This is a genomic window from Enterobacter wuhouensis (assembly GCF_004331265.1).
Taxonomy (GTDB): Bacteria; Pseudomonadota; Gammaproteobacteria; order Enterobacterales; family Enterobacteriaceae; genus Enterobacter; species Enterobacter wuhouensis.
The window spans coordinates 1-115,343 of record NZ_SJOO01000004.1 but is presented as its reverse complement, the minus strand read 5'-3'; the positions used below and the strand labels follow the sequence as shown (position 1 = coordinate 115,343).

At 55.1% G+C, this 115,343-nt stretch carries 100 protein-coding genes (1 of these 100 running past the window's edge); 55 read left to right on the top strand and 45 right to left on the bottom strand.

Annotated elements, in window-relative coordinates:
- From gspE to nadC, 3 genes are all read right to left on the bottom strand, one after another.
- Nucleotides 1–964: the 5' portion of a type II secretion system protein GspE gene (gene gspE, locus E0L20_RS10615; protein WP_131633938.1), read on the bottom strand. Its footprint begins 419 nt before the window's first position; only the first 964 of its 1,383 coding nucleotides appear in the window; the start codon lies at nt 962–964; its stop codon lies off the left edge, out of view.
- A gap of 11 nt (nt 965–975) precedes the next feature.
- On the bottom strand, nt 976–1,413 hold the full coding sequence (gene ppdD / locus E0L20_RS10610; protein ID WP_131633937.1) for a prepilin peptidase-dependent pilin: 438 nt from the start codon (nt 1,411–1,413) through the stop codon (nt 976–978).
- 174 nt (nt 1,414–1,587) lie between these two features.
- A complete protein-coding gene (gene nadC / locus E0L20_RS10605) occupies nt 1,588–2,481 on the bottom strand; it encodes a carboxylating nicotinate-nucleotide diphosphorylase (protein ID WP_131633936.1) in 894 nt (297 codons plus the stop codon).
- An 87-nt stretch (nt 2,482–2,568) separates the two neighbouring features.
- On the opposite strand from nadC, the gene ampD reads away from it, so the two are divergent.
- Together ampD and ampE are read left to right on the top strand one after the other, a co-directional pair.
- Complete coding sequence (gene ampD, locus E0L20_RS10600; RefSeq protein WP_131633935.1) at nt 2,569–3,120, top strand: 1,6-anhydro-N-acetylmuramyl-L-alanine amidase AmpD; 552 nt, start codon at nt 2,569–2,571, stop codon at nt 3,118–3,120.
- Nucleotides 3,121–3,129: 9 nt separating this feature from the next.
- Nucleotides 3,130–3,984, top strand: a complete 855-nt coding sequence (gene ampE, locus E0L20_RS10595; protein WP_131633934.1) for a beta-lactamase regulator AmpE — start codon at nt 3,130–3,132, stop codon at nt 3,982–3,984.
- An 18-nt stretch (nt 3,985–4,002) separates the two neighbouring features.
- Here the strand turns inward: ampE and E0L20_RS10590 are convergent, their stop codons facing one another.
- From E0L20_RS10590 to aroP, 3 genes are all read right to left on the bottom strand, one after another.
- Nucleotides 4,003–4,953: a glycoside hydrolase family 43 protein gene (locus tag E0L20_RS10590; RefSeq protein WP_131633933.1), complete on the bottom strand. Its 951-nt coding sequence runs from the start codon at nt 4,951–4,953 to the stop codon at nt 4,003–4,005.
- A gap of 10 nt (nt 4,954–4,963) precedes the next feature.
- Nucleotides 4,964–6,361, bottom strand: a complete 1,398-nt coding sequence (locus E0L20_RS10585) for a glycoside-pentoside-hexuronide (GPH):cation symporter (protein ID WP_131633932.1) — start codon at nt 6,359–6,361, stop codon at nt 4,964–4,966.
- 163 nt (nt 6,362–6,524) lie between these two features.
- Nucleotides 6,525–7,895, bottom strand: a complete 1,371-nt coding sequence (gene aroP / locus E0L20_RS10580; protein WP_131633931.1) for an aromatic amino acid transporter AroP — start codon at nt 7,893–7,895, stop codon at nt 6,525–6,527.
- Between the two features lie 537 nt (nt 7,896–8,432).
- Here aroP and pdhR point away from each other — a divergent pair.
- The 5 genes from pdhR to traT all read left to right on the top strand — a co-directional run bounded on the left by pdhR (nt 8,433) and on the right by traT (nt 16,423).
- Nucleotides 8,433–9,197 (top strand): pyruvate dehydrogenase complex transcriptional repressor PdhR, encoded by a 765-nt coding sequence (gene pdhR / locus E0L20_RS10575; RefSeq protein ID WP_131633930.1) that lies wholly within the window; start codon nt 8,433–8,435, stop codon nt 9,195–9,197.
- 122 nt (nt 9,198–9,319) lie between these two features.
- Complete coding sequence (gene aceE, locus E0L20_RS10570) at nt 9,320–11,983, top strand: pyruvate dehydrogenase (acetyl-transferring), homodimeric type (RefSeq protein ID WP_131633929.1); 2,664 nt, start codon at nt 9,320–9,322, stop codon at nt 11,981–11,983.
- 14 nt (nt 11,984–11,997) lie between these two features.
- Nucleotides 11,998–13,896, top strand: a complete 1,899-nt coding sequence (gene aceF / locus E0L20_RS10565; RefSeq protein ID WP_131633928.1) for a pyruvate dehydrogenase complex dihydrolipoyllysine-residue acetyltransferase — start codon at nt 11,998–12,000, stop codon at nt 13,894–13,896.
- A 175-nt stretch (nt 13,897–14,071) separates the two neighbouring features.
- Nucleotides 14,072–15,496, top strand: coding sequence for a dihydrolipoyl dehydrogenase (gene lpdA, locus E0L20_RS10560; RefSeq protein WP_131633927.1), 1,425 nt, complete (start codon nt 14,072–14,074; stop codon nt 15,494–15,496).
- Between the two features lie 195 nt (nt 15,497–15,691).
- On the top strand, nt 15,692–16,423 hold the full coding sequence (gene traT, locus E0L20_RS10555; RefSeq protein WP_131633926.1) for a complement resistance protein TraT: 732 nt from the start codon (nt 15,692–15,694) through the stop codon (nt 16,421–16,423).
- Between the two features lie 43 nt (nt 16,424–16,466).
- Here the strand turns inward: traT and E0L20_RS10550 are convergent, their stop codons facing one another.
- A complete protein-coding gene (locus tag E0L20_RS10550; RefSeq protein ID WP_131633925.1) occupies nt 16,467–17,258 on the bottom strand; it encodes a DUF2950 family protein in 792 nt (263 codons plus the stop codon).
- 10 nt (nt 17,259–17,268) lie between these two features.
- Nucleotides 17,269–18,789 (bottom strand): DUF3300 domain-containing protein, encoded by a 1,521-nt coding sequence (locus E0L20_RS10545; protein WP_131633924.1) that lies wholly within the window; start codon nt 18,787–18,789, stop codon nt 17,269–17,271.
- An 896-nt stretch (nt 18,790–19,685) separates the two neighbouring features.
- On the opposite strand from E0L20_RS10545, the gene acnB reads away from it, so the two are divergent.
- Together acnB and yacL are read left to right on the top strand one after the other, a co-directional pair.
- Nucleotides 19,686–22,283, top strand: coding sequence for a bifunctional aconitate hydratase 2/2-methylisocitrate dehydratase (acnB, locus tag E0L20_RS10540; protein ID WP_131633923.1), 2,598 nt, complete (start codon nt 19,686–19,688; stop codon nt 22,281–22,283).
- A gap of 190 nt (nt 22,284–22,473) precedes the next feature.
- Entirely contained in the window at nt 22,474–22,836 is a 363-nt protein-coding gene (gene yacL / locus E0L20_RS10535) for a protein YacL (RefSeq protein ID WP_126545086.1), read from the top strand.
- Between the two features lie 31 nt (nt 22,837–22,867).
- Here yacL and speD read toward each other — a convergent pair whose 3' ends face one another.
- The 3 genes from speD to E0L20_RS10520 form a co-directional block, all read right to left on the bottom strand.
- The gene (gene speD, locus E0L20_RS10530) at nt 22,868–23,662 is read right to left on the bottom strand and encodes an adenosylmethionine decarboxylase (RefSeq protein ID WP_131633922.1); all 795 of its coding nucleotides are present in this window, start codon (nt 23,660–23,662) and stop codon (nt 22,868–22,870) included.
- Entirely contained in the window at nt 23,663–24,532 is an 870-nt protein-coding gene (gene speE / locus E0L20_RS10525; protein ID WP_131633921.1) for a polyamine aminopropyltransferase, read from the bottom strand.
- Between the two features lie 100 nt (nt 24,533–24,632).
- Nucleotides 24,633–24,980, bottom strand: a complete 348-nt coding sequence (locus tag E0L20_RS10520; protein ID WP_014882582.1) for a YacC family pilotin-like protein — start codon at nt 24,978–24,980, stop codon at nt 24,633–24,635.
- Between the two features lie 145 nt (nt 24,981–25,125).
- Between E0L20_RS10520 and cueO the strand changes: the two genes are divergently transcribed.
- Nucleotides 25,126–26,685, top strand: coding sequence for a multicopper oxidase CueO (gene cueO / locus E0L20_RS10515; protein ID WP_131633920.1), 1,560 nt, complete (start codon nt 25,126–25,128; stop codon nt 26,683–26,685).
- Nucleotides 26,686–26,770: 85 nt separating this feature from the next.
- On the opposite strand, the gene E0L20_RS10510 is transcribed toward cueO, so the two are convergent.
- Complete coding sequence (locus E0L20_RS10510; RefSeq protein ID WP_131633919.1) at nt 26,771–29,161, bottom strand: glucose/quinate/shikimate family membrane-bound PQQ-dependent dehydrogenase; 2,391 nt, start codon at nt 29,159–29,161, stop codon at nt 26,771–26,773.
- A 207-nt stretch (nt 29,162–29,368) separates the two neighbouring features.
- On the opposite strand from E0L20_RS10510, the gene hpt reads away from it, so the two are divergent.
- Nucleotides 29,369–29,905 (top strand): hypoxanthine phosphoribosyltransferase, encoded by a 537-nt coding sequence (gene hpt, locus E0L20_RS10505; protein ID WP_165500707.1) that lies wholly within the window; start codon nt 29,369–29,371, stop codon nt 29,903–29,905.
- An 87-nt stretch (nt 29,906–29,992) separates the two neighbouring features.
- On the opposite strand, the gene can is transcribed toward hpt, so the two are convergent.
- On the bottom strand, nt 29,993–30,655 hold the full coding sequence (gene can / locus E0L20_RS10500) for a carbonate dehydratase (protein WP_131633917.1): 663 nt from the start codon (nt 30,653–30,655) through the stop codon (nt 29,993–29,995).
- 107 nt (nt 30,656–30,762) lie between these two features.
- On the opposite strand from can, the gene E0L20_RS10495 reads away from it, so the two are divergent.
- The 4 genes from E0L20_RS10495 to E0L20_RS10480 all read left to right on the top strand — a co-directional run bounded on the left by E0L20_RS10495 (nt 30,763) and on the right by E0L20_RS10480 (nt 34,312).
- Complete coding sequence (locus E0L20_RS10495) at nt 30,763–31,689, top strand: ABC transporter ATP-binding protein (RefSeq protein WP_131633916.1); 927 nt, start codon at nt 30,763–30,765, stop codon at nt 31,687–31,689.
- Complete coding sequence (locus tag E0L20_RS10490; RefSeq protein ID WP_131633915.1) at nt 31,686–32,456, top strand: ABC transporter permease; 771 nt, start codon at nt 31,686–31,688, stop codon at nt 32,454–32,456. The genes E0L20_RS10495 and E0L20_RS10490 overlap by 4 nt, the downstream gene beginning before the upstream one ends.
- 104 nt (nt 32,457–32,560) lie before the next feature.
- Entirely contained in the window at nt 32,561–33,001 is a 441-nt protein-coding gene (locus E0L20_RS10485) for a PTS sugar transporter subunit IIA (protein WP_131633914.1), read from the top strand.
- Between the two features lie 63 nt (nt 33,002–33,064).
- Complete coding sequence (locus tag E0L20_RS10480; RefSeq protein WP_131633913.1) at nt 33,065–34,312, top strand: polysaccharide deacetylase family protein; 1,248 nt, start codon at nt 33,065–33,067, stop codon at nt 34,310–34,312.
- A 1-nt stretch (nt 34,313) separates the two neighbouring features.
- Here the strand turns inward: E0L20_RS10480 and E0L20_RS10475 are convergent, their stop codons facing one another.
- The 16 genes from E0L20_RS10475 to thpR form a co-directional block, all read right to left on the bottom strand.
- Nucleotides 34,314–35,381, bottom strand: a complete 1,068-nt coding sequence (locus tag E0L20_RS10475; protein WP_131633912.1) for a fimbrial protein StkG — start codon at nt 35,379–35,381, stop codon at nt 34,314–34,316.
- 11 nt (nt 35,382–35,392) lie between these two features.
- Complete coding sequence (locus tag E0L20_RS10470; RefSeq protein WP_131633911.1) at nt 35,393–36,001, bottom strand: fimbrial-like protein; 609 nt, start codon at nt 35,999–36,001, stop codon at nt 35,393–35,395.
- 13 nt (nt 36,002–36,014) lie between these two features.
- Entirely contained in the window at nt 36,015–36,578 is a 564-nt protein-coding gene (locus tag E0L20_RS10465; RefSeq protein ID WP_131633910.1) for a fimbrial protein, read from the bottom strand.
- A 26-nt stretch (nt 36,579–36,604) separates the two neighbouring features.
- A complete protein-coding gene (locus tag E0L20_RS10460) occupies nt 36,605–37,180 on the bottom strand; it encodes a fimbrial protein (protein WP_131633909.1) in 576 nt (191 codons plus the stop codon).
- Nucleotides 37,181–37,208: 28 nt separating this feature from the next.
- Nucleotides 37,209–39,806, bottom strand: a complete 2,598-nt coding sequence (locus tag E0L20_RS10455; RefSeq protein ID WP_131633908.1) for an outer membrane usher protein — start codon at nt 39,804–39,806, stop codon at nt 37,209–37,211.
- 79 nt (nt 39,807–39,885) lie between these two features.
- Entirely contained in the window at nt 39,886–40,629 is a 744-nt protein-coding gene (locus E0L20_RS10450; protein WP_131633907.1) for a fimbrial chaperone, read from the bottom strand.
- Between the two features lie 73 nt (nt 40,630–40,702).
- Nucleotides 40,703–41,311: a fimbrial protein gene (locus E0L20_RS10445; protein ID WP_131633906.1), complete on the bottom strand. Its 609-nt coding sequence runs from the start codon at nt 41,309–41,311 to the stop codon at nt 40,703–40,705.
- 250 nt (nt 41,312–41,561) lie between these two features.
- Nucleotides 41,562–41,942, bottom strand: a complete 381-nt coding sequence (gene panD, locus E0L20_RS10440) for an aspartate 1-decarboxylase (protein WP_006817185.1) — start codon at nt 41,940–41,942, stop codon at nt 41,562–41,564.
- 32 nt (nt 41,943–41,974) lie between these two features.
- Nucleotides 41,975–42,826 (bottom strand): pantoate--beta-alanine ligase, encoded by an 852-nt coding sequence (gene panC / locus E0L20_RS10435; RefSeq protein WP_131633905.1) that lies wholly within the window; start codon nt 42,824–42,826, stop codon nt 41,975–41,977.
- 11 nt (nt 42,827–42,837) lie between these two features.
- Entirely contained in the window at nt 42,838–43,629 is a 792-nt protein-coding gene (panB, locus tag E0L20_RS10430; RefSeq protein ID WP_131633904.1) for a 3-methyl-2-oxobutanoate hydroxymethyltransferase, read from the bottom strand.
- Between the two features lie 121 nt (nt 43,630–43,750).
- On the bottom strand, nt 43,751–44,230 hold the full coding sequence (folK, locus tag E0L20_RS10425) for a 2-amino-4-hydroxy-6-hydroxymethyldihydropteridine diphosphokinase (protein WP_131633903.1): 480 nt from the start codon (nt 44,228–44,230) through the stop codon (nt 43,751–43,753).
- Nucleotides 44,227–45,624 carry a polynucleotide adenylyltransferase PcnB gene (pcnB, locus tag E0L20_RS10420; RefSeq protein ID WP_131633902.1) on the bottom strand — a complete coding sequence of 466 codons (1,398 nt, stop codon included), beginning with the start codon at nt 45,622–45,624 and terminating at the stop codon, nt 44,227–44,229. The genes folK and pcnB overlap by 4 nt, the downstream gene beginning before the upstream one ends.
- A 43-nt stretch (nt 45,625–45,667) precedes the next feature.
- The gene (gluQRS, locus tag E0L20_RS10415; protein ID WP_131633901.1) at nt 45,668–46,558 is read right to left on the bottom strand and encodes a tRNA glutamyl-Q(34) synthetase GluQRS; all 891 of its coding nucleotides are present in this window, start codon (nt 46,556–46,558) and stop codon (nt 45,668–45,670) included.
- A 59-nt stretch (nt 46,559–46,617) separates the two neighbouring features.
- Entirely contained in the window at nt 46,618–47,073 is a 456-nt protein-coding gene (dksA, locus tag E0L20_RS10410; RefSeq protein WP_001155232.1) for an RNA polymerase-binding protein DksA, read from the bottom strand.
- Nucleotides 47,074–47,249: 176 nt separating this feature from the next.
- Nucleotides 47,250–47,954: a DNA/RNA nuclease SfsA gene (gene sfsA / locus E0L20_RS10405; protein WP_131633900.1), complete on the bottom strand. Its 705-nt coding sequence runs from the start codon at nt 47,952–47,954 to the stop codon at nt 47,250–47,252.
- Entirely contained in the window at nt 47,944–48,498 is a 555-nt protein-coding gene (gene thpR, locus E0L20_RS10400; RefSeq protein WP_131633899.1) for an RNA 2',3'-cyclic phosphodiesterase, read from the bottom strand. The genes sfsA and thpR overlap by 11 nt, the downstream gene beginning before the upstream one ends.
- A 73-nt stretch (nt 48,499–48,571) precedes the next feature.
- On the opposite strand from thpR, the gene hrpB reads away from it, so the two are divergent.
- The 10 genes from hrpB to fhuB all read left to right on the top strand — a co-directional run bounded on the left by hrpB (nt 48,572) and on the right by fhuB (nt 65,015).
- A complete protein-coding gene (gene hrpB, locus E0L20_RS10395) occupies nt 48,572–51,001 on the top strand; it encodes an ATP-dependent helicase HrpB (RefSeq protein WP_131633898.1) in 2,430 nt (809 codons plus the stop codon).
- A gap of 154 nt (nt 51,002–51,155) precedes the next feature.
- The gene (mrcB, locus tag E0L20_RS10390; protein ID WP_131633897.1) at nt 51,156–53,681 is read left to right on the top strand and encodes a bifunctional glycosyl transferase/transpeptidase; all 2,526 of its coding nucleotides are present in this window, start codon (nt 51,156–51,158) and stop codon (nt 53,679–53,681) included.
- A 345-nt stretch (nt 53,682–54,026) separates the two neighbouring features.
- Nucleotides 54,027–54,599, top strand: coding sequence for a fimbrial protein (locus tag E0L20_RS10385; protein ID WP_131633896.1), 573 nt, complete (start codon nt 54,027–54,029; stop codon nt 54,597–54,599).
- 43 nt (nt 54,600–54,642) lie between these two features.
- On the top strand, nt 54,643–55,356 hold the full coding sequence (locus E0L20_RS10380) for a fimbrial biogenesis chaperone (RefSeq protein WP_131633895.1): 714 nt from the start codon (nt 54,643–54,645) through the stop codon (nt 55,354–55,356).
- A 20-nt stretch (nt 55,357–55,376) separates the two neighbouring features.
- Nucleotides 55,377–57,854 (top strand): fimbria/pilus outer membrane usher protein, encoded by a 2,478-nt coding sequence (locus tag E0L20_RS10375; RefSeq protein WP_131633894.1) that lies wholly within the window; start codon nt 55,377–55,379, stop codon nt 57,852–57,854.
- The gene (locus E0L20_RS10370) at nt 57,851–58,846 is read left to right on the top strand and encodes a fimbrial protein (protein WP_242673399.1); all 996 of its coding nucleotides are present in this window, start codon (nt 57,851–57,853) and stop codon (nt 58,844–58,846) included. The genes E0L20_RS10375 and E0L20_RS10370 overlap by 4 nt, the downstream gene beginning before the upstream one ends.
- A 205-nt stretch (nt 58,847–59,051) precedes the next feature.
- Nucleotides 59,052–61,301 carry a ferrichrome porin FhuA gene (fhuA, locus tag E0L20_RS10365; protein WP_131633893.1) on the top strand — a complete coding sequence of 750 codons (2,250 nt, stop codon included), beginning with the start codon at nt 59,052–59,054 and terminating at the stop codon, nt 61,299–61,301.
- Between the two features lie 50 nt (nt 61,302–61,351).
- Nucleotides 61,352–62,149 (top strand): Fe3+-hydroxamate ABC transporter ATP-binding protein FhuC, encoded by a 798-nt coding sequence (gene fhuC / locus E0L20_RS10360; RefSeq protein WP_131633892.1) that lies wholly within the window; start codon nt 61,352–61,354, stop codon nt 62,147–62,149.
- Nucleotides 62,149–63,036 carry a Fe(3+)-hydroxamate ABC transporter substrate-binding protein FhuD gene (gene fhuD / locus E0L20_RS10355; protein ID WP_131633891.1) on the top strand — a complete coding sequence of 296 codons (888 nt, stop codon included), beginning with the start codon at nt 62,149–62,151 and terminating at the stop codon, nt 63,034–63,036. Before fhuC ends, fhuD begins: the two co-directional genes overlap by 1 nt.
- Complete coding sequence (gene fhuB / locus E0L20_RS10350; protein WP_131633890.1) at nt 63,033–65,015, top strand: Fe(3+)-hydroxamate ABC transporter permease FhuB; 1,983 nt, start codon at nt 63,033–63,035, stop codon at nt 65,013–65,015. The genes fhuD and fhuB overlap by 4 nt, the downstream gene beginning before the upstream one ends.
- Nucleotides 65,016–65,108: 93 nt before the next feature.
- Here the strand turns inward: fhuB and hemL are convergent, their stop codons facing one another.
- Nucleotides 65,109–66,389 (bottom strand): glutamate-1-semialdehyde 2,1-aminomutase, encoded by a 1,281-nt coding sequence (hemL, locus tag E0L20_RS10345; protein ID WP_131633889.1) that lies wholly within the window; start codon nt 66,387–66,389, stop codon nt 65,109–65,111.
- Nucleotides 66,390–66,567: 178 nt separating this feature from the next.
- Between hemL and clcA the strand changes: the two genes are divergently transcribed.
- Together clcA and erpA are read left to right on the top strand one after the other, a co-directional pair.
- Entirely contained in the window at nt 66,568–67,968 is a 1,401-nt protein-coding gene (gene clcA / locus E0L20_RS10340; protein ID WP_131634226.1) for a H(+)/Cl(-) exchange transporter ClcA, read from the top strand.
- Nucleotides 67,969–68,054: 86 nt separating this feature from the next.
- Entirely contained in the window at nt 68,055–68,402 is a 348-nt protein-coding gene (gene erpA / locus E0L20_RS10335; RefSeq protein WP_119938428.1) for an iron-sulfur cluster insertion protein ErpA, read from the top strand.
- Between the two features lie 92 nt (nt 68,403–68,494).
- Here the strand turns inward: erpA and E0L20_RS10330 are convergent, their stop codons facing one another.
- From E0L20_RS10330 to mtnN, 3 genes are read right to left on the bottom strand one after another with little or no spacing between them, the layout of a single operon-like run.
- On the bottom strand, nt 68,495–69,112 hold the full coding sequence (locus tag E0L20_RS10330) for a TRIC cation channel family protein (protein ID WP_131633888.1): 618 nt from the start codon (nt 69,110–69,112) through the stop codon (nt 68,495–68,497).
- 30 nt (nt 69,113–69,142) lie between these two features.
- Nucleotides 69,143–69,943 carry a vitamin B12 ABC transporter substrate-binding protein BtuF gene (btuF, locus tag E0L20_RS10325; RefSeq protein ID WP_131633887.1) on the bottom strand — a complete coding sequence of 267 codons (801 nt, stop codon included), beginning with the start codon at nt 69,941–69,943 and terminating at the stop codon, nt 69,143–69,145.
- Nucleotides 69,936–70,634, bottom strand: a complete 699-nt coding sequence (gene mtnN, locus E0L20_RS10320; RefSeq protein WP_131633886.1) for a 5'-methylthioadenosine/S-adenosylhomocysteine nucleosidase — start codon at nt 70,632–70,634, stop codon at nt 69,936–69,938. Before mtnN ends, btuF begins: the two co-directional genes overlap by 8 nt.
- Nucleotides 70,635–70,716: 82 nt before the next feature.
- Between mtnN and dgt the strand changes: the two genes are divergently transcribed.
- The 3 genes from dgt to cdaR all read left to right on the top strand — a co-directional run bounded on the left by dgt (nt 70,717) and on the right by cdaR (nt 75,115).
- The gene (gene dgt / locus E0L20_RS10315; protein WP_131633885.1) at nt 70,717–72,231 is read left to right on the top strand and encodes a dGTPase; all 1,515 of its coding nucleotides are present in this window, start codon (nt 70,717–70,719) and stop codon (nt 72,229–72,231) included.
- A gap of 132 nt (nt 72,232–72,363) precedes the next feature.
- Nucleotides 72,364–73,803, top strand: coding sequence for a serine endoprotease DegP (gene degP, locus E0L20_RS10310; protein ID WP_131633884.1), 1,440 nt, complete (start codon nt 72,364–72,366; stop codon nt 73,801–73,803).
- A gap of 154 nt (nt 73,804–73,957) precedes the next feature.
- Nucleotides 73,958–75,115 (top strand): DNA-binding transcriptional regulator CdaR, encoded by a 1,158-nt coding sequence (cdaR, locus tag E0L20_RS10305; protein ID WP_131633883.1) that lies wholly within the window; start codon nt 73,958–73,960, stop codon nt 75,113–75,115.
- 63 nt (nt 75,116–75,178) lie between these two features.
- Here cdaR and E0L20_RS10300 read toward each other — a convergent pair whose 3' ends face one another.
- Nucleotides 75,179–75,568 carry a DUF3461 family protein gene (locus tag E0L20_RS10300; RefSeq protein WP_010426739.1) on the bottom strand — a complete coding sequence of 130 codons (390 nt, stop codon included), beginning with the start codon at nt 75,566–75,568 and terminating at the stop codon, nt 75,179–75,181.
- A 251-nt stretch (nt 75,569–75,819) separates the two neighbouring features.
- On the opposite strand from E0L20_RS10300, the gene E0L20_RS10295 reads away from it, so the two are divergent.
- A complete protein-coding gene (locus tag E0L20_RS10295; protein ID WP_131633882.1) occupies nt 75,820–78,108 on the top strand; it encodes an FdhF/YdeP family oxidoreductase in 2,289 nt (762 codons plus the stop codon).
- Between the two features lie 47 nt (nt 78,109–78,155).
- On the opposite strand, the gene dapD is transcribed toward E0L20_RS10295, so the two are convergent.
- From dapD to map, 3 genes are all read right to left on the bottom strand, one after another.
- Nucleotides 78,156–78,980, bottom strand: coding sequence for a 2,3,4,5-tetrahydropyridine-2,6-dicarboxylate N-succinyltransferase (gene dapD / locus E0L20_RS10290; RefSeq protein ID WP_008501915.1), 825 nt, complete (start codon nt 78,978–78,980; stop codon nt 78,156–78,158).
- A gap of 32 nt (nt 78,981–79,012) precedes the next feature.
- Nucleotides 79,013–81,688, bottom strand: coding sequence for a bifunctional uridylyltransferase/uridylyl-removing protein GlnD (gene glnD / locus E0L20_RS10285; protein WP_131633881.1), 2,676 nt, complete (start codon nt 81,686–81,688; stop codon nt 79,013–79,015).
- Nucleotides 81,689–81,751: 63 nt separating this feature from the next.
- Nucleotides 81,752–82,546, bottom strand: coding sequence for a type I methionyl aminopeptidase (gene map, locus E0L20_RS10280; protein WP_010426734.1), 795 nt, complete (start codon nt 82,544–82,546; stop codon nt 81,752–81,754).
- Nucleotides 82,547–82,865: 319 nt separating this feature from the next.
- On the opposite strand from map, the gene rpsB reads away from it, so the two are divergent.
- The 20 genes from rpsB to tilS all read left to right on the top strand — a co-directional run bounded on the left by rpsB (nt 82,866) and on the right by tilS (nt 106,362).
- The gene (gene rpsB / locus E0L20_RS10275; protein ID WP_003856207.1) at nt 82,866–83,591 is read left to right on the top strand and encodes a 30S ribosomal protein S2; all 726 of its coding nucleotides are present in this window, start codon (nt 82,866–82,868) and stop codon (nt 83,589–83,591) included.
- Nucleotides 83,592–83,708: 117 nt separating this feature from the next.
- A complete protein-coding gene (tsf, locus tag E0L20_RS10270; RefSeq protein WP_028015579.1) occupies nt 83,709–84,560 on the top strand; it encodes a translation elongation factor Ts in 852 nt (283 codons plus the stop codon).
- Nucleotides 84,561–84,710: 150 nt separating this feature from the next.
- A complete protein-coding gene (gene pyrH, locus E0L20_RS10265; protein ID WP_131633880.1) occupies nt 84,711–85,436 on the top strand; it encodes a UMP kinase in 726 nt (241 codons plus the stop codon).
- A gap of 167 nt (nt 85,437–85,603) precedes the next feature.
- Nucleotides 85,604–86,161: a ribosome recycling factor gene (gene frr, locus E0L20_RS10260; protein WP_131633879.1), complete on the top strand. Its 558-nt coding sequence runs from the start codon at nt 85,604–85,606 to the stop codon at nt 86,159–86,161.
- Nucleotides 86,162–86,254: 93 nt separating this feature from the next.
- A complete protein-coding gene (ispC, locus tag E0L20_RS10255) occupies nt 86,255–87,454 on the top strand; it encodes a 1-deoxy-D-xylulose-5-phosphate reductoisomerase (RefSeq protein WP_131633878.1) in 1,200 nt (399 codons plus the stop codon).
- 186 nt (nt 87,455–87,640) lie between these two features.
- The gene (gene ispU, locus E0L20_RS10250) at nt 87,641–88,399 is read left to right on the top strand and encodes a (2E,6E)-farnesyl-diphosphate-specific ditrans,polycis-undecaprenyl-diphosphate synthase (protein WP_131633877.1); all 759 of its coding nucleotides are present in this window, start codon (nt 87,641–87,643) and stop codon (nt 88,397–88,399) included.
- Between the two features lie 12 nt (nt 88,400–88,411).
- Complete coding sequence (gene cdsA, locus E0L20_RS10245; RefSeq protein WP_131633876.1) at nt 88,412–89,269, top strand: phosphatidate cytidylyltransferase; 858 nt, start codon at nt 88,412–88,414, stop codon at nt 89,267–89,269.
- Between the two features lie 11 nt (nt 89,270–89,280).
- Complete coding sequence (rseP, locus tag E0L20_RS10240) at nt 89,281–90,633, top strand: sigma E protease regulator RseP (protein WP_131633875.1); 1,353 nt, start codon at nt 89,281–89,283, stop codon at nt 90,631–90,633.
- A 31-nt stretch (nt 90,634–90,664) separates the two neighbouring features.
- Complete coding sequence (gene bamA / locus E0L20_RS10235) at nt 90,665–93,097, top strand: outer membrane protein assembly factor BamA (protein ID WP_131633874.1); 2,433 nt, start codon at nt 90,665–90,667, stop codon at nt 93,095–93,097.
- 122 nt (nt 93,098–93,219) lie between these two features.
- The gene (skp, locus tag E0L20_RS10230; protein WP_131633873.1) at nt 93,220–93,714 is read left to right on the top strand and encodes a molecular chaperone Skp; all 495 of its coding nucleotides are present in this window, start codon (nt 93,220–93,222) and stop codon (nt 93,712–93,714) included.
- Between the two features lie 3 nt (nt 93,715–93,717).
- Complete coding sequence (gene lpxD / locus E0L20_RS10225; protein ID WP_131633872.1) at nt 93,718–94,743, top strand: UDP-3-O-(3-hydroxymyristoyl)glucosamine N-acyltransferase; 1,026 nt, start codon at nt 93,718–93,720, stop codon at nt 94,741–94,743.
- 104 nt (nt 94,744–94,847) lie between these two features.
- Nucleotides 94,848–95,303 carry a 3-hydroxyacyl-ACP dehydratase FabZ gene (fabZ, locus tag E0L20_RS10220; protein ID WP_010426706.1) on the top strand — a complete coding sequence of 152 codons (456 nt, stop codon included), beginning with the start codon at nt 94,848–94,850 and terminating at the stop codon, nt 95,301–95,303.
- Nucleotides 95,304–95,306: 3 nt separating this feature from the next.
- Nucleotides 95,307–96,095 (top strand): acyl-ACP--UDP-N-acetylglucosamine O-acyltransferase, encoded by a 789-nt coding sequence (gene lpxA / locus E0L20_RS10215; protein WP_131633871.1) that lies wholly within the window; start codon nt 95,307–95,309, stop codon nt 96,093–96,095.
- Nucleotides 96,095–97,243: a lipid-A-disaccharide synthase gene (lpxB, locus tag E0L20_RS10210; protein WP_131633870.1), complete on the top strand. Its 1,149-nt coding sequence runs from the start codon at nt 96,095–96,097 to the stop codon at nt 97,241–97,243. Before lpxA ends, lpxB begins: the two co-directional genes overlap by 1 nt.
- Nucleotides 97,240–97,836 carry a ribonuclease HII gene (gene rnhB, locus E0L20_RS10205; protein ID WP_131633869.1) on the top strand — a complete coding sequence of 199 codons (597 nt, stop codon included), beginning with the start codon at nt 97,240–97,242 and terminating at the stop codon, nt 97,834–97,836. Before lpxB ends, rnhB begins: the two co-directional genes overlap by 4 nt.
- A gap of 38 nt (nt 97,837–97,874) precedes the next feature.
- On the top strand, nt 97,875–101,357 hold the full coding sequence (gene dnaE, locus E0L20_RS10200) for a DNA polymerase III subunit alpha (protein WP_131633868.1): 3,483 nt from the start codon (nt 97,875–97,877) through the stop codon (nt 101,355–101,357).
- Nucleotides 101,358–101,369: 12 nt separating this feature from the next.
- The gene (gene accA / locus E0L20_RS10195; RefSeq protein ID WP_131633867.1) at nt 101,370–102,329 is read left to right on the top strand and encodes an acetyl-CoA carboxylase carboxyl transferase subunit alpha; all 960 of its coding nucleotides are present in this window, start codon (nt 101,370–101,372) and stop codon (nt 102,327–102,329) included.
- A gap of 100 nt (nt 102,330–102,429) precedes the next feature.
- Nucleotides 102,430–104,562, top strand: coding sequence for a lysine decarboxylase LdcC (locus E0L20_RS10190; RefSeq protein WP_131633866.1), 2,133 nt, complete (start codon nt 102,430–102,432; stop codon nt 104,560–104,562).
- 65 nt (nt 104,563–104,627) lie between these two features.
- Nucleotides 104,628–105,017, top strand: a complete 390-nt coding sequence (locus E0L20_RS10185) for a VOC family protein (RefSeq protein WP_131633865.1) — start codon at nt 104,628–104,630, stop codon at nt 105,015–105,017.
- Between the two features lie 58 nt (nt 105,018–105,075).
- Nucleotides 105,076–106,362: a tRNA lysidine(34) synthetase TilS gene (gene tilS / locus E0L20_RS10180; protein WP_131633864.1), complete on the top strand. Its 1,287-nt coding sequence runs from the start codon at nt 105,076–105,078 to the stop codon at nt 106,360–106,362.
- Between the two features lie 28 nt (nt 106,363–106,390).
- On the opposite strand, the gene rof is transcribed toward tilS, so the two are convergent.
- The gene (gene rof / locus E0L20_RS10175; protein WP_006173581.1) at nt 106,391–106,651 is read right to left on the bottom strand and encodes a Rho-binding antiterminator; all 261 of its coding nucleotides are present in this window, start codon (nt 106,649–106,651) and stop codon (nt 106,391–106,393) included.
- Nucleotides 106,638–106,838, bottom strand: coding sequence for a YaeP family protein (locus E0L20_RS10170; RefSeq protein WP_008501889.1), 201 nt, complete (start codon nt 106,836–106,838; stop codon nt 106,638–106,640). Before E0L20_RS10170 ends, rof begins: the two co-directional genes overlap by 14 nt.
- Nucleotides 106,839–107,033: 195 nt before the next feature.
- Here E0L20_RS10170 and E0L20_RS10165 point away from each other — a divergent pair, with 195 nt between their 5' ends.
- Genes E0L20_RS10165 through nlpE form a run of 3 tightly spaced genes read left to right on the top strand, consistent with a single transcriptional unit; the run spans nt 107,034 to nt 108,731 of the window.
- Nucleotides 107,034–107,579, top strand: coding sequence for a YaeQ family protein (locus E0L20_RS10165; RefSeq protein ID WP_131633863.1), 546 nt, complete (start codon nt 107,034–107,036; stop codon nt 107,577–107,579).
- Nucleotides 107,576–107,998, top strand: a complete 423-nt coding sequence (arfB, locus tag E0L20_RS10160; RefSeq protein ID WP_131633862.1) for an alternative ribosome rescue aminoacyl-tRNA hydrolase ArfB — start codon at nt 107,576–107,578, stop codon at nt 107,996–107,998. The genes E0L20_RS10165 and arfB overlap by 4 nt, the downstream gene beginning before the upstream one ends.
- Nucleotides 107,999–108,032: 34 nt before the next feature.
- Nucleotides 108,033–108,731, top strand: coding sequence for an envelope stress response activation lipoprotein NlpE (nlpE, locus tag E0L20_RS10155; RefSeq protein ID WP_131633861.1), 699 nt, complete (start codon nt 108,033–108,035; stop codon nt 108,729–108,731).
- A gap of 50 nt (nt 108,732–108,781) precedes the next feature.
- Here nlpE and proS read toward each other — a convergent pair whose 3' ends face one another.
- The 6 genes from proS to metN form a co-directional block, all read right to left on the bottom strand.
- The gene (gene proS / locus E0L20_RS10150; RefSeq protein ID WP_131633860.1) at nt 108,782–110,500 is read right to left on the bottom strand and encodes a proline--tRNA ligase; all 1,719 of its coding nucleotides are present in this window, start codon (nt 110,498–110,500) and stop codon (nt 108,782–108,784) included.
- A gap of 112 nt (nt 110,501–110,612) precedes the next feature.
- A complete protein-coding gene (gene tsaA / locus E0L20_RS10145; protein ID WP_131633859.1) occupies nt 110,613–111,320 on the bottom strand; it encodes a tRNA (N6-threonylcarbamoyladenosine(37)-N6)-methyltransferase TrmO in 708 nt (235 codons plus the stop codon).
- On the bottom strand, nt 111,317–111,721 hold the full coding sequence (rcsF, locus tag E0L20_RS10140; protein WP_010426664.1) for an Rcs stress response system protein RcsF: 405 nt from the start codon (nt 111,719–111,721) through the stop codon (nt 111,317–111,319). The genes tsaA and rcsF overlap by 4 nt, the downstream gene beginning before the upstream one ends.
- A gap of 106 nt (nt 111,722–111,827) precedes the next feature.
- Entirely contained in the window at nt 111,828–112,643 is an 816-nt protein-coding gene (gene metQ / locus E0L20_RS10135) for a methionine ABC transporter substrate-binding lipoprotein MetQ (RefSeq protein ID WP_063145201.1), read from the bottom strand.
- A gap of 40 nt (nt 112,644–112,683) precedes the next feature.
- Nucleotides 112,684–113,337 (bottom strand): methionine ABC transporter permease MetI, encoded by a 654-nt coding sequence (locus E0L20_RS10130; RefSeq protein WP_008501881.1) that lies wholly within the window; start codon nt 113,335–113,337, stop codon nt 112,684–112,686.
- On the bottom strand, nt 113,330–114,361 hold the full coding sequence (metN, locus tag E0L20_RS10125; RefSeq protein ID WP_126545034.1) for a methionine ABC transporter ATP-binding protein MetN: 1,032 nt from the start codon (nt 114,359–114,361) through the stop codon (nt 113,330–113,332). The genes E0L20_RS10130 and metN overlap by 8 nt, the downstream gene beginning before the upstream one ends.
- Before the next feature lie 188 nt (nt 114,362–114,549).
- On the opposite strand from metN, the gene gmhB reads away from it, so the two are divergent.
- Entirely contained in the window at nt 114,550–115,116 is a 567-nt protein-coding gene (gmhB, locus tag E0L20_RS10120; RefSeq protein ID WP_131633858.1) for a D-glycero-beta-D-manno-heptose 1,7-bisphosphate 7-phosphatase, read from the top strand.
- The last annotated feature ends 227 nt before the right edge of the window (nt 115,117–115,343 follow it).

The following is a 115,343-nucleotide window of genomic DNA, read 5'->3' as shown; positions in this document are numbered from 1 at the left end:
CAGCCGTCGAATTGGTATGCAGGGTCGACAACACCAGATGCCCGGTCTGCGCAGCGTTAATAGCAATCTCTGCCGTTTCGCCGTCGCGGATTTCGCCCACCATAATGATATCGGGATCCTGACGAAGCAGCGCCCGCAGCACGCTCTGGAAGGTTAATCCCGATCGGGGATTGATCTGCGTCTGGTTCAGTCCGGCAAGCGGGATCTCAATCGGATCTTCCACGCTGCAGATATTAACGTCAGGCGTATTGCGGGCCTGCAGCGCGCTGTAGAGCGTGACGGTTTTACCGCTGCCCGTCGGCCCTGTTACCAGAATCAACCCCTGCGGCTGATGGAGTACCTCGGTAAAACGGCTCAGCTGCTCGGGGCTCATCCCCAGCTTTGCGGGTTCCAGCGCCTGTTGAACCTGATGGAGCAGGCGCAGAACAATCTTCTCCCCGCCGCTGCACGGGAGTGTCGCGATACGAAAGGAGACGGATTCGTTTGCCAGCTCCACCGTAAACTGTCCGTCCTGCGGTAGGCGGCGTTCGGCAATATCCAGATTCCCTAGTACTTTTAAGCGGGCGCTGAGCGTTGCTGCCAGCGCGGCGGTAAGCGGGGGCTGAGGGCAAAGCACGCCGTCAACACGCAAGCGGATATGACAGGCGTGTTCCATTGGTTCAATGTGGATGTCCGATGCGCGCTGGTTTATCGCCTGCTGCAGCGTGTGATTGAGGATATCCACCGCTGAATGTGCCGCCGTTACAACCGGCAAATGCGTTTGCATTGCCATCTGCCGATGTTTTTCCATGCGTTCGGCACTCCAGCACTCAATATCAATACGCTTTTGAGTGGCGAAGCGCAGGGCTTCCATCAGTTCCGATGAGGGCTTGCCCGCCACGGCGATGCTAATCATGTCGGTATCGCTGGTGAGCAGCAGGGAGTGATGGCGCTGGCACAGGGCGACAAGTTGTTCTGAATTCATCGTGCCTCCCGTCAGATATCGTTAAAGCGGAAGACGTCTTCGCAGGCCTGCTTGAGCGCGCTGTCGTTGCTGATATTGCAGCTGCGCGTCCAGCCCGTCATGCCGTTGCCGTCGTTCCACTGTGGCGTCATGACCACCTCAAGCCCGTTGAGGCTCTCCTGGCCGGTCAGGGTTACAACGCCTTGTGTCACGCTCATTCCTGAGACATATCGCGTGGTTGTTGGAGAAGGAATACCGTTACTGCCGCCGTCACAGCTCGCTACGCCGCCGTGATCCAGGGCGCAAAGTTCAATAGCCGTGCGATAGGGAATGAAGGTTTGCAGCATATCGGTCAATGCCGCTTTTCGCAGGTAGTTCTGGTAGGCGGGTACGCCAATGGCGCTCAGGATGGCAATAATGCCGATGACGACCATCAGCTCAATGAGTGTGAATCCTTGTTGTCTGTTCATAACTGCTCCTCGGTTTACGTGGCGCTACTCTGGCAGCGAGAGGCGGCAGGTACGAGGGGCAAAAATAGAATCGTGAAGCGGTTTTCAGGGATTTATTGCGGGGTTGCAGTGCAGGACATCAAATCTGCGAGCGGGGCTGAAATTCCCCTCTCCGGGCGGAGAGGGGAGATAGCGTTATTTGAAGCGCATCGAGAGGTCGAGGGCGCGCACGTGCTTGGTCAGGGCGCCGACGGAGATGTAATCAACGCCGGTTTGTGCAAATTCACGAATGGTTTCAAACGTCACATTGCCGGATACCTCCAGCTGAGCCTGCCCATTGGTCAGCCTTACCGCCTCGCGCATCTGCTCCGTTTCGAAGTTATCCAGCATGATGATGTCGGCACCGGCCTTGATGGCCTGCTCCAGCTCTTCCAGACTTTCGACTTCCACTTCAACCGGGACGTCAGGGTGCAGCCAGAAGGCTTTCTCCACCGCCTGGCGCACGGAGCCAGAAGCAATAATGTGGTTCTCTTTGATCAGGAAGGCGTCGGATAATCCCAGACGATGGTTTGCGCCGCCGCCGCACAGTACCGCGTATTTCAGGGCGGTACGCAGGCCCGGAAGCGTTTTACGGGTGTCCAGCAGCTGCGTGCGGGTGCCGGCCAGCAGGTCGACGTAGCGGCGCACTTCACTTGCCACGCCAGACAGCGTCTGCACGAAGTTCAGCGCGGTACGCTCGCCGGTGAGCAGCACGCGGGCGGGGCCGTCCAGCTCGAACAGCGGCTGATTTGCTGTGATAGCGTCGCCGTCGTCGACGCGCCAGGTTATCTGCACCTCGTCGCCCGCCAGCTGGGTGAAGACCTCTTCTACCCAACGTTTTCCGCAGAACACGCCGTCTTCACGCGTAATAATTACCGCATGCGAGCGCGTCTCTTTCGGCAACAATTGCGCGGTAATATCGTTGTCGGCATTAACGTCACCGCCCAGGTCTTCTTTCAAAGCATGGGCAACGCTTGCCGGGATATCCATGTTAATACGTTCCAGAAGCGCGTCACGTCGGTGGTCGGGGTTGTAGCGGCGAGGCGGCATGATAAAACTCCAAATTGGTAACGAATCATAATATTGAAACATGCTACTCTGAACCGAGTAATAGCACCATACAGAAGGAGTTCCAGCATGTTGTTAGAAAACGGATGGCTGGTGGATGCGCGGCGTGTGCCCTCGCCGCACCATGACTGCCGCCCGGAGGATGAAAAGCCCACACTGCTGGTTGTTCATAATATCAGTCTCCCGCCCGGGGAGTTTGGCGGTCCGTGGATCGATGCGTTATTCACGGGAACCATAGATCCCACTGCTCATCCTTTCTTTGCTGAAATCGCGCATCTGCGCGTGTCGGCCCACTGCCTTATACGCCGTGACGGTGAAGTGGTTCAGTATGTTCCTTTCGATAAGCGCGCCTGGCATGCCGGCGTGTCGATGTATCAGGGGCGCGAGCGCTGCAACGATTTTTCCATAGGCATTGAACTTGAAGGAACGGATCTAACGCCTTACACCGATGCGCAGTATCGGGCACTGGTCGCCGTTACCCGGACGCTGATAGAGCTTTATCCCGCTGTTGCTGAGAATATTACGGGGCACAGCGATATCGCCCCCGAAAGAAAAACCGATCCTGGCCCGGCATTCGACTGGTCACGGTTTCACGCCATGCTTACCGCGTCGTCAGAATAAGGAGATAACATGACGTTGTTTACCATGCTGCTGGTTATCATCGCCGAACGCCTGTTCAAGCTCGGTGAACACTGGCAATTAGACCATCGGCTGGAGGTGTTTTTCCGCCGCATTAAGCATTTCTCTATGCTGCGCACGCTGCTGATGATGGCAGGCGTGATGGTGATAACCTTCCTGCTGCTGCGCGCGCTGTACGGACTCTTTTTCAACGTGCCGCTGCTGGTGGTGTGGATCCTGCTCGGCGTGCTGTGCATCGGCGCGGGCAAGGTGCGTTTGCACTATCACGCTTACCTGAAAGCGGCGTCCCGTGACGATGCCCACGCCCGCGGGGCCATGGCGAGCGAGCTGACGATGATCCACGGCGTGCCGCCGGACTGCGACGAGCGGGAATTCCTGCGCGAGCTGCAAAATGCGCTGCTGTGGATTAACTTCCGCTACTACCTCGCGCCGCTGTTCTGGTTTGTGGTGGGCGGCCCGTGGGGGCCGGTACTGCTGATGGGGTATGCGTTCCTGCGCGCCTGGCAGACCTGGCTCGCCCGTTACCTGACGCCGCACGAGCGCTTGCTGTCCGGCATTGATGCCATTCTGCACGTGCTTGACTGGCTGCCGGTGCGTCTGGTGGGTGTAGTGTACGCGCTGATCGGCCACGGTGAAAAAGCGCTGCCCGCGTGGTTTGCCTCTTTGGGCGATCGCCACACCTCGCAATATCAGGTGCTAACGCGTCTGGCGCAGTTCTCGCTGGCGCGCGAACCGCATACCGATAAGATTGAAACGCCGAAGGCGGCTGTTTCAATGGCGAAGAAAACGTCGTTTGTGGTGGTGGTTATCGTGGCCTTGCTGACCATTTACGGCACGCTGGTGTAGGCCAGCGCGCCGCAGCGGTTAAAGCGTATCGGCAGGCGGGATGCCAAAATCAGGCATCCCGTTTTCATCCCAGCGGACAAGCTTCAGACGCGTATGGCGATTCGGATCGTACAGCGGATCGCCCTCAATTTTGGTGTAATTACGCGCGTGATACACCAGCACATCTTCCCCTTCCGGCGTCTGCGTAAAGCTGTTGTGGCCCGGGCCGTACTGGCGATTTTCATAGCTGGTGACAAACACCGGGCGCGACGATTTATGCCAGTTTACCGGGTTTTGCGGATCGGCATTCATGTCTATCCACAGTAGCCCCATGCAGTAATTTTCGTCGGTAGCGCTGGCGGAGTAGCTGATAAACAGCTTGTCGCCATGGAACAGTACCGCCGGGCCTTCGTTCACCCAAAAACCGCGGCACTCCCAGTCATACTCCGGCTTGCTGAGCATCACCGGCGCGCCTTTCAGCGTCCACGGGTTTTCCATTTCACACAGATAGAGATTGGAGTTGCCGGAGATATTCGGGGCCTTTTGCGCCCACAGATACCAGCGCCTGCCCTGATGAATGAAGGTGGTGGCGTCCAGCGCGAAGGTGTCAAACGGCGTTTCGATCTGACCTTTCTCGACCCACTTACCGGTAAGCGGATCGCTGTCTGCACATTCCAGCGCAAACATGCGGTGCTGGAACATCCCGAGTCTGTCGAGCGCCTGCGTATGCGTGGCGGCAAAATAGATGTACCACTTGCCGTCGATGTGGTGCAGTTCCGGCGCCCAAATCAGCTGGCTCATCGGGCCGCTCTCGGGTTTACGCCAGACCACCACTTCTTCTGCATTACGTAAGCCTTCCAGCGATTCTGCGCGGCGGATCGCCAGCCTGTCGTACTGCGGCACGGAGGCGATAAAATAGTACTGCCCCTCATGGCGTAAAATGTAGGGGTCGGCACGTTGTTCGATAAACGGGTTTGGCCAGGTTTGCATTCGGCTTTCCTTATTTAGTCTCAGCGGCTTTGAGTTCCTGATAGTCATTCAGCTCGCGGTAGTTGTTGCGACGCTTTTCCAGATCGGACTGGATCTGCTTCATGGTTTCACGGTCCACCTTCAGCAGACGTACCACGCCCGCAGTAATCAAATAACCCACGCCGGGAATGACGGTGAACAGCAGCACGATGCCGTTGATGGCGTCGGCGCTTTGCGCTTTTGCTCCGGCGTCGTAACCGTACCAGGAGAGCAGGAAGCCGACCATGGCTCCGGCAATCGCCAGCCCCAGCTTGAGGAAGAAGATGTTGCCGGAGAAGCTGATCCCCGTAATGCGCTTGCCGGTTTTCCACTCGCCGTAGTCGTCCACGTCGGCCATCAGCGACCAGTGCAGCGGAGACGGGATCTGGTGCAGGATGTTCAGCAGGAAGTAGAGCACCACGATGGTGACGGTGGCTTTCGGATCGAAGAAATAGAAGGCGCAGGAGAAAATCGCCAGCACGATGTTGGTCCAGAAGAACACCTTCAGCTTGCACCAGCGGTCGGTCAGCACTTTTGCCAGCACGCTGCCGAGCATCATGCCGACGACGCCCAGGCTGATAAACAGCGTGGCGAAGTGGGTGCTCTGACCCATCACCCAGGTGACGTAATACATGGTGGCCGCCATGCGGATAAATCCGGGGCAGACGTTGCAGAGCGTTAACAGCAGAATGCGTACCCACTGGTCATTTTTCCACACGTCTTTGAGATCGTTTTTCAGCTCGTCGTGGGTCTGTACCGCCGGGCGCACGCGCTCGCGCACGGTCGCGAAGCAGAACAGGAACATGCAGGTTCCAATCAGCGCCAGCACGGTCATCGCCATCTGGTAGCCTTTGGCTTTGTTATCACCCCCGAACCAGTCGGCCATCGGCAGCAGCGTTAATGAGAGCAGCAGCGTGGCGATACCGACCAGCACGAAGCGATACGACTGGCAGGCGACGCGCTCTTTCGGGTCGTTGGTGATCACGCCGCCCAGCGAGCAGTAGGGAATGTTGATCGCCGTATAGGTCAGCGACAGCAGGAAGTAGGTGACGAAGGCATAGATAACTTTGCTGTTATAGCTCCAGTCTGGCGTGGTGAACATCAGGATGCTGAACAGCGCGTAGGGGAAGGCGATCCACAGCAGCCATGGACGAAATCGGCCATATTTACTGCGGGTACGGTCGGCAATGGCACCCATGATCGGGTCCGTTACGGCGTCAATGACGCGAACCGACAGCAGCAGCACGCCCACGAGCGCAGGTGCCAGACCAAAAATATCCGTATAAAAATAGTTAACAAACAACATGATGGCGCCGAAGATGATGTTGCATCCCGCGTCGCCCATGCCATAGCCGATCTTTTCTTTTACTGACAGTTTGTTGTTATCCATCGACAGCTCTCCGGGTTTCGGTATGGAGAGAATTATTTGCTGGCAAAGGAATATATGCGTTGCAGGATAAAGGCGGTGATATGGATGAAATGGCTGTAGGGGAGAATTTGTGAGGAAGGTAACATCACGCTGCACCCGCAAATCGGGTGCAGCGTGATGAGGATTAATGTGCTTTCACCGTTTTGGCATTTTTCTGCTTAACCATATAGCCCACGCCCAGGATCGCAATCCAGACCGGGATCAGGTAAACGGAAATCGCCATGCCTGGGGTGATAAGCATAATGACCAGTACGGCCGCCATGAACACCAGGCACACCCAGTTACCCAGCGGATAAAGCAGGGCAGGGAAGCGGGTAGTCACGCCCTGCTGCTGCTTGGCGCGGCGGAACTTGATGTGCGCCAGGCTGATCATCGCCCAGTTGATCACCAGGGCAGAGACCACCAGCGCCATCAGCAGGCCGAAGGCCGATTCCGGCGCCAGGTAGTTAATCAGCACGCAGAGCGCCGTAACCACTGCAGACACAATAATGGTGTTCACCGGCACGCCGCGTTTGTCGACGTTGAGCAGCGCTTTCGGGGCGTTGCCCTGCTGAGCCAGACCGAACAGCATGCGGCTGTTGCAGTATACGCAGCTGTTATAAACGGACAGCGCCGCGGTCAGAACAACCACGTTGAGTGCGTTTGCCACAAAGGTGTCGCCCAGCTCGTGGAAGATCAGAACAAACGGGCTGGTGTCGGCGGTCACGCGGGTCCACGGCAGCAGGGAGAGCAGCACGGCCAGCGAGCCCACGTAGAAGATCAGGATGCGGTAGATAACCTGGTTAGTCGCTTTCGGGATACTCTGCTCCGGATTATCGGCTTCCGCGGCGGTAATCCCCACCAGCTCAAGACCACCGAAGGAGAACATGATGATGGCCATCATCATTACCAGGCCGGTCATGCCGTGAGGCAGGAATCCGCCCTGTTCCCAGAGGTTGCGCACGGTGGCCTGCGGGCCGCCGTTGCCGCTGAACAGCAGCCAGCCGCCGAAGAGGATCATCGCCACAACGGCAACCACCTTAATGATGGCGAACCAAAACTCCATCTCACCAAACACTTTTACGTTGGTAAGGTTGATGGCGTTGATCAGGACGAAGAAGGCCGCGGCGGACGCCCAGGTGGGGATCTCCGGATACCAGAACTGGATGTATTTACCGACGGCCGTCAGTTCGGCCATGGCAACCAGAACGTACAGCACCCAGTAGTTCCAGCCCGATGCGAAACCGGCAAAGCTGCCCCAGTACTTATAGGCAAAGTGGCTGAATGAGCCTGCTACAGGCTCTTCTACAACCATTTCACCTAACTGGCGCATAATCAGAAACGCAATAAAACCGGCAATCGCGTAACCCAAAATAATGCCGGGACCGGCTGACTGGATAACGGATGCGCTGCCCAGAAACAGGCCGGTACCAATAGCGCCGCCCAGTGCGATGAGCTGTATGTGGCGGTTTTTAAGGCCGCGCTTTAGCTGATCGCCATGCTGTTGAGCTTCCATGTGAAACCTCGTGTGTGGTTGTTATGTTCACGCTATGCGTGTGTAATTATGAAAGTCCATATTCTGTATTTAATTCTTTACGGTTAACGAGACCGAAAAAAGCGGAGATGACTTCCGTAAGCGCAAGAATAGTGGTAAGCGCCTGTGAATGCACCTGCTTTATGAAGGGTCGATGACGACTTGAATAAAAAGAGAGCATTTGTAAATTGCCCCGCTAACGCGTCCTTTCCCAACCTATAGAATAGAAATGCTCCATAAGTGGGCGAATTTTCATGATTTGCCATGTTGAATCGCTTCAGATTGCAAAAACCCTCGTTTCATTAAGGTTAAAACTGCCTCTTTGGTGGTAATCAACTCATTTGTGCAAAGTTACATTTCTGAAACGTTATTTCTGTAAGGTTGTTAAAATGTGCAGGGTTTACTGATTTCAATCAAAACCAATATGGACAGAAGGTGAATACTTTGTTACTTTAGCGATACGAACTTGAAATTGGTAAGACCAATTGACTCCGGGCAAAAAGGCGTAAGACAGGGAATATGGCCTACAGCAAAATTCGCCAACCAAAACTATCTGATGTGATTGAGCAGCAGCTGGAGTTTTTAATCCTCGAAGGGACACTGCGCCCGGGCGAGAAACTCCCGCCAGAACGCGAGCTGGCAAAACAGTTCGACGTTTCACGCCCCTCTCTGCGTGAGGCGATTCAACGCCTCGAAGCAAAGGGCTTGCTGCTTCGTCGCCAGGGCGGCGGAACCTTTGTGCAAAACAGCCTGTGGCAGAGCTTCAGCGACCCGCTGGTAGAACTTCTCTCTGACCACCCAGAATCCCAGTTTGATCTGCTTGAGACCCGTCACGCGCTTGAAGGTATCGCGGCCTATTACGCCGCCCTTCGCAGCAATGATGAAGATCGCGTGCGTATCCGCGAGCTGCATCAGGCCATTGAACGGGCACAGCAGTCCGGCGATTTAGACGCCGAATCCAGCGCCGTTGTCCAGTATCAAATTGCCGTCACCGAAGCGGCGCACAACGTGGTGCTCCTCCATCTGCTACGCTGCATGGAGCCCATGCTGGCCCAGAACGTTCGTCAGAATTTTGAATTGTTGTATGCCCGTAGGGACATGCTCCCGCTGGTAAGCAACCATCGCACCCGAGTATTCGAGGCGATAATGGCCGGGGAACCGGAGCAGGCGCGCGAAGCGTCGCACCGCCATCTGGCTTTCATTGAGGAAATCTTGCTGGACCGCAGCCGTGAACAATCGCGTCGCGAACGTTCATTACGCCGCATACAGCAACGAAAGGATTAAGCGCCAGAAATTTTAGAGCGCGGCAACTAAACGCAGAACCTGTCTTATTGTGTTTTCTGGCGAAAATACAATGGGACAGGTTCCAGACAAATCAACGTATTAGATAGATAAGGAATACCCCCATGTCAGAACGTCTCCAAAATGACGTGGATCCGATCGAAACTCGCGACTGGCTACAGGCGATCGAATCGGTCATCCGTGAAGAAGGTGTTGAGCGCGCTCAGTATCTGATTGATCAGCTGCTTTCAGAAGCGCGCAAAGGCGGCGTGAAAGTGGCTGCAGGTGCAGGGGCTAACAACTACGTAAACACGATTGCCGTCGAAGACGAACCGGAATACCCGGGCAATCTGGATCTGGAACGTCGTATCCGTTCTGCAATCCGCTGGAACGCCATCATGACCGTTCTGCGCGCATCCAAAAAAGACCTGGAACTGGGTGGCCACATGGCGTCCTTCCAGTCTTCTGCAACCGTTTACGAAGTGTGCTTCAACCACTTCTTCCGTGCAGCGAACGAGAAAGACGGCGGCGACCTGGTGTACTTCCAGGGCCACATCTCTCCGGGCATCTATGCACGTGCCTTCCTGGAAGGTCGTCTGACTGAAGAGCAGATGAACAACTTCCGTCAGGAAGTTCACGGTAAAGGTCTGTCTTCTTACCCGCACCCTAAACTGATGCCTGAATTCTGGCAGTTCCCGACCGTATCTATGGGTCTGGGCCCAATCGGTGCGATCTATCAGGCTAAATTCCTGAAATACCTGGAACACCGTGGTCTGAAAGACACCTCCGAGCAGACCGTTTACGCCTTCCTGGGCGACGGCGAAATGGATGAGCCAGAATCCAAAGGTGCGATCACCATCGCTACCCGTGAGAAGCTGGACAACCTGTGCTTCATCATCAACTGTAACCTGCAGCGTCTGGATGGTCCGGTAACCGGCAACGGCAAGATCATCAACGAACTGGAAGGCATCTTCGCAGGTGCTGGCTGGAACGTGATCAAGGTCATGTGGGGCGGTCGTTGGGATGAGCTGCTGCGTAAAGACACCAGCGGTAAGCTGATCCAACTGATGAACGAAACCGTTGACGGTGACTACCAGACCTTCAAATCCAAAGACGGTGCCTACGTTCGTGAGCACTTCTTCGGCAAATATCCTGAAACCGCAGCGCTGGTTGCAGACTGGACTGACGAGCAGATCTGGGCCCTGAACCGCGGTGGTCACGATCCGAAGAAAGTCTACGCTGCACTGAAAAAAGCGCAGGAAACCAAAGGTAAAGCGACCGTAATCCTGGCCCATACCATTAAAGGTTACGGCATGGGTGATACCGCAGAAGGTAAAAACATCGCTCACCAGGTTAAGAAAATGAACATGGACGGCGTGCGTTATATCCGCGACCGTTTCAACGTTCCAGTGACCGATGAGCAGGTAGAAAACCTGTCTTACATCACCTTCCCGGAAGGTTCTGAAGAGCACAAGTACCTGCACGAACGTCGTCAGGCGCTGAAAGGCTACCTGCCAGCTCGTCAGCCAAACTTCACCGAGAAGCTGGAACTGCCTGCGCTGGAAGACTTCTCTCAGCTGCTGGAAGAGCAGAACAAAGAGATCTCTACCACTATCGCTTTCGTTCGTGCCCTGAACGTGATGCTGAAGAACAAGTCGATCAAAGATCGTCTGGTTCCAATCATCGCCGACGAAGCGCGTACCTTCGGTATGGAAGGTCTGTTCCGTCAGATCGGTATCTACAGCCCGAACGGCCAGCAGTACACCCCGCAGGACCGTGAGCAGGTTGCATACTACAAAGAAGACGAGAAAGGTCAGATCCTGCAGGAAGGTATCAACGAGCTGGGCGCAGGCGCATCCTGGCTGGCTGCTGCGACCTCTTACAGCACCAACAACCTGCCGATGATCCCGTTCTACATCTACTACTCCATGTTCGGGTTCCAGCGTATCGGTGACCTGTGCTGGCAGGCTGGCGACCAGCAGGCTCGCGGCTTCCTGGTAGGTGGTACTTCCGGTCGTACGACCCTGAACGGTGAAGGTCTGCAGCACGAAGATGGCCACAGCCACATTCAGTCTCTGACTATCCCTAACTGTATCTCTTACGACCCGTCTTACGCGTACGAAGTGGCAGTCATCATGCATGACGGTCTGACCCGCATGTACGGTGAAGCGCAAGAGAACATTTACTACTACATCACCACCCTGAACGAAAACTACCACATGCCGGCAATGCCAGCAGGTGCCGAGGAAGGTATCCGTAAAGGTATCTACAAACTCGAAACCCTCGAAGGTAGCAAAGGTAAAGTTCAGCTGCTGGGCTCCGGCTCTATCCTGCGTCACGTACGTGAAGCCGCACAGATCCTGGCGAAAGACTACGGCGTGGGTTCCGACGTGTACTCTGTGACCTCCTTCACTGAGCTGGCGCGTGATGGCCAGGATTGTGAGCGTTGGAACATGCTGCACCCAATGGAAACCCCGCGCGTTCCGTACATCGCTCAGGTGATGAACGACGCGCCAGCGGTGGCGTCGACTGACTATATGAAACTGTTCGCTGAGCAGGTTCGTACTTACGTTCCAGCTGATGATTATCGCGTTCTTGGTACCGACGGCTTCGGTCGTTCTGACAGCCGCGAAAACCTGCGTCACCACTTCGAAGTTGATGCTTCTTACGTGGTTGTAGCAGCACTGGGCGAACTGGCTAAACGTGGCGAAATCGATAAGAAAGTGGTTGCGGACGCAATCACCAAATTCAACATCGATGCAGAAAAAGTTAACCCGCGTCTGGCGTAAGAGGTAAAAGAATAATGGCTATCGAAATCAATGTACCGGACATCGGGGCTGATGAAGTTGAAATCACCGAGATCCTGGTCAAAGTAGGCGACAAGGTTGAAGCTGAACAGTCGCTGATCACCGTAGAAGGCGACAAAGCCTCTATGGAAGTCCCGTCTCCTCAGGCTGGCATCGTTAAAGAGATCAAAGTCTCTGTTGGCGATAAAACCGAGACCGGCAAACTGATCATGATTTTCGATTCCGCCGACGGTGCAGCAGCAGCTGCACCTGCGCAGGAAGAGAAGGAAGAAGCCGCTCCGGCCGCCGCTGCTCCAGCAGCTGCCGCGGCAGCGAAAGAAGTCAACGTGCCTGACATCGGCGGTGACGAAGTTGAAGTCACTGAAATCCTGGTGAAAGTGGGCGACACCGTTGCGGCCGAGCAGTCACTGATCACCGTAGAAGGCGACAAAGCCTCTATGGAAGTGCCGGCTCCGTTCGCCGGTACCGTTAAAGAGATCAAGATCAACACTGGCGACAAAGTGTCTACCGGGTCGCTTATCATGATCTTCGAAGTGGCGGGTGCTGCACCTGCCGCTGCGCCAGCACAGGCCGCTGCTCCGGCTCCGGCTGCTGCACCAGCAGCTGCTGGCGGCGCGAAAGACGTTAACGTACCGGACATCGGCGGTGACGAAGTTGAAGTCACCGAAGTGATGGTGAAAGTGGGCGACAAAGTTGCCGCTGAACAGTCGCTGATCACCGTTGAAGGCGATAAGGCTTCCATGGAAGTCCCTGCGCCGTTCGCGGGTACCGTTAAAGAGATCAAAATCAGCACCGGCGACAAAGTGTCTACCGGCTCTCTGATCATGGTCTTCGAAGTGGAAGGCGCTGCGCCTGCCGCAGCTCCGGCTGCCGCGGCTGCTCCAGCACCGGCTGCTGCACCGGCTCAGGCTGCTAAACCAGCCGCTGCCCCTGCTGCTAAAGCAGAGAAATCTGAGTTCGCTGAAAATGACGCTTACGTCCACGCGACCCCGCTGATTCGTCGCCTGGCGCGCGAATTCGGTGTGAACCTGGCGAAAGTGAAAGGAACCGGCCGTAAGGGTCGTATCCTGCGCGAAGACGTTCAGACCTACGTGAAAGACGCGGTGAAACGCGCCGAAGCTGCACCAGCTGCAGCCGCCGGTGGCGGTATCCCGGGCATGCTGCCATGGCCGAAAGTCGACTTCAGCAAGTTCGGCGAAATCGAAGAAGTGGAGCTGGGCCGCATCCAGAAAATCTCTGGTGCTAACCTGAGCCGTAACTGGGTGATGATCCCACACGTTACGCACTTCGATAAGACCGATATCACCGATCTGGAAGCGTTCCGTAAACAGCAGAACGCCGAAGCTGAGAAGCGCAAACTGGACGTGAAATTCACCCCAGTGGTCTTCATCATGAAAGCGGTTGCTGCGGCTCTGGAACAGATGCCACGCTTCAACAGCTCCCTGTCCGAAGACGGCCAGAAGCTGACGCTGAAGAAATACATCAACATCGGTGTTGCGGTTGATACGCCAAATGGTCTGGTTGTTCCGGTCTTCAAAGACGTGAACAAGAAGAGCATTACCGAGCTGTCCCGTGAACTGACCACCATCTCCAAGAAAGCGCGCGATGGTAAGCTGACTGCCGGCGAAATGCAGGGCGGCTGCTTCACTATCTCCAGCATCGGCGGCCTGGGTACCACCCACTTCGCGCCGATTGTGAACGCGCCGGAAGTGGCGATCCTCGGTGTGTCCAAGTCCGCGATGGAGCCGGTGTGGAATGGCAAAGAGTTCGTGCCGCGTCTGATGATGCCAATCTCTCTGTCCTTCGACCACCGCGTGATCGACGGTGCTGATGGTGCGCGCTTTATCACCATCATCAACAACACCCTGAGCGACATTCGCCGCCTGGTGATGTAATCGAAAAGCCGGCCAATCGGCCGGCTTTTTTCTGATAAGCTCATGAGGTTTGTGAGGTTATTGGCGAAAGCGATAATTCGTGAGCCGTTTGTTGTTTCAAAATTGTTAACAATTTTGTAAAATACGAGCGGATAGAACGACCCGGTGGACGACGGGTATAAATTAAGAGGTCATGATGAGCACAGAAATCAAAACTCAGGTCGTAGTACTTGGGGCAGGCCCGGCAGGTTACTCCGCAGCGTTCCGCGCGGCGGATTTAGGTCTGGAAACCGTCATCGTAGAACGTTACAGCACCCTCGGCGGTGTTTGTCTGAACGTCGGCTGTATCCCTTCTAAAGCGCTGCTGCACGTAGCGAAAGTTATCGAAGAAGCCAAAGCGCTGGCTGACCACGGTATCGTCTTCGGCGAGCCGAAAACCGATATCGACAAAATTCGTACCTGGAAAGAGAAAGTTATCACTCAGCTGACCGGCGGTCTGGCGGGTATGGCCAAAGGCCGTAAAGTGAAAGTGGTAAACGGTCTGGGTAAATTCACCGGTGCGAACACCCTGGAAGTGGAAGGCGAAAACGGCAAAACCGTGATCAAATTCGACAACGCGATCATCGCGGCAGGCTCTCGCCCAATTGAACTGCCATTCATTCCACATGAAGATCCACGCGTGTGGGATTCCACCGATGCGCTGGAGCTGAAAGAAGTGCCGAAGCGTCTGCTGGTTATGGGCGGCGGTATCATCGGTCTGGAAATGGGTACCGTGTACCATGCGCTGGGTTCAGAGATCGACGTGGTTGAAATGTTCGACCAGGTTATCCCGGCGGCAGACAAAGACATCGTTAAGGTCTTCACCAAGCGCATCAGCAAGAAGTTCAACCTGATGCTGGAAACCAAAGTGACTGCCGTTGAAGCGAAAGAAGACGGTATTTACGTTTCCATGGAAGGCAAAAAAGCCCCTGCTGAAGCGCAGCGTTACGACGCCGTGCTGGTAGCAATCGGCCGCGTGCCGAACGGTAAAAACCTCAACGCTGGCGCAGCTGGCGTGGAAGTGGACGACCGTGGCTTCATCCGCGTTGACAAGCAGCTGCGCACCAACGTGCCGCACATCTTTGCTATCGGCGATATCGTCGGTCAGCCAATGCTGGCGCACAAAGGTGTTCACGAAGGTCACGTTGCCGCCGAAGTTATCGCCGGCATGAAGCACTACTTCGATCCGAAGGTGATCCCATCAATCGCCTACACCGAGCCAGAAGTTGCCTGGGTGGGTCTGACCGAAAAAGAAGCGAAAGAGAAAGGCATCAGCTACGAAACCGCCACCTTCCCGTGGGCTGCTTCTGGCCGTGCTATCGCTTCCGATTGCGCGGATGGCGTGACCAAACTGATCTTCGACAAAGAGACTCACCGCGTGATCGGTGGTGCGATTGTCGGTACCAACGGCGGCGAGCTGCTGGGTGAAATCGGTCTGGCTATCGAAATGGGCTGCGATGCGGAAGACATCGCGCTGACCATCCACGCTCACCCGACTCTGCACGAGTCCGTGGGCCTGGCGGCAGAAGTGTTCGAAGGTAGCATCACCGACCTGCCAAACGCCAAAGCGAAGAAGAAATAAGTTTCTTCTGCTTACCAGACGCCTCTTCGGAGGCGTTTTTTTTTGCCTGAAAACTACCCGATCTGGTAGTCATCTCATTGATATTTCCACTAAAAAATTCCTTTCATCTGCCGATACCTTTTTCTCCATTGTGTGGCTACTGGCCGCGCGGTTTTGAGGTTCTGGGCTCTTTATTACACGAAAAAAGGAAAAGGTATGTCTTTGAAGGAAGTTGCGGTGATTGGCTTAGTGGCAGCAGCGATGACGCTGACAGGGTGCGGTGCGGTAACAACGGCGGTGAAGAAACGTAATCTGGAGGTGAAAACCCAGATGAGCGAAACCGTCTGGCTTGAGCCTTCTAATGAGAAAACTGTCTATATTCAGGTTAAAAACACCTCCGATAAGGACATGAGTAACCTGCAGACCCTGCTGGCCAACGACCTGACGGCGAAGGGCTATAAAGTCACCAGCTCACCTGACGGTGCCTATTACTGGGTACAGGCTAACGTTCTCAAAGCCGACAAAATGGATCTGCGTGAAGCGCAGGGCTACCTGAAAACCGGCTATGAAGGTGCCGCCGTGGGCGCTGCACTGGGCGCTGGCATCACGGCTTACAACAGCAACTCTTCCGGCGCAGCGCTGGGCGTGGGCCTGGCGGCCGGTCTGATCGGCATGGCGGCTGACGCAATGGTGGAAGACGTGAACTACACCATGGTCACCGACCTGCAGATCTCCGAGCGTAGCAAAGCGAAAGTGACGACTGATAATATTGCAGCACTGCGTCAGGGCACGTCGGGCGTGAAGCTGCAGACCAGCAGCGAGCAGGGCGATCGCGCGAAGTATCAGACCCGCGTGGTGTCTAATGCCAACAAGGTGAACCTGAAGTTCGAAGAGGCGAAACCGGTTCTGGAAGCGCAGCTGGCGAAGTCTGTCGCCAACATTCTGTAAGAAAACAGCCGGGCGCGGCTTCGCCTGACCCGGCCTGCCTGTCTTATGGGGCGACAGGTTGCCAGCTTTTATCCGGCCGGTACGCGGTGAGTGCATTTGCTTTATGCGCTGAATCGCTGCCGAGATCGCTCTGGTATACCCTGTCGCTCTGATTAATTACGAAGCTCATGACGCCCGTTTGCCCGTATGTAACGGGCCAGGCGACCATTGCAAAGCCGTTGCTCTCCGGCAGGATGCGGAACCTGTACCCGTGATAGCCCGTACCGGGTTCTTGCGGACTGAACGCCGGACCAAGCGGGCTAGGGGCTTCACCGGGTTGCGCAGGCCAGTAGAGGCCATCCTTTTTGCCGTCTGAGCTGACAATCTTCTGCGCATACTTCTGGTTCATCGCAAAATAGCGTTGCTGGGCGTCAACATAGGCGTGCAGGGCTTCAATAGCCGCGAGTTCATTGCGTCCGATTTCGCGCGTCAGGATCTCCTCAGCGGCTTCCCTGATGTCAAATTGCCAGCCGGAGGCGACTTTGATTACCGGCACAGGCAGCTGCCAGCCCCCGTCACCGACAACGAGGTGGGCCGTGTCGCCATCGATAACGGTGTTATGACGAACCTTCCAGTCACGCAGGAAGCGATCGACGGCATCAGGATCGACCCCCTCTGGCGGCAGAAAATCGCGCCAGTTTTCTCCAAGCAGGCTATTCATCGCGGTTTCATTTTGAGTGCTGATGGCGCTGACCAGCGCATCGGTCGCCTTCTCTGGCGTGCTAAAGGATTGCTGGGCCATCGCGGCGGCTGAGACCATGAATAACACCATTCCACTGAGCAGTTTACTTTTCATGTCGGTTCCCTTAACGATGACGGAATTCGCGGTGTTCGGCGCGGCCAGCACCGACCTGCCGAGGCTGCTGATTACGGGCTGACAGCTGTCGGCTCTGAACGCCCCGCTGCTGCTGCGCTTGCCAGCTGGCTGAGCGGCTGTCGTTGCCGCTTAGCGCGTTGGCCCGGCTGGTTCGCTGCTGGATATTCCGCTGCTGTACCGGTTGCGTTATCCGTTTCTCAGTGGTCTGGCGGTTTTCTCGCTGCTGCGCGGTGCTCCGCTTCGCCGTCTGCGGTCTGGTGTCGTAACCACGGTAGTTGTTGCGCTGGGAAATTTGCCTGAGCTGCTGGCCTGAGGCCAGACGCTGGGCATCTTTGGTGCCGGGACGTGCCGTCTGTGGGAATGTTTTTCCGGTCGATTTCTCCATCTGGCTCAGAGCGGCCTGACGCTGGTTGTCGCGGTTGACGGGTTTTTGCTGCGTCGCGCTCAGCCCGGTTGCCGTATTTGTAGAGTGGAAGCGATTATTCAGCTGAGCATTTGGATACGGGACCCCTTCACGATAGGCCGGGTTGTGCTGCCAGGTGAGGTTAGCGTCAGTAAGATGCTGACCGCTGATTTTATTGAAATTATTAACGTTAATATTGATGTTGTTATCGCCGTTGCGATTATAGCCACCGTGATGATCCCAGTCGTCGTCGTGATGGTGATGATCCCAGTCATCATCATCATCCCAGTCAATATTGCTAAAGATGGCATAGGTGGTCGCCACGCCCAGGCTGAAGCCTAAGCCCTTGACGAAGCTGTTGCCAAACTGCTCCCCGGGCGAAGGGGGAAGATAGGTTGGCGGGTAGGCCGTGTTTGGCCATGTCCCGTAAACCGCGTTCGGATTATAGGTGGGGACATATATCACCTGCGGATCGGCGGATTCGATTTTGATCACCGTTGGGCTTGCGGTGGTGGTGGTCGATTCGCTGGCGGCAGCTTTAGCCGGTGCGGGTTTAGTTTCGGTGGTCACCGTCTGCTGCGGCGTGGACTTGAGCGCTCCGGTTTGCTGCGCCAGCAAGCGCAGACGTTGGACCGAATCCATCACATCTTTTGGCTGCGCGAGAAAGGCATCGCCAAGATTTTGTACCCACGGCGGATTTTCCCCCATCAGCGACATCAGCTGAGGGAAGGCAACCAGCGACTTCACGCTTGGGTCCCACGGCTGGCCCGCAACGGCCTGGATAGCGGCATCGCCCTGCATTTTGGGATTATCTTTTGACCACTGCGCCGCCTGAATGACGTTAGACGGATAGGTCGAGGCCATTAATATTTGCGACAGCAGCGCATCCGGATAGAGCGCGACAGGGGCGACCCACTGATCGATCTGCGCGGCAGAGTAAACAGGCGTGACGATAGGCGCGGGTTGGGCGACGACCGGCTGTTGTGCGACGGGGGCAAATGCTGCGGGTACCGTTGCACGACTTTTAACGAGCATAACGCCTGAGGCGGCAAACAGACCGGCACTGCAGAGAAGGACCAGCAGATGTGGCTTAAAGGGCAACTTCATAAAATGACTCCAACGAGACAGGCGCTGTGCCGTGAGGCGTTCTTGTTGCCGCGAGTATTATTCACCCGTGTATTACAGTTTTGACTTTTCTTGGGAAACGACCCGGTGCGTCCGGATAAAGAGTGTGTGCATTTATTACACAATTATACCTGCTGGCGGAAAAGCCGTAGGACATTCAGAAGGCCGCTCTTGCGAGCGGCCAGCAGCTAGTTGCCGAGGTTAACGACAAACAGCACCGTGATGTCGGATATGTTCCAGCCACCATGCAGTGCGGTTAGCAGTAAACCGGTCACAACGATCAGCGCAGTGATTCGCATCTCCATTGCGTGCGTTCCTGTACAGGCTACGCGGGTTCATTCTCCACCGGGAAAGACAGAACCAGGCAAATTGGGGTTTTGCCACGTAGGTTACGGAACTGCTCCCGGGCCCGGTGACTGGTTGCTACACCAGCGAAGCAGGCCGAGAAAAAGAGTAGTAGTTTCAAAGGATCTTAAGAAGGGTAAAAATGCATTTACATAAGCTTTCATCCAAGATGGGAAGGCGCTGCGCAGAATAAAAAAATCACCTTGCAAGTCGATAGGATGGAGAGCAAAATTCGCTGAGTTGGGGTTTTGCCGCAAAACTGCCAGCCCGGTGTGCTACCACCGCAAGGCAACAAATTAACCGCTATCAGGCGGTTTTTTTGTACCTTAAATTTGCCTCGTCCCCGCGCTATACCATCCTTAACGATTCAGCAAATTATTTAATGTTGCTTTTTTGTAAACGGATTAACACTGTGCAGAAATCCTGCTATGCTGCCCGACGCGGTATCGGGCATTTACCCTACAAACTGCTGTCTCACAGGAGCGTGAAGAGAACGCCGGCCGCATATGACAATGAGAGCGAGGAGAACCGTCGTGCTAGAAGAATACCGTAAGCACGTAGCAGAACGTGCCGCCGAGGGAATTGTACCCAAACCTTTAGATGCAACCCAAATGGCCGCGCTCGTCGAGCTGCTGAAGAACCCGCCTAAGGGCGAAGAAGAATTCCTGTTAGATCTGTTGATCAACCGCGTACCGCCTGGCGTAGATGAAGCTGCCTACGTTAAAGCCGGATTCCTTGCCGCTATCGCCAAAGGCGAAGCCACCTCCCCGCTGGTTACTCCTGAAAAAGCGATTGAACTGCTCGGCACCATGCAGGGTGGTTACAACATTCATCCGCTGATTGACGCGCTGGACAATGAAAAGCTGGCGCCAATTGCCGCTAAAGCGCTCTCTACAACGCTGCTGATGTTCGATAACTTCTACGATGTAGAAGAGAAAGCCAAAGCGGGCAACGCTTACGCGAAGCAGGTGATGCAGGCGTGGGCAGATGCCGAATGGTTCCTGAACCGTCCTGAGCTGGCTGAAAAAATCACCGTTACCGTCTTCAAAGTGACCGGTGAAACCAACACCGATGATCTCTCTCCGGCCCCGGACGCATGGTCTCGCCCGGATATCCCTCTGCACGCGCTGGCGATGCTGAAAAACGCCCGTGAAGGGATCGAGCCGGATCAGCCGGGCAGCGTTGGCCCGATCAAACAGATCGAAGCCCTGCAGAAAAAAGGTTACCCGCTGGCCTACGTGGGCGACGTTGTGGGTACCGGTTCTTCCCGTAAGTCCGCGACCAACTCCGTGCTGTGGTTCATGGGCGACGATATCCCTCACGTGCCGAACAAGCGCGGCGGCGGCCTGTGCCTGGGCGGCAAAATTGCCCCTATCTTCTTCAATACCATGGAAGATGCGGGCGCGCTGCCGATCGAGGTGGATGTATCCAACCTGAACATGGGCGACGTGATTGACGTTTACCCGTTCAAAGGCGAAGTGCGCAACCACGAAACCAACGAGCTGCTGGCAAGCTTCGAGCTGAAAACCGACGTGCTGATCGACGAAGTGCGCGCCGGTGGCCGTATCCCGCTGATCATCGGCCGTGGCCTGACCACCAAAGCGCGTGAAGCGCTGGGTCTGCCGCACTCCGACGTATTCCGTCAGGCGAAAGACGTGGCGGAGAGCAGCCGCGGTTACTCGCTGGCGCAGAAAATGGTTGGCCGCGCGTGCGGCGTAGCCGGTATTCGTCCTGGCGCATACTGCGAACCGAAAATGACCTCCGTGGGCTCTCAGGATACCACCGGCCCAATGACTCGTGATGAGCTGAAAGACCTGGCGTGCCTGGGCTTCTCCTCTGACCTGGTAATGCAGTCCTTCTGCCACACGGCGGCGTATCCGAAGCCGGTTGACGTGACCACGCACCACACGCTGCCTGACTTCATCATGAACCGCGGCGGCGTCTCTCTGCGTCCGGGTGACGGCGTCATCCACTCCTGGCTGAACCGCATGCTGCTGCCGGATACCGTGGGCACCGGCGGTGACTCTCACACCCGTTTCCCAATCGGTATTTCTTTCCCGGCGGGCTCCGGTCTGGTGGCGTTTGCTGCCGCGACCGGCGTGATGCCGCTGGATATGCCGGAATCGGTGCTGGTGCGCTTCAAAGGCAAAATGCAGCCGGGCATCACCCTGCGCGACCTGGTTCACGCGATCCCGCTGTATGCGATCAAACAGGGCCTGCTGACCGTTGAGAAGAAGGGCAAGAAAAACATCTTCTCTGGCCGCATCCTGGAGATTGAAGGTCTGCCGGATCTGAAGGTTGAGCAAGCGTTCGAGCTGACCGATGCCTCCGCCGAGCGTTCTGCTGCGGGCTGTACCATCAAGCTGAACCAGGCGCCAATTGAAGAGTACCTGACCTCCAACATCGTGCTGCTGAAGTGGATGATTGCGGAAGGCTACGGCGACCGTCGTACGCTGGAGCGTCGTATCCAGGGCATGGAAAAATGGCTGGCGGATCCGCAGCTGCTGGAAGCCGACGCCGACGCAGAGTACGCGGCGGTGATCGATATCGATCTGGCGGATATCAAAGAGCCGATCCTGTGCGCGCCTAACGATCCGGACGACGCGCGTCCGCTGTCTGCGGTGCAGGGTGAGAAGATCGACGAAGTGTTCATCGGTTCCTGCATGACCAACATCGGCCACTTCCGTGCTGCCGGTAAGCTGCTGGATACCCATAAGGGCCAGCTGCCAACCCGCCTGTGGGTGGCGCCGCCAACCCGTATGGATGCGGCTCAGCTGACCGAAGAGGGCTACTACAGCGTGTTTGGTAAGAGCGGTGCGCGTATCGAAATCCCTGGCTGTTCCCTGTGCATGGGCAACCAGGCGCGCGTGGCTGACGGTGCGACGGTGGTGTCCACCTCAACCCGTAACTTCCCGAACCGTTTAGGTACCGGTGCAAACGTCTTCCTGGCCTCTGCGGAGCTGGCGGCGGTTGCGGCGCTGATTGGCAAACTGCCAACGCCGGAAGAGTACCAGACCTTTGTGGCTCAGGTGGATAAGACCGCGGTGGATACCTATCGCTATCTGAACTTCGACCAGCTCTCTCAGTACACCGAGAAGGCTGACGGGGTGATCTTCCAGACCGCGGTATAAACAGCAAAACCGTCTCTATGAGACGGTTTTTAGTGTTTGCACCCTCTCCCGTGGGAGAGGGACGGGGTGAGGGCATCAGGCCGCAGGGTCTTGCTCTCACCTTTTTATTTTCATTCCTCCCACCTCTCACGCTTTTTTTCTTCCTCGCTGCTGCGATAATTACCTTAATGGCTTTGCAGAGGAAAACGCTATGGATTACGAATTTCTGCGCGACATCACCGGAGTGGTGAAAGTGCGTATGTCGATGGGCCACGAAGCCGTAGGACACTGGTTTAACGAAGAGGTGAAAGAGAATCTTGCGCTTCTTGATGAAGTTGAACAGGCGGCAGATACGGTGAAAGGCAGTGAGCGCTCCTGGCAGCGCGCCGGGCATGAATACACGCTGTGGATGGACGGCGAAGAGGTGATGGTCCGGGCCAATCAGCTTGAGTTTTCAGGTGACGAGATGGAAGAGGGGATGAGCTACTACGACGAAGAGAGCCTGTCGATGTGCGGCGTGGAAGACTTCCTTCAGGTAGTGAACGCATACCGCGATTTTATGAAACAGAAATAACAGACCGGAGCATCCCTGCTCCGGTTTGCTTTTACACGACCGGAATATTTCGGCCGTAGTAGATTTCGCGCATCTCTTTCCAGAGCAGGTCCGTGATGGCCTTACGCTCTTCTTCGCTCAGATCTTCCGGGCGGGTATGGAACATATAGTGTTTCAGGTTGAACTCCTTGAGCAGCATCTTGGTGTGGAAGATGTTCTCCTGGTACACGTTCACGTCCATCATGTCGTACAGCGATTTCATGTCCTCGGACATAAAGTTCTGAATGGAGTTGATTTCGTGATCGATGAAATGCTTCATACCGTTGATATCGCGGGTAAAACCGCGCACGCGATAATCAATCGTGACGATATCGGATTCCAGCTGGTGGATTAAATAGTTCAGCGCGTTCAGCGGCGAGATAACGCCGCAGGTCGACACCTCGATGTCGGCGCGGAACGTACACAGCCCGCCTTCCGGGTGGCTCTCCGGATAGGTGTGCACGCAGATATGGCTTTTATCGAGATGGGCGACCACCACTTCCGGCAGCGGGCCCGGATGCTCGGTTTTATCGATAAGCTTCGGATCGACCGGTTCTTCGCTCACCAGAATGGTGACGCTCGCGCCCTGTGGCTCATAGTCCTGACGGGCAATATTCAGAATATTGGCGCCTATAATCGAGCAGGTTTCTGACAGGATCTCCGTCAGGCGGTTGGCGTTGTAGAGTTCGTCGATATAGGCGATGTAGCCATCGCGTTCTTCTGCCGTTTTGACGTAGCAGATATCGTAAATACAAAAACTCAGGCTTTTCGTCAGGTTGTTAAAGCCATGCAGTTTCAGCTTTTTCAATTAGCTCACCCCCTTTGAGGACAGTGCGTCTTGCAGATACTGCGGCAGGGCAAACGCGGCGGTATGCACGGCCGGGTTGTAATAGCGACATTTAAGGCCGGCCTGGTGGAAGCGCGCCTGAATGATTTCGGTCGAGAGGTGGCGAAGCACCTCGTTGTCGCTCGCCCAGGCAAAGGTCATGATACCGCCGTAATAGGTCGGGATCGCGGCCTGGTAGAAGCTGACGTCGCCAAAGTAGGTGCTCAGCTTGCGGTGGCTGTCGAGGGCTTCATCCTGCTGCAGGAAGCAGACCCCGTTTTGCGCCACGAAGATCCCGCCGGGATTCAGGCAGCGCTTACAGCCCTCGTAGAATGATGACGTAAACAGCGACGCGCCCGGGCCGATGGGATCGGTGCAGTCAGAGATAATCACATCGAAGGTTTGTGCGGTCTGGTTGACGAAATTGACGCCATCGTCGATAACCAGATTGAAGCGCGGATCGTCATAGCTGCCGGCGTTGTGGTTCGGCAGGTACTGGCGGCAGAACGAGACCACGCCCGCGTCAATTTCCACCATGGTGATGGTTTCGACACTTTGGTGGCGAGAGACTTCGCGCAGCATCGCGCCGTCGCCGCCGCCGATGATCAGCACGTGCTTCGCGTGGCCATGGGCCAGCAGCGGGACGTGGGTCATCATTTCGTGATAGATAAACTCGTCGCGCTCGGTGGTTTGCACCACGCCGTCCAGCGCCATCACGCGGCCAAAGGCGGCGTTCTCGAAGATTATCAGATCCTGATGATCGGTTTTCTCATGATAAAGCACGTTATCAACGGCAAAATACTGACCAAACTGGTCATGCAGCGTTTCTTGCCATACCGTTTTTTCGGTCATGGGCTGTCATCTCCTTCTTTAACATCTATGACATCCAGCAGAAGGGGCACAACACATCACCGCCGAAGCGGTTAAAGGGTCAACAAGGGCGTCGGGAAGGTTACTTCACGTAGGCGAGCAGGCTGAGTGAATCGCGTGCCAGCGCTTTGCATTTTTTTGCAGTGGGGATGCCAATACCGCTTAAGTCGCGATAGCTGTCTTCACCGAGCGCCTTCATGTCGAAGCTGTCGTAGTTGCTGAGATCCCATTGGTTCTGCTGGGCAAAAAAGACCAGTGCGCGGCGAATCTGCCCGTTGGGTAAATTCTGGTAGCCACAATCATTTTTCAGGAATACAAAAACTGCCGTCAAATCAGCCATATCTTCCGCTTCATTTTCACTTAGCGCATAGCTGTTCGCGCACATAGCCATCAGGCTGCCGAACAAAATTGTCCTGAAAAACGTCTTCATTGTTTCTACCACTGCATCACGGAAAATTAACGTTAGCATACTTGATGCCAGGCCGACGATCTTTATTATTCCTGCCGTGCTTGACCTTCCGGTAAGGGGAGGGTTTATGCTCAAAAGATCGCCGCCTGGAAATAAGGAAATGAACATGCAACGTCGTGAATTTTTAAAATATTCCGTTGCGCTGGGTGTTGCCAGCGCATTACCGCTGTGGAGCCGAGCGGCCTTTGCGGCCGACCGACCCGCCTTACCCATCCCCGATCTGCTCACCGCAGACGCCCGGAGCCGCATTCAGCTCGTTGTGCAGGCCGGTAAAACGACCTTTGGGGCCAATACCGCCACAACATGGGGCTATAACGGTAACCTTCTCGGCCCGGCGCTTCAGCTGCGCAAAGGGAAAGCGGTGACGGTGGATATTCATAACACGCTTGCTGACGAAACCACGCTGCACTGGCACGGCCTGGAAGTGCCGGGCGAGGTAGACGGCGGTCCGCAGGGCGTGATTAAACCCGGCGGCAAACGCAGCGTGACCTTTACGCCGAACCAGCGCGCGGCGACCTGCTGGTTCCACCCGCATCAGCATGGCAAAACGGGCCATCAGGTGGCGATGGGTCTGGCGGGACTGGTGCTGATTGAAGATGACGAAAGCCGCCTGCTGCGCCTGCCGAAACAGTGGGGCATCGACGATGTTCCGGTGATTGTGCAGGACAAGAAATTCAACGCTGACGGGCAAATTGACTATCAGCTGGACGTGATGAGTGCGGCGGTAGGCTGGTTTGGCGATACGCTGCTGACCAACGGCGCGATCTATCCGCAGCACGCCGCGCCGAAGGGCTGGCTGCGCCTGCGTCTGCTTAACGGCTGTAATGCTCGCTCCCTGAACTTTGCCGCCAGCGACAAACGCCCGCTCTACGTGGTGGCGAGCGACGGCGGCCTGCTGCCGGAGCCGGTGAAGGTGAGCGAGCTGCCGATGCTGATGGGCGAACGCTTCGAGGTGCTGGTGGACATCAGCGACGGCAAGCCGTTTGACCTTGTGACCCTGCCGGTCAGCCAGATGGGGATGGCCGTTGCGCCGTTCGATAAACCGCATCCGGTGCTGCGTATTCAGCCTTTACTGGTGACCGCTTCCGGCACGCTACCTGACACGTTAACCACGCTTCCTGCTTTGCCTGCGCTTGACGGAGTCACGCAGCGCAAGCTGCAGCTTTCCATGGACCCGATGCTCGACATGATGGGCATGCAGGCGCTGATGAAAAAATACGGCAACCAGGCCATGGCGGGGATGCACCACGGGCAAATGATGGGCCATATGAATATGGACCACGGCAAAATGGGCGGTATGGATCACGGCGGTCACGGCTTTGATTTCCACAACGCCAACCGGATCAACGGTAAAGCTTTCGATATGAACACGCCGATGTTTGCTGCGACAAAGGGCCAGTTTGAGCGCTGGGTGATTTCAGGCGAAGGGGACATGATGCTGCACCCGTTCCATATTCACGGCACCCAGTTCCGCATTCTTTCTGAGAACGGCAAAACGCCGGATGCGCACCGCGCGGGCTGGAAGGACACGGTGAGGGTGGAAGGCGGCGTCAGCGAGGTGCTGGTGAAGTTTGACCACGACGCGCCGAAGGAGTTTGCCTACATGGCGCACTGCCATCTGCTGGAGCATGAGGATACGGGGATGATGCTGGGTTTTACCGTATAAAAAAAGCCGGGTGGCGGCTTCGCCTTACCCGGCCTACATAGGGCACCCGTAGGCCCGGTAAGCGCAGCGCCACCGGGCTTTTCAGTTACTTGTTTTCGTCAGGCAACGCATACGCGACGATGTAGTCGCCCATCTTCGTACCAAACGAACCGTGACCGCCCGCAGAGATGACAACGTACTGCTTGCCATTCACTTCATAGGTCATCGGCGTAGCTTGTCCACCGGCAGGCAGACGGCCCTGCCACAGTTTCTCACCGTTGGTCATGTTGTACGCGCGCAGGTAGTTATCTGCGGTTGCCGCGATGAACAGCACGTTACCGGCGGTGGAAATCGGGCCACCCAGCATTGGCATACCCATATTGAACGGCACTGGAACCGGCATCGGGAACGGCATGCTGTCCTGTGGCGTACCAATACGTTTTTTCCACACGATCTGGTTGGTTTTCAGATCCAGACCGGAGATGTAACCCCAGGCAGGCTGTTTACACGGCAGACCAAACGGAGACAGGAACGGGTTCAGCGTCACTCCATACGGAACGCCGTACTGCGGCTGGATGCCGGCTTCGGTACCGCTGCCTTTCGCGTCTTTCGGCTGCTCCATTGGGTTGCCCGGACCGCGTGGGATCAGGCGGGAAACGAACGGCAGCGCCATCGGGTTAGCAATCGCCACCTGACGGTTAGGGTCGACGGAGATACCGCCCCACTCGAACATCCCCAGGTTACCCGGGAAAACCAGCGTGCCCTGCTCTGACGGCGGCGTGAAGATGCCTTCGTAGCGCAGCTGATGGAACATCACGCGGCACACCAGCTGGTCAAACATGGTGGCACCCCACATGTCTGCACCGCTGAGGTCTTTCTTCGGACGGAAGCTCAGGTCAGAGAACGGCTGCGTTTTGCTGACGTAGTCGCCTTTTGCGGCACCCTGCGGAACCGGTTTTTCAGGCGCAGGCACAACCAGCTTACCGTTGCTGCGATCCAGCACGAAGATGTTGCCCGTCTTGGCCGGAGCGTAAATCACTGGAACGGTTTTGCCGTCAACGGTAATGTCCGCCAGCGTCGGCTGGGACGGCATATCCATATCCCACAGATCGTGGTGTACGGTCTGATAGCTCCATGCCAGCTTGCCGGTGGTCGCGTTCAGCGCCACGATAGCGCTCGCGTAACGCTCCTGCTCCGGCGTGCGGTTACCGCCCCAGATATCCGGGGTGGTGACGCCCATCGGCAGGTAGACCAGGTCCAGCTTCGCGTCATACGCGGCCGGTGCCCAGGAGTTTGGCGAGTTAAAGGTAAAGGTGTGCTCGTCCGACGGGATCGCGTTTGGATCTTTCGCGCCCGGGTCAAAGGCCCACAGCAGTTTACCGGTGTTCACGTCGAAACCACGGATAACGCCGGAGGTTTCACGCGTGGAGAAGTTATCCGTTACCGAACCGGCAATCACGATGGTTTTATCGGTGATGATTGGCGGTGAGGTTGGCTCATACAGACCCGGCGTGGTGTCCGGCATGTTGGTCTGCAGGTTCAGGATACCTTTGTTGGCAAAGGTTTCGCACAGCTTGCCCGTTTCGGCGTTAATTGCGAACAGACGGCCATCGTTCACCGGCAGCATAATGCGGCGAGGGCAGTCGGCGATGACTTCCGGGCTGGCATTATCGGCACGCGCTTCGTGGTAGGAAACGCCGCGGCAGGTGACGTGCTGGAAGGACGGATTGGAGTTCAGCTGCGGATCGAAGTGCCATTTCTCTTTACCGGTGGCCGCGTCGAGCGCAAACAGACGCTGGTGCGCCGTACACAGATAAAGCATGTCGCCAACCTTAATCGGCGTCACTTCGTTAGTCAGCTCGCCCGGATCGTTCGGCATTTTCAGGTCGCCGGTGCGGAATACCCAGGCTTCCTTCAGGTTTTTAACGTTATCCGCGTTGATCTGCTTCAACGGAGAGTAGCGTTGACCTTCCTGGTTACGACCATACGCAGGCCAGTCACCGTCCGCTACCTGAGAGATAGCTGCAGCTGGCGTGGATTCTGCGTTCAGCGTACCGTTGATCTCCTGCGGGTCGTTAAAACCGGCCCAGGTCAGAATGCCGCCGGTTATCAGCAGGGCCACAACCAGACCCGCCACAGCACCGCTGGACGGCACGATCAGGCGACGCCAGACGAACGGCAGGATCAGCCAGATGCCAAAGAAGACCAGGATGTCGCTGCGCGGCGTCAGTGCCCAGAAGTCGAACCCGACTTCCCAGACGCCCCAGATCATCGTGGCAAGGAGGAGAGCGGCATACAGCCACAGCGCGGATTGTTTTCTACGCAACAGCAGAACGGTTACGGCAACCATAACCAGACCCGCAATCGGGTAGTACCAGGAGCCGCCTAAAGCGACCAGCCAGACGCCACCGATTAACAAATACAGCGCGCAGAAGGCTGCGAACGCGGCTGTTAATGTCACCAGTAAACGCGGCTGCTTAGTTTTTGTTTCAGCCATAGAAAGTGTACTCGTCAGTTTTGTTAATTATTTGCTAGCAACTAATTATAGGTATTAACAAGTGTGATCGGAATCACAAAATTTGCTTTTTATAACTCATACGCCAGGGTTATCCATTTGCTGTTATAATGGCTGGCTTGCGTATCGATGCCGGAAATACATTCACCTGCATTGAGAGATTTTCATTAAAATCATATGGTTAGTAATATGAAACATACTGTTGAAGTGATGATCCCGGAAGCCGAGATCAAAGCGCGTATCGCCGAACTGGGTCGTCAAATCACCGAACATTACAAGGACAGCGGCAGCGAAATGGTGCTGGTTGGTCTGTTGCGTGGCTCTTTCATGTTCATGGCAGACCTGTGCCGTGAAGTGCAGGTGTCCCATGAGGTCGACTTTATGACCGCCTCCAGCTACGGCAGCGGCATGTCCACAACCCGTGATGTGAAAATCCTGAAAGATCTGGATGAAGATATTCGTGGCAAAGATGTGTTGATCGTGGAGGACATCATCGACTCCGGCAACACGCTCTCTAAAGTGCGCGAGATCCTGAGCCTGCGTCAGCCTAAATCACTGGCGATTTGCACCCTGCTGGATAAGCCAGAGCGCCGTGAAGTGCAGGTGCCGGTGGAGTTCGTTGGCTTCTCGATTCCGGACGAATTCGTCGTCGGCTACGGCATTGATTACGCGCAGCGTTATCGTCATCTGCCGTATGTCGGAAAAGTAGTGATTCTGGACGAGTAGTGTCTTTGCCCGGTGGCGCTGCGCTTACCGGGCCTACATAGAGCACACCTGTAGGCCGGGTAAGGCGCAGCCGCCACCCGGCTTCGTTTATTTATGGTTCATATGCTTTAGCTTGAGGTTGGCAATGCCTGAACGGTAACGCTGCTCCAGCGTTTCGCGGTTGGTGGCGGTCACTTCCAGATTGCGCAGCAGGCCATCGTGAATACCGTACGCCCAGCCGTGGACCGACACTTTCTGCCCGCGCTTCCACGCCGATTGCATGATGGTAGAGTGGCCCAGGTTATACACCTGCTCCATCACGTTCAGCTCGCAGAGCGTGTCCATTCGACGCTCCTGCGGCATTTCGCCCAGCAGTGAGCTATGTTTGAACCAGATATCGCGGATGTGTAGCAGCCAGTTATCGATTAACCCCAGCTCCGGGTTTTCGACCGCCGCCTGCACGCCGCCGCAGCCGTAGTGTCCGCAGATGATGATGTGCTCGACTTCCAGCACGTCAACGGCATACTGAACGACAGAAAGGCAGTTGAGATCGGTATGAATGACAAGGTTGGCAACGTTACGGTGAACAAAGAGTTCGCCAGGCTCAAGACCGGTCAGGCGTTCTGCCGGTACGCGGCTATCGGAACATCCAATCCATAGAAAGCGCGGGTTCTGCGCTTGCGCCAGTTTCCCGAAAAATCCGGGGTCTTCTTCAACCAGCATCTTTGACCATAGTGCATTGTTGCTGATGAGTGTATCTATGTCATTCATGGACGTTAACGGCCTGTAACCAAGTAATTGCGTTGCGCTACTATAGGGTAACCCGACTTTTAATGAAACCACACAACGTGTGTCAGAACTATAGGTAAGTTTAATTCATGGCGATTGCACTTGAGCTTGAGCAGCTTAAAAAAACCTATCCGGGCGGCGTTCAGGCGCTGCGCGGGATAGATCTCAAAGTAGAGGCCGGTGATTTCTACGCGCTTCTGGGGCCGAACGGGGCAGGGAAATCCACTACCATCGGGATTATCAGTTCCCTGGTTAACAAGACGTCTGGCCGGGTGAGCGTGTTTGGCTACGACCTGCAAAAAGATGTGGTCAACGCCAAGCGCCAGCTGGGGCTGGTGCCGCAGGAGTTCAACTTTAACCCGTTCGAGACGGTGCAGCAGATCGTAGTTAACCAGGCGGGTTACTACGGCGTTGAGCGTAAAGAGGCGCTTGAGCGCAGCGAAAAATACCTCAAGCAGCTCGATCTTTGGGAAAAACGTAACGAACGTGCGCGGATGTTATCCGGCGGGATGAAGCGCCGCCTGATGATCGCCCGTGCGCTGATGCACGAGCCAAAATTGCTCATCCTCGATGAACCAACCGCGGGCGTGGATATCGAACTGCGTCGATCCATGTGGGGCTTCCTGAAGGATCTGAACGATAAAGGCACCACTATCATCCTGACCACCCACTATCTTGAAGAGGCTGAGATGCTGTGCCGCAACATCGGCATCATTCAGCACGGCGAGCTGGTGGAAAATACCTCGATGAAAAATCTGCTCTCCAAGCTGAAGTCAGAAACCTTCATCCTCGATCTGGCGGCGAAAAGCGCGCTGCCGAAGCTGGAAGGGTACAACTATCGTCTGGTCGATACCTCGACGCTTGAGGTGGAAGTGCTGCGCGAGCAGGGCGTCAACAGCGTCTTCTCACAGCTGAGCGCGCAGGGGATTCAGGTCTTAAGTATGCGTAACAAAGCGAACCGACTGGAAGAGCTGTTTGTCTCGCTGGTACATGAAAAACAAGGAGACAAGGCATGACGCATCTTTTCTGGGTGGCGCTGAAAAGCATCTGGGCGAAAGAGATTAACCGCTTTATGCGCATCTGGGTGCAAACCCTGGTGCCGCCGGTGATCACCATGACGCTCTACTTCATCATCTTCGGCAACCTGATTGGTTCCCGGATTGGTGAGATGCACGGCTTTACCTACATGCAGTTTATCGTGCCGGGTCTGATCATGATGGCGGTGATCACCAACGCCTATGCCAACGTGGCGTCGTCGTTCTTTAGCGCCAAATTCCAGCGCAACATTGAAGAGCTGCTGGTGGCCCCGGTGCCGACGCACGTCATTATCGCGGGCTATGTCGGCGGCGGCGTGGCGCGCGGTTTGTGCGTAGGCATTCTGGTGACGGCGATTTCGCTGTTCTTCGTGCCGTTCCAGGTCCACTCGTGGCTGTTTGTCGCGCTGACGTTATTGCTCACCGCGATCCTGTTTTCGCTGGCGGGCCTGCTGAACGCGGTGTTTGCCAAAACGTTCGATGACATCAGCCTGATCCCGACCTTCGTGCTGACGCCGCTGACCTATCTGGGCGGGGTGTTCTACTCCCTGACGCTGCTGCCGCCGTTTTGGCAGGCGCTGTCGCACCTGAACCCCATTGTCTACATGATCAGCGGCTTCCGCTTTGGCTTCCTCGGCATTACCGATGTGCCCCTGTTCACCACGGTGGCGGTGCTGGTGGTGTTTATCATCGCCTTCTACCTGCTGTGCTGGTATCTGATCCAGCGCGGGCGTGGTTTACGCAGCTGATTTTCCGCCCGGCGACGTCCTGTTGCCGGGCACTTTTTTGACAGTTATCACCGTAAGCTAACCTTCACTCCGCTAAACTACTCGCCTGCTAAGGAGAGAGAGCTATGCTTGGATGGGTTATCACCTGCCACGATGAACATGCGCAGGACATGCTGGATAAGCTGGAAGCCAGATTTGGGCCGCTGCCGCAGTGCCGCGCGGTAAACTACTGGCGCGGTTTAAGCACCAATATGCTCAGCCGCATGATGTGCGATGCGCTGCATGAAACCGACACCGGCGATGGCGTTATCTTTCTGACCGATAAATCCGGCGCCGCGCCTTACCGTTCCGCCGCGCTGCTGAGCCACAAGCACGAAAACTGCGAGGTGATCTCGGGCATCAACTATGCGCTGCTGGAAGCGATGTACCCCCAACGCGAGACCTTAACCAGCGCTGAGTTTCGCAATACTCTCGTTGATATGCAGGTTCCGGGCGTCAGCAGCCTGTGGCACCAGCAACAGAAAAACCCACCTTTCGTTCTGCTCCATGATCTGTATAAGAATTAAACATTGGTATTGATGTCGCTTTTGCTACAATGGCGACTGATTTCCTGTATCGATTTATATCCCATGTTCATGCGCGTTATTTTCCTGCTGTTGCTGCTGATTTCCGGCGGCACATCTGCAAGCCTCATCAGCCAGCAAGGGCTTCCCGCCCGGTATATGCAAACCACCGAAGATGCGGCCATCTGGGCGCAGGTAGGAAACGCAGTCGTGAACGTGGGGAACGTCAGGGCAGGGCAGATCCTGGCCGTCGTGCCAACCTCTGCTGACTACTACGAGTTTCGTTTTGGGTTTGGCACGGGATTTATCGATAAAGGGCATCTCGAAGAGGTTCAGGGCAAACAGCGCGTTGAGGACAGCCTTGGCGACCTTAATAAGCCGCTCAGCAACCAAAACCTGATCACCTGGAAAGACACGCCGGTGTATAACGCCCCCACCAGCGGGAGCGCGCCGTTTGGTACGTTAAGTTCTAACCTCCGCTATCCGATTCTGAACAAGCTCAAAGACCGTCTGAACCAGACCTGGTATCAGATCCGCATCGGCAATCGTCTGGCGTGGATCAGCAGCCTGGATGCGCAGGAAGATAATGGACTTCCGGTCCTGACCTACCATCATATTTTGCGGGATGAAGAGAACACCCGTTTTCGCCATACTTCCACGACCACCAGCGTCCGCGCATTCAACAACCAGATGGCCTGGCTACGCGACCAGGGCTATACCACGCTGACGATGTACCAGCTCGAAGGGTACGTGCGTAACAAAATGAACCTGCCGGCGAAATCGGTGGTGATTACCTTTGACGACGGCCTGAAGTCCGTCAGCCGCTACGCTTACCCTGTCTTGAAAGAGTACGGCTTCAACGCTACGGCGTTTATTATCTCCTCCCGCATTAAAGGGCATCCCCAGAAGTGGGATCCAAAATCGCTGCAGTTTATGAGCGTTAAGGAGATTAAGGGCATTCAGGATGTGTTCGACATTCAGTCTCACACGCATTTCCTGCATCGCGTTGACGGGTATAAGCATCCGATCTTGCTGAGCCGAAGCTATCACGTGATCCTGTTTGATTTCGAACGCTCGCGGCGCGCGCTGGCGCAGTTTAATCCGCGCGTGCTGTATGTCTCTTATCCGTTTGGTGGATACGATAATAAAGCGATAAAGGCGGCGAATGATGCCGGTTTTCATCTGGCGGTGACAACGGTGAAAGGCAAGGTGAAGCCGGGGGATAATCCGTTCTTACTGAAGCGCCTGTATATTTTAAGAACGGATTCGCTGGAGACGATGTCGCGGCTGATCAGCAATCAGCCGCAGGGGTAGGTTAGTCGTAGGTGATCTGGAAAGTGATGTTGTTACCAAAGCTACCCACGGTGACAGGGTCAGTGCCGACTTTGACCAGTTGAGCCGTAAAGGTTTTGTCAATCATATGCGTTTCTGGGCCGAACGAATCGGAATGGGCCAGAAGCAATTTATAGCTGTCAGCCTTAATGTGAGAAGTGTTACCTGGCATCGTTAACAGCACGCCTACCCCACCAGCAGCGGTCACGCCGCTACCCTGCAGAGAGTTGGTAAAATAACCTTTATCCGTGGTGGTATATGCGGAAGTCAATGTCGTCCAGACTTCAGTTGTATTTATGCATGTTCCGGAAATTTTAAACTCTACTGCCGTGGTGTTCCCATTTTCAACATCTGCTGCGAACCAGTCTCCGAGGTCGACATTGGAGGGTGCACGCATCGCGCAGGTCGGGCGATTCAACGGAATACTAAACGACATTTCGGACATATTAACCAGCGGACGCGGATGGTCTTCCGTTGTGGTTCCATCAGGATTGCCCAAAATTATTTGACCGATCGGCCCAGTGGATGCAGTTAAAAAATCTTCGTCAGCAGGCACACCCGTGAACCCATTCGTTTGCCAGAATTCCATACGAACATGCCACGTTTTACCGTCTACCGCACCTTCATTATCGTGAGTGTCGCCGGTGAGATAAAATCCATTTGGGTTGAACGGGAACCACGCTGTCACGGCGTTACCATCTGGATAAAAGGCCAGCGTGTAGACAATCCCGGCGATGTTGGTGCGAAACGTGGCTTTGCCATCTATGTTGCCTTCCAGCATAGCACTATTGGTCATCTGATAGACGTTTTCACCGTCGTTACCCACCGCGCAATGCGATTTTAACGCAGGGGTCGTCTCCAGAATAATGGTGCTACTGATCTGAACAGGCGTGGTAACTGTTCCAACGGGGAGGGGTGTTATAACAGGTTGAACACCAGGGGACATTATTTGCAGTGTATCATTACTGTCAAATTTACATTCCATTGCAGCATGTGAAAACCCGGAGATTCCCAACATTACTATGGCTAAAGCATAGATTTTTTTATTCATCATAAATCCTTTTATTCGTAGCTTACGTCGACCAGAACGCTACTAACTACAATACCGCCTGAAACGATACCTGTGTTCTGATAACGCGCGTAAAATCCATAATCCTTTATATAATTGTCACCACTTCCACTGACATCATAAATAACTTTAGAACTGCCGTCGCTGTTCAAAACGTTAGTATGGAAATCGTCTGAAAAGATAACAATCCCCACATTTGAAGCTGCGCCAACAGTAGCCTCGTTTTTGAACACCTGATTGTGATTGCTCCAGAAGCCTGCCTTAGGTGTAAAGCTAAATTTTAGTTGGCTGAGGCTTGTGTCATCTCCATCACCCGCGAAGCAATTGTCTACGTGGATTGTGAAAGGTGTGCCGGCTGCATCATCGGTTGGCGATAAGCGATCGCTCTTGTCACTGTTATAAAACCAGCCTCGAGCTACGGTCGGTAAATAAATCTCTCCGCCGTTTTCAACGGTTAACCGGCAGGTATTATTAACAATGTTCGCGGTCAGGTTCATGTTCACACCTGAACTTGCCTGGCATACACCAGGCAGGATGCTACCAGCCAGTCCGATAAGCAACATCAGACCGGGCTGGCGTAAAGTAAACGGTGATAGTTGCATAATGATTCCTGAATTACTGATACGCGATGGTAAACGTTATTGGTGCGGTAACAGCGCCGGTTCCTACATCAGAGATAGTTTTGTCCTTACCAATCACAATACGTGAATTCATCGGGAACTCACCGGTGCCGTCAGTGATGGTAACTTCCTGGGCGGCTGGCGGCGTGTTACAGCTCATTAGAAGACCTGTATCAACAACGCCGGACCAGATTTCGAAGCCTGTTGCTAAGCCTCCGGAATAGGAATCTCCGTTTGCAGCTGTGCCAGTACACGCACCACCTGAACCCTTCGCAGCTGATACCGTTGCTTTGGATACGCCAGAACAGTTGGTAAGAGAGATTTTCAGCGGCTCGACGCGGGTTTTATTCACCAGATCAGATTTGTATACGTCACCGAATGCAATTTCAGTGGCTGCTGTACCTGCATTATTAAGGACTTTAGCGGTACAGGTGCCTGCCGTGACTGTTGTTTGAAAGGTCATTTCGACACTGCTGGTGCCGGTAATTGCCGCATTCGCCATTCCAGAACACAGCAGGGTTGAAAAGGAGAAGGCGATAAAGGTTGGTTTAAATTTCATAATATTGCTCCGGTTTCCTGCACCAATCACTCGTAACTGAACTCAAAAGTCGCTACAGCCTTGAATTCGCCAATAGACATTCTGTTCGTTTGGGTTTCAAGCATTTTGGCGACTAAAGGAACTTCTTTACTCTGGAGTTCTGCGGCGGTCCATACCAGGCGCTCGGCATCGTTAGTTGAGTTAACGACAAATGGCGCATCGGGAGCAGATGCTCTTGCAATATTGATACCCGCATAATCTGCACCACCTGCACTAGCGTTAATTTGGTTAATCAGCGCTGATGGGATATAGCCTGATTTAGTGCCTTTAACCGTAGTTTTTAACGATTTTAAGGAAGACGGGCATTCCACCAACACGATTTTGAAATTAGCGGTTGCTGTCCCAGCTCTGACATCGGTAAGACGCACCTGGCCATTATCACCAATCGTCAGCGTCTGTTGATTGTCGGAGCCCGTACCACCAACCAGTTTCATATCGCAGGTGGTTTCGCGAATATTGGCAGTGAAGTTGACGTTGAGATCTGTGGCTTCGGCCAGCGCCGAGCCAGATAAAGCCAGCGTCGCCATGGCAACGATCGACAGGCTAAAAATATTTCTTTTCATGCTTACTCTCATCTATTTTCCTGAATAATTACATCTGGCACTGCTGGTTATTGAGTACCGTAGTAAGTCCTACTTTTTTAGCATTAGGTAATACCTGATAATGAACGTCACATCTGCTGCCCTTTTCATTTCCCCAGACAATATGCAGCACACCCTGATCTTCAACGCCGCGGATATAGGCCTGCCCGGCTTGTCCCACGGTGCCAACAGATTCATTTTTTTCGTTTAACACATCGGCACCCAAAGGAATAAACCCTTTGTCAGTACGCTGGAGTTCCAGTATTAACGAACGGCCTTCATCCGTTTCGAAATTAACCAGTACGACGGAACCGCTTCGAGGAACCGTAATCTCGCTGGTGTTTTTAATTTCAACGTCACTTTCGAGAGTGCTAATATCTAAATAAACGCGGTTTTCACGATAGGCCGACATATAAGGCAAAATACCGTAACCAGAGTCGCCAATTTCACTGTTGCCGAAACCTATACCCGCGCCTGTAGCGCCGCTTGCTTTAACCAATGCCAGCGCATCGTTGTCACCAATACTGCCAGGTGCAAACGCAATACCGCCAGAATGGAGAACCATGCCGCCGCTATAGGAGGCTGAGTACTGTTTGCTATTGTCATCGCCATAGGTGGCGGATAAGCCGAGTGGGCCATATTCGCTGTTATACGAACCGTAACCGCTTATCTGATTTAGATTGCCATAGTTTCCGCTATTGGATGCTGCGCTTACGGAATAACTCATCTTATTATCTTGCGTGTTTCCACCTGCCGATGTGTTAAAACTCGTACCGCCTTTCAGATCTGAACGTAGTCCCATATTAATGTTAGAGAAACCGCCAGAGCGTGAGCCATCGTGCGAGAATGCGTTCAGCGGTATGCTAAGGCTTAAATAAACGCTGTCGTCTTTTTTCCCTGTTTGGTCGTAAGTACGCTGCAACGACAGGCTATAGCTGCCGTAGGTGAAACTGTTGTTATATCCAATGTTATAGTTGGATGTAGAACCTGTGGCGTTCCAGTAATCCTGCCACGTACCGCTGACATAGATAGAGCCGAAACTATTTTCCCCGGCGTTCAGCGGCTGGTTAAGACTAATTTGCACCTGATTTTTAGTACGCTGATAGTCTGCATAAAGCTCTTCGTTTGAGTCATAGCTGCGGTTTGAATATTTTTGCCGGGTAATACTGTCACGAAGCTGGGCCGCATCGGTAAGGCTAAGATAGTCTTCCGTCGAGAAACGATAGGCTGCAACGTTAAACGAGGTATTTGTAGCCTCAATCATTTTGCTATAGGTTACGCGATAACTTTGACCGCTTAGAGTATCGAGACCCTCAATTTCAGCATGTGATTGGGTAGCATCAACTGCAAAAGCACCAATTTGAGTATTCATCGCCAGACCTAAAATTCCGGCGTAAAAGTCCATATCGGTAAACTGAGCGCCGACGTAACCTGTAAAGGTATTATTCAGGCCGTAATAAAGCGTGCCGTAACCGACTTTAGGTGCATCCAGCAACGAATCATCTTTGAGCTCACCAACGCCAACGTCCCAGCGTGATGCACCCGGACGAAGCATTTGCGTAACGGATGAGAATGGCACGGTAAAGGAGCGCTTGCTGCCGTCAGCTTCTTCTATGGTGACCAGCAAATCATTGCCGTAACCGGTTGTACTGAGATCATTAATTTCAAATGAACCCGGCGGCACCGATGTTTCATAAATTTTATTGCCGCTCTGCATAATGCTGACTTTCGCGTTGCTGTTTGCGACGCCGCGAATGACAGGTGCATAACCCGTTGACCCCATAGGCAACATGCGGTCGTCACTGTACATGCGTGTACCACGCAGGCTCATTGAGTTAAACGCTTCGCCACGCGTATAGGAGTCACCTAAAACGAACTGAGCGCCCAGCTTTGTAATATCACGCTGGAGATAGATATCCTGACTTGAATATTTCGTGCCGTTATCCTGATCCCAGTTTAGGTTTCCGCGTGAACGGAGGCGCCATGGTCCCATATTGAGGCCGTAGCGTAAGCCCATGTAGGCGCTTTCTGATGTGCTGCCGTTACTTTCGCTACGCCATGCGTTTGTATCGTAAGAAATAAGCGCAGCCGGAATACCGTTATCCCATAGCGAAGGATCAACGTAACCCGTGGGACGTTTAAGTACATAGATTTGCGGAAAATTAAGATCTAACGCCTGTTTGCCACTGTCATAGCTGACCGAGGCATGAGGGAAAGACTTTTTGATGTCAATACACGTCGTATTATCATCGTCGTCCAGTTCTGAATCCAGCGTACTGGTGTCGACTCCCGATTGTGCCAGAAGCAGTTTGGTCACGCATGGTGCTGCACGAGGTGTCCCATTATCTTTAAATGTCACCTCAACGGTAGATTTTAATTTACCGTTCAGATTGATCTTTGTGCGATATACGCCGGGCATCACCGGGTTACCATTCGCGAACCGATTAATATCAATATTTGTACTACCACTCAAAAGAAACTGTTCGTTAAATTCGATGGTTTCTTCATTATCGGGTAGATCATCTACAGATGTGGAATTTTCTGCGTAAACACAGAAAGGTAATGCCGCGCTAATAGCGAGGCATAACAGTGAGCGTCGAAATATCATGGTACATCCACTTAATCAGTGAGGATAGTTATATCCACAGAGTTAATGCTATCAGTTATTTTTTATTAAGGATGTACGTTTATTTCACTGCAGCTTTATGATGATCTGTTCCACCATAATCATTGATGGTGTCATATTCGACATCACCATTTACTGCAGAAGATAAACCTTTGACCACCATAGCGGCCTCGCTAAACGGTTGTACTGACTGATGAACAGCCTCAAATATTTTCTGGCTGGACTTAATTTTAACCTGAGAAACAGACACGTTGTAAGGTGAGTTATTATGTGCAACCAGCTGCACAGTATTACCTTCTTTTTTCTGCGTCCAGGTCAGTTTTTCTGCAGCATCGCCCGGCGTGCCTTTTAAGCCCTCAGGACGGAAAAAGAATTTTATACGCGTTCTAAATGCCAATTGCAGCTGGTTCAGATTCTCTTTTGATTCAGCTTTTGATTTCGGCGGAATTTCAAGAACGTTAAACCAGAAAAGGGATTCGCGATCCTGTGGCAATGGCGTACCCGTATAGGTTATACGTACGGACTGACCCTTTTTGGGATCAATACGTGAAACGGGTGGCGTAATTATAAACGGGAGCTTAAGTTCCTGCGGGTTAACACCGTCGCGGCCATCGTCCAACCAGGTTTGCACCAGAAGTGGCTTATTACCATGGTTATCAAGGTTAACAACCACGTCTTTAGACGACTGAGGATAAACGATACGTGTACCCGAGATAACAATATCTGCGCATGCATTAAACGCAGTAAAAAGAGATGTGACGAGCAATAAGGTCGTGAAACCCTTAGTGATTGAAGAATTTGTCATTTTTCCACTTCCTTTTGGAATTTTACAAACGCCCCGCAAAGAAAGGGGGCGTTGACTTAAAATTTACGCGTTCTTATTCGTAAATCATGGTGAAGGCAACTTGTGCCTGCACGGTACCCGCGGATACTGGGTTAGCCGCAGCATCCCAACCCTGACCCTGGGTATAGGCTACGCGGTAGTACAGGTTACCTGCACCGCTGGTGGCGTCGATGGTTGCTTTCTGAGTGTTGTTAGTCTGATCAATTTTTACCAGATCGGTAGCAGAGTTGCCGTCGTTTGACAGTACCAGGTTAACGTTCTTGGCAGAGCCCTGAGCGTTGCTTGGTGGAACCAGCAGGCCACCTTCAGTAGAAGAAGAACCCGCCCATGAAGCGAACTGAGCAGACGCTTTCTTAACGGTGTCGGTATCGCAACCGGTCAGGGACAGGGAGAATTTCTTCTCGCCCAGAGTGCTGGTGGTACCCAGAGCATTCGCGAAATCTTTTACGAAAACGGTGTCAAGAGTTACGTCAAAGTCGTTACCGCTTTGATCGATTTTCTGGTCAAGGGAAACCTGGCAGGTGTTGTTGCTTACCATGCCGTGGAAAGTAACAGTACCGGTATCAGAATCCGCTGCTGCAGCAGAACCTGCTGCCAGAACCGTTGCCATTGCAATTGCCAAACCATATTTCTTAAAAGTCATTTTAATATCCATATTGATAGAAATAAGTAAATACAAAATCTTTCTTTTTGAAAATTAAATTTCGCAGCGGATTCTATGGGGTTTGGCTTTTAAAATATACAGCGATTGCATGATATTAACTTAATGCATATTTAAGTTAATTTAAAGGTAGTAATCAGATTTTGTAACGAGGGTATTTAATATTGTTATAATACTTTATTGACCCATTTATTAAGTGAATATTAATAAATGGGTCAGGACATATTAACGATCAAGCCACCTGAACTGGAATAGCCTTCGCAGTGCGCTTCATTTCATTTTCGCCTTCAAAGTAGGCGACCTTTGGCTGCCAGCGGCGCGCTTCTTCGTCGGACATCATCACAAAGCTGGCGATAATCACGATATCCCCAACGTCCGCGCAGTGCGCAGCAGCGCCGTTAACGGAGATGATTTTAGACCCGCGCTCGGCGGCAATCGCGTAGGTGGAGAAGCGTTTGCCGTTGTTCACGTTCCAGATATCAATCGCTTCGTTTTCGAGAATACCCGCCGCGTCGAGAAAATCCTGGTCGATCGCGCAGGAGCCTTCGTAATGCAGGTCGGCCTGAGTGACGGTCACACGGTGAAGCTTACCTTGCAGCATTTTGCGAATCATTACGTTTACCTTTAATCTTCCGGGTAGAAAAACTACGCCAGCTCAACCACTTTGTTGTCGATAAGGCGGGCCTGGCCGAGCCATGCCGCCACCAGAATAACCGCACGTTTACTGGCTTCTGAAAGCGCCAAGAGCGTGTCGGCATCCCGAATTTGAACGTCGTCAGCGCGAAGACCTTTATCGTTCAGCGCCTGCTCGGCGAGGGCGATGATCTCTTCGGCGGTCAACTCTTTCGCCAGCAGCTGTTCAGCCATGGTGTTCATCACTTTGCTTAGGGCAGGGGCGATTTTACGCTGATCGGCGGTCAGGTAGCCGTTGCGGGAGCTGAGCGCCAGGCCGTCTTTGGCACGCACAATCGGCACGCCGACAATCTCGATGTCGTAACCCATATCGGCGACCATCTTGCGAATCAGCGCCAGCTGCTGGAAATCTTTCTCGCCGAAACAGGCAACGTCCGGCTGCACCAGGTTGAACAGCTTGCTGACGATGGTGGATACGCCGCGGAAATGGCCCGGACGGCTTGCGCCTTCGAGCATCGTTGAGATGCCCGGGACGTCAACGTAGGTGGCGTCTTCTGTACCCTGCGGGTAGACATCCGCGGGTGCCGGAGAGAAAACAATATCCGCGTGGCGTTTTTTGAGCTTCTCGCAATCTTCCTGCAGCGTGCGCGGGTAGCGCGCCAGATCGTCCGCACGGTCAAACTGCATGGGGTTAACGAAGATACTGACCACCACGATATCAGCACGCGCTCTCGCTTCATCGACGAGCTTCATATGGCCGTCATGCAGATTGCCCATGGTCGGGACCAGTGCGATACGTTTACCTTCCTGACGTGCGCGACGGATGTGCTGGCGCAGCAGCGGCAGGGTTTCAATGATTAGCACAACAAGACTCCTTAATGGAAACTGTGTTCTTCGCCCGGATAAACGCCGGACTCAACCTCGGCAATATACTGCCGCACAGCAGCACGCATGTCGCCTGCTTCTGTCAGGAAATTTTTGGCAAACTTCGGTATATGCCCGCCGGTAATGCCAAAGGCGTCGTGCATCACCAGGATTTGGCCATCGGTAACGTTGCCTGCGCCAATGCCGATAACCGGAATCGACAGCGCGTCGGTGATGCGTTTAGCCAGCTCAACCGGCACGCACTCCAGCACCAGCAGCTGCGCGCCAGCGGCTTCCAGCGCAACGGCATCGTCAAACAGCGTCTGCGCAGCATCACCGCGCCCCTGCACCTTATAGCCGCCAAAGATGTTCACGGACTGCGGCGTGAGGCCTAAATGTCCGCAAACGGGTACGGCACGCTCGGTGAGCATTTTCACGGTCTCAACCAGCCAGGCGCCGCCTTCGATTTTGACCATATTGGCACCGGCGCGCATTACGGCAGCGGCATTTTCAAAGGCTTGTTCTGGCGTGGCGTACGCCATAAACGGCAGATCGGAAAGAAGCAGGCAGGCGGGGGCACCACGACGAACCGCTCGCGTGTGGTAAGCGATATCCTCAACCGTCACTGGCAGAGTGGAATCATGTCCTTGTACCGTCATCCCTAACGAATCCCCGACCAGCATGACGTTGATACCTTCTTCGGCAAACAGCTTGGCGAAGCTATAGTCATACGCCGTGATGGTGGCGAAGCGTTTGTTTTCCTGTTTGCATTTCTGCAGTAAGGAGATGGTGGTTGGTTTCATACTGTTTCCTGATGGCCTAAGCGAATCTTTGCGCATTCTAACAGTAACATTCGAGGGAACAATGATTTTAGGTAATCGATTAACCACAAATATTTGATGGTTAACCGATAAGGAAATTGGGTTACCAGCGGGCCGGTTTTTCCGCGCCGAGATCGTCAAGAACAGACTTCAGCGAGCTGCCGTCAGGGAAGATAAGATCGGGGGCGACCTCAAACAGCGGCCAGAGCATAAACCCGCGGTTTTTCATGTCGTAGTGGGGAACGGTCAGGCGATCGGTATTAATCACCTCATTGCCAAACAGCATAATGTCGAGGTCGAGCGTGCGCGGCCCCCAGCGTTCGGCTTTGCGAACGCGACCCTGCTGCAGCTCGATACGCTGGGTATTATCCAGCAGCGCTTCGGCATCCAGAGCCGTTTCCAGGACCACGGTGGCGTTCAGGTAATCTGGCTGATCCTGAGGCCCCAGCGGCGGCGTACGGTAGAATGAGGACGTTGCCACGATCCGACTTTGCGGGATCGCCCCCAGCGCCTGAACGGCAGCGTTCACCTGCTCCAGAGGAGAGGCTAGATTGCTGCCAAGGGCGATATAGGCGAGGGTCACGCAGTACCTTCACGGCGCGGCGCGCGTTTACGCGGGCGACGATGGCGGCGACGCGGTTCTGGCTCTTCATCCAGGTTGGTCAGCATCCCTTTTTGCTCAGGTGGTGCGGAGGCCTGAAACTCTCCCCACCACTGCGCCAGACGCTGCAGCTCCTGGTTCTTTTCGATTTCAGCACGCAGAGAGAGCAGATCGAATGCGGCGCGGAACTTAGGATGTTCCATCAGCTTCCAGGCGCGTTTACCCTGACGACGCGACATGCGCAGCTGAAGCTGCCAGATATCGCGCACCAGCGTGGTAATTCGTTTAGGAATAGCCAGCGTGCGGCAGCCTTCGTCCAGCACGTCGTTTGCGGCAAGCGCGAACGCGTCGTAATAGGCCAGACCGCTCTCCTGAGCAATTCGCTGGGCAGCTTCTAAAAGCGGATACCAGAACATGGCGGCAAACAGGAAGGCCGGGTTCACGCGCAGATCGTTGTGGATGCGGGTATCGGTATTCTTCAGCACCTGCGCAATCATGCGCTCCATCGGGCTATCGCCGTTTTCGGTGAAATAGCGCGTAATGGTCGGGAACAGCGGCTGGAACAGATTGTATTCGCGCAGCAGTTTGTAGGTTTCGAACCCGTAACCGGCCTGCAGCAGCTTCAGCGACTCTTCAAACAGACGGGCTGGAGGCACGTCGTTAATAAGCGTAGCCAGACGCGGGATCGGCTCTGCCGTCTCCGGGCTGATGCGCATGTTCAGCTTGGCGGCGAAACGCACGGCGCGCAGCATGCGCACGGGATCTTCGCGGTAGCGTGTCTCCGGCGTGCCGATCAGGCGGATGAGGCCATCTTTCAGGTCCTGCATTCCCCCTACGTAATCACGCACGGTGAAATCCGCCACGCTGTAGTAAAGGCTGTTGATGGTAAAATCGCGACGCTGGGCATCTTCTTCGATAGAGCCGAAGATATTGTCACGCAGCAGCATGCCGTTCTGGCCCTGCTGAGACGTCGTGCGATCGGATACGCCCGCTTCGTGATGGCCACGGAACGTCGCCACCTCGATGATTTCCGGCCCAAACATGACGTGCGCAAGGCGGAAACGACGGCCAACAAGACGGCAGTTACGGAATAACTTACGTACCTGGTCAGGCGTGGCGCTGGTCGTCACGTCGAAATCTTTTGGTTTTTTGCCCAGCAGTAAATCACGCACCCCACCGCCGACGAGATAGGCCTCGTAGCCTGCTTTATTCAGACGATAGAGCACCTTGAGGGCATTTTCACTGATATCTTTGCGGGAAATATTGTGCTGCTCACGCGGAATAACCGACATGCGGTTTTGCGCAATAGCGTCGTTCGCCATGCTCTCTTCGCGGCTTAGCACCTTACGGCAAAAATTAGCGACTCGGGTAAAAATGGTACACCTCGTAGTGTGTTTTGTTATGAAAAAAAGCGGCTAATCATAGCTCAGCGCAACGCATTTGAGAATGCTGGATTTTCGGCACCGCGCTGAGGGTCCAGTTGGCGACCGCCAAATCGAGCAGTTCATCAGTGCGAAGATCCTGCCATTCGCTGTTTACATTCTGGTTGAGAAATCGCAGCGCGTCGATCAAAACGGGGCGCGGATCGCCGTCTGGCAGGGCTGGCGCATGATTCTGTTTCGACAGCTTATTACCCTGTTCATTGACCGCCAGCGGCAGATGAATGTAATCCGGCGCCGTCCAGCCAAGCTGCTGATAAAGCGATATCTGCCGCACGGTCGGTTCGACCAGGTCTGCCCCGCGCACAATTTCCGTGACGCCCTGAAAATGATCGTCCACCACCACGGCCAGGTTATAGGCGAACAGGCCGTCGCGTCGATGGATGATAAAATCCTCACGCGCCAGACGTTCGTCCGCCTGAATCTCACCGGACAGCAGGTCGGTAAAACGCGTCACCGGGGCGCGCTGCAATAAGCGCACGGCGGCATTTTCCGCGGGATGGTTAAGCGTGCGGCAGTGGCCGTCATAGACGCCCCCCACGCTTTGTATGCGCGCGCGGGTGCAGGTGCAGTTATAGGAAAGCCCTTGAGCGCGAAGCCAGGCCAGACGTTCCCGATAAGCCTCATGACGCTTTGACTGCCAAAGCACTTCGCCGTCCCAGTGAAAGCCGTAATGTTCCAGCTGACGCAGAATGGTTTCTGCCGCACCGGGAACTTCACGAGGAGGATCAATATCTTCAATACGAACGAGCCATTTACCCTGACGGGCGCGAGCCTGCAGGTAGCTGCCGAGGGCGGCTATTAATGAGCCGAAGTGTAGTTCACCGGAAGGAGATGGCGCAAAGCGCCCGATATAGTGAGATTCAGACATAGTCACTGTAACAAGGCGGGAGAGACTCCCGCCTTTGTAGTGTATAGACGGCGCGGGTATTAGCCGGCCATCTGTTTTTCGCGGATTTCTGCCAGCGTTTTACAGTCGATGCACAGATCGGCTGTTGGACGCGCTTCCAGACGACGAATACCGATTTCAACGCCGCAGGATTCGCAGTAGCCAAAATCTTCGTCCTCGACCTTTTTCAGCGTTTTCTCGATCTTTTTAATCAGCTTGCGCTCGCGGTCACGGTTACGCAGTTCGAGGCTGAATTCTTCTTCCTGAGCGGCACGGTCTACCGGGTCCGGGAAGTTTGCAGCTTCATCCTGCATATGTGTAACGGTGCGATCGACTTCATCCCTAAGTTGATTACGCCATGCTTCAAGAATACGCTTGAAGTGCGACAGCTGGGCTTCGTTCATATACTCTTCGCCCGGCTTCTCTTGATACGGCTCCACCCCAGCGATGGCGAGAATACTCAGGGACGATGTTTTACGGTTTTGCCCTTCTTGCATGTTGCTTCTCCTTAACACGCACTATCGATCCCCGTGTTGGGGGAAAAATCAGGTCGCTATAAATAGCAGATGCTTTTCCGTATGGCAATTATCTAAACGTAACACTTGACAAGCCTGTGAGGAAAAGCGTATTTGCGCACGCGGCCAGAACACTTAATCGTCAATCGTCTAATCCCTTATAAGACAATGGGAAGAGAGGATCTCAGAGTCATATTATCGGCAGAAAGTTCCGCTTTATACGCGAAAACCTCCACCCCCTGCTTTTGTGCCTCATTCAACAATTGTGCGTATTTAGGATCGATATGACGGGCGGGGGAAAATCGTTCAATCGCCGAATGCAAAACCGCAAACAGCAACACCGCGCGTTTGCCCGCCGCCGCAACACTCATCAACTCTCGCAGATGCTTCTGGCCACGTAGCGTTACCGCATCCGGAAAGTACCCTTTTTCCTGTTCCGCTAACGTCACTGATTTGACTTCAATATAGCACTCAGGACGGTCTTCCGCCTGTAACATAAAGTCAATTCTGCTGCTTTCATCGCCATATTTCACTTCACTTTTTAACGTGCTGTAGCCTACCAGTTCAGGGAGGCCATCATTAATCAGCGCTTCCTTCACTAATTGGTTTGCACGCAATGTGTTGACACAAATAAATGCCCCTTGCTGCGTTTCGGTCATTTCCCAGGTATGCGGATATTTGCGTTTAGTATTTTCTGATGTGGAATACCAGACCCTGTCACCCGGCGTCGCGCAACCGGTCATTGCACCGGTGTTGGGGCAGTGCAGCGTCAGCTGTTCGCCGTCGGGCGTGATGACGTCGGCAAGGAAGCGTTTATAGCGTTGGATGAGCGTGGCGTGTTGTAAAGCGGGACTAAACTTCATCAGAATTCCTTTCAGGGTTGCCCAGCGTCCAGCGCTGGATCGGCGTGTATCGCGTGCGGCCTCGCGCAAACGCTGATTCGTAAAGCGAAAATTCGTTGACCGGAAAAGCCCAGTGAAAGCCGGGCGCGGGGATGGCAACGGCGTGTCCCGCATCGCGCAGCAGGGTGATATGCGGGTGAAAGGGCTGCGGGCTCTGGTAACAGCCGCTGCGGGCCGCCTGCGCCCGGAGCATATTCGCCAGCTGGAGCAATCCGCGCGGCGGCTGGCGCGTACCCAGCCAAAGCACGCGTGAGCGCAGCCACTGCCCGGCATCGTCAAGATGCAGGGTAAATTCCGGCTGGGCAATACGTCCGGCCATTGCGGCTAACGCGCGCTGCTTGTCGGCGCTAACGTCGCCAAGAAAGGCCAGCGTCAGGTGCAGATTCGCCGCCGCAACGGGACGGCCCGCTTCTGGCGGGAAGTGTTCAGCGCGCCAGCGAACGATTTGCCGCTGTACGGGGGCTGGCAACTCAATGGCGAAAAACAGCCGTTTTGACTCAGACATACGGGGGACTCGGTAATGATATCCGCCGATGCTACAATGTACGCCGACTAATGTTAACCCTCTGGAGCTGTTAGTGTCCTCATTGCCGGTCGCCGTCGTCCTTCCCGAGCTGCTCGCTGCCTTACACGTTGCCCCGCAGGTTTTGCTCAACGCGCCCACGGGAGCCGGTAAATCGACCTGGCTGCCGCTGCAGATCCTGAAACAGGGTAATATTCCCGGAAAAATCATCCTGCTGGAACCGCGCAGGCTAGCCGCACGTAACGTGGCCCAGCGTCTGGCGGAACTGCTGGATGAAAAACCGGGCGAGACGGTGGGATATCGGATGCGCGCCGAAACCTGCGTCGGGCCGTCCACGCGGCTTGAAGTGGTAACAGAAGGCATACTGACCCGCATGCTGCAAAACGACCCGGAGCTGACGGGCGTCGGGCTGGTGATCCTGGATGAGTTCCACGAGCGCAGCCTGCAGGCCGATCTGGCGCTGGCGCTGCTGCTGGACGTTCAGCAGGGGCTGCGGGACGATCTGCGTCTGCTCATTATGTCCGCCACGCTCGACAATGCGCGCCTGCAGCAGGCCTTGCCTGATGCGCCTGTTATTTCCTCAGAAGGGCGGGCGTTTCCGGTCGAGCGGCGCTATCAGACGCTTCCCGCTCACCAGCGCTTTGATGAAGCGGTTGCCATCGCGACGGCGGAACTGCTCCGTCAGGAGCCCGGTTCGCTATTGTTGTTCTTGCCCGGCGTGGGGGAAATCCAGCGCGTGCAGGAGCAGCTGGCCGCACGCGTGACCGGCGATGTGGTGCTTTGCCCACTGTACGGCGCGCTGTCGCTGACGGAGCAGCGTAAAGCGATTCTTCCCGCCCCGGCGGGGCAGCGGAAGGTGGTGCTGGCAACCAACATTGCTGAAACCAGTTTGACCATTGAAGGCATTCGCCTGGTGGTGGATAGCGCGCAGGAAAGGGTGGCAAGCTTTGAACCCCGCACCGGACTGACTAAACTGCTTACGCAGCGTATCAGCCAGGCGTCGATGGTGCAGCGTGCGGGCCGTGCGGGGCGTCTGGAGCCGGGCATCTGTTTGCATTTGATCGGCGCAGACCAGGCTGAACGTGCGGCTGTACAAAGCACGCCGGAGATTTTACAAAGCGACCTCTCCGGGCTGGTGATGGATCTGCTGCAGTGGGGCTGCCCGGATCCTGAACAGCTCACCTGGCTTAATCCTCCGCCTGCCGTGAACCTCGCTGCCGCGCGCACCTTGCTGACCCAGCTTGGCGCACTGGAAGGCGAACGTCTGACGGCGCGCGGCCAGAAAATGGCGACGCTGGGCAACGATCCGCGTCTGGCGGCGATGCTGGTGGCCGCGCATGGAGAAGATGAAATTGCCACGGCGGCAAAACTGGCGGCTATTCTTGAGGAGCCGCCGCGCGGTGGCAGCAGCGATCTGGGACAGGCGTTTGCGCGCAATCAGGGAAACTGGCAGCAGCGGGCGCAGCAGCTGTGCAAACGTCTGAACAGCCGGGGCGGTTCACCTGACAGCGATAAGATTGCCTCCCTGCTGGCGCTGGCTTTCCCCGACAGGATTGCACGTCGCCGTGGGCTTGACGGGCGCTACCAGCTGGCAAACGGCATGGGAGCGATGCTGGACAGCGATGACGCGCTCACGCGACGTGAATGGCTGATCGCGCCGCTCTTGCTACAGGGGAGCCACTCCCCGGACGCGCGAATTTTGCAGGCGATTGCCGTGGACATTGACGCCCTGACGCACGACTGCCCGCAGCTGCTTCAGCAATCGGACATCGTGGAGTGGGATGATGCCCAGGGTACGCTAAAGGCGTTTAGGCGTAGCCAGATTGGTAAACTGACGATCGGGACAAAGCCGCTGGCGAAGCCGTCGGAAGAAGAGTTGCACCAGGCGATGCTCAACGGCATCCGGGAAAAAGGTCTGAGCGTACTGAGCTGGACGCCGGAGGCCGAGCAGTATCGAATCCGCCTGCACTGCGCGGCGAAGTGGCTGCCGGAACACGCCTGGCCTGCCGTGGATGATGAAACGCTGCTGGCCTCGCTTGAGCGCTGGCTGCTGCCGCAGATGGGCGGCGTACATTCGCTGCGGGCGCTTAAGGCGCTTGATGTTAAGGTCGCGTTACAGAATTTACTGGACTGGTCATTGCGTCAACGTCTGGATAGTGAACTGCCTGGGCATTACACTGTGCCGACCGGAAGCCGGATTGCCATTCGTTATCATGAGGATAATCCTCCTGCGCTGGCGGTACGCATGCAGGAGATGTTTGGCGAAGCGACCACCCCGTCCATCGCTGAAGGGCGGGTGCCGCTGGTGCTTGAGCTGTTATCGCCCGCGCATCGTCCGCTGCAGATCACCCGCGATCTGGGGGCGTTCTGGGCGGGAAGCTACCGGGACGTGCAAAAAGAGATGAAGGGGCGGTATCCCAAACACGTCTGGCCGGACGATCCGGCGAATACCGCGCCGACGAGGCGGACGAAGAAGTATTCGTAAGTTAGGTGAAAGAGGGGTATGCGGCCTGATGCCCTCACCCCGACCCTCTCCCACGGGGAGAGGGAGAAAATAATTTTGAGAGATTTCTTCTTTCACGGTGATGTGGAAGAAAAGAGAATCTGGCCTTTGCGCCTGAATGTTGCGGAGAAAAAGCATGGCGGGGAATGACCGCGAGCCAATAGGACGTAAGGGAAAACCCGCGCGTCCGGCGAAGGAAAAAGTGAGCCGTCGTCGCCTCAGAGATGAGGATTATGACGATGACTATGAAGACGATTATGAGGATGAAGAACCGATGCCGCGTAAAGGGAAAGGCAAAGGGCGTAAGCCTCGGGGCAAGCGCGGCTGGTTCTGGCTGCTGCTGAAGCTGTTCATTGTTTTTGTTGTGCTGATGGCGATTTACGGCGTCTATCTGGATCAGAAGATCCGCAGCCGTATCGACGGGAAAGTCTGGCAGCTGCCGGCGGCCGTGTATGGCCGCATGGTGAACCTTGAGCCGGATATGTCGATCAGCAAGAACGAGATGGTGAAGCTGCTCGAGGCAACCCAGTACCGTCAGGTAACCAAAATGACGCGTCCGGGCGAGTTTACGGTGCAGGCGAAAAGCATCGAGATGATCCGCCGTCCGTTCGACTTCCCGGACAGCAAAGAGGGGCAGGTGCGCGCGCGTCTGACCTTTGATGGCGATCGTCTGGAAACGATCGAGAACATGGACAACAACCGTCAGTTCGGTTTCTTCCGTCTCGATCCGCGCCTGATCACCATGCTGTCGTCAGCGAATGGCGAACAGCGCCTGTTCGTGGCGCGTAACGGCTTCCCGGATCTGCTGGTGGACACGCTGCTGGCGACCGAAGACCGCCATTTCTACGAGCACGACGGCATCAGCCTCTACTCCATTGGTCGTGCGGTGCTGGCAAACCTGACCGCCGGTCGCACGGTGCAGGGGGCGAGTACGCTCACCCAGCAGCTGGTGAAAAACCTGTTCCTCTCCAGCGAGCGCTCTTACTGGCGTAAAGCCAACGAAGCGTACATGGCCGTGCTGATGGATGCGCGCTACAGCAAGGATCGTATCCTTGAGCTGTACATGAACGAGGTATACCTCGGTCAAAGCGGCGATAACGAGATCCGCGGCTTCCCGCTGGCGAGCCTGTACTACTTTGGCCGTCCGGTAGAAGAGCTGAGCCTCGACCAGCAGGCGCTGCTGGTGGGCATGGTGAAAGGGGCGTCCATCTACAACCCGTGGCGTAACCCGAAGCTGGCGCTGGAGCGTCGTAACCTGGTGCTGCGCCTGCTGCAACAGCAGCAGGTGATTGATCAGGAACTGTACGACATGCTGAGCGCGCGTCCGCTGGGCGTTCAGCCGCGCGGCGGCGTGATCTCTCCGCAGCCAGCGTTTATGCAGATGGTGCGTCAGGAGCTGCAGTCTAAGCTCGGAGATAAGGTCAAAGATCTCTCCGGCGTGAAGATCTTTACTACCTTCGACTCCGTGGCGCAGGATGCCGCTGAAAAAGCCGCGGTGGAAGGTATTCCGGTCCTGAAGAAACAGCGCAAGCTGAGCGATCTTGAAACGGCGATGGTGGTGGTTGACCGTAACACCGGTGAAGTCCGCGCGATGGTCGGCGGCGCTGAGCCGCAGTTTGCAGGCTACAACCGTGCAATGCAGGCGCGTCGTTCGATTGGTTCCCTGGCAAAACCGGCGACCTATCTCACCGCGCTGAGCCAGCCGAATCAGTATCGTCTGAATACCTGGATCGCCGATGCGCCAATCTCCCTGCGCCAGCCTAACGGCCAGGTATGGTCTCCGCAGAACGATGACAAGCAGTTCAGCGGCCAGGTCATGCTGGTGGACGCGTTGACCCGCTCCATGAACGTACCGACGGTTAATCTCGGCATGGCGCTCGGCCTGCCGGCGATTGTTGATACCTGGCAGAAGCTCGGCGTACCGAAAGATCAGCTTCATCCGGTACCGGCAATGATCCTGGGGGCGCTTAACCTGACGCCAATCGAAGTGGCGCAGGCGTTCCAGACCATCGCCAGCGGTGGCAACCGCGCGCAGCTCTCTGCGCTGCGCTCGGTCATCGCTGAAGACGGTTCCGTGCTGTATCAGAGCTTCCCGCAGGCGGAACGCGCCGTTCCGGCACAGGCGGCGTATATGACGCTGTGGACGATGCAGCAGGTTGTTCAGCGCGGTACAGGCCGTCAGCTGGGAGCTAAATACCCTGGTCTGCACCTTGCGGGTAAAACAGGCACCACCAACAATAACGTTGATACCTGGTTCGCAGGTATTGATGGCCGCGAGGTGGTGATTACCTGGGTAGGCCGCGACAACAACCAGCCAACCAAGCTGTACGGTGCGAGCGGGGCGATGTCGATTTACCAGCGTTATCTGGCAAATCAATCTCCTGTTCCGCTGAATCTGGTGGCGCCGGAAGATATCGTCGATATGGGCGTGGATGATTCCGGTAACTTCGTCTGCGGCGGCGGAATGCGTTCTCTGCCGGTCTGGACGACCAACCCGGATTCGCTCTGTCAGCAGAGCCAGCCTGAGCAGCCAACGGGCAACCCGTTTGAGCAGTCTTCTCAACCTCAGCAGCCGCAGCAGCAACAGCCGCAGCAGCAGAATGAGAAGAAAGACAGCGACGGCGTGGCTGGCTGGATTAAGGACATGTTCGGCGGGAATTAATTAGTTTCCTGGATAAAAAGCCGCTTTATCATAAAGCGGCTTTTTTGTATTTACATTTTGAATTATTTTAATTTTTGTACATTACAAATTAAGTATTATTAAGGTGTTGTTTTTTTCATAGCAATCATGGGTTTGCTAGGTAGTGAAATTATTTCGTCCGTGAGCACGCTGGACACATTGAAGAATAATCTGATGTAATCCCCTCCGCGAATTCACTTCTCTTACAGAACTTCCTTATTAATAGGCGTTCTTGAGATAAGCGATCTCCCACTTTATTGCGCATTCTGGCGAAAGTTATCTTTGCCGGGAATGGATGCCGACATAAACAAATATAAGGATATTGTTATGAATAAATCTATTGTTACATCTTTACTGACCGGAAGCTTCCTGGCGGCTCTGTCTCTGCCGGTCTTTGCCGCGAATGATTCCGGCACGGTAAATTTCGCCGGAAAAATCGTGGCGGATACCTGCGAGATTAATGTTGATGGCACGGGGACGAATAGCTCCACCGTCACTTTTGCAGACACCTATCCCTCAGACTTTGGTACTGACGGTCAGGTCGGCACGTCCAGGGCCTTTAAGATTGAAGTGAAAAAATGTGACCCGCTGATCGCTAAGCTGAACCTTAAGTTCAGTGGTTCCACGACGGATGCTGCCTCTAAACGCCTGCAGAACGATCTTACCGGCACAGGCAATGCGACCAACGTGGGTATCATCGTCAGCAACGACAACGGCTCGAAAGGCGACGTGGTCTTTGACGGCTCGGTACCGGACGCAGGGACCGATGTTGCGAACGATGCAACGGGTGCTGCGGCATCTGTCTTTAACTACACCGCGAAGGTTATTCAGGTGGGTGATACCAAACCGACTGCAGGTCATTATTCCTCATCTGCAACATTCGAGGTTGTTTATCGCTAATGCATTATCGGCAGCCTGAAAGGGCTGCCTTCTGGAACGCTGTATGAATTATTTATCTAAATTGTTATTTGGTTGTTTACTTATTTCTTGCTGCTCAGCGCAAGCAAGCGTGGTGCTCGGCGGTACGCGAATTATTTATCCGTCGAATAAATCTGAAGTTCAAATTGCGCTGAAAAATAAAGATCCTCATACGCGTTACCTGGTACAAAGTTGGGTGAGTTATCCCAACGACGCAAAAGCGCCTTTCATTATTACGCCGCCCGTCTATAAATTGCAGGAAAACCGTCAGACCCTTTTACACATTATTTTTACCGGCGATAAGAAAAGCTTGCCCGCAGATCGTGAGTCCCTGTTTCTGGCGAACGTGAAATCGGTCTCGGCGTTATCGTCCGAACTGAAGGACAAGAATACGCTGCAATTCGCAATGAAAACGCGTCTGAAGCTTTTCTGGCGTCCTGCTGATTTGAAAGAGGCTGATGCCCTGCAGGCCTACGAAAAAATCACGTTCCGCCGTCAGGGTGACAGGCTCATTGCGAAAAACCCTACGCCGTTTTACGTCTCCTTCGGCGAGCTGGCCGTTGGCGGCAAATATGTCCCGGTGGTTGAGACAAAAACCACGCCGGGCGCCATTTCAATGATGATAGCGCCTTTCAGCGAGCAGAATTTTACGCTGCCTAAACCGGCAAACGGGCCGGTGACCTGGACCGCTATCAGTGATTTCGGCGCACAAACTCCTCAGCGCAAGCAGGCTCTTTAAACACACCATGTTGGGATCTTATGTCGTCATCTCCATTTCACAAGCAGGCTCTGAATGGGATCGCGCTGGCGTTGCTAGCCATGATCCAGCCTGCAAGTGCAGATGACGAATTCAACCTGCGTATCCTGGAGATGGATACGCCGCTGGAAAACACCTCAACGCTTAAAAACTTCATCAATGATAACGGCCTGCTTCCCGGAAACTACATGACGACCGTGATGTGGGATCGGGATGTTGTCGATAAGCGGACGCTGAGCTGGGTGCTGTCTGATGATAAGCAGCGCCTGCTGCCTGAGTTGACCAAGGCGGATCTGCGCGAGCTAGGCGTAAAAGTCGACACGATCCCGGATATGAAAGATCTGGAGGATTCGGCGAAAATCGACGACATCTCCCATTTTATCGAGAATGCCCGATACGATTACGATCAGGATAATCAGACGCTCAGGCTGGTGATCCCCCAGATTTACCGTGACCAGGCCGCGGCTGGCGCTATCAGTCCAAAATTCTGGGATGACGGTGCCCCCGCCGCCTGGACAAGCTACCAGCTCAGCGGCTCTCAACAGCACTATAGCGCCGGCAAAACCTCCTCTTCGTGGCTTGGCCTCGACTCAGGAATAAACCTCGGCGCGTGGCGGCTGCGTAATAACAGTACCTGGAGCGACAGCGCCGGTTGGGATGCCATCGCCAGCACGCTGCAGCGTGATATTAAAACCCTGAAAAGCCAGCTTGAGATGGGGCAGACGTACACGAACGGCGAGCTGTTCGACAGCGTGCAAATGACCGGCGTGAAGCTGGAGACCGACACCTCCATGCTGCCCACCAGCCAGCAGGGGTTTGCTCCCGTTGTGCGCGGTATCGCGAACAGCGATGCGAAGGTCACCATCAAGCAAAACGGTTATACCATTTACCAAAGCAACGTCTCGCCGGGGCCTTTTGAGATCCGCGATTTAAGCCAGGTCACCTCCGGCGCGGATCTGGAGGTGACGGTAGAAGAGGCCGACGGCAGCGAGCACAGCTTCATTCAGGCCAGCGCCTCGGTGCCGGTGCTACAGCGCGAAGGGGCGTTTAAGTACTCGCTGGCGGCAGGACGCTATCGCGGGAATGAAGGTGAGGATGAGCCAGCCTTTGTGCAGGGAACGGCGATCTACGGTCTGCCGTATGGCGTAACGGCCTATACCGGTGCGCTCGGGGCATCGCTTTATCACGCGATGCTGGCGGGCGTGGGGGCCGATCTTGGCCGCTTCGGTTCGGCATCCATGGATGTTACCGCTGCCCGTACGGCTTTTGATGACGGACGAGATGACGCCAGCGGGCTGTCGTGGCGCGCGCAGTATTCGAAGGATATTCCGGATACCGACACTAACGTCACGCTTGCCAGCTACCGCTACTCCACGGCAGGGTTTTATACCTTCCAGGAGGCTATCGATCGGCGCGATGACGCCATAGACGACGGTATTTATACCTATCGCCGCACCAATAACCGCCGCAGCCGTATGCAGGTGAACCTTTCCCAGCGTATTGCCGACTGGGGCTCGGCATACCTTAACACCTATCAGCAGGACTACTGGAACATGGCTGGTCACGAACGCAGCGTCAGCGCGGGCCTCAGTTCCAGCTGGCGCGGGATCACCTGGTCGGTAAGCTATAACCTGACCCGCACGCCCGACGCTGACAGCGACAGGCAGATGGCGCTGATGGTTAACATCCCTCTCTCTCAGTGGCTCCCGAACTCCTGGGCAACCTACAGCGCGAACACCGCCAGCGGCGGATTTGTTTCACATCAGGTGGGGATTGGCGGCACGGCGCTTGAGAACAACAACCTTAGCTATAACCTCCAGCAGACCTACGCCAATCAGAATACCGGCTACGGCGGCAGCCTGTCCGGACGCTACCGCGGATCGTCCGGTGACGTGGGGATGGGCTACAGCTACGGGGGCGATAACCGTCAGTGGAACTACAGTGCTCAGGGTTCAATCGTTGCCCATGAGCATGGCGTCACCCTGGGTCAACCGGTGCGCGACGCCTTCGCTATTGTGCATATCAAAGAGGGCGATAACGTCAAGGTCCAGAACGGGCGAGGGATCTACACCGACCGTTTTGGTAACGCAATCGTTCCTTCGCTAACCGCCTACCGCAAGAATGGCATTACGGTAAACACGCAGGATCGTGAGGATATTGAAATCGCTGCTGCCACCCAGGATTTCGTGCCAACCAAAGGCGCGGCGGTCTCTGCCAACTTCGATGCGCGGGTAGGGCAACGCGCGCTTATCACTCTGCTGTACCACGGCAAACCGGTGCCGTTCGGTGCGATTGTCACGCAGGAAAGCGCAACGGCTATCGTCGGTGATGATGGCGAAGTCTGGCTCACCGGCCTGCACGACGCGCTTTCCCTGAGCGTGCAATGGGGGGAGGGGAGCGATCAACAGTGCGCCTGGACGGGGAATTTACCGGCCTCGCGCCCGGCAAGTATTTTGAAAATGACGGTGAACTGCCAATGAAACTTTGCAGAGAAACGCTTATCGGCGCGATGGCTGGCGTCATCATGCTGTTTTCACTACCGGCTTTCGCCTCCTGTACGTTTACGGGAGGAGGAGGAAACGGCGGGGTTGTCACCTTTAACATTCCCGCCGTTATCCAGCTCGAGCCGGATGTGCCGGTTGGCACCATCATTTATGACACCAGCGTGGAATCAGGTGATATTACGCAAAGCTGCGATGGCAACTCTGTTCAGGTGAACAAAGGCTACCTTTCATTAAGCGACGCCGACGCCCGTGAAGATATCTTACCCGGGGTATATAAAACGAACGTGGCGGGAATAGGCATTCGCGTTGCGGCGTCCACAACCCAATCCCCCAACTATAATGAAGAAGACCTTATCAGGCCGAGTATCTACGTTGGCATGATTCGAAGCTTTTCAACGAACTATAATTATCGTGCCGCCGCGCAGCTGATTGTTATCGGCCAGGTCGAAGAGGGCGAGCTTAATACGTCGCTGTTAACCTCGCGTGAAACCTATGACGATGACGTGATTGGTGAAATCCGTTTTTCCCCGACAAGCGTGCGAATCACCACCAACACCTGCAACCTGGCGGATAAAAATATCTACGTGCCGTTGAAAACGGTCAACTCGCAGGATTTCAGCGGGGGGTATTCGGATATCCTGACCGACGATAGCTTTAAAATTGATATCACCGACTGTTCCGCCGGAACAAAAATTGATTATCAATTCACCAGCACCGGGTCAACTGGCGTGACGGACGGGAACGTGCTCAAGATTGCTACCGGAGACAACGCCGCAGGCGGTGTGGGCATTCAAATCCTGGACAAGAATAATACGGTGCTGCAGTTCGACCACAGCTATACGGCGATAACCAGCACCCAGAATAAAGTTCCGGTCGAGATCCCTCTCAAAGCCCGCTACATCAAAACGGGAGAGGTAAAAGCCGGTAAGGTGGATGCCGTCGCCACATTCGAACTCTTCTACCGTTAAGTCCCTGAGGCCCGTTTCGACGGGCTTTCGCGATCATTTCCCTAACTTCATTAACCCTCTATTTTCATCTGATTAATTCTTAAACCCTTAAATCTTGTAGGGCCGCTTACTGCTTGCTATGCAGCCAGCGTTTCGCATATTATTCTGCGGTCATAATAATAATTCTCGTTTACGTTATCATTCACTTTTCCATCAGAGATCCATCATGGCGCTTTCCAATACTGCTCAGCCAATTAACACGTCGCTGCGGAAAATCGCGGTCGTCGTCGCCACAGCGGTTGCCGGCATGTCTGCTTTTGCTCACGCAGCCGAAACCCCTAATAAAGAAGAAACCATTACTGTTACCGCCGCACCGGCTGCACAGGAAAGTGCATGGGGACCTGCCGCGACTATCGCCGCAAGACAATCCGCGACCGGGACCAAAACGGACACCCCGATTCAGAAGGTTCCACAGTCTATTTCCGTGGTCACCGCCGAAGAGATGGCGCTGCATCAGCCACGCTCTGTTAAAGAAGCGCTGAGCTACACCCCGGGTGTGGCGGTAGGTACTCGCGGTGCGTCAAATACCTATGACTATCTTGTCATTCGCGGCTTTGCTGCCGACGGCCAGAGTCAGAATAACTACCTCGACGGTATGAAGATGCAGGGCAACTTCTATAACGACGCGGTGATTGACCCTTATATGCTGGAGCGCGCCGAAATCATGCGTGGTCCGGTTTCCGTTCTGTACGGAAAAAGCAGCCCGGGTGGCTTGCTCAACATGGTAAGTAAGCGCCCAACCACCGAGCCGCTGAAAGAGATCCAGTTCAAAGTCGGTACCGACAGCCTGTTCCAGACCGGCTTTGACTTTAGCGATGCCATCGACGAGGACGGTGTTTACTCTTACCGCCTGACCGGCGTTGCGCGTTCCAACAATGCGCAGCAGCAGGACAAAGGGGAACAGCGTTATGCCATCGCGCCGTCTTTCTCCTGGCGTCCGGATGATAAAACCACCTTCACGTTCCTTTCCTACTTCCAGAACGAGCCTGAAACGGGCTATTACGGCTGGTTGCCAAAAGAGGGAACCGTTGATCCGCTGCCAAACGGCGATCGTCTCCCGACTGACTTCAACGAAGGTGCGAAGAACAATACCTACTCCCGTAACCAGAAAATGGTGGGGTATAGCTTCGACCACGAATTCAACGATACCTTTACCGTGCGTCAGAACCTGCGCTTTGCAGAGAACAAAACCTCGCAAAACAGCGTTTACGGTTATGGCGTCTGCACCGACCCGGCGAACGCCGGCAGTAAACAGTGTGCGGCCTTAGCGCCAGCGGATAAAGGCCATTATCTGGCACGTAAATACGTTGTCGATAATGAGAAACTGCAGAACTTCACCGTAGATACGCAGCTGCAGAGCAAATTTGCTACCGGCCAGGTGGATCATATCCTGCTGACCGGCGTTGACTTTATGCGTATGCGTAATGACATCAACTCCTGGTTCGGTTACGACGACTCTGTGCCGCTGCTGGATCTCTATCATCCGGTTAACAGCAACTTTGATTTTGGATCAAAAGATCCGGCAAACTCTGGCGCATATCAAATTCTCAACCGCCAGAAGCAGACCGGTCTGTACGTTCAGGATCAGGCGCAGTGGGATAAGGTGTTGGTCACTCTGGGCGGTCGCTATGACTGGGCAGATCAGGACTCGTACAACCGCGTATATAACACCACGGCTAAACGTGATGACAAACAGTTCACCTGGCGTGGTGGCGTAAACTACCTGTTCGACAACGGAGTAACCCCTTACTTCAGCTACAGCGAGTCCTTTGAACCCGCTTCTCAGACCGGAGCGAGCGGCAACATTTTCGCACCGTCAAAAGGAAAGCAGTACGAAGCGGGCGTGAAATACGTGCCGAGCGATCGTCCGATCGTTATCACCGGTGCGGTATATCAGCTGACCAAAACCAACAACCTGATGGCAGATCCAGCGGGCTCATTCTGGTCGGTTGAAGGCGGTGAGATCCGTGCTCGTGGCGTAGAGCTGGAAGCGAAAGCGGCGCTGTCTGCGAGCGTCAACGTTGTGGGTTCCTATACCTATACCGATGCTGAATACACCACCGACACCAACTACAAAGGTAACACGCCTGCGCAGGTGCCTAAGCATATGGCATCCGTGTGGGGGGATTACACGATGTTTGATGGCCCACTGTCTGGCCTGACGCTGGGTACTGGCGTCCGTTATACCGGCTCCAGCAAAGGCGACCCGGCGAACTCCTTCACCGTGGGCAGCTATACCCTGGTGGATGCGCTGGTCAGATACGATCTGGCGCGCGTAGGCATGGCAGGCTCAAACGTCGCGCTTCACGTGAACAACCTGTTCGATCGTGAATACGTTGCGAGCTGCTTCAACACCTACGGATGCTTCTGGGGTGCTGAACGTCAGGTTGTTGCTACCGCGACATTCCGCTTCTAATCTCTCTTTGGGCACGGTTCGCCGTGCCCTTTTTATTTAAGTTGGCTGACATGCAGGATAATAAGATCCACTCCGACACCACTTTCACGCTCAACCATCTCTCCTTCCGCGTACCCGGGCGCACCCTGCTGCATCCGCTCTCTTTGACCTTCCCCGCAGGTAAAGTCACGGGCCTGATTGGCCACAACGGTTCCGGTAAATCCACGTTGCTGAAAATGCTGGGGCGCCATCAGCCGCCGTCAGAAGGCGATATTATGCTGGATGATCAACCGCTTGAGAGCTGGAACAGTAAAGCCTTTGCCCGCAAAGTGGCATACCTGCCGCAGCAACTGCCGCAGGCGGAAGGGATGACGGTGCGTGAGCTGGTGGCGATTGGGCGTTATCCGTGGCACGGGGCGCTGGGGCGCTTCGGCGTGGCCGACAGAGAGAAAGTGGAAGAGGCGATTGCGCTGGTCGGGCTAAAGCCGCTGGCGCACCGTCTGGTGGATAGCCTGTCCGGCGGCGAACGCCAGCGCGCGTGGATAGCGATGCTGGTGGCGCAGGACAGCCGCTGTCTGCTGCTGGATGAGCCGACCTCCGCGCTGGATATTGCCCATCAGGTTGACGTGCTGGCGCTGGTGCATCGTTTAAGCCAGCAGCGCGGCCTGACGGTGATTGCGGTGCTGCACGATATCAACATGGCCGCACGCTACTGCGACTACCTCGTCGCGCTGCGCGGGGGGGAGATGATTGCCCAGGGTACGCCAGCTGAGCTGATGCGCAGCGAAACGCTGGAGCACATCTACGGTATTCCTATGGGTATTTTGCCTCACCCTGCCGGGGCTGCACCGGTGAGCTTTGTGTACTGATGCTGGACTCAATGATTAGCCGCCGCCGCCTGCTGACGGCCATGGCGCTCTCTCCGCTGCTGTTAAAAATGAACGCGGCGCGCGCTGCCGCAATCGATCCGCACCGTATTGTGGCGCTGGAATGGCTGCCGGTTGAGCTGATGCTGGCGCTGGGCATCACGCCGTACGGCGTGGCGGATATTCCAAACTACAACCTGTGGGTGAACGAGCCGAAGCTGCCGGACTCGGTAATCGACATCGGCCTGCGTACGGAGCCAAACCTCGAGCTTTTGACGCAAATGAAGCCGTCATTTTTGTTCTGGTCTGCGGGCTATGGCCCGTCGGAAGAAACCATGGCGAAGATTGCCCCCGGCCGCGGGTTCTCCTTCAGCGACGGGAAAAAACCGCTGACGATGGCGAAAAACTCCATCAACGAGATGGCGCAGTTTCTGAACCGGGAAGCCGAGGCGAAACGGCATCTCGCCGAATTCGACGCGCTGATCGCCTCCCTGAAACCGCGCTTTGCCAACCGCGGTGACCGCCCGCTGCTGATGGTGACGCTGCTGGACGCCCGACATATGCTGGTCTTCGGCAAAAACTGTCTGTTCCAGGAAGTGCTGGACAGCTTTGGTATTCGCAATGCCTGGGAAGGGGAAATGACCTTCTGGGGCAGCACCGCCGTCGGGATTGACCGCCTGGCGTCTTTTCGTGACGTCGACGTGCTGTGCTTCGATCATGGCAACGAGCGCGATATGCAGGCGCTGATGGCAACCCCGCTCTGGCAGGCGATGCCGTTCGTGCGCGAGCAGCGCTTCCTGCGCGCACCGGCGGTGTGGTTCTACGGCGCGACGCTGTCGGCCATGCACTTTGCCCGCGTGCTGGATAACGCCCTGGGAGGCAAAGCATGAATATGCGTATTGCCCGCTTCCCGGCGCTGCTGCTGGCCCTTTTATTTCTCGCCGCGCTGGCGTTAAGCGGGTTCAACCTGTCGACGGCGTTACCGCCAGGGCAGTGGCGCGCCGCGCTTGCCGTGCCGGATATCGACAATATTCAGCAAATGCTGTTCCACTACAGCCTGCTGCCGCGCCTGGCGATCTCGCTCCTGGTCGGAGCCGGATTAGGGCTGGTGGGCGTTCTGTTCCAGCAGGTCCTGCGTAACCCGCTGGCCGAGCCGACGACGCTCGGCGTCGCGACCGGTGCGCAGCTCGGGATCACCATCACCACGCTGTGGGCGCTGCCGGGGGCGTTAACCTCGCAGTTTGCCGCGCTTGCAGGCGCCTGCGTGGTGGGTGCGCTGGTCTTTGGCGTGGCGTGGGGGAAACGTCTTTCTCCGGTTACCTTGATTCTGGCGGGGCTGGTGGTCAGCCTCTACTGCGGGGCTATTAACCAACTGCTGGTGCTGTTCCATCACGATCAGCTGCAAAGCATGTTCCTGTGGAGCACCGGTACGCTCACCCAGACCGACTGGAGCGTGGTGCAGCGCCTGTGGCCGCAGCTGATTGGCGGCGTGGTGCTGACGTTGTTACTGCTGCGTCCGCTGACCTTAATGGGGCTGGACGACGGCGTGGCGCGTAACCTGGGGCTGGCACTGTCGCTGGCTCGCCTTGCCGCATTAACGCTGGCGATTGTGCTAAGTGCGCTGCTGGTTAACGCGGTGGGCATCATTGGCTTTATCGGCCTGTTCGCGCCGCTGCTGGCGAAAATGCTCGGGGCACGCCGCCTGCTGGCGCGTCTGATGCTGGCGCCGCTGATTGGCGCGCTGATCCTCTGGCTCTCCGATCAGATCATTCTCTGGCTGGCACGCGTCTGGATGGAGGTTTCCACCGGGTCGGTGACGGCGCTTATCGGCGCCCCGCTGCTGCTGTGGCTACTGCCGCGTCTGCGCAGCATCAGCGCACCAGCGATGGATGCGGGCGACAAGGTTTACGCCGAGCGTCAGTCCGTGCTGTGGTTCAGCCTGGCCGGGCTGGCGGTGCTGATTATCGCATCCTTTGCGGCGCTCTCTTTAGGGCGTGACGCAACGGGCTGGCACTGGGCGACGGGTGATTTACTCCATGAACTGCTGCAGTGGCGCTGGCCGCGTATTTTCTCTGCGCTGATCGCGGGGGTGATGCTGGCGGTGGCGGGCTGTATTATCCAGCGCCTGACCGGTAACCCGATGGCAAGCCCGGAAGTGCTGGGGATCAGCTCCGGTGCGGCCTTTGGCGTGGTGCTGATGCTGTTCCTGGTGCCGGGAAATGCCTTTGGCTGGCTGATGCCTGCCGGGAGTATTGGTGCGGCCGTGACGCTGCTGATTATCCTGATTGCCTCCGGTCGTGGTGGCTTTTCGCCGCACCGTATGCTGCTGGCAGGGATGGCGCTCAGCACCGCATTCACCATGCTGCTGATGATGCTGCAGGCGAGCGGGGACCCGCGCATGGCACAGATCCTGACCTGGATCTCAGGCTCTACCTACGGCGCGACCGGAAGCCAGGTTGTACATACCGGGATCGTCATGATTGTCCTGCTGGCGATGGTTCCGCTGTGCCGCCGCTGGATGACGATTCTGCCGCTGGGCGGTGAAACCGCGCGTGCGGTGGGGATGGCGTTAACGCCAACGCGCGTGGCGCTTCTGCTGCTGGCGGCGTGCCTGACGGCTACGGCAACCATGACCATCGGCCCGCTGAGCTTTGTGGGATTAATGGCTCCGCATATTGCCAGAATGATGGGCTTCCGCCGGACGATGCCGCATATCATGATGTCCGCCCTGACGGGGGGGCTGATCCTGGTCTTTGCCGACTGGTGTGGAAGGATGGTGCTGTTCCCGTATCAGATCCCGGCGGGCCTGCTGTCGACCTTTATCGGTGCGCCGTACTTTATTTATCTGTTGAGAAAGCAGAGCCGGTAATAAAAGTAAACGGCAATCCTTAGATTGCCGTTTTAGTGTTTGCTCCCTCTCCCCGTGGGAGAGGGTTGGGGTGAGGGCATCAAGCCGCACATCTTAGAGCTTCGCAAACACCTTGCGCGCCGCGTCGATGGTATTATTGATATCGTCTTTGCTGTGCGCCACGGACATAAAGCCCGCTTCGAACGCGGACGGTGCCAGATACACGCCTTCCTCCAGCATCAGGTGGAAGAAGCGCTTAAAGCGTTCAACGTCGCACTTCACCACGTCCTGATAGCAGGTCACGGTTTTCGCATCGGTGAAGAAAATCCCGAACATGCCGCCCACGTGGTTAACTACCAGCGGAATACCGGCTTCTTCTGCCGCTTCCAGCAGGCCATTTGCCAGCTGCGAGGTCAGGTCGGTCAGGGTTGCATGAATACCCGGCTGCGCCACTTCGGTCAGACAGGCGAAACCTGCGGCCATCGCGATCGGGTTACCGGAGAGCGTACCCGCCTGGTAAACCGGGCCGGTAGGCGCCAGAGCTTCCATCACATCCTTACGACCGCCGAACGCGCCGACGGGCATGCCGCCGCCGATGATTTTGCCGAGGCAGGTCAGGTCCGGCTCAACGCCGTAGTACGACTGTGCCCCAGCCAGCGCCACGCGGAAGCCGGTCATCACTTCGTCGATGATCAGCAGCGCACCGAACTCATCGCACAGGGCGCGCAGGCCCGGCAGGAAGTCTGGCTGCGGTGGGATGCAGTTCATGTTGCCCGCGACCGGCTCAACGATGATGCAGGCAATTTCCTGCGGATACTGCTCGAACGCCGCACGAACGGTGCTGAGATCGTTATATGTGCAGGTCAGGGTGTGTTTGGCAAAATCTGCAGGCACGCCCGGTGAGTTCGGCTGACCGAGGGTCAGCGCGCCGGAACCGGCTTTAACCAGCAGGCAATCCGCATGGCCGTGATAGCAGCCTTCGAATTTGATGATTTTGTCGCGACCGGTAAAGCCGCGCGCCAGGCGAATGGCGCTCATGGTCGCTTCGGTCCCGGAGTTCACCATGCGCACCATGTCCATGGTCGGGACCAGTTCGGTCACCAGCTCCGCCATTTTGACTTCCATCTCGGTTGGCGCACCGAAGCTCAGGCCACGCTGGGCGGTCTCGATGACCGCATTGCGGATCGCCGGATGGTTATGACCCAGCACCATAGGGCCCCAGGAGCCGACGTAATCGATGTAGGCTTTGCCGTCGACATCAAACAGGTACGCGCCGTCAGCACGTTCGATAAACAGCGGCGTTCCGCCTACGCCGGTAAAGGCGCGAACGGGCGAGTTCACGCCGCCTGGAATTAGCTCGCGGGCTGCACTGTAGAGGTTTTCAGACTTGCTCATGGCGTCGTTCCTGGTTCGTATAAAATGATTAAGCGCACTATTCTAAGTGATCCGCCGTACGTTATGAAATTTTTGCCTCCTTAATGCATAAACAAATGTTAAGGATTTTTCAGGATACGGGGCGATGGTCTCTGGTAAACTCCTTGCGGCGATTTGTATGACGAAAAAAGAACAGGCAATGAAAGCAGAATCTCCCTCTTTTGAACAACAACAGTTTGCGCGCGCGCAGCACCGTATCAGCATCCGGCGACTGCTTAATCGCGACAAAACGCCGCTGGCGATCCTGCTGGCCGCCGCCGTGGTCGGTATCCTTGCGGGTCTGGTCGGTGTCGCCTTTGAAAAAGCGGTGAATGTCGTGATCAACTGGCGCATAGGTACAATTGCCGAGTATGCAGAAAGCAAATGGCTGGTGTGGATTTGGGCATTCGGCTTATCGGCCCTGCTGGCTATGGTGGGCTATTTTCTGGTGCGCAAGTTTGCGCCTGAGGCCGGTGGTTCGGGTATCCCGGAAATTGAAGGCGCGCTTGAAGAGCTGCGTCCGGTGCGCTGGTGGCGGGTCATTCCTGTGAAGTTTATTGGCGGCATGGGCACCCTGGGGGCGGGGATGGTGCTCGGACGAGAGGGGCCAACGGTTCAGCTTGGCGGGAACGTCGGGCGCATGGTGGGCGATCTGTTTCGGATGCGCAGCGCCGAAGCGCGCCATACGCTGCTGGCAACGGGGGCTGCAGCCGGGCTTTCCGCGGCGTTCAACGCGCCGCTGGCGGGCATCCTGTTTATCATCGAAGAGATGCGCGCCCAGTTTCGCTATAACCTGATCTCCATTAAAGCGGTGTTTACCGGCGTGATTATGTCGAGCATCGTTTTTCGCATTTTCAACGGCGAAGGCGCGGTGATTGAGGTAGGGAAACTCACCAATGCGCCGGTGAATACGCTGTGGCTGTATCTGATCCTCGGCATGATTTTTGGCATCGTTGGCCCGCTTTTTAATACCTTCATCATTCGCACTCAGGATATGTTCCAGCGCATTCACGGCGGGAAGACAACCAACTGGGTGCTGGTGGGCGGCTTGCTGGGTGGGGTATGCGGCATCATCGGCCTGATAGAACCCAACGCAACGGGCGGCGGCTTCGGGCTGATCCCTATTGCCGCTGCGGGAAATTTTAGCGTCGGTCTGCTGCTGTTCCTCTTTATTTCGCGGGTGATCACCACGGTTCTTTGTTTCTCTTCCGGTGCGCCGGGCGGCATTTTTGCGCCAATGCTGGCGCTCGGTACTTTGCTGGGAACGGCGTTCGGCATGGCCGCCGCCGCAGGATTCCCGGCGTACCATCTTGAGGCGGGAACATTCGCCATTGCCGGTATGGGGGCGCTGCTGGCGGCCTCCCTGCGCGCCCCGTTAACCGGCATTGTGCTGGTTCTTGAGATGACCGACAATTATCAGCTCATATTGCCAATGATCATTACCTGCCTTGGCGCGACACTATTAGCCCAATTCCTGGGTGGAAAACCGCTATACTCCACCATTCTTGCCCGTACCCTGGCGAAGCAGGAGGCTGAGCAGGCCGCGTCGCGGAATACTTGAATGAATTACCAGGGTATTAGATAATGAAAAAAAGAATTGGGTGATTTTTGCCCAATTGCAGTAAGCAGTATTCATGGGAGCATAAAATGAGTGATGACGTCGTAGCAGTGCCGCTCGAATTTACCGAAGCAGCAGCCAAAAAAGTGAAAGTCCTGATTGCCGATGAAGACAATCCGGATCTGAAACTGCGTGTTTATATTACCGGTGGCGGCTGCAGCGGCTTCCAGTATGGCTTTACCTTTGACGACCAGATCAACGACGGCGATATGACTATCGAGAAGCAGGGCGTCGCGCTGGTGGTTGACCCGATGAGCCTGCAATATCTGGTGGGCGGCGCGGTTGATTACACCGAAGGTCTGGAAGGTTCGCGCTTCGTGGTGACCAACCCGAATGCGACAAGCACCTGCGGGTGTGGTTCTTCGTTCAGCATCTAAAAGGTGCGGGCTGATGCCCTCACCCTGGCCCTCTCCCTTTGGGAGAGGGAGAAAAGACTAAAAACGGTAACCTTGCGGTTACCGTTTTGCGTTTACCTGTCATCCAGCGCAAACGTCGGCAGCTTAAGGTGCCAGCGTATCGCCGCTAAGCGAATCACCAGCGTAACGACCATCCCCAGCATCGCGGCGTTCTCAAGCGGGACCGCAAAGGTGTAGTACGCCGTGGCGTGGACAATTCCGCCAACGATACAGGCCGTTGCGTAAATTTCGGTGCGCAGGATCATCGGCACTTCGCGCGCCAGAATGTCACGAATAATCCCGCCGCCCACGCCGGTCAGCACGCCCATACAAATCGCCACCATGGGGCCGGTGCCTGCATTAAAGGCTTTGTTCACCCCAATCCCCACAAACACCGCCAGACCGACGGCATCCAGCACCGGCAGCACCCATTTCGGCAATCTGCGGGGCTGGCGAACTAATGCAATGGTTAACATACAGGTGACCATCGCGACGACCAGGTCTGTCGGATCTTTAACCCAAAATACCGGGCCGTTGGCCAGCGCCATATCGCGGATCGTTCCACCGCCCACCGCCGTGACAACGCCAAGCACCAGCACGCCAAACGGGTCCATGCGTAGTTTTCCGGCGAGCAAAACGCCGGAGATAGCAAAAACGGCTGTGCCAAGAATATCCAGCCAATACACGAGCATCGTTAAATCCTCGAACGGGGTGTTTATGTTTTAGTGACTCTCCGCCAGTGCGGCACAGAGTTGTTTTGCGGCGAGGATAATACGCGGGCTGGCTCGTTCAAACCAGTCACCGTTGAGTGGGATCACCGGAATGTTGAGCTGGCCTTGCCAGAATTGTTCAATTTTAGGAATCTCGCTCGCACTTCCGACCACGACAATGGCCTGCGGCCGGCGAGCCAGAACCTGTTCCCGGCTGACCTGCGGCCACGGCACGCGGCTGGCAGCGAAGATATTTTCGCCCCCGCAAATCTCCAGGACCTGATTCTGTATAGAGCCTTGCCCGGTGGTGAACAGCGGTTGGCTGCCAAACTGCAGGAAGACGCGCTTTTTGCTGGGGGTGTCGTATTTATTTTTCAGCGCTGAGTAGTCGCTGAGCATCCGATCGGCCTCGGCTTCGGCTTTCACCGGCGTTGGGCTATAAGGCGCCAGCGCGCGAAGGGCCTGAGCGACCTGCTCGATGCTCACGGCGTCGACCCACATCACCTTGATACCCAGGGAGGTGAGCTGATTGACCTGTCGCTCGGCGTTTCCACCACGCCAGGCCAGCACGAGGTCAGGCTTAAGCGCCACAATGCGCTCAAGATTCATCCCTTGCCATGTCGACACTTGCTCAATACCGGCGGCCTGGGGCGGGTAGTCTGAAAAACTGCTGACTCCCACCGGCACGATCCCGGCGGCGAAAGCCAGCTCGGTGTTAGCGGGGGAGAGGGTAATCACACGCGGCGCGGCGAATAGCCACGCCGGTGCGAGCAGAAGCAGGGCAGCCAGCGCCCTTAGCGTAACTTTAGCCACGCGCCAGATTCTGCACCAGGCGTTCCACCATCACGGTGGACTGTTTTGCAGCAACGGCCAGGAACTCGTCAAAGCTCAGGTGAGACTGCTGATCGGCCACGTCGGAGATCGCGCGAACGACCACGAACGGAACGCTGAAGTTATGGCAAACGTGAGCGATCGCGGTCGCTTCCATCTCAACGGCCACCGCCTGCGGGAAGTTGTGACGGATTTTCGCAAGGCCAACGGAGCCGTTAATAAACGCATCGCCGCTGACGATCAGGCCGCGTACCGCGTTGAGGTTCAGTTCGGCGATGCAGGTTTCTGCTGCCGCAACGAGCGCATCGTCCGCTTTAAACCCGGCCGGGCAGCCCGGAAGCTGGCCGTATTCGTAACCGAACGCGGTCACGTCTGCATCGTGGTAGCGCGCTTCGTCAGAAACCACGATATCACCCACCTTCAGCGTCGGCGCCAGGCCACCCGCTGAGCCGGTATTGATGATGACGTCCGGTTTGCAGCGCTCAAGCAGCAGGGTCGCACCCAGCGCAGCAGCAACTTTACCGATGCCAGATTTCAGCAGAGCAACGTCAACGCCGTTCAGTTGGCCGGTATAGATCTCGCAACCACCAAGAGAGAGGGTCTGACGGTTCTCAATTTTGTCACGCAGGAGCGTAACTTCTTCTTCCATTGCACCAATAATGCCGATTTTCATAGATTTACTCGCGATGTGCCTTGTTAAGATGCATAGTCTATCATGCGGTTAAGGGGAAACGCATTCTCACGCGGGGGAGCACATGTCACCAATCGATTTTCGAACCAAAATTAACTGGCACCGACGGTTTCGTTCGCCGCAGGGCGAGAAGAGTGAACATGAGATCCTGCGAATTTTCGAAAGCGATCGTGGGCGCATTATCAACTCGCCGGCTATCCGCCGTTTACAGCAAAAGACTCAGGTCTTCCCGCTTGAGCGTAACGCCGCGGTACGCACGCGCCTGACCCATTCAATGGAAGTTCAGCAGGTTGGACGCTACATTGCGAAAGAGATTTTAAGCCGGCTCAAAGAGCAGCGATTGCTGGAAACCTATGGCCTCGACGAGCTGACGGGGCCTTTTGAAAGCATCGTTGAAATGGCCTGCCTGATGCATGACATCGGCAACCCGCCGTTCGGGCATTTTGGCGAGGCGGCGATCAATGACTGGTTCAAGCAGCGGCTTTTCCCTACGGATGCGAAGAGCCAGCCGCTCAGCGACGACCGCTGTACGGTGCGTGATTTGCGCCTGCGGGAAGGCGAAGAGGGGTTAAACGAACTGCGGCGTAAGGTGCGTCAGGATCTCTGTCATTTTGAAGGCAACGCGCAGGGCATCCGGCTGGTGCACTCTCTGATGCGTATGAACCTGACCTGGGCGCAGGTGGGCTGTATCCTGAAATACACGCGACCTGCCTGGTGGATGGGCGAAACGCCTGCCTCGCATAGCTATTTAATGAAAAAGCCGGGCTATTACCTCTCTGAAGAAGCCTATATTGAAAGGCTGCGTAAAGAACTTTCGCTGGCACCTCATGGCCGATTTCCACTGACGTGGATAATGGAAGCCGCCGACGACATTTCCTATTGCGTGGCCGACCTGGAAGATGCCGTCGAGAAAAGAATATTCAGCGTCGAGGAACTTTATCAGCATCTTTATGATGCCTGGGGCAAGCATGAAAAAGGTTCTCTGTTTGCTCAGGTCGTCGAAAATGCCTGGGAAAAATCGCGCTCAAATTCATTAAGCCGCAGCACTGAAGATCAGTTCTTCATGTATTTGCGGGTCAACACATTAAATAAACTTGTGCCCTACGCGGCCTCGCGTTTTATTGATAATTTGCCGATGGTGTTCAGCGGTGAATTCAATCATGCGCTGCTGGAAGATGACAGCAGCTTTAGCCAGCTGCTTGAACTTTATAAACACGTCGCTATGCGGCACGTGTTCAGCCACCCGGATGTCGAACAGCTGGAACTGCAGGGGTACAGGGTTATCAGCGGCTTGCTGGAGATTTATAGCCCGCTGCTGCAGCTATCCGTGGAGGAGTTTAGCGATCTGGTCGCAAACGAACGCGTGCGGCGGTTGCCAATTGAATCCCGGCTTTTCCAGAAACTCTCTACCCGCCATCGTCTGGCATACGTTGAAGCGGTCGGTAAGCTGGACAGGCACGCTGCACAATGGCCGGTGATGGAATATTATTATCGCTGTCGTCTTATCCAGGACTATATCAGCGGCATGACGGATTTGTATGCCTGGGATGAATACCGCAAGCTTATGGCCGTGGAATAATCCCGGAGTTTTGTAAAGACGACCAATAAATTTTTACTTTTTCCATAAACTTAATCCCGGAACTAAGCGGTATAAAACGAATCTGAGTTACACAGCAATTTTGCGTTATCGGGTAAATCGAGATTGAGAAACATGAAAAAAACCACATTAGCAATGAGTGCACTGGCTCTGAGTTTAGGTTTAGCGCTGTCCCCTCTGACTGCTACTGCAGCCGAGACGGCGTCGTCGGCAGCAACCGCGCAGCAGATGCCAAGCCTGGCACCGATGCTCGAAAAAGTGATGCCATCGGTGGTGAGTATTAACGTTGAGGGCAGCACGACCGTTAATACGCCGCGTATGCCGCGTAATTTCCAGCAGTTCTTTGGCGACAACTCGCCGTTCTGCCAGGACGGTTCGCCATTCCAGAGCTCTCCATTCTGTCAGGGCGGTGGCGCAGGCGATGACGGCCAGGGCGGTGGCGGCCAGCAGCAAAAATTCATGGCGCTGGGCTCGGGTGTCATCATTGATGCCGCAAAAGGCTATGTTGTGACCAATAACCACGTAGTCGATAACGCCAGCACCATTAAGGTTCAGCTGAGCGATGGTCGTAAATTTGATGCAAAAGTAGTGGGTAAAGATCCACGCTCCGATATCGCGCTGATCCAGATCCAGGATCCGAAAAACCTGACGGCGATTAAGCTTGCCGATTCTGACGCGCTGCGCGTGGGCGACTACACCGTTGCCATCGGTAACCCGTTTGGTCTGGGCGAAACCGTGACCTCCGGCATCGTTTCTGCGCTGGGGCGCAGCGGCCTGAACGCGGAAAACTACGAAAACTTTATCCAGACGGATGCGGCGATCAACCGCGGTAACTCCGGCGGTGCGCTGGTGAACCTGAACGGTGAGCTGATCGGTATCAACACCGCAATCCTGGCACCGGACGGCGGCAACATCGGTATCGGCTTTGCTATCCCGAGCAACATGGTGAAAAACCTGACCGCGCAGATGGTGCAGTATGGCCAGGTGAAACGCGGTGAGCTGGGCATTATGGGGACTGAGCTGAACTCCGAACTGGCGAAAGCGATGAAAGTTGACGCCCAGCGCGGGGCCTTTGTCAGCCAGGTGATGCCGAACTCTTCTGCGGCAAAAGCGGGTATTAAGGCGGGTGATGTGATTACCTCCCTGAACGGTAAGCCAATCAGCAGCTTTGCCGCGCTGCGTGCTGAAGTAGGTTCAATGCCGATTGGCAGCAAAGTGACCCTCGGCCTGCTGCGTGACGGTAAGCCGGTTAACGTGAGCCTGGAGCTGCAGCAGAGCAGCCAGAATCAGGTGGACTCCAGCACCATCTTCAGCGGTATTGAAGGTGCGGAGATGAGTAACAAAGGGGCAGATAAAGGCGTGGTGGTGAACAACGTGAAAGCGAATTCACCGGCTGCCCGTATCGGCCTGAAAAAAGGTGATGTGATCATGGGTGCAAACCAGCAGCCGGTGAAAAACATCGCTGAGCTGCGCAAGATCCTCGACAGCAAGCCTACCGTGCTGGCGTTGAACATTCAGCGTGGTGATACCTCTATTTATCTGCTGATGCAGTAATCCTCCCAGGCCCCTGCGGGTTGTCCGCAGGGGCTTTTCTCTTTTCTGTGACCCTTTCCACAAGTCCATACTTCTCCCTCAGACTTTGTGCATTCGCACAATGCGACCGCTGCTGAACTCCCCTATGCTTGAGCTCTGCTCACAGGAGGGTTACATGGCTGGCTGGCATCTTGATACCAAAATGGCGCAGGATATCGTAGCGCGCACCATGCGCATCATCGATACCAATATCAACGTAATGGATGCTCGTGGGCGCATTATTGGCAGCGGCGATCGTGAACGCATTGGGGAATTGCACGAAGGCGCGCTGCTGGTGCTGTCCCAGGGGCGGGTGGTGGATATTGACGATGCGGTCGCAAAGCACCTGCACGGCGTGCGTCAGGGTATTAACCTGCCTTTACGCCTCGAAGGGGAAATTGTCGGCGTGATCGGCCTGACCGGCGAGCCGGGATCCCTGCGCAAATACGGCGAACTTGTATGCATGACCGCCGAGATGATGCTCGAACAGTCGCGGCTGATGCATCTGCTGGCGCAGGACAGCCGCCTGCGCGAAGAGCTGGTCATGAATCTTATTCAGGCCGAGGAGCATACGCCCGCACTGAGCGAGTGGGCGCAGCGCCTGGGCATCGATCTGAACCAGCCGCGCGTGGTCGCCGTCATTGAAGTGGATAGCGGCCAGCTTGGCGTGGACAGCGCGATGGCCGAGCTGCAGCAGCTGCAAAATGCGCTGGCGACGCCGGAGCGCGATAATCTGGTGGCGATCGTTTCTCTGACGGAAATGGTGGTGCTTAAACCGGCGCTCAATTCCTTTGGCCGCTGGGATGCAGAAGATCATCGCCGCCGCGTGGATCAGCTCATCGCGCGCATGAAAGAGAACGGTCAGCTGCGTTTTCGCGTTGCGCTGGGCAACTATTTTACCGGGCCGGGCAGCATTGCCCGCTCGTGGCGTACCGCGCGTACCACCATGATGGTGGGCAAACAGCGCATGCCGGAAAGCCGCAGCTATTTCTACCAGGATCTGATGCTGCCGGTGCTGCTCGACAGCCTGCGCGGCGGCTGGCAGGCCAACGAGCTGGCGCGTCCGCTGGTTCGTTTGAAAGCAATGGATAACAACGGCCTGCTGCGCCGCACGCTACAGGCCTGGTTCCGCCATAACGTCCAGCCGCTGGCGACGTCGAAAGCGCTGTTTATTCATCGCAATACGCTGGAATATCGGCTTAACCGAATCTCGGAGCTGACGGGGCTGGATTTGGGAAACTTTGACGACAGGCTGCTGCTGTACGTGGCGCTTCAGTTAGACGAGCAGAGGTGAGGCACCCGGCCGACAAGTACAAGTAGGCCCGGTAAGCGTAGCGCCACCGGGCAATAAAACGGCTTATTTGTTGCGAGTTAACTTCTCAAGATCCGCTTCAATCTCGCTGATCTTGTTGGTCACAACGCTTTCCAGATGACGCAGGTCATCGAGGATCTTACGTTTGAGATCGACTTCGGTACGGTCGCGCTGGCAGATCTGATCGAGTTCATCGATCACATAGCGCAGGTTAGGGCTGATTTCCTGGACTTCTTTGTAACCCTGACCGATGCCATCGGCGACGACGGTCTTACGCTGGCGTGGATATTTAAACTTCACGCTTTTGGCGAAAAACTCTCCTTTGTCCTTATGAAAATAGATTTTTAGAATATCGTTATTGGCTTCCTGACGCAGACTGTAGCGATCGATTTCATCAGGATTGGTAATGCCCAGACTTTTCAGATTATCGTACATAGCGGTACCCTTATCTCAACATAACCTTTGAATAATTAACGAAAAAATCCTTTTCCGCTACCCTCAGATGCAAAAAGCGAGAGCATCCTTGAAAAACGGTACTCCATTTTCGCCTGTCGGCGCGCAAGCAAGGAGCATAAGCCTAACTCGTTTATTGTAGTTTTTGGCTACCCCGTCAAGAGGAAATCAATATGAGAATGAAATTGCTACCGTAGCCGCCATAAATAATTGTCGGTAAATAAGCAGTCGCAATGAAAAAAGGTGTTGCAGGTATCAATGGCTATGAGGGCCCGGCAGGAGGCTGGGGCGCAGTAAAAGCCGTCACCGCGTCGGTATTTTCGCAACGGGCTGTCGCCCGCGATATTATCGCCATGTTTAAGATGAACCAGGTCTCGGGCTTTGACTGCCCCGGCTGCGCATGGCCAGACCCCGGGCATCGCGCGCCGATGGAGCTGTGCGAAAACGGCGTCAAGGCCGTCTCATGGGAAACCACCAGCAAAAAAGCCTCACCTGAATTTTTTAGTCGCCATCCGGTTTCCACGCTGTGGCACTACAGCGATTACGAGCTGGAAAACGTGGGTCGTTTAACCCATCCCATGAAGTATGACGCCGCAACGGACCGCTGGCAGGCGGTAGAGTGGGATGTCGCCTTTCGGGAAATCGGCGAACGCCTGCGCAGCTACGATTCCCCGGAACAGGTAGAGTTTTATACCTCCGGGCGTACCTCCAATGAAGCGGCCTTCCTGTACCAGCTTTTCGCACGCGAATACGGCAGCAATAACTTCCCGGACTGTTCCAACATGTGCCACGGGCCGACCAGCGTTGGTCTGACGCGCGCCATCGGCCTCGGCAAAGGGACGGTGGCGCTGGACGATTTCGAACGCTGCGATCTGGTTATTTGCATCGGGCACAACCCGGGCACTAACCATCCACGTATGCTGACCACGCTGCGGGAAGTGGCTAAACGCGGCGGGAAAATTATCTCCATCAATCCGCTTGCGGAGCGCGGGCTTGAGCGCTTTAGCTTCCCGCAAAGCCCGAAAGAGATGTTCTCCGGGCAGGCAACGACGCTGAGCAGCCGCTATTACCAGGTTAAAATGGGCGGCGATTCGGCGCTGCTCAAAGGGATCATGAAGGCCCTGATCGAGATGGATGAAGCCAGGATTTTGCTCGACCAGCCTTCGTGTCTCGATCACGCGTTTATCGCTGAACATACCGCCGGTTATTCGGCGCTGTATGAGGATTTACGCCAGTGCAAATGGGCCGAGCTGGAGAAGGAAAGCGGGCTGACGCACGGCCAGATGGAAGACCTGGCCGACAGCTATAGCAAATCCCGCGCGACCATCATCTGCTATGGGTTGGGGATCACCCAGCATAAAAACGGCACCGAAAACGTTCAGCAGCTGGTGAACCTGCTGCTGCTGAAGGGCAATATAGGCAAGTCCGGCGCGGGGATCTGCCCCCTGCGGGGCCACTCCAACGTGCAGGGCGATCGCTCGGTTGGGATTAACGAAGCCGCACCCGACGATTTTTTACAGCGCCTCGAAGATCGTTTTGCTATTAAGGTTTCGCGTCAGCATGGCCGTTCGAGCGTCGAGAGCATTCGCGCCATCGAACGCGGTGACGCCAGAGCGCTGATCTGTATGGGCGGTAATCTGGCGGTGGCGATGCCGGAACCGCAGCGCACCTTTGCCGCAATGAAAACGCTGGATATGCAGGTTCATATCGCCACCAAACTCAACCGATCGCACCTGCTGCTGGCGAAGCATAACTACCTGCTGCCCGCGCTGGGGAGAACCGAGCGGGATCTTCAGGCCACGGGCATTCAGTCCGTCACCGTCGAAGATGCGATGTCGATGGTTCATGCCTCCTGCGGCGGCCTGAAGCCGGCTTCACGCTGGCTGAAATCAGAGCCCGCGATTGTGGCGGAAATGGCGCGCGCCACGCTGCCCCACTCCCCGGTGAACTGGGAGGAGATGAGCGGTAACTATGCGCTGATCCGCGAGGCGATTGAAGCGGCGATCCCGGCGTTTGCCGGATACAACGCACGCATCGCTGAGCCCGGCGGCTTCCGAATGGATACCCCGGCTTCACGTCGGGAGTGGCATACGCCGAACGGCAAAGCGAACTTTGTGGTTGGGCGCCTTGCCGCCGTCGATCGCCTGCATCAGCCCTCTGATGCGCTGATCCTGGCAACGCTGCGCAGCCACGATCAGTACAACACCACGATCTATGGCATGGACGATCGCTACCGCGGGATCGCCGGTCGCCGGGACGTGGTCTTCCTGAGCGAGACGGAGGCCAGATCGCGCGGGCTGGTGCAGGGCGATGTGGTTAACGTGCAGGCGCTGGAGGATAACGGCCAGCCTGCCGAAGGGCGGGAAATGCGGGGTCTGACGGTGGTAATCTACAGCATGGCTGCCGGATCGATCGGCGCGTACCTGCCGGAGGCGAACGTGCTGCTGTCGCTGGATGCGGTTGACGCTGAAAGCCTGACGCCCGCCTACAAAAGCGTGCCGGTTGTCATCACCAGAGCGTAGAAAAACAAAACCCGCCAGAAGGCGGGTTTTTTATTGCGATACCGACATTAGTCGATGGTACGCAGCAGTTCGTTGATACCGACTTTGCCACGGGTTTTCGCATCCACTTTCTTCACGATAACCGCGCAGTACAGGCTGTATTTGCCATCTTTCGACGGCAGGTTGCCGGAAACCACCACGGAACCCGCTGGCACGCGACCGTAATGAACTTCACCGGTTTCGCGATCGTAAATGCGGGTGCTCTGGCCGATGTAAACGCCCATGGAGATCACGGAGCCTTCTTCCACGATCACGCCTTCAACCACTTCGGAGCGCGCGCCGATGAAGCAGTTGTCTTCGATGATGGTTGGGTTCGCCTGCAGTGGCTCCAGTACGCCGCCGATGCCGACGCCGCCGGACAGGTGAACGTTTTTACCGATCTGCGCGCAAGAGCCGACGGTTGCCCAGGTGTCCACCATGGTGCCTTCGTCAACGTAGGCGCCGATGTTCACGTAGGATGGCATCAGCACGGTGTTGCGTGCGATGAATGCGCCCTGGCGAACTGCCGCAGGCGGCACGACGCGGAAACCTTCTTTCTGGAAGCGCGCTTCGTCGTAGTCGGCGAATTTCATCGGCACTTTATCGAAGTAGCGGCTTTCTGCTCCGTCGATAACCTGGTTATCGTTAATGCGGAAAGAGAGCAGCACGGCTTTCTTCAGCCATTGATGAGTGACCCACTGACCGTCGATTTTTTCTGCCACGCGCAGCGCGCCGGAATCCAGCAGGGAAATAACCTGGTTTACCGCTTCACGCGTAACGGTATCCACATTTGCCGGGGTGATCTCGGCGCGACGCTCAAAAGCGGACTCAATAACGTTCTGTAACTGCTGCATTGTTTACTCTTTCCATTTCACTAAAAAACACGTCACCCTTTATCGTTTGGATTGAGGGCTGCTGTCAACCGTTGTTGCACTTCAAGCTGCAGGTCATTATTAAGGGCACGCCGGTCCGCCGTCGCGATTATAAATAAATCTTCTACTCGCTCGCCAATGGTTGTAATTCGGGCGCCATGAAGCGAAATTCCCAGATCGGCAAAAACCTGGCCGACGCGGGCAAGCAGTCCCGGCTGGTCGAGCGCGATCAGCTCCAGGAACGATTTACGGTCGGTATGGGTCGGCAGGAAATTGACCTCGGTATCGACGGTAAAGTGGCGCAATTTTGACGGCTGTCGACGCGGCTGCGGCGGCTGCCAGCTGTGCTGGGTGATCGCCTGCTCCAGACCAAAGCGTATTCCTTCATGCCTGTCCGACGACAGCGGGCTGCCGTCCGGCTCCAGCACGATAAAGGTGTCCATCGCCATGCCGTCGCGGGTGGTGAAAATCTGCGCGTCGTGAACGCTCAGGTTACGCCTGTCCAGCTCGGCGCAGACGGCGGCAAACAGATAGGCGCGATCCGGGCTCCAGATGAAGATCTCCGTCCCGCCGCGCGTGGCCTGGGGGCTGAGCAGGATCATCGGTTTCGATAAGTCATGCTTCAGCAGATGCCGGGCGTGCCAGGCGAGCTGGTTTGGGCTGTGGCGCACAAAGTAGTTGGCGCGACAGCGCGCCCAGATCTGATGCAGCGCCTCTTCGTCAATGTTATCCATCCGCAGCAGCGCCAGCGCCTGGAGCTGATGATGGCGCACGCGTTCGCGCATGTCCGGGGTATTTTGCATCCCGCGGCGCAGCTGTTTTTCGGTGGCGAAGTACAGCTCGCGCAGCAGGCTCTGCTTCCAGCTGTTCCACAGGGTTTCGTTGGTGGCGCAGATATCGGCAACCGTCAGGCAGACCAGATAGCGCAGGCGATTTTCCGTCTGCACCTCTTCGGCGAACTGCTTGATGACTTCCGGATCCTGAATATCGCGGCGCTGGGCGGTGACCGACATCAGCAGGTGGTGGCGGACCAGCCAGGCCACCAGCTGCGTTTCGCGCGAGTTCAGCCCGTGCAGCTCGGCAAATTTCAGGACGTCCTGAGCGCCCAGCACCGAGTGATCGCCCCCGCGGCCCTTGGCGATGTCGTGGAACAGGGCGGCAATCAGGATCAGCTCAGGATGGGCCAGACGCGGCCACAGCTCAACGCACAGCGGATGGCGGGAGCGCGTCTCTTCCTTCGCAAAGCTTTCCAGCTTGAGCATCACGCGGATGGTGTGCTCATCCACGGTGTAGGCATGGAAAAGATCGAACTGCATCTGGCCGACGATATGCGACCACTGCGGCATATAGGCCCACAGCACGCTGTGGCGGTGCATCGGCAGCAGGCCGCGGCTGACCGCACCCGGATGGCGCAGCATGCTCAGGAAAAGGGAGCGCGCTTCCGGGATGTAACACAAGGGCTGCTTCAGGTGGCGGCGCGCATGGCGCAGGTGGCGCAGGGTGGTGGAGTAGATCCCGGTGATGGTGCTGTTGCGCACCATGGTATAGAACATCCGCAGGATCGCCTCCGGCTCGCGGATGAACAGCGTTTCATCGCGCAGATCGATGAGCGTGCCGCGCAGCTGGAATTCGTCATCAATGGGACGCGGCTTTTCGTCCGCCGTCAGCGCCAGAATCGCTTCATCGAACAGCTGCAGCAGCATCTGGTTCAGCTCGGTGACGCGGCGGGTGACGCGGAAGAAATCCTTCATCATGTGCTCAACCGGCTCGTTGCCTTCACCCTGATAGTTCAGGCGCTGGGCAACGCTCAGCTGACGGTCAAACAGCAGGCGGTTGTCGTAGCGGGTCACTTCCAGATGCAGGGCGAAACGGATGCGCCACAGCAGGTGCAGGCATTCGTTAAGTTCGTTACGCTCGGCCTCGGTTAAGAAGCCGAAGCCGACCATTTCGTCCATCGAGGTGGCGCCAAAGTGGCGACGGGCGACCCACTGCAGGGTGTGGATGTCGCGCAGGCCGCCCGGGCTGCTTTTGATATCAGGCTCGAGGTTATAGCTGGTGCCGTGGTAGCGCTGGTGGCGCTGATTCTGTTCTTCGACCTTGGCGGCAAAGAATTTTTCTGACGGCCAGAAGCCGTCGCTGAAGATGTGCTTTTGCAGTTCCAGGAACAGCGCGACGTCGCCGATCAGCAGACGGGTTTCAATCAGGTTGGTGGCGACGGTCAGATCGGATAGCCCTTCCAGCAGACACTCTTCCAGGGTGCGCACGCTGTGGCCGACTTCCAGCTTCACGTCCCAGAGCAGGGTCAGCAGCTCGCCGATTTTCTGCGCCTGCTCGTCCGGCAGCTTTTTGCGGCTTAAGATCAGCAGGTCGATATCGGAAAGCGGGTGCAGCTCGCCGCGGCCATAGCCCCCGACGGCAACCAGCGCTACGTCGCTAATCTGCCCGAAGCCGTAGTCAATCCACAGGCGCTGCAGCAGCTGGTCGATAAATTCGGTGCGCGCTTCGATGAGCTGTTCGGCAGAAATACCCGCGTCAAACGCGCTTCCCAGCCAGCGCTGGAAGACGTCCATGTGCGCTTTGATGTCGGCACACTTTAGCTCGTGCGGCGGCCAGACGCCCGGGTTGTCGGGCTGGTCGGGGAGGGTGGGAAGAGCTGTGTTAGCATACTGTTCGGGTAAAAGATTACTCATCGTGCGCCACCCATAAGAAAAAGCTATCGCCATTAAAAAAGCCGGCATTTGCCGGCTCTTTTATCACTCAATGTTCGTCAGTATCGCCGGGATGGTGTCATCCTTGCGCAACGTCATAATTTCGCAGCCGTTGTCTGTTACCACAATAGTATGCTCATACTGCGCAGACAAGCTTCTGTCTTTGGTTTTCACCGTCCAGCCGTCTTTCATGGTGCGAATACGGTAATCGCCGGAGTTGACCATCGGCTCGATAGTGAAGGTCATGCCTTTCTGCAGCACCACGCCGCCGTCATCCGCATCGTAGTGCAGAACCTGCGGCTCTTCGTGGAAGACGCGGCCAATGCCGTGACCGCAGTATTCACGTACCACGGAGAAACCTTCCGCTTCCACAAACTTCTGGATAGCCGCGCCGATAGTGCGCAGGCGGATGCCCGGCTTAACCATCTTCAGCGCCAGATAGAGGCTCTCTTGCGTCACTTTGCACAGGCGCTCGCCCAGAATGGTTGGTTTGCCCACGATGAACATCTTAGAGGTGTCGCCGTGGTACTCATCTTTAATGACGGTCACGTCGATGTTCACGATGTCGCCATCTTTCAGCAGCTTTGCGTCGTCCGGAATACCGTGGCACACCACTTCATTAATAGAGATGCAGACGGACTTCGGGAAGCCGTGGTAGCCGAGGCAGGCGGAGACCGCGTGCTGCTCGTTGACGATGTAGTCATTACAGATACGATCCAGCTCGCCGGTGCTGACGCCCGGTTTGACGAACGGCTCGATCATTTCCAGCACTTCAGCGGCCAGACGACCGGCGACGCGCATCTTTTCAATTTCTTCAGGTGTCTTAATAGAGATAGCCATGTAATCTGTCCATCGGTGTCGAATTTTTCGACAATACTAGTCTGTGTTGTCAATGGTATCAGTCAGGCGCACCCCGTGCCAAATTGAGAATCATTAACAGCACACTCCGCCAACAACTGTTGGTTTCTGGTCGTGTTTTGTGGTATAAAGCGCGCCGGACTTCCGATCCATTTCAGATACACAGGCTGGACGGAAGCGACAAATCTCACTTTGTGTAACAACACACACGTATCGGCACATATTCCGGGGTGCCCTTTGGGGTCGGTAATATGGGATACGTGGAGGCATAACCCCAACTTTTAATATAGAGGTTTTAAACATGGCAACTGTTTCCATGCGCGACATGCTCAAGGCTGGTGTTCACTTTGGTCACCAGACCCGTTACTGGAACCCGAAAATGAAGCCTTTCATCTTCGGCGCGCGTAACAAAGTTCACATCATCAACCTTGAGAAAACTGTACCAATGTTCAACGAAGCCCTGGCTGAGCTGAACAAGATCTCTTCCCGTAAAGGTAAGATTCTGTTCGTTGGTACTAAGCGCGCTGCAAGCGAAGCTGTGAAAGATGCTGCTAACAGCTGCGACCAGTTCTTCGTGAACCATCGCTGGTTGGGCGGCATGCTGACCAACTGGAAAACCGTTCGTCAGTCAATCAAACGCCTGAAAGATCTGGAAACTCAGTCTCAGGACGGTACTTTCGACAAGCTGACCAAGAAAGAAGCGCTGATGCGCACTCGTGAACTGGACAAGCTGGAAAACAGCCTGGGCGGTATCAAAGATATGGGCGGCCTGCCAGACGCGCTGTTCGTAATCGATGCAGACCACGAGCACATCGCAATCAAAGAAGCTAACAACCTGGGTATCCCAGTATTCGCTATCGTTGATACCAACTCCGATCCAGACGGCGTTGACTTCGTTATCCCGGGTAACGACGATGCAATCCGTGCTGTTAGCCTGTACCTGAGCGCTGTAGCTGCTACCGTACGTGAAGGCCGTTCCCAGGATCTGGCTTCTCAGGCGGAAGAAAGCTTCGTAGAAGCTGAATAATAAGGTTTCACCCCTTATTAGTACCGTGTATGAATAGGGGCCAATTATCGGCCCCTTTTTTCAATTTATACTGTTTGGCTTATGGCCGGGCAGTTCACATCTCCCGAGGATTTAAGAATGGCTGAAATTACCGCATCCCTGGTAAAAGAGCTGCGCGAGCGTACTGGCGCAGGCATGATGGATTGCAAAAAAGCGCTGACTGAAGCGAACGGCGACATCGAGCTGGCAATCGAAAACATGCGTAAATCCGGTGCGATCAAAGCAGCTAAAAAAGCAGGCAACGTTGCTGCTGACGGCGTGATCATCACCAAAATCGACGGCACCTACGGCATCATTCTGGAAGTTAACTGCCAGACTGACTTCGTTGCTAAAGATGGTGGTTTCCAGGCATTTGCTAACAAAGTTCTGGACGCAGCTGTTGCGGGCAAAATCACTGACGTTGAAGTGCTGAAAGCACAGTTCGAAGAAGAACGTGTTGCGCTGGTTGCTAAAATCGGTGAGAACATCAACATCCGTCGCGTATCTTCCCTGGAAGGCGAAGTACTGGGTTCTTACCAGCACGGCGCACGTATCGGTGTTCTGGTTGCGGCTAAAGGCGCTGACGAAGAGCTGGTTAAACAGCTGGCAATGCACATCGCTGCAAGCAAGCCAGAATTCGTTAAGCCAGAAGACGTGTCTGCTGAAGTGGTAGAGAAAGAGTACCAGGTACAGCTGGACATCGCGATGCAGTCTGGTAAGCCAAAAGAGATCGCAGAGAAAATGGTTGAAGGCCGCATGAAGAAATTCACCGGCGAAGTTTCTCTGACTGGCCAGCCTTTCGTTATGGATCCAAGCAAGTCTGTTGCTCAGCTGCTGAAAGAGCACAACGCTGACGTAACTGGCTTCATCCGCTTCGAAGTGGGCGAAGGCATCGAGAAAGTTGAGACTGACTTCGCAGCAGAAGTTGCTGCAATGTCCAAGCAGTCTTAATGATTGAAAAGGAGCCGCCTGAGGGCGGCTTCTTTTTGTCACCCGTCATACGAAATCAGACAGGCTCCTGTATCGCTGTGCTGATTTGCGACATATCATGTCGCCAGAATTAACCCCCATCTTAATCGTTGACAGTCTCAGGAAAGAAACATGGCTACCAATGCAAAACCCGTGTACAAACGCATTCTGCTTAAGCTGAGTGGCGAAGCGCTGCAGGGATCGGAAGGCTTCGGTATTGACGCAAGCATCCTTGATCGCATGGCACAGGAAATCAAAGAACTGGTCGAACTGGGTATTCAGGTTGGCGTAGTTATTGGCGGCGGCAACCTTTTCCGTGGTGCTGGTCTGGCGAAAGCGGGGATGAACCGCGTTGTGGGCGACCACATGGGGATGCTGGCCACCGTGATGAACGGCCTGGCAATGCGTGATGCGCTGCACCGTGCCTATGTGAACGCGCGCCTGATGTCCGCTATTCCTCTGAATGGCGTGTGCGACAACTACAGCTGGGCAGAAGCAATCAGCCTGCTGCGTAACAACCGCGTGGTGATCCTCTCCGCCGGTACGGGTAACCCGTTCTTTACCACCGATTCCGCTGCCTGCCTGCGCGGTATCGAGATCGAAGCCGATGTGGTTCTGAAAGCGACCAAAGTGGACGGCGTGTTTACTGCCGATCCGGCAAAAGATCCTTCAGCCACCATGTACGATCAGCTGAGCTACGGCGAAGTGCTGGATAAAGAGCTGAAAGTCATGGATCTTGCCGCCTTCACGCTGGCTCGCGACCACAAACTGCCGATCCGTGTCTTCAATATGAACAAGCCAGGCGCACTGCGTCGCGTGGTCATGGGTGAAAAAGAAGGCACTTTGATCACGGAATAATTTCCGTCGACGATAAATACAGGTAAGATTCCGCTTTACTTTGTAGTGGTATCTTACCTGGACGCGCCTTTGGCGCTGTCATGAATTAAACGCGACTATACTTAGCACACCTGTAGCGCTGTGCTGGCGGATAGTCTGCCTGAGACAAGTTTTCAAGGATTCGTAACGTGATTAACGACATCAGAAAAGATGCTGAAGTACGCATGGAAAAATGCGTTGAAGCGTTCAAAACCCAAATCAGCAAAATTCGTACTGGCCGCGCTTCCCCAAGCCTGCTGGATGGCATCATCGTAGAGTACTACGGCACGCCAACTCCGCTGCGTCAGCTGGCGAGCGTTACCGTAGAAGATACCCGTACGCTGAAAATCAACGTATTCGATCGTTCTATGAGCCCGGCTGTTGAGAAAGCGATCATGGCTTCTGACCTGGGCCTGAACCCAAGCTCTGCGGGCGCTGACATTCGCGTTCCGCTGCCTGCGCTGACCGAAGAGCGTCGTAAAGACCTGATCAAAGTGGTGCGTGGCGAAGCTGAGCAAGGTCGTGTTTCCGTACGTAACGTGCGCCGCGACGCGAACGACAAAGTAAAAGCACTGCTGAAAGAAAAAGAGATCAGTGAAGATGATGACCGTCGTTCCCAGGACGACGTGCAGAAGATGACTGACGCGGCAATCAAGAAAATTGATGCGGCGCTGGCAGATAAAGAAGCGGAACTGATGCAGTTCTGATTTCTGTCGTACACTGATAAACGCCGTTCAGAGAGACGTTATGTCTTGCTGGCGGCGTTTTGCTTTTAGCTGATCTAACTTTTCGGGCATCTCATGAAGCATTTAACTCTCCTCGGCTCAACGGGTTCAATCGGTTGCAGCACTCTCGACGTAGTTCGCCATAATCCTGAACGCTATACCGTGACGGCGCTGGTAGCCGGTAAGAACGTGCAGCGCATGGTCGAGCAGTGTCTGGAGTTTACGCCCCGCTATGCGGTGATGGATGACGAAGAGAGCGCCCGTCAGGTGAAAGCGCTGCTGCAGGAATCGGGCAGCCGCACCGAGGTGCTCAGCGGCCAGCAGGCGGCCTGCGACATGGCGGCGCTGGATGAGGTTGATCAGGTGATGGCGGCAATCGTCGGGGCGGCAGGGCTTCTGCCGACGCTTGCCGCTATTGATGCCGGTAAGGATGTGCTGTTGGCGAATAAAGAGTCGCTCGTGACCTGCGGGCGCCTGTTTATGGAGGCGGTTAAGCAGCGAGGGGCGCGTCTTTTGCCAGTCGACAGCGAACACAACGCCATTTTTCAGAGTTTGCCGCAACCTTTTCAACAGAACCTGGGGTACGCTGACCTGGAGCAGAATGGTGTCGTGTCGATTCTGCTTACCGGGTCTGGTGGCCCGTTCCGCGAAACGCCACTGTCTGAACTGAGCGCAATGACGCCAGACCAGGCGTGCCGTCATCCGAACTGGTCGATGGGACGTAAGATTTCCGTTGATTCTGCCACCATGATGAACAAAGGTCTGGAATACATTGAAGCACGCTGGCTGTTCAATGCATCAGCGAAGCAGATGGAAGTGCTGATCCACCCGCAGTCGGTGATTCACTCTATGGTGCGCTATCAGGATGGCAGCGTACTGGCGCAGCTGGGCGAACCGGATATGCGTACGCCAATTGCACACTCAATGGCGTGGCCAAACCGTGTGCAATCCGGAGTGAAACCACTCGATTTTTGCAAGCTGAGTTCATTGACGTTTAGCGAGCCTGACTACGACCGCTATCCGTGTCTGAAGCTTGCAATGAATGCCTTCGATCAAGGGCAGGCGGCAACCACAGCACTCAATGCAGCTAATGAGATAACCGTAGAGGCATTTCTGAATCAGCGGATTCGTTTTACCGATATTGCGACAATGAATTTGTCGGTACTCGAGATGATGGATTTGCGTGAACCACAGAGCGTGGAAGAGGTGCTGGCGGTGGATCAACAGGCTCGCAGTATTGCGCGTAAGCAGGTGACACATCTCGCAAGCTGGTGATAAAGCAAGCACTAGTGGTTGTGCTATTTGTTAGCGTAGGGCTTCGGTGATATAGTCTGCGCCACCTGATCGCAGGTATTTGACTTTACGTGGTCAGGTAAGCCGTGGTTTGACACGGCTTTTTTATGTATAGGCTTCAGTATTCCTGAGTACCGTTAAATCCTTTTCAGGGACAAAAAACGCGTTATGTTGTCTGCGAATCAACCAATAAGCGAAAACTTGCCAGCGCATGGCTGTCGTCATGTAGCAATCATCATGGATGGCAACGGCCGCTGGGCGAAAAGACAAGGGAAGATACGAGCCTTTGGGCATAAAGCGGGGGCGAAGTCCGTTCGCCGCGCCGTTTCTTTTGCCGCCAATAACGGCATTGATGCGTTAACGCTCTATGCTTTTAGCAGTGAAAACTGGAATCGACCACCGCAGGAAGTGACTGCGTTGATGGAACTGTTTGTGTGGGCGCTCGACAGCGAAGTAAAAAGCCTGCACCGCCACAATGTCCGCCTGCGTATCATTGGCGAAACCAGTCGTTTCAACTCACGTTTGCAGGAACGGATTCGCAAAGCAGAAGCGCTGACCGAAAATAATACCGGTCTGACGCTCAATATCGCGGCGAATTACGGTGGACGTTGGGATATTATCCAGGGCGTTCGGCATCTGGCCGAGCAGGTTCAGGAAGGGCTGTTGAGACCCGACCAAATTGATGAAGAGGCGCTGAGTCAGCAAATCTGCATGAATGAACTGGCACCTGTGGATTTGGTAATTAGGACAGGGGGAGAACACCGCATAAGTAACTTTTTGCTTTGGCAAATCGCCTATGCCGAACTTTACTTTACTGATGTTCTTTGGCCCGATTTTGATGAACAAGACTTTGAAGGTGCGCTGCATGCCTTTGCCAATCGAGAGCGTCGTTTCGGCGGCACCGAGCCTGGTGGCGACAAAGCCTGATGGGGGTAGCTTTTGCTGAAGTATCGCCTGATTTCCGCTTTTGTATTAATACCCATTGTCATTGCGGCGCTGTTTTTACTGCCTCCAGTGGGATTCGCTATTGTCACGCTGGTGGTGTGTATGCTCGCCGCGTGGGAATGGGGACAATTTAGCGGTTTTACCTCCCGCACGCAGCGCGTTTGGCTGGCGGTGCTCTGTGGCTTCATATTGGCCCTGATGTTGTTTACCTTGCCTGAATATCACCACGATATTCATCAGCCGCTGGTGGCGGGGTCCCTGTGGATATCGTTGGTTTGGTGGATTGCTGCTCTCGTGCTGGTGCTTTTTTATCCAGGATCTGCGGCGCTATGGCGTAATTCTAAAGTGCTGCGCCTTATTTTTGGCCTGCTCACAATTATTCCTTTTTTCTGGGGTATGGTCGCACTGCGCGCCTGGCACTATGACGAAAACCATTACAGCGGCGCGCTTTGGCTACTTTATGTGATGATTCTTGTCTGGGGGGCTGACTCTGGTGCCTATATGTTTGGTAAACTGTTCGGCAAGCATAAATTGGCGCCGAAAGTTTCTCCGGGCAAAACCTGGCAAGGATTCATCGGCGGCTTGTTTACAGCAGCGATTATCTCCTGGGGCTACGGCGTCTGGGCGAATCTGGAAGTGGCTCCATCCACGCTGCTGGTATGCTCAATTTTTGCTGCTCTGGCTTCGGTACTCGGTGATTTAACCGAAAGTATGTTTAAGCGCGAAGCCGGAATTAAGGACAGTGGTCATCTGATTCCAGGTCATGGCGGGATACTGGATCGCATTGACAGCCTGACAGCGGCTGTTCCTGTGTTTGCTTGCCTGCTTTTACTGGTATTCGGGACGATTTAACGGAAGGTTTTATGCTGAGCATTCTCTGGAATCTGGCGGCGTTCGTAGTTGCACTGGGTGTACTGATTACCGTGCATGAATTTGGCCATTTCTGGGTTGCTCGCCGCTGTGGCGTGCGCGTGGAGCGATTTTCCATCGGCTTTGGTAAATCGCTCTGGAAGCGCACCGATCGCCACGGCACTGAGTTTGTCATTGCCCTTATCCCGTTGGGCGGCTATGTCAAAATGCTCGACGAACGCGTCGAGCCTGTCGCCCCAGAACTCCGACACAGCGCGTTTAACAACAAAACCGTTGGACAACGTGCTGCCATCATCGCTGCTGGTCCGGTAGCCAATTTCATCTTCGCTATCTTCGCCTACTGGCTGGTGTTTATCATCGGTGTCCCTGGCGTGCGCCCGGTTGTCGGCGAAATTACCTCCGGTTCCATCGCGGCCAGTGCGCAAATTACGCCGGGAATGGAACTTAAAGCGATTGATGGCATCGAAACCCCTGATTGGGATGCCGTGCGATTGCAGCTGGTGGCGAAAATTGGCGATGAGCAGACGACCGTCAGCGTATCGCCTTTTGGATCTGACCAGCGGCAGGAAAAAGTGCTGGATTTACGCCACTGGCGTTTCGAGCCAGACAAAGAAGATCCCGTCTCCGCTCTGGGCATTCGGCCACGCGGCGCGCAGATTGAGCCGGTCCTGGCTGAAGTACAGGCCAATTCGGCAGCGAGCAAAGCGGGTTTGCAAGCGGGCGACAGGATCGTTAAAGTCGATGGTCAACCATTAACACAGTGGATGACCTTTGTTACTCTGGTGCGCGATAATCCTGGCACTTCGCTTGCGCTGGAAGTGGAAAGGCAGGGGAGTCCACTTTCGTTAACGCTGATCCCGGATAGCAAATCGGGTGGCAAAAAGGCAGAAGGGTTCGCCGGCGTCGTGCCGAAAGTGATCCCGCTGCCAGATGAGTACAAGACAATACGCCAGTATGGGCCGTTTAGCGCCATCCTTGAAGCCACGGATAAAACATGGCAACTGATGAAGCTTACGGTCAACATGTTGGGGAAATTGATAACCGGTGATGTGAAACTGAACAACCTCAGTGGGCCAATTTCAATTGCCCAAGGGGCTGGGATGTCAGCGGAATTCGGGGTGATTTACTATCTCATGTTCCTTGCGCTCATTAGCGTGAACCTGGGGATAATCAACCTCTTCCCGCTTCCCGTTTTAGACGGGGGGCATCTGCTGTTTTTAGCGATTGAAAAGCTAAAAGGCGGACCGGTATCCGAGCGAGTTCAAGACTTTAGTTATCGCATTGGCTCGATTTTGCTGGTGCTGTTAATGGGGCTTGCACTTTTCAATGATTTCTCTCGGTTGTAAGAGAGTTAGTTAGGAAGAACGCATAATAACGATGGCGATGAAAAAGTTGCTCATAGCGTCGCTGCTGTTTAGCAGCGCCACCGTATACGGTGCTGACGGGTTCGTAGTGAAAGATATTCATTTCGAAGGCCTTCAGCGTGTCGCCGTTGGTGCGGCCCTCCTCAGTATGCCTGTGCGCCCCGGCGATACGGTTAATGATGATGACATCAGTAACACCATCCGTGCTCTGTTTGCCACTGGCAACTTTGAGGACGTTCGCGTGCTGCGCGATGGTGATACGTTACTGGTCCAGGTAAAAGAACGTCCAACGATTGCCAGTATCACTTTCTCCGGTAACAAGTCGGTGAAAGATGACATGCTCAAGCAAAACCTTGAAGCATCTGGCGTTCGCGTGGGTGAATCCCTGGATCGCACAACCCTTTCAGACATTGAAAAAGGTCTGGAAGACTTCTACTACAGCGTCGGTAAGTACAGCGCCAGCGTGAAGGCGGTTGTTACTCCGCTGCCGCGTAACCGTGTTGACCTTAAGCTGGTCTTCCAGGAAGGTGTTTCTGCGAAGATCCAACAGATCAACATCGTGGGTAACCACGCGTTCAGCACCGATGAACTGATCTCTACCTTCCAGCTGCGCGACGAAGTGCCGTGGTGGAACGTTGTCGGCGATCGTAAATACCAGAAACAGAAGCTGGCGGGCGATCTTGAAACCCTGCGCAGCTACTATCTGGACCGCGGTTATGCTCGATTCAACATCGACTCGACTCAGGTCAGTCTGACTCCGGACAAGAAAGGGATCTACATTACGATTAACATCACGGAAGGCGATCAGTACAAGCTTTCGGGTGTTGAAGTGAGTGGAAACCTGGCGGGGCATTCTGCAGAAATCGAATCGCTGACCAAAATTCAGCCGGGCGATCTGTATAGCGGTTCTAAAGTTACCAAAATGGAAGACAGCATTAAGAAGCTGCTTGGCCGTTATGGTTACGCTTATCCGCGCGTTCAGACTCAGCCTGAAATCAACGACGCGGATAAAACCGTTAAGCTTCACGTCAACGTTGACGCGGGTAACCGTTTCTACGTGCGTAAGATCCGCTTTGAAGGTAACGACACCTCTAAAGATTCCGTTCTGCGTCGCGAAATGCGCCAGATGGAAGGGGCGTGGTTGGGCAGCGACCTGGTAGACCAGGGTAAAGAGCGCCTGAACCGTCTGGGTTACTTCGAAACCGTTGATACCGATACTCAGCGCGTGCCGGGTAGACCGGACCAGGTTGACGTCGTCTATAAGGTTAAAGAGCGTAACACCGGTAGCTTCAACTTCGGCGTGGGCTACGGTACTGAAAGTGGCGTGAGCTTCCAGGTCGGCGTTCAGCAGGATAACTGGCTGGGTACGGGATACTCTGTAGGGATTAACGGTACTAAGAACGACTACCAGACCTACTCTGAGTTCTCTGTGACTAACCCATACTTCACCGTTGACGGTGTAAGCCTGGGCGGTCGTATCTTCTATAACGACTTTAAAGCAGACGACGCGGATCTGTCCTCCTATACCAACAAAAGTTATGGTGTAGACGGAACGCTTGGCTTCCCGATCAACGAATACAACACCCTGCGTGCAGGTTTGGGCTACGTGCATAACGACCTGTCTAACATGCAACCGCAGGTGGCGATGTGGCGTTATCTGGACTCCATCGGCCAGTCAACCAGCAAAAGCGGTGATAACAACGGATTTGCGGCGGATGACTTCACCTTCAACTACGGCTGGACGTATAACCGCCTTGACCGTGGTTACTTCCCAACGGAAGGTTCTCGCGTCAACCTGAACGGTAAAGTGACCGTACCGGGTTCTGATAACGAGTTCTACAAGGTGACGCTGGATACCGCGTCCTACTTCCCAATTGATGACGACCATAAATGGGTTGTTCTGGGTCGCACCCGTTGGGGCTATGGCGATGGTTTAGGTGGCAAAGAACTGCCGTTCTATGAAAACTTCTACGCCGGTGGTTCAAGCACCGTGCGTGGCTTCCAGTCCAACAACATTGGTCCGAAAGCAGCGTATTACGGCGGGAACGACTCGGATAACTGCGACAAACCAGCGAAAGATGGCGCGGGCAATGCCAACGTCTGTAGCTCAGATGATGCAGTAGGCGGTAACGCCATGGGTGTTGCCAGCCTGGAGTTCATCACGCCTACGCCGTTTATCAGCGACAAGTATGCGAACTCTGTGCGTACCTCGTTCTTCGTGGATGCGGGTACCGTTTGGGATACCAACTGGGAGAATACTGCCCAGACGCGCGCGGCAGGTATTCCAGACTACAGCGATCCGAGCAATATTCGCATGTCTGCGGGTATCGCATTACAATGGATGTCACCGCTGGGGCCGTTGGTCTTCTCCTACGCCCAGCCGTTTAAGAAATACGATGGAGACAAAGCGGAGCAATTCCAGTTTAACATTGGTAAAACCTGGTAATAATCCGCAGCAATGGAATGCGTTGGCAGTGTAGCGCTGACAACCGGCGATCGGTCAAACGGTCGCCTTGCCACGCAAAGAACGGCACCTCCGGGTGCCAATGGGATGGTAAGGAGTTAATTGTGAAAAAGTGGTTATTAGCTGCAGGTCTCGGTTTAGCGATGGCAACCTCTGCTCAGGCAGCAGACAAAATTGCAATCGTCAACATGGGTAATTTGTTCCAGCAGGTTGCACAGAAAACAGGTGTTTCTGCGACTCTGGAAAACGAATTCAAAGGCCGTGCTGGCGAACTGCAACGTATGGAAGGCGATCTTCAGTCTAAAATGCAGCGTCTGCAGCGTGATGGTTCTACCATGAAAGCGAGCGATCGTAGCAAACTGGAAAAAGACGTTATGGCTCAGCGCCAGACCTTCTCCCAGAAAGCACAGGCGTTTGAGCAGGATCGTCAGCGTCGTTCTAACGAAGAGCGCGGCAAGCTGGTGACTCGCATTCAGTCTGCTGTTAAAGCAGTTGCTGCCGATCAGAGCATCGATCTGGTTGTTGATGCGAACGCCGTGGCTTTCAACAGCAGCGATGTTAAAGACATCACCGCTGATGTTCTGAAACAGGTTAAATAAGTAATGCCTTCAATTCGACTGGCTGATTTAGCTCAGCAGTTGGATGCAGAATTACACGGTGATGGCGATATCGTCATCACCGCTGTTGCGTCCATGCAATCGGCTAAAGCTGGCAACATTACCTTCATGGTAAGCTCTAAGTACCGTGAACATCTGGCTCAATGCCAGGCGTCAGCTGTTGTTCTGACGCAGGACGATCTTCCGTTTGCCGCAAGCGCTGCATTGGTAGTGAAAAATCCCTACCTGACGTATGCACGTATGGCTCAAATTCTTGATACCACGCCGCAACCGGCGCAGAACATTGCTGCCAGCGCAGCAATCGATGCGACGGCGACGCTGGGTAGTAACGTAGCGATCGGCGCTAACGCCGTTATCGAGTCCGGCGTTGTTCTGGGCGATAACGTTGTCATTGGCCCGGGCTGCTTCGTTGGCAAAAATACCAAAATCGGTGCGGGCACCCGTTTATGGGCTAACGTCTCCGTTTACCATGAAGTCGACATCGGCGAAAATTGCCTCATTCAGTCCAGCACAGTGATTGGTTCGGACGGTTTTGGCTACGCTAACGATCGTGGTAACTGGGTGAAGATCCCGCAGCTTGGTCGCGTGATTATTGGCGATCGTGTCGAGATCGGCGCCTGTACCACGATTGACCGTGGTGCGCTTGACGATACCGTGATCGGCAATGGTGTTATCATTGATAATCAGTGCCAGATTGCACATAACGTTGTGATTGGCGACAATACCGCGGTTGCGGGGGGCGTGATCATGGCTGGTAGCCTGAAAATTGGCCGCTACTGCATGATTGGTGGTGCCAGCGTGATCAATGGCCATATGGAAATATGCGACAAAGTGACGGTGACAGGTATGGGCATGGTAATGCGTCCTATCACTGAACCAGGCGTCTATTCCTCTGGTATTCCGCTGCAACCGAACAAGGTATGGCGTAAAACAGCTGCTCTGGTGATGAATATTGATGATATGAGCAAGCGCCTCAAAGCGATTGAGCGCAAGATCGATCAACAAGACTAAGCGTTCATCCGTTTTAACGCTAATTTTCCCGGCCTGTCGGCTTTTTTATAAACCGGCAGGCCGTGTTATTATTGCTACTTAGTACATTAGACAGGAAGAGTATTTTGACTACTGACACTCATACTCTGCATATTGAAGAGATTTTAGAACTTCTGCCGCATCGCTACCCGTTCTTACTGGTAGATCGTGTGCTGGATTTTGAAGAAGGTCGTTTTCTGCGCGCAGTGAAAAATGTCTCCGTTAACGAGCCGTTCTTCCAGGGACACTTCCCTGGTAAGCCAATCTTCCCGGGTGTGTTGATCCTGGAAGCGATGGCTCAAGCTACCGGTATTCTGGCGTTTAAAAGCGTTGGTAAACTGGAGCCGGGTGAACTGTATTACTTCGCAGGTATTGATGAAGCACGCTTTAAGCGCCCAGTCGTACCTGGTGATCAGATGATCATGGAAGTCACTTTTGAAAAAACGCGTCGTGGCCTGACTCGCTTCAAAGGCGTAGCGCTGGTTGACGGCAAAGTTGTTTGCGAAGCGACGATGATGTGTGCTCGTAGCCGGGAGTCCTGATACGTGATTGATAAATCTGCCTTTATTCATCCTACTGCCATCGTGGAAACCGGTGCCATCATTGGTGCTAACGTCCACGTTGGCCCGTTCTGTATTGTTGGACCCCATGTCGAAATTGGTGAGGGTACAGTACTGAAATCTCACGTTGTGGTGAATGGTCACACGACCATTGGCTGCAATAACGAGATCTATCAGTTCGCCTCCATCGGCGAAGTTAACCAGGATCTGAAATATGCTGGTGAGTCGACCCGTCTGGAAATTGGCGATCGTAACCGTATTCGCGAAAGCGTCACCATTCATCGTGGAACAGTACAGGGTGGTGGGTTGACGAAGGTGGGCAGCGATAACCTGTTTATGGTTAATGCGCATATCGCGCATGACTGTACCGTAGGTGACCGCTGTATTCTTGCCAACAACGCAACGCTGGCAGGACACGTATCGGTTGATGATTTCGCAATTATTGGCGGCATGACCGCAGTCCATCAGTTCTGCATCATTGGTGCACACGTGATGGTCGGCGGGTGCTCCGGTGTGGCGCAGGACGTCCCACCTTACGTGATTGCGCAGGGCAACCATGCCACGCCGTTTGGCGTGAACATCGAAGGCCTCAAGCGTCGTGGCTTTAGCCGCGAAGCGATTACAGCGATCCGCAACGCGTACAAGCAGTTGTACCGTAGCGGCAAAACGCTGGAAGAGGCGAAGCCGGAAATTGCCGAGCTGGCGAATAAGCACCCGGAAGTGAACGCGTTCATGGAGTTCTTTGACCGTTCAACAAGGGGTCTGATTCGTTAATGGTCGACAGTCGTCCGCTTACGATAGCCCTGGTCGCCGGAGAAACCTCCGGCGATATTCTTGGTGCAGGCCTTATCCGTGCGCTCAAGGCACGCGTACCTAACGCCCGTTTCGTTGGCGTGGCGGGTCCGCTGATGCAGGCCGAGGGCTGTGAAGCCTGGTACGAAATGGAAGAGCTGGCCGTGATGGGCATCGTTGAAGTGCTGGGGCGCTTACGCCGCCTGCTGCATATTCGTGCCGATCTCACCCGCCGTTTTACCGATCTTAAACCCGACGTGTTTGTCGGGATCGATGCGCCTGATTTCAACATTACCCTTGAAGGGAATTTGAAAAAGCAGGGAATTAAAACCATCCACTATGTCAGTCCGTCCGTCTGGGCGTGGCGACAGAAACGCGTTTTCAAAATTGAACGATCAACCAATCTGGTGCTGGCGTTCTTGCCTTTTGAAAAAGCGTTTTACGACAGATTTAACGTTCCATGCCGCTTTATCGGCCATACCATGGCGGATGCTATGCCGCTGGACCCGGATAAAAACGCGGCCCGCGACGTGCTGGGAATTTCCCATGATGCGCACTGCCTGGCCCTGCTGCCGGGAAGCCGCGGTGCAGAAGTTGAAATGCTCAGCGCTGATTTCCTGAAAACAGCACAAATTCTTCGCCAGACCTATCCGGACCTTGAAGTGGTCGTCCCGCTGGTTAATCCCAAACGCCGCGAGCAGTTTGAGCGTATAAAAGCCGAAGTAGCGCCAGATTTGCATGTTCATCTTCTGGACGGGAAGGGTCGTGAGGCAATGGTCGCGAGCGATGCTGCACTGCTGGCCTCCGGCACGGCAGCCCTGGAGTGTATGCTGGCGAAATGCCCGATGGTGGTGGGCTATCGTATGAAGCCGTTCACCTTCTGGCTGGCAAAACGTTTGGTGAAAACGGACTATGTTTCACTGCCCAACCTGCTTGCCGGGCGCGAGCTGGTGAAGGAACTCTTGCAGGATGAGTGTCAGCCGCAGGCGTTAGCCGATGCGCTGCTGCCCCTGATTGCCAACGGCAAGACCAGCCACCAGATGCACGATACCTTCCGCGAACTGCACCAGCAGATCCGCTGTAATGCCGATGAGCAGGCGGCTGACGCGGTGCTGGAGTTAGCAAAATGATGGAATTTGTTTATCCACATACGCACCTCGTGGCGGGCGTGGATGAAGTAGGGCGCGGTCCGTTGGTCGGCGCAGTGGTCACTGCTGCGGTGATACTCGATCCTGCGCGCCCGATTATCGGGTTGAATGACTCAAAAAAATTGTCTGAAAAACGCCGGCTGGCGCTGTTTGACGAAATCACAGAAAATGCGTTGGCCTGGAGTCTGGGGCGCGCCGAGCCGCATGAGATCGACGAGCTGAACATTCTTCATGCCACCATGCTGGCGATGCAGCGCGCCGTTGCCGGGCTCAGGATTGTGCCTGAATATGTGCTGATTGACGGTAATCGTTGCCCACCGCTCCCGATGCCTTCACTGGCGGTTGTGAAAGGTGACAGCCGGGTTGCCGAAATCAGCGCGGCGTCTATCATTGCCAAAGTGACGCGCGACGCCGAAATGGCCGCGCTTGACCTCACTTATCCTGCGTATGGTTTCGCCCAACACAAGGGATATCCAACCGCTTTCCACCTGGAAAAGCTGGCTGAACATGGCGCAACTGAACATCACCGACGCAGTTTTGGCCCGGTGAAACGTGCGCTGGGACTGGTGTCCTGAATCAAGACGCAAGCAAATAAGTAACGCGGAATCTGAAGATGGCTGAACCACGTTTCGTACACCTGCGGGTGCATAGCGACTACTCCATGATTGATGGGCTGGCGAAGACCGGGCCGCTGGTTAAAAAGGCGGCCTCGCTTGGCATGCCTGCGCTGGCGATCACCGATTTTACCAACCTGTGTGGCCTGGTGAAGTTTTACGGAACGGCGCATGGCGCGGGTATAAAACCTATCGTCGGTGCGGATTTTCACGTGCAGAGCGACGTGCTCGGCGATGAAATGACCCAGATTTCCGTGCTGGCAATGAACAACACGGGTTACCAGAATCTCACTCTGCTGATCTCAAAGGCGTACCAGCGCGGCTATGGCGCACTTGGCCCGTGGATCGATCGCGACTGGCTGGCAGAGCTGAACGAAGGGCTGCTGCTGATTTCCGGCGGTCGTATGGGCGACGTAGGCAAAAGCCTGATGCGTGGCAACAGCGCGCTGGTGGATCAGTGCGTCTCGTTCTATGAAGAATATTTTCCGGATCGCTACTATCTGGAGCTGATCCGTACCGGACGCGCCGACGAAGAGAGCTATCTGCATGCGGCGGTCGCGCTGGCGGAAGAGCGCGGCCTGCCCGTTGTGGCGACCAACGACGTGCGTTTCCTCGAACCGGGCGACTTTGACGCGCATGAAATTCGCGTTGCGATCCACGACGGCTTTACCCTCGACGATCCCAAACGTCCGCGCAACTACTCCTCGCAGCAGTATATGCGCAGCGAAGATGAGATGTGTGAACTCTTCTCCGACATTCCGGAAGCGCTGGAAAACAGCGTTGAGATCGCCAAACGCTGCAACGTGACCGTGCGTCTGGGCGAATATTTCCTGCCGCAGTTCCCAACGGGCGACATGACCACGGAAGATTTCCTGGTCGTAAAATCGAAGGAGGGCCTGGAAGAGCGTCTTGAATTCCTCTTCCCGGACGAAGCGGTTCGCAAAGAGAAGCGCCCGCCTTACGACGAACGTCTGGATATTGAGCTGCAGGTTATCAACCAGATGGGCTTCCCGGGCTACTTCCTGATCGTGATGGAGTTTATCCAGTGGTCGAAAGATAACGGCGTGCCGGTAGGCCCGGGCCGTGGTTCCGGTGCGGGATCGCTTGTGGCCTATGCGCTTAAAATTACCGACCTCGACCCGCTGGAGTTTGACCTGCTGTTCGAACGTTTCCTCAACCCGGAACGTGTTTCCATGCCCGACTTCGACGTCGACTTCTGCATGGAGAAACGCGACCAGGTGATCGAGCACGTGGCGGACATGTACGGCCGTGACGCGGTATCGCAGATCATTACCTTCGGTACGATGGCGGCCAAAGCGGTTATCCGTGACGTGGGGCGCGTGCTGGGCCACCCGTACGGGTTTGTCGATCGCATCTCTAAGCTGGTGCCGCCCGATCCGGGCATGACGCTGGCAAAAGCGTTTGAAGCCGAACCACAGCTGCCGGAAATCTACGAAGCCGACGAAGAAGTTAAAGCGCTGATCGACATGGCGCGCAAGCTGGAAGGCGTCACGCGTAACGCCGGTAAGCATGCGGGGGGCGTGGTTATCGCGCCGACCAAAATTACCGACTTCGCACCGCTCTACTGCGATGAAGCGGGTGAGCACCCGGTTACTCAGTTTGATAAGAACGACGTGGAATACGCCGGGCTGGTGAAGTTTGACTTCCTCGGCCTGCGTACGCTGACGATCATCGACTGGGCGCTGAAGATGATCAACCCGCGCCGGGAGAAGCAGGGCCTTGAGCCTATAGACATTGCCGCCATCCCGCTGGATGACAAGAAAAGTTTCGACATGCTGCAGCGCTCGGAGACGACCGCCGTCTTCCAGCTTGAATCCCGCGGCATGAAAGATTTGATTAAGCGCCTGCAGCCTGACTGCTTCGAAGATATGATCGCGCTGGTGGCCCTGTTCCGTCCGGGCCCGCTGCAGTCGGGGATGGTAGATAACTTTATCGACCGTAAGCACGGGCGCGAAGAGATTTCTTACCCGGACGTGCAGTGGCAGCATGAATGCCTGAAGCCGGTACTGGAGCCTACCTACGGCATCATCCTGTACCAGGAACAGGTTATGCAGATTGCCCAGGTGCTCTCTGGCTACACCCTTGGCGGCGCGGACATGCTGCGTCGTGCGATGGGTAAGAAAAAGCCGGAAGAGATGGCCAAGCAGCGCGGCACCTTCGAAGAAGGCGCGAGAAAAAACGGTATTGATGGCGAACTGGCGATTAAAATCTTTGACCTGGTGGAAAAATTCGCCGGGTACGGATTCAACAAATCCCACTCCGCTGCCTACGCGTTGGTTTCATATCAAACGCTTTGGCTGAAGGCGCACTATCCTGCAGAATTTATGGCGGCGGTAATGACGGCCGATATGGACAACACCGAGAAGGTGGTGGGCCTGGTGGACGAGTGTTGGCGTATGGGGCTTAAAATCCTGCCGCCGGATATTAACTCGGGTCTGTATCATTTCCACGTTAATGAACACGGGGAAATTGTTTACGGTATCGGTGCGATCAAAGGCGTGGGTGAAGGCCCGATCGAGGCGATCATCGAGGCGCGTAACAACGGCGGTTACTTCCGCGAGCTGTTCGATCTTTGCGCCCGTACGGATACCAAAAAACTGAACCGCCGCGTGCTCGAAAAACTGATCATGTCCGGTGCGTTTGACAGGCTGGGGCCGCATCGCGCCGCGCTGATGAATTCCCTCGGCGACGCGCTGAAAGCGGCGGATCAGCACGCAAAAGCGGAAGCCATCGGCCAGGCGGATATGTTTGGCGTACTGGCAGAAGAGCCAGAGCAGATTGAGCAGTCATACTCAAACTGCCAACCCTGGCCAGAACAGGTTGTGCTGGATGGGGAACGTGAAACGTTAGGCTTGTACCTGACGGGGCACCCGATCAACCAGTATATTAAAGAAATTGAGCGCTATGTCGGCGGCAACAGGCTAAAAGACATGCATCCGACAGATCGTGGTAAAATCACCACGGCTGCGGGGCTCGTGATTGCTGCAAGGGTAATGGTCACCAAGCGCGGCAATCGTATCGGCATCTGTACGCTGGATGACCGTTCCGGGCGTCTGGAGGTGATGTTGTTCACCGACGCGCTGGATAAATACCAGCAATTGCTGGAAAAAGACCGCATACTTATCGTCAGCGGACAGGTCAGCTTTGATGACTTCAGCGGGGGGCTTAAAATGACCGCCCGCGAAGTGATGGACATTGACGAAGCCCGTGAAAAATATGCTCGCGGGCTTGCTATCTCGCTGACGGACAGGCAAATTGATGACCAGCTTTTAAACCGACTCCGTCAGTCTCTGGAACCCCACCGCTCGGGGACCATTCCAGTACATCTCTACTATCAGAGGGCGGATGCACGTGCGCGGTTGCGCTTTGGTGCAACGTGGCGTGTCTCTCCGAGCGATCGTTTACTCAACGATCTGCGTGGCCTCATTGGTTCGGAGCAGGTGGAACTGGAGTTTGACTAATACAGGAATACTATGAGTCTGAATTTCCTTGATTTCGAACAGCCGATTGCTGAGCTGGAAGCGAAAATCGATTCTCTGACAGCAGTTAGCCGTCAGGATGAAAAACTGGATATTAACATCGACGAAGAAGTGCATCGTCTGCGCGAAAAAAGCGTAGAACTGACGCGCAAAATCTTTGCCGATCTCGGCGCATGGCAGGTAGCCCAGCTGGCGCGTCACCCACAGCGCCCGTACACCCTGGATTATGTCCGCCTGGCGTTTGATGAATTTGACGAACTGGCAGGCGATCGCGCTTACGCTGACGATAAAGCTATCGTTGGCGGTATCGCACGCCTCGACGGACGTCCTGTGATGATCATTGGTCATCAGAAAGGCCGTGAAACCAAAGAGAAAATCCGTCGCAACTTTGGTATGCCGGCACCAGAAGGCTACCGTAAAGCCCTGCGTCTGATGGAGATGGCTGAGCGTTTCAACATGCCAATCATCACCTTCATTGACACTCCGGGTGCATACCCTGGCGTGGGCGCGGAAGAGCGCGGTCAGTCTGAAGCCATTGCACGCAACCTGCGTGAAATGTCTCGTCTGAGCGTGCCGGTCATCTGTACCGTTATCGGTGAAGGTGGCTCCGGCGGTGCGCTGGCGATTGGCGTGGGTGATAAAGTGAATATGCTGCAGTACAGCACCTATTCCGTTATCTCTCCGGAAGGCTGTGCGTCCATTCTGTGGAAAAGCGCAGACAAAGCGCCGCTGGCTGCTGAAGCCATGGGCATCATTGCGCCACGCCTGAAAGAGCTTAAGCTGATAGACTCCATCATCCCAGAGCCGCTGGGCGGTGCGCACCGTAAGCCAGAAGTGATGGCTGCGTCCCTGAAAGCGCAGCTGCTGGCGGACCTGGCAGACCTGGACGTGCTGAGCAAAGAAGACCTGCTCAACCGTCGCTATCAGCGTCTGATGACCTACGGTTACGCGTAAGCGTCACAATTATCTGAAAAGCCGCACATTGTTGCGGCTTTTTTTATACCTGCGGTTTACCCTGGCTATGCTTAGCTAATGTTTTTTAAGGAGGTACGCCATGAACATCATTGCCATCATGGGGCCACACGGCGTCTTTTATAAAGACGAGCCCATCAAGGAGCTGGAGCAAGCCCTGCAGTCCCGTGGATATCAGCTGATCTGGCCGCACAACAGCGCCGACCTGCTGAAGTTCATCGAGCATAACCCGCGTATTTGCGGCGTGATCTTTGACTGGGATGAATACGACCTGGAGCTGTGCAGCGAGATCAACAAGCTAAACGAATATCTCCCGCTGTACGCGTTTATCAATACCCACTCGACTATGGACGTCAGCGCTAATGATATGCGGATGGCGCTGTGGTTCTTTGAATATTCGCTTGGCGTGGCGGACGATATTGCGACCCGTATTCAGCAATACACCAGCGAATATCTCGATAACATTACGCCGCCGTTTACCCGCGCGCTGTTTACCTACGTGAAGGAAGGCAAATATACCTTCTGTACGCCGGGCCATATGGCGGGAGCGGCCTATCAAAAAAGCCCGGTGGGCTGTCTGTTCTATGATTTCTTCGGTGGCAACACGCTGAAAGCGGACGTGTCGATTTCGGTCACTGAACTCGGATCGCTGCTCGACCATACCGGTCCGCACCTGGAGGCGGAAGAATATATTGCCCGCACCTTCGGCGCCGAGCAGAGCTACATGGTGACCAACGGCACCTCGACATCAAATAAAATTGTCGGGATGTATGCCGCACCGGCGGGAAGCACGCTGCTCATCGACCGTAACTGCCATAAATCGCTGGCGCATCTGTTAATGATGAGCGACGTCGTCCCGCTCTGGCTCTCACCGACGCGTAATGCGCTGGGCATTCTTGGCGGCATTCCGCGCCGTGAGTTTACGCATGACGCCATCGAGCGTAAGGTCGCAGCGATACCCGGCGCGAGCTGGCCCGTTCACTCCGTGATCACCAACTCGACCTACGACGGCCTGCTCTACAACACGAACTGGATTAAGCAAACGCTGGATGTGCCATCGATCCATTTTGATTCCGCGTGGGTGCCGTACACCAATTTCCATCCAATTTATGAAGGGAAAAGCGGCATGAGCGGCGAGCGCGTGCCCGGTAAAGTGTTCTTCGAAACGCAGTCGACGCACAAGATGCTGGCCGCGTTTTCGCAGGCCTCGCTAATTCACGTTAAGGGTGAGTACGACGAAGATACCTTCAACGAAGCCTTTATGATGCACACCACCACCTCACCGAGCTATCCGCTGGTGGCCTCCATCGAGACGGCAGCGGCGATGCTGCGCGGTAACCCGGGCAAACGCCTGATTAACCGTTCGGTGGAACGCGCGCTGCATTTCCGTAAGGAGGTTCAACGGTTAAAAGATGAGGCGGACGGCTGGTTCTTCGATATCTGGCAGCCGGAAGAGATTGACGAGGCTGAGTGCTGGCCGGTCGCACCGGGTGAAAGCTGGCACGGCTTCCGTGATGCGGATGCAGATCACATGTTCCTCGATCCGGTAAAAGTGACGATCCTGACGCCGGGTATGGACGAGCAGGGCGTAATGGGCGATGAAGGGATCCCCGCCGCGCTGGTGGCGAAGTTCCTGGATGAGCGCGGCGTGGTGGTGGAAAAGACCGGCCCCTATAATTTATTGTTCCTGTTCAGCATCGGGATCGACAAAACCCGCGCAATGGGGCTGCTGCGCGGCCTGATGGAGTTTAAGCGCGCTTACGATCTGAACCTGCGGGTGAAGAACATGCTCCCGGATCTCTATGCAGAAGATCCTGACTTCTACCGCAATATGCGCATTCAGGATCTGGCGCAGGGTATCCACAAGCTGATCCGCCAGCACGATCTGCCGCGCCTGATGCTGCAGGCGTTTGACGTGCTGCCTGAAATGAAGCTGACGCCGCATAAGGCCTGGCAGCGCCAGGTGAAGGGCGAGGTGGAAACCATTGAGCTGGAAAACTTGGTCGGACGCGTGTCGGCCAATATGATCCTGCCCTATCCGCCAGGCGTACCGCTGCTGATGCCGGGCGAGATGATCGCCGAAGAGAGCAGGGCGGTGCTCGATTTTCTGCTGATGCTCTGTTCCGTGGGGCGTCACTATCCGGGCTTTGAGACGGATATCCACGGTGCGAAGCGCGATGAACAGGGCGTGTACTGGGTGCGAGTCCTAAAATAAGCGTGACCGCTTGCCAGGCTCGGGTTTTCGGTTGTAACGTTCAGGCATCATAAAAAGGAGAAGCTATGCTGGGTTTAAAAGCTGTTCATCATATTGCGATCATTGCCACCGATTACGCGCAGAGCAAGGCGTTCTACTGCGATATTCTTGGCTTTACGCTGCTAAGCGAGGCCTACCGCGAGGAGCGTGACTCCTGGAAAGGGGACCTGGCGCTCAACGGGCAATATGTGATTGAGCTATTCTCTTTTCCTTTCCCGCCTGCGCGCCCGTCTCGCCCCGAAGCCTGCGGCCTGCGCCATCTGGCTTTTAGCGTTGACGATCTGGATAGCGCGGTCAAACATCTGGAATCTCACGGCGTGGCGTGCGAAGCGATCCGCGTCGATCCGTTTACCGACAAGCGCTTTACCTTTTTCAACGATCCGGACGGCCTGCCGCTGGAGCTTTACCAGCAGTAATGCCCATCCTGTGTGATAATGCCCGCTCAGTTCGGGCATTTTTTATGTGTAAGTTCCTATGACCTCATCTGCTATCGCACAAGCCGTTTCACCGTACCGCCAGCTGCTGGTGGGATTTAGCGGTGGCCTGGATTCCACCGTTCTGCTCCATCGCCTTAAGCGTTGGCGCGATCGAGAACCTGACGTTCGGCTTCGGGCGATGCATGTTCATCACGGGTTAAGCCCTCATGCCGATGCCTGGGTGGCGCACTGCGAAGCGCTCTGTGCTTTGTGGGAAATCCCGCTGAACGTTGAACGGGTGATGCTGGTGGAGGAAGGGCTGGGCGTTGAGGCGCAGGCGCGCAAGGCCCGCTATGCCGCTTTTGCTCGTTCACTGCTGCCCGGCGAAGCGCTGGTGACGGCGCAGCATTTGGACGATCAGTGTGAAACCTTTTTGCTTGCGCTGAAGCGGGGAAGCGGCCCGGCTGGCTTATCCGCCATGCCCGAGCGCGCGGCGTTTGCCGGAACCGAATTAATCCGCCCGCTGCTGGGAGAAACGCGCGCTTCTCTGGAAGCCTGGGCGCGAGAATATCGGCTGAGCTGGATTGAGGATGAGAGTAACCAGGACGACAGCTACGACCGTAACTTCCTTCGTCTGCGCGTGATGCCCCTGCTGACCGAGCGCTGGGGACACTTTACCGAAGCGACGGCCCGGAGCGCTACGCTCTGTGCCGAACAGGAAAGCCTGCTGGATGAACTTCTCAGTGAAGAGCTTGCAGGGTTAACGTCTGCTGATGGTGCCCTTGCTATTGCGCCGCTGGAAACGATGAGCGCGGTGCGCCGTGCTGCACTGTTACGCCGCTGGCTGGCCTCACGTCATGCCGTTATGCCGTCGCGAGCGATGCTGAGCAGGATCTGGGATGAAGTGGCTCAGGCGCGAGACGATGCCACACCGAGCGTCCATCTGAACGGCTATGAGGTCAGGCGCTATCAGGGAAAACTGTGGTGGATAAAATCTCGTTCGTCGCTTTCTGACGTTGTGCTCAACTGGCCCTCGGTGGAGCACGCGCTAGTATTGCCACACGGCGCGGGCAGCGTGTCCCTGACGAATGCGGGTCACGTGCGCCTGCCAGAAGCGGATGAGCCGGTCACCGTGCGCTTTAAGGCCGGTGGTTTGCTGCATATTGTTGGGCGCAATGGCGGAAGGAAGCTCAAGAAAATCTGGCAGGAGCATAATGTCCCGCCCTGGCTGCGCGATACCACGCCGCTGCTGTTTTACGGTGAGACGCTGGTTGCGGCTGCCGGTGTGTTCATTACGCAAGAGGGATGGACAGATAAGGGAGTTTGTTTTGAGTGGAAGGCGTAACGGGCAGCAGGGCTGCCCGTTGATATCATCAGGATTCGCTCACCACGACGGTGCCGATTTCCGGGTGGCTGAAGCTGGCTATCTTGTCGAGGCGCAGTTCACGTGTAGCCCCCGCATCCTCCACAACCAGGTATTCCACGTTCTTACGCGAAACCAGGTCGCTGGCTTTCGCCTTTAGCACTTCGCCATCTTTTAGCTCCAGCGTCAGTATCAAATGATGCTGGCAGGCGAGTTCGAGGTTGTCATAGTCATCACAATTGATGGGTTGATAAGTTTCATTCATCGACATAATCGCTCACCAGTAAATTCGCCGCAGCATACGCTGCTTTTTCCCTGACCGATTCTGAAAGGCTCTCATCGGAGGCCACTTCATTAAGCACTTTCAATACACAGCCCAACGCGTCCGGAACGTACCCCAGATCGCCGCTGGCGATTTCCGCATACCGTTTGCGAATTAACTCACAATAATTATTCACATCCCCTCCCGCCAGCGCACTGACTTACTGTGAGATATCATTAAGCCTACGAAGATAAACTCGGTTTAGCAAGGTGACTATACCATACTCATTTAAGCAATATCAGAGCCTTGATTGAAGGGTATTCATCACCTGTAACAGCCTTTTGCCGCTGTTTTCGCTACAATGAGCGCCTGATTCGAATGGAGTTCTCTCATGGCGCTGAAAGCGACAATTTATAAAGCGGTGGTCAACGTGGCTGACCTGGACCGCAACCAGTTTCTGGATGCGTCATTGACGCTGGCGCGTCATCCGTCTGAAACGCAGGAACGCATGATGCTGCGCCTGCTGGCGTGGATTAAGTATGCCGACGAGCGCCTGCAGTTTACCCGTGGGCTGAGCGCAGAGGACGAGCCTGAAGCCTGGCTGCGTAACGATCATCTGGGTATCGATCTGTGGATCGAACTCGGTCTGCCGGACGAGCGCAGGGTTAAAAAGGCGTGTACCCAGGCCGCAGAAGTGGCGTTATTCGCGTATAATCAGCGCGCTGCGGAGATTTGGTGGCAGCAAAGCAAGAGCAAATGCGGGCAGTTTAAAAACCTCACCGTCTGGTATCTGGATGACGAGCAGCTGGACCAGCTGAGTGAGTTTGCGGGGCGAACGATGGTTCTGCAGGCGACGATTCAGGATGGCGCGATCTGGCTCTCGGATTCTCAGAATAATCTGGAAATCCATCTGACGGCGTGGCAGCCCGCGTCATGATTGTTGTGTCCCGAAGCGTGAGCATTCCTGACAATGAGCTGGAGATAACTGCGATCCGTGCTCAGGGAGCGGGTGGACAGCACGTGAACAAGGCGTCAACGGCCATCCATTTGCGCTTTGACATTCGGGCCTCCAGCCTGCCAGAGTATTATAAAGAAAGTCTGCTTGCGGCCAGCCATCATCTGATCACCAGTGATGGCGTCATTGTGATTAAAGCGCAAGAGTACCGCAGCCAGGAGCTCAACCGGGAAGCGGCGATTGCTCGTCTGGTGGCGATGATAAAAGAATTAACGGCAGTGCAAAAAAGCCGTCGGGCTACGCGGCCAACGCGCGCATCAAAAGAGCGTCGGCTGTCGTCAAAGGCGCAAAAATCCACAGTGAAAGCACTACGCGGTAAAGTTCGTCGCCCGACAGAGTGACGAAAGGGAACACACTTTTCATAAGGAATTCATTGTGAAAAAAGCATTATTTTCAGCGCTGGCAGTGAGCACGCTGTTCGCGCTTTTTGGCTGTAACAACCGTTCGGAAACGCAGGTTTTACAGCCGACACAAACGGAAGAGTTGAAACCGATGCAGCAGAGCTGGCGCGGCGTATTGCCTTGCGCAGACTGCGAAGGTATCGAAACATCGCTGTTCCTGCAAAAAGATGGCACCTGGGTAATGAACCAGCGCTATCAAGGGGCGAAAGAACCGTCGTCCTATGCCACATATGGAACCTGGGCACGCACGGCTGAAAAGCTGGTGTTGACGGACACGACGGGGGATAAAACCTATTTCCGCGCCAAAGGTGAAGGGATGGAGATGCTCGATCGTGAAGGTAATCCGATTGAGTCCCAGTTCAACTACACCCTGGCACCGGTTAAAGCAGCGCTGCCTTCAACGCCAATGGCAATGCGCGGCATGTATTTCTACATGGCGGATGCGGCCATCTTTACCGACTGTGCCACCGGCAAGAAAGTTAGCGTGGCGAACAATGCGCAGCTTGAGCGTGATTACGCCGTCGCGCGGGGCAATGACAGCAAGCCGGTATTGCTGACGGTTGACGGTCACTTTACGCTGGAGCCGAACCCGGACAGCGGTGAGATGGTGAAAACGCTGGTGGCTGACAAAGACGCGAAGTTTGCTGCGGGCAAAGACTGTAACAGCAAATAAGCCAGCGTTGAGCCATTAAAAAACCCCGCCGGAGCGGGGTTTTTTGTTTCTTAACCCTTGATGGCGTTCACGAGGTAATCAAGAATGTCGCCAGTCTTGATCATCTGCTTCTCGCCGCTGCGACGGTATTTGTACTCAATCTCGTCGCTATCCAGGTTACGGTCGCCGATGACAACGGTGTGCGGAATACCGATCAGTTCCATATCGGCAAACATCACGCCCGGGCGCTCTTTACGGTCATCCATCAGCACGTCGATGCCTTTTGCACGCAGTTCAGCGTAAAGTTTTTCCGCCAGCTCCTGCACGCGGTAAGACTTGTGCATGTTCATTGGCAGAATAGCCACCTGGAACGGTGCGATGTTATCCGGCCAAACGATGCCGCGCTCGTCGTAGTTCTGCTCGATAGCGGCAGCCACAACGCGCGTTACCCCGATACCGTAACAGCCCATGGTCAGAACCTGATTGCGACCGTCTTCACCCTGAACGGCAGCGTTCATCGCGCGTGAGTATTTATCGCCCAGCTGGAAGATGTGGCCCACTTCGATACCGCGTTTGATCATCAGCGTACCCTGGCCGTCCGGGCTTGGATCGCCTGCGACCACGTTACGGATATCTGCCACTTCTGGCGTCGCCACGTCGCGATCCCAGTTGATGCCGAAGTAGTGTTTACCGTCGATGTTCGCGCCGGCAGAGAAATCACTCATCGCGGCAACCGTGCGGTCAACCACCACAGGGATTGGCATATTAACCGGGCCCAGTGAACCCGGGCCTGCGTTTACAACGGCGCGGATTTCAGCTTCGGTGGCAAACGTCAGCGGGCTGGCAACCTGCGGCAGCTTTTCTGCCTTGACTTCGTTCAGTTCGTGATCGCCACGCACCAGCAGAGCAACCAGCGGGAATGCGCTGCCTTCTGTGGATTTCACCAGCAGGGTTTTCACCGTTTTCTCAATCGGCAGGTTGAACTGTTCAACCAGCTCGGCGATGGTTTTTGCGTTTGGCGTATCAACCAGCGTCATCTCTTCGGTTGCAGCCGCACGAGGTTCTTTTGGTGCCAGCGCTTCTGCAAATTCGATGTTCGCAGCGTAATCAGAGGTGTCAGAGAAGATCACATCGTCTTCGCCGCTCTGTGCCAGCACCTGGAATTCGTGGGATGCGCTACCGCCGATAGAGCCGGTATCAGCCTGCACAGCGCGGAAATCCAGACCCATGCGGGAGAAGATTTTGCTGTAAGCCGCGTACATTGCATCGTAAGTCTCTTGCAGCGATTCCTGAGAGGTATGGAAAGAGTAGGCGTCTTTCATCAGGAACTCGCGAGAACGCATCACGCCAAAGCGAGGACGCACTTCGTCACGGAACTTGGTCTGGATCTGAAAGAAGTTCAGCGGCAGCTGTTTGTATGAACTCAGCTCATTACGAATCAGATCGGTAATGACTTCTTCATGCGTTGGGCCGAGGACAAACGGACGATCGCCACGATCGGCAATGCGCAGCAATTCTGGACCATATTGCTCCCAGCGACCGCTCTCCTGCCACAGTTCAGAAGGCTGAACGACCGGCATTAACACCTCGATAGCACCGGCGTTATTCATCTCTTCACGCACGATGTTTTCGACTTTTTTCAGGACGCGCACGCCGGTCGGCAGCCAGGTGTATAACCCGGAGGCCAGCTTGCGGATCATCCCGGCGCGCAGCATCAGCTGGTGGCTGATCACCTCGGCGTCGGCAGGTGTCTCCTTCAGAGTGGAGAGCATATAATGGCTAGTACGCATGTTGTTACGTTTCCGTTTCGACGATTGGAACAGGCTGAAACGCCAGCCTGACACAAAAAAAGTGGTTTAGTTTACCAGTGTGGCAAAGATGCCAAAAGAGAGGAGGTTAAAATTACCTGGGTTCAAGAGCAAACACTTCAAAACCTGCCTCAGTCACGCGCCAGCGAACGTTAAAATCCAGCAGCCAGACGGCGTAGGTTTTCCCGGCTTCCTCTTCTTTACGGTAGGCGGGGCGGGGATCCTGAGCCAGCACCTCAACGATAAAGTCCCGAAGGCGAGGATAGCGTTTTTCCAGCGGGCCGAGCTGGGCCGCTATCTCTGGCGTGAAGTTAACGGGCATATCCGCCAGCGGTGCGTCCTGCGCATAGCTGGCGCGGGCATCGGGGAGCGCTTCGGCAAAAGGCAGATACGGCTTAATGTCGATAACCGGCGTGCCGTCAACCAGGTCAAGGCTACCTAGCTCCAGGATCACCCGATCCTTCTGACAGCGTATGCCTTTCAGTTCGACCAGCGACATTCCGACCGGGTTTGGGCGGAAGGTTGAGCGGGTCGCAAACACGCCCATTCTTGTGTTGCCGCCCAGGCGAGGAGGGCGCACGGTAGGACGCCAGCCTCCTTCCATGGTCTGGTGAAACACAAACATAACCCATAAATGGCTGAACGCCTCGAGCCCGCGTACCGCATCTGCCTGATTGTATGGCGCGATTAAGTGAAGCTCACCACCGCGGCTTGTCACGAGTCCAGGCTGGCGCGGTACGGCGAACTTCTCTTTATAAGGTGAGCGGATAACGCCTATCTGCTCGAACTGAAATGAACTCATTTCGCCGTGATGTTAAGCGCGGAACCGATGCAAACCGCCTGACGGTAGCAGCCCGGCGTACCGCTGGTGACTTCACAGCTGTGCAGCAGTACCGCGTTGGCTTTCATTTTTGAAGCGTTAATCTGCATACGCTTGCGTGCCGTTGGGATGTTGGGTGGAGAGTCCTGATTCGTTGCCTGACAGGATTCGCCGCTCACTTCACCCAGTTCACGGAATGGCTTGCCCACGAGATCGTCGGCTTTAGTAATAATACGTACCGGCGCAGGACGAGGCGCTTTCGGTTTTGCTGGCTCCGCTTTTGGCGGGGTTGCAGTGCTTTGAACAGGTTCAACAGGAGATCTGCTTAGCATGGAACAGCCGCTCAGCATCAGTGCTAAAAGACAGATCGGTAAAGCACGCATAATAGTTCCTCAGTGGATAATCAAAACGTCAGATATTGAATCAGTTGCCTGCACAAATGACAAGACGGGCATAAGCCCGTCTTGATGATATTACACTGCGGTGAGATTACCAGCCTTTAACAGCGCCGCCGTTAAACACTTTGTTGGCTTCCTGGTAAACTTCGTCAGACTGATAAGCCTGAACGAACTTCTTCACGTTCTCTGCGTCTTTATTGTCTTCGCGGGTCACGATCAGGTTAACGTACGGGGAGTCTTTGTCCTCAACGAAGATGCCGTCTTTAGCAGGGGTCAGGCCAATCTGGCTCGCATAGGTGGTGTTGATAACCGCCAGAGCAATCTGTGCATCGTCCAGAGAACGCGGCAGCTGTGGTGCTTCCAGCTCAACCAATTTCAGATTTTTCGGATTCTCGGTAACGTCCAGAACGGTTGGCAGCAGACCCACGCCGTCTTTCAGCTTAATCAGGCCCACTTTCTGCAGAAGCAGCAGGGAACGGCCGAGGTTGGTTGGGTCGTTAGGAATGGCGACCTGTGAGCCAGGCTGCAGTTCATCCAGAGATTTGATCTTCTTGGAGTAACCGGCGATTGGGTAAACAAAGGTGTTACCCACGCCAACCAGCTTGTAGCCGCGATCTTTGATCTGCTGGTCAAGGTAGGGTTTATGCTGGAAGGCGTTAGCGTCGATATCGCCTTTGCTCAGCGCTTCGTTCGGCAGAACGTAATCGTTAAAGGTGACCAGCTCAACGTCCAGACCGTATTTCTCTTTAGCAACTTTCTGTGCCACTTCAGCAACCTGCTGTTCCGCACCCACGATAACGCCCACTTTAATATGGTTTGGGTCTTTTTCGTCCTGACCGCAACCCACCAGTGCCAGAGAGCCGATCAGCGCGCCTACCGCTGCAAAGGTCTTTAATTTAAACGCCATGTTATATCCTTAACTCGTCGAGTTTGTGTTGTGTGTAACGTTATTTGTGAGTAACAGCCCGGACGATGCGATCGCCAGAGAATTGGATTAAGTAAACCAGAACAACCAGCAATACCAGAACGGTGTTCATTACGGTAGCGTTATAACCAATATAGCCGTACTGGTAGCCAATCTGGCCTAAACCGCCAGCGCCCACTGCGCCACCCATCGCGGAATAACCAACCAGCGTGATGAGCGTAATGGTTGCGGCATTCACCAGGCCCGGCAGCGCTTCAGGCAGCAGAACTTTGCGCACAATCTGCATCGGCGTGGCGCCCATTGCGCGTGAGGCTTCAATCAGACCGGTTGGGATCTCCAGCAGGGCGTTTTCCACCATGCGGGCGATAAACGGCGCAGCGCCTACGGTTAGCGGAACGATAGCCGCCTGCAGTCCAATGGATGTGCCGACAATCACGCGAGTAAACGGAATCATCCATACCAGCAGGATAATGAACGGGATCGAGCGGAAGATATTCACCAGCGCGGAGAGCGTGCGGTACAGTTTCGCGTTCTCAATGATTTGACCCGGACGCGTGACGTACAGCAGCACGCCCACCGGCAGTCCAATCACAAAACCAAAGAAACCTGATACGAAGGTCATTGCCAGCGTTTCCCAAACGCCGCGAACCAGCAGCCAAATCATCGGCTCAGACATAACCCAGTACCTCTACTTTTACGTGATGTTCTTGCAGCCAGGCAATTGCCGCCTGGGTTTCTTCCTGTGTGCCGTGCATTTCCGTCAGCATGATGCCGAACTTCACGCCGCCGGCGTAATCCATCTGCGCGCTAATGATATTGTTGTTCACGTTAAAGCGACGCGCGGTTTCGGATAGCAGCGGGGCATCGACGGACTGGCCGGTAAACTCCATGCGCAGCATCGGAACGCTGTCTGCTGCCGCTTCTGTTTTCAGGCGCTCCAGATAATCTTCCGGAATATCCAGATGCAGCGTGGATTGAATAAACTGCTGCGCCAGCGGGGTTTTCGGATGTGAGAACACTTCGCTTACCGTGTCCTGTTCGATCAGCTCACCGTTGCTAATGACCGCCACGCAGTCACAGATGCGTTTCACCACATCCATCTCGTGCGTAATAAGGAGGATCGTCAGGCCCAGGCGACGGTTAATGTCTTTCAACAGCTCGAGAATAGAACGCGTGGTTGCCGGATCCAGTGCGCTGGTCGCTTCATCACACAGCAGTACTTTAGGATTGCTTGCCAGCGCACGGGCAATCGCCACGCGCTGTTTCTGCCCACCGGACAGGTTCGCCGGGTAGCTATCATGTTTGTCGCCCAGACCTACCAGGTCGAGCAGTTCGGTGACGCGACGCTTCACTTCTTCTTTAGGCGTGTTGTCCAGCTCCAGCGGCAGCGCGACGTTGCCGAACACGGTGCGGGACGCCAGCAGGTTAAAGTGCTGGAAGATCATGCCAATCTGGCGGCGCGCTTTGGTCAGTTCTTTTTCTGAGAGGGCGGTGAGTTCCTGACCGCCTACCTCTACGCTGCCCTGGGTTGGGCGCTCAAGAAGGTTAACACAACGGATCAGCGTACTTTTACCTGCACCCGATGCGCCAATGACGCCATAAATTTGACCAGCAGGAACATGCAGGCTGACGTTGTTCAGCGCCTGAATGGTTCGGTTCCCCTGCTGGAACACTTTGGTGATATTGGAAAGTTTAATCATTAGATTATTTTTATCGTATGTAAGTTAGCCGTGGCATTTTGTTCTGCCAGATACGGGTGATGACCGTAAACAAAACGGATGTTAAGGCATCCAGACGTCTAAATCAATCCAACTCTGTGTGATGAGCACTTTATTGCGCTGCGATTCATGAGATACTAGCCGAACATGCCTTTTTCAGGAGCAAACCGGTGGCAAAATCAGTACCCGCAATTTTTCTCGATCGTGATGGCACTATTAATGTGGATCATGGCTACGTCCATGAGATTGATGAGTTCGAGTTTATCGAGGGCGCAATAGATGCCATGCGCCAGCTGAAAGAGATGGGTTATGCGCTGGTGGTCGTGACGAACCAGTCCGGCATTGCACGTGGGAAATTTACCGAAGCCCAGTTTGAGACGCTGACGGAATGGATGGACTGGTCGCTGGCCGATCGCGGTGTGGATCTTGATGGTATCTACTATTGCCCGCATCACCCACAGGGAACAGTAGAAGAGTATCGCCAGACGTGTGACTGCCGTAAGCCACATCCAGGGATGTTCATCTCTGCGCAGGAGTTCCTGCAGATTGATATGGCTGCTTCTTATATGGTGGGCGATAAACTGGAAGATATGCAGGCAGCAGCAGCAGCTGGCGTAGGAACCAAAATATTAGTTCGCACCGGTAAACCCGTAACGCCAGAAGCAGAAAATGCAGCGGATTGGGTGATTAATAGTCTGGCTGAACTGCCAAAAGAGATTAAAAAGCACCAAAAATAGCCTTTTTGGTGAAAAGATGAGCGGTTGAAATAAAAATGCATTTTTCCGCTTGTCATTCCTCGGCGGCCCCCTATAATGCGCCTCCATCGACACGGAACATGTGAATCACTTCACACAACAAACGGTTCGGTTGAAGAGAAAAAATCCTGAAATAACGGGTTGACTCTGAAAGAGGAAAGCGTAATATACGCCACCTCGCAACGGTGAGCGAAAGCCGTGTTGCACTG

What these genes read in the sequence shown, in the direction of transcription:
- ppdD (WP_131633937.1), bottom strand. Translation starts at nt 1,413, where the DNA reads ATGAACAGACAACAAGGATTCACACTCATTGAGCTGATGGTCGTCATC.
- nadC (WP_131633936.1), bottom strand. Translation starts at nt 2,481, where the DNA reads ATGCCGCCTCGCCGCTACAACCCCGACCACCGACGTGACGCGCTTCTG.
- ampD (WP_131633935.1), top strand. Translation starts at nt 2,569, where the DNA reads ATGTTGTTAGAAAACGGATGGCTGGTGGATGCGCGGCGTGTGCCCTCG.
- ampE (WP_131633934.1), top strand. Translation starts at nt 3,130, where the DNA reads ATGACGTTGTTTACCATGCTGCTGGTTATCATCGCCGAACGCCTGTTC.
- E0L20_RS10590 (WP_131633933.1), bottom strand. Translation starts at nt 4,953, where the DNA reads ATGCAAACCTGGCCAAACCCGTTTATCGAACAACGTGCCGACCCCTAC.
- E0L20_RS10585 (WP_131633932.1), bottom strand. Translation starts at nt 6,361, where the DNA reads ATGGATAACAACAAACTGTCAGTAAAAGAAAAGATCGGCTATGGCATG.
- aroP (WP_131633931.1), bottom strand. Translation starts at nt 7,895, where the DNA reads ATGGAAGCTCAACAGCATGGCGATCAGCTAAAGCGCGGCCTTAAAAAC.
- pdhR (WP_131633930.1), top strand. Translation starts at nt 8,433, where the DNA reads ATGGCCTACAGCAAAATTCGCCAACCAAAACTATCTGATGTGATTGAG.
- aceE (WP_131633929.1), top strand. Translation starts at nt 9,320, where the DNA reads ATGTCAGAACGTCTCCAAAATGACGTGGATCCGATCGAAACTCGCGAC.
- aceF (WP_131633928.1), top strand. Translation starts at nt 11,998, where the DNA reads ATGGCTATCGAAATCAATGTACCGGACATCGGGGCTGATGAAGTTGAA.
- lpdA (WP_131633927.1), top strand. Translation starts at nt 14,072, where the DNA reads ATGAGCACAGAAATCAAAACTCAGGTCGTAGTACTTGGGGCAGGCCCG.
- traT (WP_131633926.1), top strand. Translation starts at nt 15,692, where the DNA reads ATGTCTTTGAAGGAAGTTGCGGTGATTGGCTTAGTGGCAGCAGCGATG.
- E0L20_RS10550 (WP_131633925.1), bottom strand. Translation starts at nt 17,258, where the DNA reads ATGAAAAGTAAACTGCTCAGTGGAATGGTGTTATTCATGGTCTCAGCC.
- E0L20_RS10545 (WP_131633924.1), bottom strand. Translation starts at nt 18,789, where the DNA reads ATGAAGTTGCCCTTTAAGCCACATCTGCTGGTCCTTCTCTGCAGTGCC.
- yacL (WP_126545086.1), top strand. Translation starts at nt 22,474, where the DNA reads ATGGATTACGAATTTCTGCGCGACATCACCGGAGTGGTGAAAGTGCGT.
- speE (WP_131633921.1), bottom strand. Translation starts at nt 24,532, where the DNA reads ATGACCGAAAAAACGGTATGGCAAGAAACGCTGCATGACCAGTTTGGT.
- E0L20_RS10520 (WP_014882582.1), bottom strand. Translation starts at nt 24,980, where the DNA reads ATGAAGACGTTTTTCAGGACAATTTTGTTCGGCAGCCTGATGGCTATG.
- cueO (WP_131633920.1), top strand. Translation starts at nt 25,126, where the DNA reads ATGCAACGTCGTGAATTTTTAAAATATTCCGTTGCGCTGGGTGTTGCC.
- E0L20_RS10510 (WP_131633919.1), bottom strand. Translation starts at nt 29,161, where the DNA reads ATGGCTGAAACAAAAACTAAGCAGCCGCGTTTACTGGTGACATTAACA.
- hpt (WP_165500707.1), top strand. Translation starts at nt 29,369, where the DNA reads ATGAAACATACTGTTGAAGTGATGATCCCGGAAGCCGAGATCAAAGCG.
- can (WP_131633917.1), bottom strand. Translation starts at nt 30,655, where the DNA reads ATGAATGACATAGATACACTCATCAGCAACAATGCACTATGGTCAAAG.
- E0L20_RS10495 (WP_131633916.1), top strand. Translation starts at nt 30,763, where the DNA reads ATGGCGATTGCACTTGAGCTTGAGCAGCTTAAAAAAACCTATCCGGGC.
- E0L20_RS10490 (WP_131633915.1), top strand. Translation starts at nt 31,686, where the DNA reads ATGACGCATCTTTTCTGGGTGGCGCTGAAAAGCATCTGGGCGAAAGAG.
- E0L20_RS10485 (WP_131633914.1), top strand. Translation starts at nt 32,561, where the DNA reads ATGCTTGGATGGGTTATCACCTGCCACGATGAACATGCGCAGGACATG.
- E0L20_RS10480 (WP_131633913.1), top strand. Translation starts at nt 33,065, where the DNA reads ATGTTCATGCGCGTTATTTTCCTGCTGTTGCTGCTGATTTCCGGCGGC.
- E0L20_RS10475 (WP_131633912.1), bottom strand. Translation starts at nt 35,381, where the DNA reads ATGAATAAAAAAATCTATGCTTTAGCCATAGTAATGTTGGGAATCTCC.
- E0L20_RS10470 (WP_131633911.1), bottom strand. Translation starts at nt 36,001, where the DNA reads ATGCAACTATCACCGTTTACTTTACGCCAGCCCGGTCTGATGTTGCTT.
- E0L20_RS10465 (WP_131633910.1), bottom strand. Translation starts at nt 36,578, where the DNA reads ATGAAATTTAAACCAACCTTTATCGCCTTCTCCTTTTCAACCCTGCTG.
- E0L20_RS10460 (WP_131633909.1), bottom strand. Translation starts at nt 37,180, where the DNA reads ATGAAAAGAAATATTTTTAGCCTGTCGATCGTTGCCATGGCGACGCTG.
- E0L20_RS10455 (WP_131633908.1), bottom strand. Translation starts at nt 39,806, where the DNA reads ATGATATTTCGACGCTCACTGTTATGCCTCGCTATTAGCGCGGCATTA.
- E0L20_RS10450 (WP_131633907.1), bottom strand. Translation starts at nt 40,629, where the DNA reads ATGACAAATTCTTCAATCACTAAGGGTTTCACGACCTTATTGCTCGTC.
- E0L20_RS10445 (WP_131633906.1), bottom strand. Translation starts at nt 41,311, where the DNA reads ATGACTTTTAAGAAATATGGTTTGGCAATTGCAATGGCAACGGTTCTG.
- panD (WP_006817185.1), bottom strand. Translation starts at nt 41,942, where the DNA reads ATGATTCGCAAAATGCTGCAAGGTAAGCTTCACCGTGTGACCGTCACT.
- panB (WP_131633904.1), bottom strand. Translation starts at nt 43,629, where the DNA reads ATGAAACCAACCACCATCTCCTTACTGCAGAAATGCAAACAGGAAAAC.
- gluQRS (WP_131633901.1), bottom strand. Translation starts at nt 46,558, where the DNA reads ATGTCTGAATCTCACTATATCGGGCGCTTTGCGCCATCTCCTTCCGGT.
- dksA (WP_001155232.1), bottom strand. Translation starts at nt 47,073, where the DNA reads ATGCAAGAAGGGCAAAACCGTAAAACATCGTCCCTGAGTATTCTCGCC.
- sfsA (WP_131633900.1), bottom strand. Translation starts at nt 47,954, where the DNA reads ATGAAGTTTAGTCCCGCTTTACAACACGCCACGCTCATCCAACGCTAT.
- thpR (WP_131633899.1), bottom strand. Translation starts at nt 48,498, where the DNA reads ATGTCTGAGTCAAAACGGCTGTTTTTCGCCATTGAGTTGCCAGCCCCC.
- mrcB (WP_131633897.1), top strand. Translation starts at nt 51,156, where the DNA reads ATGGCGGGGAATGACCGCGAGCCAATAGGACGTAAGGGAAAACCCGCG.
- E0L20_RS10385 (WP_131633896.1), top strand. Translation starts at nt 54,027, where the DNA reads ATGAATAAATCTATTGTTACATCTTTACTGACCGGAAGCTTCCTGGCG.
- E0L20_RS10380 (WP_131633895.1), top strand. Translation starts at nt 54,643, where the DNA reads ATGAATTATTTATCTAAATTGTTATTTGGTTGTTTACTTATTTCTTGC.
- E0L20_RS10375 (WP_131633894.1), top strand. Translation starts at nt 55,377, where the DNA reads ATGTCGTCATCTCCATTTCACAAGCAGGCTCTGAATGGGATCGCGCTG.
- E0L20_RS10370 (WP_242673399.1), top strand. Translation starts at nt 57,851, where the DNA reads ATGAAACTTTGCAGAGAAACGCTTATCGGCGCGATGGCTGGCGTCATC.
- fhuA (WP_131633893.1), top strand. Translation starts at nt 59,052, where the DNA reads ATGGCGCTTTCCAATACTGCTCAGCCAATTAACACGTCGCTGCGGAAA.
- fhuC (WP_131633892.1), top strand. Translation starts at nt 61,352, where the DNA reads ATGCAGGATAATAAGATCCACTCCGACACCACTTTCACGCTCAACCAT.
- fhuD (WP_131633891.1), top strand. Translation starts at nt 62,149, where the DNA reads ATGCTGGACTCAATGATTAGCCGCCGCCGCCTGCTGACGGCCATGGCG.
- fhuB (WP_131633890.1), top strand. Translation starts at nt 63,033, where the DNA reads ATGAATATGCGTATTGCCCGCTTCCCGGCGCTGCTGCTGGCCCTTTTA.
- hemL (WP_131633889.1), bottom strand. Translation starts at nt 66,389, where the DNA reads ATGAGCAAGTCTGAAAACCTCTACAGTGCAGCCCGCGAGCTAATTCCA.
- clcA (WP_131634226.1), top strand. Translation starts at nt 66,568, where the DNA reads ATGAAAGCAGAATCTCCCTCTTTTGAACAACAACAGTTTGCGCGCGCG.
- erpA (WP_119938428.1), top strand. Translation starts at nt 68,055, where the DNA reads ATGAGTGATGACGTCGTAGCAGTGCCGCTCGAATTTACCGAAGCAGCA.
- E0L20_RS10330 (WP_131633888.1), bottom strand. Translation starts at nt 69,112, where the DNA reads ATGCTCGTGTATTGGCTGGATATTCTTGGCACAGCCGTTTTTGCTATC.
- mtnN (WP_131633886.1), bottom strand. Translation starts at nt 70,634, where the DNA reads ATGAAAATCGGCATTATTGGTGCAATGGAAGAAGAAGTTACGCTCCTG.
- dgt (WP_131633885.1), top strand. Translation starts at nt 70,717, where the DNA reads ATGTCACCAATCGATTTTCGAACCAAAATTAACTGGCACCGACGGTTT.
- degP (WP_131633884.1), top strand. Translation starts at nt 72,364, where the DNA reads ATGAAAAAAACCACATTAGCAATGAGTGCACTGGCTCTGAGTTTAGGT.
- cdaR (WP_131633883.1), top strand. Translation starts at nt 73,958, where the DNA reads ATGGCTGGCTGGCATCTTGATACCAAAATGGCGCAGGATATCGTAGCG.
- E0L20_RS10300 (WP_010426739.1), bottom strand. Translation starts at nt 75,568, where the DNA reads ATGTACGATAATCTGAAAAGTCTGGGCATTACCAATCCTGATGAAATC.
- E0L20_RS10295 (WP_131633882.1), top strand. Translation starts at nt 75,820, where the DNA reads ATGAAAAAAGGTGTTGCAGGTATCAATGGCTATGAGGGCCCGGCAGGA.
- dapD (WP_008501915.1), bottom strand. Translation starts at nt 78,980, where the DNA reads ATGCAGCAGTTACAGAACGTTATTGAGTCCGCTTTTGAGCGTCGCGCC.
- glnD (WP_131633881.1), bottom strand. Translation starts at nt 81,688, where the DNA reads ATGAGTAATCTTTTACCCGAACAGTATGCTAACACAGCTCTTCCCACC.
- map (WP_010426734.1), bottom strand. Translation starts at nt 82,546, where the DNA reads ATGGCTATCTCTATTAAGACACCTGAAGAAATTGAAAAGATGCGCGTC.
- rpsB (WP_003856207.1), top strand. Translation starts at nt 82,866, where the DNA reads ATGGCAACTGTTTCCATGCGCGACATGCTCAAGGCTGGTGTTCACTTT.
- tsf (WP_028015579.1), top strand. Translation starts at nt 83,709, where the DNA reads ATGGCTGAAATTACCGCATCCCTGGTAAAAGAGCTGCGCGAGCGTACT.
- pyrH (WP_131633880.1), top strand. Translation starts at nt 84,711, where the DNA reads ATGGCTACCAATGCAAAACCCGTGTACAAACGCATTCTGCTTAAGCTG.
- ispC (WP_131633878.1), top strand. Translation starts at nt 86,255, where the DNA reads ATGAAGCATTTAACTCTCCTCGGCTCAACGGGTTCAATCGGTTGCAGC.
- ispU (WP_131633877.1), top strand. Translation starts at nt 87,641, where the DNA reads ATGTTGTCTGCGAATCAACCAATAAGCGAAAACTTGCCAGCGCATGGC.
- rseP (WP_131633875.1), top strand. Translation starts at nt 89,281, where the DNA reads ATGCTGAGCATTCTCTGGAATCTGGCGGCGTTCGTAGTTGCACTGGGT.
- bamA (WP_131633874.1), top strand. Translation starts at nt 90,665, where the DNA reads ATGGCGATGAAAAAGTTGCTCATAGCGTCGCTGCTGTTTAGCAGCGCC.
- lpxD (WP_131633872.1), top strand. Translation starts at nt 93,718, where the DNA reads ATGCCTTCAATTCGACTGGCTGATTTAGCTCAGCAGTTGGATGCAGAA.
- lpxB (WP_131633870.1), top strand. Translation starts at nt 96,095, where the DNA reads ATGGTCGACAGTCGTCCGCTTACGATAGCCCTGGTCGCCGGAGAAACC.
- rnhB (WP_131633869.1), top strand. Translation starts at nt 97,240, where the DNA reads ATGATGGAATTTGTTTATCCACATACGCACCTCGTGGCGGGCGTGGAT.
- dnaE (WP_131633868.1), top strand. Translation starts at nt 97,875, where the DNA reads ATGGCTGAACCACGTTTCGTACACCTGCGGGTGCATAGCGACTACTCC.
- accA (WP_131633867.1), top strand. Translation starts at nt 101,370, where the DNA reads ATGAGTCTGAATTTCCTTGATTTCGAACAGCCGATTGCTGAGCTGGAA.
- E0L20_RS10190 (WP_131633866.1), top strand. Translation starts at nt 102,430, where the DNA reads ATGAACATCATTGCCATCATGGGGCCACACGGCGTCTTTTATAAAGAC.
- E0L20_RS10185 (WP_131633865.1), top strand. Translation starts at nt 104,628, where the DNA reads ATGCTGGGTTTAAAAGCTGTTCATCATATTGCGATCATTGCCACCGAT.
- tilS (WP_131633864.1), top strand. Translation starts at nt 105,076, where the DNA reads ATGACCTCATCTGCTATCGCACAAGCCGTTTCACCGTACCGCCAGCTG.
- rof (WP_006173581.1), bottom strand. Translation starts at nt 106,651, where the DNA reads ATGTCGATGAATGAAACTTATCAACCCATCAATTGTGATGACTATGAC.
- E0L20_RS10165 (WP_131633863.1), top strand. Translation starts at nt 107,034, where the DNA reads ATGGCGCTGAAAGCGACAATTTATAAAGCGGTGGTCAACGTGGCTGAC.
- arfB (WP_131633862.1), top strand. Translation starts at nt 107,576, where the DNA reads ATGATTGTTGTGTCCCGAAGCGTGAGCATTCCTGACAATGAGCTGGAG.
- proS (WP_131633860.1), bottom strand. Translation starts at nt 110,500, where the DNA reads ATGCGTACTAGCCATTATATGCTCTCCACTCTGAAGGAGACACCTGCC.
- tsaA (WP_131633859.1), bottom strand. Translation starts at nt 111,320, where the DNA reads ATGAGTTCATTTCAGTTCGAGCAGATAGGCGTTATCCGCTCACCTTAT.
- rcsF (WP_010426664.1), bottom strand. Translation starts at nt 111,721, where the DNA reads ATGCGTGCTTTACCGATCTGTCTTTTAGCACTGATGCTGAGCGGCTGT.
- metQ (WP_063145201.1), bottom strand. Translation starts at nt 112,643, where the DNA reads ATGGCGTTTAAATTAAAGACCTTTGCAGCGGTAGGCGCGCTGATCGGC.
- E0L20_RS10130 (WP_008501881.1), bottom strand. Translation starts at nt 113,337, where the DNA reads ATGTCTGAGCCGATGATTTGGCTGCTGGTTCGCGGCGTTTGGGAAACG.
- metN (WP_126545034.1), bottom strand. Translation starts at nt 114,361, where the DNA reads ATGATTAAACTTTCCAATATCACCAAAGTGTTCCAGCAGGGGAACCGA.